The organism is Nostoc sp. LEGE 12454, assembly GCF_056620565.1.
Genome location: NZ_JBWQXL010000009.1, coordinates 57672 through 173014, shown reverse-complemented (window position 1 = coordinate 173014; position 115343 = coordinate 57672). Strand labels below are relative to the sequence as shown.

Sequence of the window (115343 nt, the reverse complement as noted above, 5' to 3'; positions counted from 1 at the left end):
AAGGAAATTCTGCAAAGCGGCGCAGCTTGGACAAAACTAGAACAACTCGCTGAATTTTTGCGCTAGACGAACCTCTCCTACGAGGAGCTACGGTGTACACGCAAGTCTTCTAATGCCTTACACCTTAACCCGCAATCTTAATGCATCGACCTGCAATGTAAATGCATCAACCTGCAATTTTAATGCATCGACCTGCAATCTTAATGCATCGACCTGCAATGCCAATGCATCAACCCGCAATCTTAATGCATCGACCTGTAAAGATTAGCCCACCCAAACTTATACACAAGGAAAAATAGATGATTATCATACTTAAGAGCGGTACACCTGTTGAAGAAATTACTCGCATCAGCCAAGAACTGAGTGAAACTTGGGGAGTGACAGTAGAAAAAAGTGTTGGCACTCATAAAGTTGTGCTAGGGCTAATTGGTGATACCACTAGCATCGATAAATTACAGGTTCAAGAGTTCAGCCCTTGGATTGAGCAAGTATTACGAGTGCAACAACCTTTCAAGCGGGTAAGTCGAGAATTTCGACATGGAGAAGCCAGCGAGGTTGTAGTACCTACACCTAACGGTGATGTCTATTTTGGCGAACATCATCCGATTGTGGTGGTAGCCGGGCCTTGTTCCGTTGAAAATGAAGCGATGATTGTCGAAACGGCAAAGCGGGTGAAGGCAGCAGGAGCGCAGTTTCTGCGTGGTGGAGCCTACAAACCTCGCACTTCACCCTATGCGTTTCAAGGTTATGGTGAAAGCGCTTTAGATTTGTTAGCAGCAGCGCGGGAAGCTACTGGTTTGGGTATCGTCACAGAACTGATGGATGCTGCCGATTTATCAGCAGTAGCGAGAACAGCTGACATCATCCAAATCGGAGCTAGGAATATGCATAACTTCTCGCTGCTGAAAAAGGTAGGCGCTCAAGATAAACCAGTGCTGCTAAAGCGGGGAATGTCTGCCACAATTGACGAGTGGTTAATGGCAGCAGAATATATTTTGGCATCTGGAAATCCGAATGTAATTCTTTGTGAGCGGGGAATTAGAACCTTTGATGGGAAATATGCCCGCAATACTTTAGATTTATCAGTGCTTCCGGTATTGCGATCGCTGACCCATTTACCAATTATGATCGATCCCAGTCATGGTACGGGTAGGTCTGAATATGTTCCATCAATGGCAATGGCTGCGATTGCTGCTGGTACAGATTCTTTGATGATTGAAGTTCACCCCAATCCGGCTAAAGCTTTATCTGACGGGCCCCAATCTCTCACCCCTGATAAATTTGACCGCTTAGTTCAAGAAATGTCAATTCTGGGCAAAGTAGTCGATCGTTGGCCTACACCTGCATTCGATCGCATTGGTGAAAGCCAAATTCTCCTCACACCAGAACTTTCAAAGTAGATAGATTATAAACCAATACAGTTCAGAATGAGCAACAAAACTCTGATTGTAGAGACGCGATTTATCGCGTCTTAAAAGACCAATTATCTACACCAATAACCCTTAACCCAACGTGAATTCGACAGACCTCACCCACCCAACCTCCCTCTCCTGCGAGGAGAGGGAGGAGCAACGAAAAATTAGGCTTTTTGCTCCCCTCTCCTAACAGGAGAGGGGCTGGGGGTGAGGTCAAAATCCTGTGCATCAAACTCACGTTAACCTAAGCGTATTGGACTATAAACCGATTTTTTGCAAATGGTTAAACCCGATTGACAGATTCTTTCATCTGAAAAATCCGTTGGTCGGGTCTTCTTAAAAAGAGTATAAAATCTCGAACTACCTATTTCTTTTAAGTTCGTGCATACTTCTAACAACCTTTGTGACTAAATTTCTGGGCGTAAATCTGACGCTTTCAGTCAATATCTTATTTCTCATCCCAGGAACAACAACAGTTTTGTTTTTCATTAAGCCCCGATAACCAATCCTAGCGACAGTTTCCGTATCCATCATTCTGTTAACGCTAGCAATCTTGGAATCTTCCATTGCAGCATTTTGTTGGAATTCCGATGCTGTTGGCCCTGGACAAAGAACAGTCACGCTGACACCTGTGCCCTCTAATTCATTAGCGATCGCTTCTGAAAATGATAATACATAAGCTTTCGTAGCAAAATAAACTGCCATTAAAGGCCCCGGTTGAAAAGCTGCTGCTGAGGCCACATTTAATATTTTTCCATAGTTTTGTTCTACCATATCTTTAAGAAACAATTTTGTTAAATGAGTCAGGCTGACCATATTTACCTGAAGCATTTTCAGTTCAATGCTCAGGTCTGTTTCGTTAAATACTCCATAAGTACCAAAGCCAGCATTGTTAACTAACACATCAATCTTGATGGATGCTTGCTGTAGTTCTGTAAAAATTTCTTCTGGAGATGTGGGGATAGATAAATCCTTAACAAAAATTTTGACGGCAATACCAAACTTTTGCGGAAATTCATCTATAATTTCAGTAAGTTTTTGCTCATTCTTATCTACTAAGACAAGATTATAACTATGACGAGCAAAAATCTGGGTTAATTGATAGCCTATCCCACTAGCCGCTCCTGTAATTAGAGCAGTTTTTTTTTGCCGACTTTCAGATGTTTTATTCATGCTAAAAAAATGGCGAATGTGAACTAATTAATTTAAGTTTTATAAATTTAGCTACAGCAATATATAATGTTCGCTGTAGCTATTTCTATGCGGAAAATAAATGATGCTATCTACCTGAAACGAGTATGCTGCAATCAAGCATAGTAAAGGCAAATATAAAAAACTGTATCTATATAAACAAGAGCAAGAATATTTAATAACATCATCAATGCCACAATATCATTCCGTTACTATAACTGACGTGCAAGCAGCACAAAAGCGAATTTTGGGAATTGCCCACCGCACACCTGTGCTAACTTCTAGAATCGTTAACGATCGCACCAATAGCCAAGTATTCTTTAAGTGCGAAAACTTTCAACGCACAGGGGCATTTAAATTTAGAGGTGCGTACAACGCCCTAGATCAACTATCGGTAGCAGAAAAACAAACAGGCGTTCTCACTTATTCATCGGGAAATCATGCCCAAGCGATCGCTTTAGCTGGACAATTACTAAATATTCCCACCACCATTGTCATGCCTGATGATGCACCCGCTGTTAAACAAACTGCTACTCGTGGTTATGGTGCAGAGATAATTTTGTACAATCGCCAAGAAACAAACCGAGAAGAATTAGCCCAAAATTTAGCGCGCGATCGCAATCTCACTCTGATTCCTCCTTACGATCATCCTCATGTAATCGCCGGACAGGGGACAACTGCTTTAGAACTGATCCAAGAAGTTGGTGAATTGGATTTACTATTAGTTTGTTGTGGCGGTGGTGGATTACTTTCAGGATGTGCGATCGCAGCCAAGTCACTTTTACCCAATTGTAAAGTAATCGGCGTAGAGCCAGTCCTTGCCGACGATGCTACCCGCTCCTTTCACACCAAAACTCTGCAAACAGTCAAAAATCCTCATACCATCGCTGATGGTGCGCGGACTCCTAGCCTTGGTAAAATTACTTTCCCCTTAGTGCTGCATTACGTCGATGATATGGTGACGGTATCTGAAGAAGCGATTCTTCGCACCATGTTTTTCTTGTGGGAACGTTTGAAAATTGTCGTTGAACCCACTGGGGTATTAGCTGCTGCTGCTTTACTCGAAGGCGTGGTGACAGCACCAGAAGCGAGAGTTGGTGTCATCATCAGCGGTGGAAATGTAGATTTGGCGCAAGTTGGTAAATTGTTTTCTGAGGGATTGGATTAAAAAGTTAAATTCCCAATTGAGAAACTGCGATGTCTAGCCATAAAAAGCGTAGCTCTCTACACACTTCTGATTACGCTTTTGCTTTGCTATTGCTATTCACACCGACAATCATTGACGGTGGCTCATTACTAACAATTGGCGATTCACCTCGCAATCTCTTGCGGCGTTGGTTTTTAGGAACTCCTCCCGCCATACCATACTCTACACTGCTTTTGCCATATTTAGCCCCAATGCCCATGAGTATATGTTCTGTCATGTCTGCCAACTGCTGCTCTGTTTCTAACATTTCACGATATATCTTATCTAGGTTAGAAAGCGCAGTGTTGTAGATATTTTCTTTATTTCGCATTGTCTCAATTAGGCTTGAGTACGCAAATAAAGTGAGTCCATTACTCACATCTAAATTTGGATCGATTGAACTGATACTGGCTGCACGACGTGCTGCTTTTTCTAGCACTTGGGAAGTTCTTTTTAGTCTAGCCATAAAATGTACCTTTTAATGCGGTTATTTGATTATCAGTTTTCAAATTCACTGATTTAAGCTTCTTTACTTTAAAAAACTTCCGTATCGATCAGCCTGAGGAAATTCCTGCAAATCTCTATTAGCTTTTATTACACTGTAAATCGCTAATAAATCAGTAAATTACGCAAAAAAGAACTCAAACCCCAGTTTGAGAACTCAATATTAGCTTTTGCGTACTAAATATACTCAAATGAGAACTCAAACCCCAGTTTGAGAACTCAATATTAGCTTTTGGGTACTAAATATACTCAAATGAGAACTCAAACCCCAGTTTGAGAACTCAATATTAGCTTTTGGGTACTAAATATACTCAAATGAGAACTCAAACCCCAGTTTGAGAACGCAAATCGCGTTATGAGAAGTTTTCAATTTATTACCCCTCGCGGGGATGGAAAAATTGAGCGCAGTTGTCAGTGCGATCGCACTTGTGATGATGCGGTGGATGTGGGCGATGTCTACGACGGACTATTCGGCATCGCACTCTGAAAAATTGTGTCAAATCAGTGATGTCTGGCGACAAGAAGCGTAGCTCTCTACGCAAGTCAAATAAATAGCTTAGTGGCATGAGGATGAACAGTAAACCTAAGAATACTGACCTGCCCAAATCAACCTGTCCCGTTCTTCTAAACGCTCTGATTGATTAAATTGGAGAATTGCAACAGTTACGCGCCCAACTGCTGTTAATGGTGCAATCTCTGCTCCATTCAGTTGAAAGTGATCGCTCCATTTTTGAGTCCTTGGATTGAAAAAGGGTGTTAGTTTCCCCGTTTCAGGATCGAGTGACCCCAAATCAGTACCCTTTGCACGATTACAATATGGACAGGCGAGAGCTAGATTTTCTGCTTCAGTAGTGCCACGATGTTTTTCGGCAATAATATGTTCCATCTCAAAGCTAAATAGTGCCGCACTCTGAGGAAATAAGCAGTACTCACACCTTTGGTTCGCTCTTTCAATTACGAATTTCCGTAATTGGGCTGATACATAAGTCATGGGTTTTGGCGTAATTGCTCGAAGGTATGAGCTTTTGCCATACGGACAAGATGTTCTATGGTCAGATAGCGTTCTAGTTCCGCTTCACCTTTGGCTGAAAGTGTTCCTGCTTTACTTTGTGCTAGCAAATCACTGACACGAGCCTGAAATTCTGGTGAGGGTCGGATTGCTAGAATTTGTTCTGGTGTAGGCTGACTGGCTAACAATCCAATAATCTGTTTCTCATCGAGAAAATTGCCAGACTGTTCGCTCAATAACTCTTTTAGACCGCGTTCTACTATCTCTTGTAAACGGTCTTGGAACTGCTGTAATTGCTGTCCTAGTTCCTCAGATACCTCAACAGTGATTTGCATCGTCTAGCTCTGTTATTTTTTAAATCTATCTATTAGCTATAAGTCTAGCTATAAATCAATCTATTAGTTTAATTTGATCAGTATCTGGTATAACTAGTTTACTGCGATCGCACTCTGAACAACTGTGTCTAATGAGCGATCGCACTCCTGTTCTGTCTCCTTCTAACGGTACAATTTCTCTGGGTTTTTCTCTGCGTGGTCTATTTGATTAATAAAGTGCTACAAGTGACATTTGTAATCCAAAAATTGTGTTGATAATGAAGTAGCGATCGCTTATTTAGCAGAAAATTTGCTTGAAAAACCAAGAAAATCAGGGCTTTTACGAATAATATTTACGTATGTTAATATTGTTTTGTTTAGGTACGGATATTCAGTATGGTTCCCATAAAGACCGTTCTAAAAAATTCAGAGCAAGTCACTCGGTTGTTTTCTCATCTGGAATTTGATGGAAAAAAACTCAATCATCAACCGGGTAGTGTATTGGGAAGTACTGCATTGATTGCAGGAACCACTGTTGGGGCTGGGATTCTGGCTCTACCAGCCGTTACCCTGCCATCTGGTATTGTACCATCCACATCTGGACTCATTGCTGTTTGGCTCTACGCTTTAGTTTCGGGGTTATTGGTTGCAGAAGTTACCTTAAACACGATGCGAACAGAAGGGCTTTCAAGTATAGGTTTTTTAGGAGTTGTTGAAAAGATCCTTGGTAAGGTGGGAGCGCGAATTGCTGGCGGTGCATATTTATTCATGCACTATGCTCTGTTGGTGGCATACATCACCGAAGGCGGAGAGATTTTAGGAACGGCGGCGACAAAATTCTGGGGTATGCAGATATTGCCTACGTGGATGGGCACAATGGCTTTCACGCTCTTATTTGGTGGCATTATGTATCTTGGGCGAGAAAAGTTTATTGAGAAATTAAACAGCGCCTTTGTCGGAATTGTCATCGTTTCCTTCTTAGGACTATTATTTCTGGGAGGAAGGCATATTCAGAGTGCCCAACTATTATTTCAAAACTGGAGTGCCCTCGGCAGTGCCATTTCAGTCATGTCTGTAGCGTTGTTTTTCCAAAACGTTGTGCCGCTGGTTGTGACGCAACTCGAAGGGGATGCGCGCAAAATTCGTCAATCCATCTTTATTGGTTCTGTAATTCCTCTGATTATGTTCTTGGCGTGGAATGCCGTAATTTTAGGAAGCGTCAGTCCCGATATGCTACATAGCGCTTCTGATGGTACAAGTGTTTTCGATCCACTACAAACTCTCCGAGGAGGTAGTGCGGGGCAATGGTTAGGAGTCCTAGTATCCATTTTTTCAGAGTTTGCGATCGTCACATCATTCATTGGATTTGTGTACGGGTTGCTGGATTTGTTCAAAGATATTTTCCTACCTGCACAGTGGCAACTTTCTAGCCGCTTACCTCTCTATTCGCTGGTTCTTTTCCCTCCCATGACTCTGGGAACGCTTAACCCCAGCATCTTTTTTACTGCCCTAGATTACACTGGAACATTTAGTATTTCAGTTCTTGGTGGAATTATTCCGGCGTTAATGAGTTGGAAGCAACGTCAAGAACAAGAAAACTCAGATAGCACAAATCAACCACTCGTTCCTGGTGGAAAGGTGACACTCATTGCGATCGTTGGAGTGGCATTAGCTATGATCGGAAGACAAATTCTGTCAATTTACACAAAATAAAACCATCAATAAAAATTATGTGCTACAAAAACTATAAATTGTAGTATAAATATGCTAACCACAATTAAACTGCAACATCAGAGTCAAATGACAAATGACCAATGACCAATGACTACTTAATCAAATGAGTGATTCTCGCCTCGTCAAAATCAGCAAATATCTCAGCAAATATCTGCGACATACACCGGATGCCATTGGCATTAAACTTGCTCCTGGTGGTTGGGTTGCTGTTGATGACTTACTTAGCGCTTGTGCGCAAAATAAGTTTCCGATTACCCGCGAGGAATTACAAGTGGTAGTTGAATTAAATGAGAAACAACGCTTTTCTTTTGATTCTACAGGTAATCTTATTCGTGCAAACCAAGGACATAGTGTAAAAGTCGATTTACAATTAGAAGCTGTTGTTCCTCCAGATGAGCTTTATCACGGCACGGGACATAAATCTGTAGAGTTAATTCTGCAAACAGGACTTTGCAAAATGTCCCGGCATCATGTCCATTTATCAAAGGATATAGAAACAGCACAAACTGTTGGTGCAAGACATGGAAAACCAGTGGTTTTTGCTGTAAATACTGCGGCAATGCATCAGGCAGGTTACATCTTTTATTGTTCTGCTAATGGTGTTTGGTTAGTCGATCGCGTGCCACCTGAGTATCTACAAAGAATTTGAATTTTAACAAAATAGAATATTTAACCGATATTTGCCAAGAAGTTACATAATGCAGAAGTTGCAACAATTACTGCATTTTTGAATTGAACTCAGATCGATGTAACCATAGCGCTTGTACTCCTAATACTGTATTCTCTGATAGATTAGCGTCTGCAAAACAGGGATTAAGAGTAATTCCATTCCGGTTTACAGCAGAAAAAGTAACTTTATAGATTTGTCTATAAAATTACAAACTCTCAATAGTAAAAATACTATCAATCTCTTAGCCTACTCACCCAATGTAGGTTAAAAATCTCACCAAACAAACATTTTAGATTTATCCAAACCCCAAGATGCCTTCTAAGCGAATCTTGTTTATCAGTAACGGCCACGGAGAGGACAACCATACCTCTCATGTTATTCAGACCCTGCGCCAATTGTGTCCTTCTCTTGAAATGGCGGCAATGCCGATTGTGGGTGAAGGAAGAGCTTACCGCAGCTTGGATATTCCCATTATTGGTCCCACACAAACAATGCCCTCTGGCGGATTCTTTTACATGAAGCGCCTCTATATGCTCAAAGACTTTCAATCGGGATTGATTGGGTTAACGTGGCGACAATTACAAGCGGTGTTGCAGTATGCTCCTAACTGCGATTTAATTATGTCTACTGGAGATTTTGTCTCCCAAACATTTGCTTACTTAACAAAGCGTCCCTTCGTTTCGTTTATCTCTTGTCTTTCTGCCCTCTATGAAGGGCAATTGCGTATTAATCCACTGCTGTGGCACGATCTTAATTCTTCCCGATGTCTGGCAGTTTTTACTAGAGATTCCTATACGGCTTCGGATCTCCAACGGCAAGGTATAGCTAAGGCTAGGTTTGGTGGGATTCCGGCTTTAGATCGCGTTGTCCCCACTGGCAAAGACTTGTACCTGAAACCGGATATTCCTGCGATCGCAATCTTACCAGGATCGCGGATGCCGGAAGCCGCGCGAAATTTCAGCTTGCAGTTGCAACTGGTGATAGAAATCGCCAAGGTGATGCCTGAGTCAGGATTCCAGTTTCGCGCTGCCTTAGTACCAAATTTGATGGAGCAATTAGACGACATTGCTAAAAGTCAAGGTTGGCAACTGAATCAAGGCATACTCACCTATTATCCTCCAGGAAGTTCTGCTGCGGAATCACCGCTTGTAGAAGTGAGATGTTACTCAGATGCCTTCAGTGATATCTTGTATTACTCTACCCTCGTCATTGGTATGGCAGGGTTGGCAGTGGATCTAGCTGTAGCGATGGGGAAACCGATCATCCAGATTCCCGGAGAGGGCCCTCAATTTACCTATCAATTTGCAGAAGCGCAAACGCGCCTGTCGGGCATTTCGGCTCAAACCATCGGCACTAAGCCAGCAACCCCTGAGATTCTCAAGCAAGCAGCTAACCGAGTAGTTGAAACTTTACAAGATTCAGACTACCTCGCTAAGTGCAAAGTAAATGGCCCTGAGCGATTTGGCCCACCCGGCGCATCTGAGAGAATTGCCCGCTTTCTACTAAACTCTCTAGGAGAAACTGAGTAGAATATTGCGTCAGAATTCAGGAGTCGGCACGGTTGGGTAACATGGTGTGGTAGGCTAACGCCGTAATGCATCTCAATTCTGAATCCTGACTCCTGACTCCTGACTCCTGACTCCTGAATTCTTACTTACCTATGAAAGTCCGCTCTAGTTACTGGCAACTGTTGCCTTATCTCTGGCCCCAATGGCCGCTGTTAATCCGGGGATTGGCTTGTATCTTAGGATTTGTGTTATTCACCGTAGCAGTGCCCTATTTAGCAGGTCAGGTCGCTTTTAATCTTGGTCAGGGAAATGTTAACCAGATTGCCTACTGGCTCGGACTAGCCACTTTGGTATTTTTTGTTCGAGGGCTTTGTCAATACGGGCAGAATGTCTTTATGATCGCTGCTACTCTGAACATGGTTTTAAACTTGCGTAAGCGGGTTTATGCTCACCTGCACAAACTTGGATTAGATTACTTTGAAACGACACAGACGGGAGACCTGACTTATCGTCTAACTGAAGATATCGATCGCGTCGGCGAAATTGTAGACAAGTTATCCCATCAGTTTCTTTCCAATTTGTTGCAGTTAATTGCGATTCCCATTTACATGCTCTACCTGAATTGGCCGCTCACTCTTGCGGGTTTGATTTTGGCTCCTTTAATGGCTTGGTTGATCGGGCAATTTGGTCAGCGATTACTCGTGCTATCTCGCCAGAGCCAAAATCAGGTTTCCAATTTGTCGGCGATGCTAACTGAAGTATTTAGCGGAATTCGCGTTGTTCAGGCTTTTGGAGCACAAGAATATGAAGTAAAGCGATTCAATAAAGAAGCAGAAATCAATCGCCAAGCTAAGTATCGCGCTCTACAACTCAAATCCATTCAGTTTCCCGTTGTCGGTTTTTTGGAAGCAGTTAGTATTATACTGCTGTTTTTATTAGGAGGATGGCAGATTTCTCAGGGACAACTAACCACTCAAGGGTTTATCAGTTTCTTAGCTGCTGTGGCTTTACTGATTCAGCCAATCGACATGCTAATTAGCAATTACAACGAGTACAAACAGACCGAAGCTTCTGTTGAACGCATCTTTGAACTGATGGCGAAGGAACCTAGTATCAGCGAAAAATTGAATGCTCAGGCAATGCCACGAGTTATGGGCAAGGTAGAGTATCGTCATGTCGATTTCGCCTACAATCCCGACCAGCCAGTGCTTAAGGATCTCTGCTTGAACGCTTCTCCTGGTGATGTCATTGCCTTGGTTGGTTCTTCTGGAGCAGGCAAATCGACGTTAATTAACCTTTTACTTCGCTTTTATGACCCTCAGAGGGGTCAAATTCTGGTCGATGATATTGATATCCGCGACGTTACACTCACCAGCCTGCGCCATCAAATTGGCATCGTTCCCCAAGATGTTACTCTTTTTTCGGGAACGATCGCTGAAAATATCGGTTACGGTCAGGAAAAATTAGATTTAGCAGCGATTCAGGAAGCAGCAAAGATTGCTAACGCTCACTCCTTTATCACCCAGTTTTCTCAGGGTTATCATACCTGGGTGGGAGAGCGTGGAGTTAACCTATCGGGAGGACAACGCCAAAGATTAGCGATCGCCAGAGCAGTTGCCAACGATCCTCGAATTCTCATCCTGGATGAGGCCACCTCTGCCCTCGATTCTGAATCAGAAGCACTAGTTCAAGAAGCACTAGAACGAGTGATGCAAAATCGTACCGTGTTTATTATCGCCCATCGCTTGAGCAGCGTTCGTCGAGCTGACTGCATTCTCGTAATCGAACAAGGAGAGGTGGTTGAAGCTGGTACTCACACCTCCCTGTTGTCTCAAGAAGGACGGTATGCCCGTTTTTACGCCCAACAGTTCTACTCTACAGATGAGTAGTAGTCTGTCAATAAATGAGTAATGAGTAATGAGTAATGAGTAATGAGTAATACCCATTACTTATTACTTATTACTCATTACTTCAAAATTAAAGACAGTTGGAGTCGGCGATTTATCGCGTCTCTCTAACTTTTTCAAATCAACATCCCAGCAATACAAGCGGTGATAAAACCCGCTAACAATCCAGCAATCATTGACCTTACACCCATGCGAGCTAAGTCATGCTGCCGATTAGGTGCTATCCCCGCAATGCCACCAATGGTAATACCAATTGAACCGATATTTGCAAAGTTACATAATGCGTAAGTTGTAATAATTACTGCACGTTGAGAGATTTTTCCACTTTCAATTAGTCCCTTTAAATCCAAAAAAGCAATAAACTCATTCAAAATTGTTTTTGTACCCAATAAAGCCCCAACTTGCCGACAATCAGCCCAAGGTACGCCCATTAGCCACGCCACGGGAGCCATCAAAAAAGACAAAATCCACTGTAATGAGAGTTGCTGTAAGCCCACAAATGCCCCTAACCATCCCAAAAGTGCATTCAGGGCAGCCAATAACCCTAAAAAGGCGATAATCATCACCCCAACATTAACTGCTAGCTTCACGCCGTCAATTGCTCCAGTGGTAGCAGCATCAATTACATTTACATAATTGGTTTCTATATATGCTTTTGCTTTGCCAGCCGTCTCCGATACTTCTGTTTCTGGGTAAAGTAATTTTGATACCACCAACGAAGTGGGAGCAGTCATAAAAAAAGCAGCAATTAGGTGTTCTGCTGGGATGCCAAAGGAAAGATATGCTCCTAGTACTCCCGCCGCAATTGTGGCAAAACCACCCGTCATTACGGCATGGAGTTCCGATTGCGTCATATTCGCTATATAAGGTTTAACCATCAGTGCCGACTCTGTTGGCCCCAAAAAGATGTTACCCGCACAAGATAAAGATTCAGAACCCGATGTTTTCATCGTTTTCATCATTACCCACGCCATCACGTTTACGACTCGTTGTAAAATGCTGTAGTAATACAAGACGCTGATAAAAGCAGAGAAAAAGATAATTGTCGGCAGCACTTGGAAAGCAAAGAAATGATCTTTAAAATTTTCTCCAAAGACAAATTTTGCACCAACATCAGAAAATGCTAAAAATTGACCGACAATATCTCCCAGAGATTTAAACACATTTAAACCCCAAGGAGTTTTAAGAATCACAAGTGCAAACAAAAATTCCAATCCCAAACCCCATACGACTATGCGCCAACGCACCGCACGACGATTAACAGAGAAAGCGTAGGATATACTGAGAAAAACTAAAATTCCCAACGCAGAGATGGCGCGTTCCATGTTTACTCCCGGAAGGTATTGTTAAGGCACTTAGTCACAGAGCATACACAAAATCTGCCTTTTTTTGTGGTTTTGTAGTCAATTACCAGAGTTTTGATCCTGTAAATAAGAATTTAGCGATGTCTACGACGGGCTACGCCTACGCACATTCATATCTTGTTACAAAATAGTCTTCCCAAACCTTAAGCACATTTGTATTAATAGGAACAATCAATGTAAACAGGAAAAAATTAACCTTGGAGGAAAAAGAGAACTATGGTGGCGCTGATCGGTTATCAAATACATGAGCTAATTTATTCGGGATCTAAAACCCTAGTGCATCGCGGTATTAGAGAATCAGATAAAAAGCCGGTAGTAATTAAACTGTTGCGACGTGAGTATCCGACATTTTACGAACTCGTGCGGTTTCGCAATCAGTACACCATTGCGAAAAATCTAGATATTGACGGCATTATTAAAACTTATAGCCTGGAGAACTATCAAAACAGCTATGCCTTAGTTATGGAAGACTTGGGTGGCATTTCTCTCCAAGAAGAAATGCTGAGGTGGGGAGATAAGGGGATGGGGAGAACTGCTGATGGGTTACAGGCATTTTTTCATATTGCTTTGCAAATTGTCTCAATTCTTGATGGGCTGTATCACAATCGGGTGATTCACAAAGACATCAAACCCGCCAATATTTTGATTAACCCTACCACAAAAGACATAAGACTGATCGATTTTAGTATTGCCTCTTTACTTTCCAGAGAAACGCAAACTCTGACTAATCCAAATATTCTAGAAGGGACGTTAGCATACCTTTCTCCCGAACAAACCGGACGAATGAACCGGGGAATTGACTATCGCAGCGACTTTTATTCTTTGGGTGTCACCTTTTTTGAACTCCTCACCGGACAGTTACCTTTTATCACAGATGAACCGATGGAGTTGGTGTATTGTCACTTGGCAAAGCTTCCTCCACAGGTACATAGTCTCAATCCCAACATTCCGCCAATTCTGTCTGAAATTATCGGCAAACTGATGTCAAAAAACGCCGAAGATAGGTATCAGAGTGCATTGGGGTTGAAGTATGACTTAGACATTTGCTGGCGTCAGTGGCGAGAAACTGGCAGAATCGATCTGTTTGAGTTAGGAGTGCGGGATATTTGCGATCGCTTCATCATCCCAGAAAAGCTCTATGGTCGGCAAGCAGAAGTAGAAAGCTTACTCGCAGCATTTGATAGAGTAGCTAACCCCCCTGAATCCCCCCTTAGCAAGGGGGGACTAAGGGGGGTAGAAATGATTTTAGTAGCAGGTTTCTCTGGTATTGGTAAAACTGCCGTTGTTAACGAAGTTCATAAACCCATTGTGCGACAACGGGGTTATTTTATCAAAGGGAAATATGACCAATTCCAACGCAACATTCCCTTGGGAGCTTTTGTCCAAGCATTTCGAGATTTAATGAGGCAATTACTGAGTGAAACTGATGCTCAACTTGAACAATGGAAAGTCGCAATTTTAACAGCTTTAGGTGAAAATGCTCAGGTAATTATCGAAGTTATTCCCGAACTAGAAAAAATTATTGGGCAACAACCGCGAGTCTCTGAACTTTCAGGGACTGCTGGACAAAATCGTTTCAATTTACTGTTTCAGAAATTTATCCAAGTTTTCACAACCAAAGAGCATCCTTTAGTGATGTTTATCGATGATTTGCAATGGGCAGACTCAGCATCTTTGAAGTTGATGCAATTACTGATGATTGAAGCTGAAATTAACTATATGTTAGTGATTGGTGCTTATCGGGATAATGAAGTTTATCCAGGACATCCGTTAATATTAACATTAGGAGAAATTCATAAATATAGAGATTGTCTTAATACTATTACATTAGTAAATCTTAAGCGCACAGATGCAAATCATCTAATTAATGATACTCTTAAATGTAACCTACCAATTACCCAAAGCCTCACAGAATTAATATATCAAAAAACTCAAGGAAACCCATTATTCACTAATCAATTCCTCAAATTTTTGCACGAAAAAAAGTTAATTAACTATAACTTTGATATGGGTCATTGGCAATGTGATATTGCTCAGATTAAAGCATTAACATTTACTAATGATTTGGTAGAGTTTATGGTGCTTCAATTGCAGAAGTTACCAGAAGCAACTCAAAAAGTTTTGCAGCTTGCAGCTTCTATTGATAATCAGTTTGACTTAGCAACTCTTGCAATTGTCCATGAAAAATCTCTATCAGAGACAGCAGCAGACTTATGGAAAGCTTTGCAAGAAGGTTTAGTCATTCCTACAACTGAAGTTTACAAGTTTTATCAACAGGAATTAGAAGAATCTATAATTACTTCTGATTCTTCGATGCTCAATTCTACTTCTTGCTCCTACAAGTTTTTGCACGACCGCGTTCAACAAGCTGCTTATTCTCTAATTCCTGAAAATCAAAAACAGACAGTACACCTCAAAATTGGGCGATTAATGTTGAGGAATATCTCGCTTGAAGAACGCGAAGAACATTTGTTTAAATTAGTCAATCAGTTAAACTTAGGAGTTGAATTAATTACTCAATCAGAGGAACGAGAAGAACTGGCAAAATTAAACCTAACTGCAAGTCATAAAGCCAAAATTTCGACTGCTTATGAAGCCGCTGTAGAATACACAAATTTTGGAATTAAGTTACTCACAGAAGATTGTTGGCAACATCAGTATGAGTTGGCATTAACACTATACTCAACCTCTGCCGAAGTCGCCCATCTTAACGGTGATTTTGAACAGACGGAACAATGTATACAAGTAATATTACAACATGGCAAAACACTGATCGATCAAGTCAAAGCCTACGAAGTCAGAATTTTATCTCAGGTAGCACAAAACAGAATGTGGGAAGCTATAAAAACGGGACTCCATGTTCTTAAAATATTGGGAATAGAACTGCCGGAACAGCCAACACCAGAAGATATTAACCGTGGACTACAGGAGACACAATTAGCTTTAGATGGTAAATCTATTGAAGGGTTACTAGAGTTAAAATTAATGACTGAGCCAGATAAGTTAGCAGCCATGAATATTTTGACAAATATTGCTGCTGCTGCTTATCTAGTTATCCCAGAACTCTATCCCTTAATATTATTTAAACAGGTTAATTTATCCCTCAATTATGGAAATACTGCTAATTCGCTTTATGGATATTCATCTTATGGGCTGATTCTTGGCGGGATTGTAGGAGATATTGATTCAGGTTATCAATTCGGTCAACTAAGTCTAAAACTATTAGATAAATTAAATGCTAAAGAATTCATTGCTAAAACATATATGATTGTTTATGGCTGTTTGAATCATTGGAAAAAGCATCTTAATGAACTTTTAATTCCTATACAATCAGCTTATTATAGCGGGGTAGAAATAGGAGATTTAGAATTTGCAGGTTACTGTGCATGTAATTATTCTTTGAGTTCATATTTTGCTGGTAAAGAATTATCTTCTCTAGCACAGGAAATAGGAAATTATAGTCAAGGACTCGCACAAATTCGTCAAGAACCATCCTTACATAAAAATGAACTCTATCGGCAAGTAGTGCTTAACTTACTCTCAAAAAATCAAAACCCTTGCCGCTTAATCGGTGATGCTTACAATGAAGAAACCATGTTGCCGCTTCATCTCCAAGGCAACGATCAAACTATGATTTGTTCGTTGTATTTTAATAAATTGGTTCTTTGTTATTTATTTGCTGACTATACTCATGCTATTGAAAATGCTGATTTAGTACAGAATTATTTAGAAAGTCTTCTTGGAAGTATTATCCTTGCTCTATTTCATTTCTATGATTCTCTGAGCCAATTAGCCGTATATTATGATGCTTCTGAAGATAAGCAAGTATTGATTCTCAAAAGGGTTACAGCCAATCAGGAAAAAATCCAGAACTGGGCGCATCATGCGCCGATGAATCATTTACATAAGTTTCATTTAGTGGAGGCTGAACGCTATCGTATTCTCGGCGAATATATTCAAGCAATGGAAATGTACGATCGCGCCATTCAAGGAGCAAAAGAAAACGAATATATCCAAGAAGAAGCTCTCGCTCACGAACTCGCTGCCAAATTTTATTTAGGATGGGGTAAAGAGCAAATTGCCCAAACCTATCTGACAAACGCTTACTACTGCTATGTTCGTTGGGGCGCTAAAGCCAAAGTTTATGATTTAGAAAAACGTTATCCTCAATTACTCGCCCCGATTCTCCAATCGGAAACAATTCGCCTCCATTCCACAGAAATAGCATCTACTCTCCATAATAAAATGCCTCTGTCTAGTTTTAATGCTGGTGCAACAATTTCATCTAGTAGCACCAGCATTTCCGAAGCTTTAGATTTAGCAAGTGTTCTCAAAGCCTCTCACGCACTATCTAGCGAAATTCATTTAGAAAAGTTGTTCTCGACACTAATGCAAGTGGTGATGGAGAATACCGGAGCGAAAAAATCTGCTTTAATTTTACTTAAGGATAATGTTTGGGCGATCGAAGCAATCGCAACATTCCAGAAAGCGCCAACTATTCTGCAATCTATTCCCATTGAGTTTAGCCAAGATATTCCTCTAACTCCAATTAACTATGTCAAACGCACCTTAGAAACATTGGTAATTGATGATGCGACTGCGAACAATTCCTTCACCTCCGACTCCTACATTATCCGACAACAACCCAAGAGTTTGCTGTGTACCCCCATTCTCCATCAAGGGAAGTTAATCGGCATCCTTTACTTAGAAAATAATCTCATTGCCGGAGTATTTACCCATGATAGACTCCAAGTAATCAATTTATTGTGTTCGCAAGCTGCTATTTCCTTAGAAAATGCTTCTCTCTATCAGCGATCGCAAGAGAATGCCCAACAATTAGAACACTCGCTTACAGATTTAAAACAAATGCAACTACAACTGGTGCAAAATGAGAAAATGTCAGCATTAGGTAATTTAGTTGCAGGTGTAGCCCACGAAATCAATAATCCTGTAGGCTTTATTGCAGGTAATATTCAACCTGCTGTTGATTTGGTTGAAGATTTGTTTCATCTCATCGAGCTTTATCAAGAAAAGTTTCCGAATCCGGGTGTAGAAATTGAAGAAGAAATTGCCGAAATTGACCTAGAATATATCCGAGAAGATTTGCCAAAAATGATTTCTTCGATGAAACTAGGTATCGATCGAATTCGGAGTATTAGCAACAGTTTGCGAACCTTTTCCAGAGCAGATACAGAAAATAAAGTTGATTTTAATATTCACGATGGTATCGATAGTGCAATTTTGATTCTGAAGCATCGCTTAAAAGCATCGGAACTACATCCAAAAATTAAAATAGTTAAAAAATACGGGAATATATCTTTAGTCAAATGTTTTCCTGGGCAACTGAATCAAGTATTTATGAATTTATTGGCAAATGCCATTGATGCCTTAGAGGAGTCTAATATTGGACATAATTTTCACGATATTAATAATAAAATTGAGATTAAAACTTGTTTTAGTGAAGACAAACATCAAGTTTTAATTTACATTCAAGATAATGGTATGGGAATGTCTGATGAAGTTAAACAAAAGATTTTTGACCATTTATTTACAACTAAATCTGTCGGTAAAGGTACAGGATTAGGATTAGCGATCGCCCGGCAAATTATTGTAGAAAAACATGGCGGTACTCTAGATGTTAATTCCGTACAAGGAGAGGGTACAGAATTTGTGATTCAAATTCCGATTTAAAACTACGCCTCTTGGCGCGGATAGCCAAAGCTAAGATGGCTGCCAATGAGTGTGTAGAAGTCATTTGGCGCGTGTGCTGCACCCCCTGCGCAACCCGGAACTTTGCACTTATCGCTAACAATTTGGGCGACTTTAGAAAGCTCACTGGTGTGTGGTGTCATGTCCCATCCTTCGCCACCATAGCTTGTGGTTTTTTCAATGTTATGCAAAACGATCGCTTCCAGCTGCCAACCATTGATTTTACACTCGCCCAAGCGATAAATTTTAGACAATGCTGGATCTGATAAAGCTAAACGTAACTCTTTTTCTATTTGTACAAAGTCAGGCTTTTCGGGCTGTATCTGCAAGTAAGCAAGCAATTCTGCGGCTGAAGTGCCACTTCTAAAAAACACCGATGCGTAACCGTCTCCCCCAGAAACGATTCTCCAATCAACTAAAGTGAGTTCTGGTGACTGCGCCAGCGCCACAATCAATGAAGTGTCAGTTTGGTTATCTGTGCCAGTTATCCCACCATAACCAGACTCGATGCCAAAATTGCGATCGCAAACACCAATGATTTGCCAGGTATAGTGTGCAACAGTAACTATAGGTTCATCTTTTTGTATACCCGACACTACTTCAGCATAGTTGCTCTGGTCAACATACAAATCGTAAGAACCTGGAGTATTGGAGTTTTCACATGGCGCATTGATTAATTTGCCAACAAAGTGGCAGCGTTCAAAACCAGACAGTGGATGCTGGCGCACCAAAGCAGCAAGGCGTTCAGCATCAGATAGAGCAAAAGTAGCGTTGAAATAGTAATGAGGCCCTTGTCTGCACTCTTTGATTTCCCAGAACCAATCCTGAAATGTACTCACTATGTAAAGATACACACAACGACATAACGATGAAGATAACAGCAATCAGCAGCTATCTAAATATACAGACTCACCGAAAGAAACGCTCATAATTCCTCGCGGCCACATCTCTAATGAGTGGGTGTGGGCGTTGAAAAAGCCACGTAATAATAGCTTATTTTTGCCATCTATGACAGAGCCAATTACTTGTAGATTGGGAAAATGGCTACGGTTGCACCATTTACAATCTATACATCTACCGTTGCATAATCATCACTGACGGCAATCAAAACATTCTGGATAGTGAAATTTACCATATTTAACCTTGATTAAGTAATTGTATTTTGACTTGAATTTCAAGTTACAAAATAGAAAATGGTGTTGGGTACTGGAATTTTATGAATTTACCATTACGGACATTGGGAGTTGCACCAAATGCGTGGACAGTGAATGATGCGATCGCAGATATCACTCGTCCTCAAAAGACCCCACAACCCGTTATCTTATCAACAGAAACTAAAACCCTGCGCCTAGACTTGGCAAAGACTGCTATCCTTGTCATTGATATGCAAAACGACTTCTGTCACCCTGATGGTTGGTTAGCGCATATCGGTGTAGACGTAACTCCAGCGCGTCAGCCTATTGAACCTTTGAACAACTTACTTCCAGAACTGCGTGAGGTTGGCGTTCCAGTCATTTGGATAAATTGGGGTAATCGTCCCGACTTGCTCAATATTAGTGCTAATTCGCGCCACGTCTATAATCCCACAGGGGAAGGTGTGGGATTGGGCGATCCACTACCAAGCAATGGTGCTAGAGTACTCATGGCAGGTAGTTGGGCAGCGGCAGTAGTAAACGAGCTAGAACAGATACCCGAAGATATTCGTGTGGATAAATACCGCATGAGTGGGTTTTGGGATACACCCTTAGATAGTATCTTGCGGAATTTGGGAAGGACAACATTATTTTTTGCTGGTGTTAATGCCGATCAATGTGTGCTAACTACCTTATGTGATGCCAACTTCTTAGGATATGACTGCGTATTAGTTAAAGACTGCACCGCGACAACTTCTCCTGAATATTGTTGGCAGGCGACGTTGTACAACGTTAAACAATGCTTTGGTTTTGTCAGTGACTCTCAAGCAATTTTAACAGCGCTGCAAAAGAGTGAGGAGTGAGAAATATTTAGTAATTAGTGATTTTGTGATTTAGAGGTACAACTAACAACTTAATATTCAAGACTTGGATTTTAGGAACTTTCATACCCATCGATAACTTCAGAGGGGATAAAAAAATGTACGCTACTAGTTGTGTAATTCCGGTGATCAAATCTCCCAAAGATTACCAAGTATATCGCATCAGTCCTAATGACTCTAATCGGTTAGCAATTATCTTTGATTCGACAAATGCTAATACTTCTTTGACTTGCTGCATAGAAATTTTTGATGTTGGTGGACAAACACCGCCAAATCGCCATCAGTGGGCGGTGGAAATGTTTTTCGTTCTCAAAGGGGAAGCGATCGCCATGTGTGACGGCAAAAGTACCACGATAAAAGCTGGAGATAGTTTATTGGTGCCTCCCACTGGTACTCATTTGATTAAAAATACTGGTTCTACTCGCTTGTACACGTTGACTGTTATGGTTCCCAATGAAAATTTTTCGGAATTGATTCGTAGTGGGATTCCGGCGGAGTTAGATGAAGAAGATATGGCAGTAATAGGGAGATTTGATGCTTTGATGCCCAGTTAAAATAATTTTTATAGCAGTTCTCAGTTGAGTGAGGTACAAAAACCCCACCCCTAACCCCCTCCCGGCAAACGATAAGCAGGGTGGTTTCATACAACGAGAAGAAAAACTAAAACTGGGTTTCAAAGCCTCTCTCCGCTTCGGGCAGAGGTTTGGAGAGGGATCAAAATCTATGGTTATACATGAAGAATCAAGACTTATGTATTTTTCTTTTTTCGTATGAAACCACCCTGCCTCCCCGCAAGGGATAAGGGGCTATGACATACCTCAATACTGCTCGGTTAAGAATTTATCTGTTGAGGCAAGCAGTTATTGAGCAGGGAGGTTCAATTATTGTTGTGCGATTTACCAGGCTTGTTGATGAAGTTGGCGATTCTCTCTCTCATGGGAGTGATGAAAAAGCGCTAAATTAGTGGGTAAAGCTAAGTCTCCCGTAACCTAAAATGTCTCTTACCGTAGCAACTGATCCCATACCTTTATCACCTGATTCTGATGGTGTTGTGCGTGTTAGTAATACTCGCGTAACTCTTGATACTGTAGTTACCGCCTTCTTGGAGGGTGTTACAGCAGAAGAGATTGTCGAGCAATATCCATCTCTTCAGCTTGCAGATGTGTACTCGGTGATAGGCTACTACCTTCGACGGAAAACTGAAGTTGATGCTTATCTAAAAATTCGACAAGAGCGTGGCATCCAAATTCGTCAAGAAAATGAGCGTCGTTTCAATCCAATTGGAATACGCGATCGCCTCATGGCAAGACTTACCCACCAAGGGCAGAGTTGAAATGCTGCGCCTTTTAGCAGACGAGAACTTTAACAACCAAATTGTTCGGGGTATTCTTCGACGAAAATCTGAGATTGATATTGTTAGAGTTCAGGATGTAGGTTTGTCCAAAACTGATGATCGAGTCATTCTGGAATGGGCGGCGCAACAGGGCCGGGTTCTATTAACTCATGATGTAGAAACAATAACTCGATATGCTTACGAGCGTGTACAGGCAGGGTTAGAAATGCCAGGGGTATTTGAGATTAGTCGCAGCGTCTCAGTGGGATTGGCAATTGAAGACATATTGTTGATCGCGGAGGGAAGTTTTAAGGGCGAATGGGAAGGACAAGTGCAATATCTCCCTCTTCGTTAAAGTCTCAGCGCGGTTTAACGATTCAAAGATTTCCCAGGTTTGTTGATATGGCGATCGCCATCTATAAATAACACCAAGAGATATAGGGAAAATTCTACATAATCCTTCTGCAAAGGGTGATTATACGGAAAAATACTGTATAATCTCAAAATATGAATATAACAAAGAAAATTTTCCTATATTCTAACAAAAGCTAGGTGTAATGCTTTTGTATCGTTAAGCTAATAATCATTAAAATTGCATACCTCCGTATCCCCGTTGTACCGCTTTAAGTTATTAGTTGTGACGGTATTTCGAGAAGATGGTTAATATTTCAAACAAGTCTAATTACTGTCTTTTTGAAATCATTTGTTTAACAACGCCAACAAAACGTTCCATGTCGCCTTGGATAATGGCTCCCATTGTTGAGACTCGAAAGATTGATTGAGCTAAATTTCCCTGTCCAGAATAAATGATATAATCTCGTGCTTTCAGTTGGTCGTGAAATTCTTCATAGCTGAAACCGTTTGGTAAGTGGTAGGCATTCAAGACAACGGATGAACTGCCAAGAGGAAGTAGGGGTTTAATTCCGATTGAGGCTAACCCGTCTCTGACTAAGGTGGCAAGTTGGTTGTAATGGCTGTGTCTAGCACGCCAACCTCCTGCTTCTGCCATTTCTTCCAAAGCTTCTGTTAAGGCATAAAATGTCTGTACTGATTGCGTAAAAGGTGTGCCACCTCGGTCTTGTTGCTGGCAATAGGTTGCTAAATCTAAATATAAGGTGCGGGGAATGGTGTCTACTGACGGCAGTGCATCCCGTTGCAGGATAACAAAAGACGTTCCGGGAACACCATGCAGACATTTATTCGCTGTCGCAGCGCAAGCGGTGATTCCCCAATCTGCAAAATTTAATTCCTCAGCACCAAAGCTGCTGACTGCATCTACTAATAGTTTGATGCGGCGTTCTTGACAAATTGGCGCAAGTTCCGCCAAATTATTTAAGCGGCCGGTAGTAGTTTCGTGATGGACGATCGCAAGATGGGTGATATCGGCGTTTTCATCCAGTAGTTTGATTAAAGCGTTGATATCTATTTCGGCATCCCAAGGATGGGAAAGTGTGATGTAATCAATGCCGTGAATTTTGGCGATTTTGGATAGTCGTTCGCCATATACACCGTTTTCAATTACCAGCAATTTCCCGTCTGTGGGTACTAAACTACTTATCATCGCTTCCATCGCAGCCGTACCAGAACCCGTGAGGAGAACTGCTGCCCAGCCATCGCTTCCAAGACCATAAACTTGAAGTAGCTGTTCGCGGATTCTGCTTTGAAGTTGGGAAAATTCCACCTCACGATGACACAAATCAGGGCGTAACAGGGCATTTCTGACGCGATCGCTTAAATTAACGGGGCCGGGATTTAGTAAAATCATTTTGTCATTTGTCATTGGTCATTTGTCATTAATAAATTAAGAGTTTGTACTTTGAATTGATTAATTACGAACTTGTACTGAGCGTAGCCGAAGTATTACGAATTACGAATTACCAATGTGTTTCATGAAGCGTTGTAAAACTTCTTCCGGGGTGAGGTTGGGTCTGGGTAGCTTTTCTAAAGTTCCGGGACGGATTTTTAAATGAGCGAATTTAGGTCTAGTGTTAGCATCTGCGGTAAATAAGGCATCTAAAAGGGCGGGATCGTCTCCGGCTAATGTCACGCCATAACCGCAGGCTTCGGCAATTTTGGCAAAGGAGATACCCGCAGAAACGGTGGCTTGTGCGCCTGTGGAATCGTGGACTTCATTATCTAAAAGAATATGGGTCAAGTTAGCACCGCCATAAGTGCCGATGGTAGCAAAATTACCCATTCGCATTAATGCTGCCCCATCGCCATCAATTACTACTACCTTGAGGTCTGGACGTGCTAAGGATAATCCCAATCCCATTGAGGAAGCGCAGCCCATCGATCCGACCATATAAAGATGATTGGCGCTGTCTTTACTAGCAAAGAGTTCGCGTCCTGTGTATCCGGTGGTGGCAATTACTACAGTGTTTTCTGGAACGGTAAGTTCCACAATCCGAGCTAATGCTTCGCTGCGAGAAATCCGTTGTTCTTTGCGATCGCGAAAAAAGCTTTGCTGAATATGAGCGCTATTACTATTTTCTCGTTCGGGGATAGAAGAACGGGTGAGCGTATGGGGGGCGATCGCTCCTTTACGCATGATTAAAGCATAAGGACAGCGTTCTTGTTGCATATAGGCTGTGGCTCTTTGTAGAACGGGTTCTATTTGTGCTGCATCTGTGGGAAAAAATTCCCAAGGTATAGTCATTGTTTGCAGCAATTTATCTGTGATTTGCCCCATTAATTGATGTTGCGGTTCATCTTGTAATAGGCGATCGCCTCGCAGGGTACAAATCAGCAGCAGTGGAATCCGAAAAATATAAGTGAGGGAGGTTAGCGGGTTAACTGCATTTCCCAAACCAGAGTTTTGCATCATCACCACTCCTGGTTTACCAGCAATTGCGGCTCCAGCTGCGATCGCTACAGCATCTCCCTCATTGGCTGCGGAGATGTATCTAAGTTGAACGTCATTGATGACGTAGTTAATAAAAGGCGTGAGAAAAGAACAGGGTACGCCAGTGTACCACCCAAAGCCAAGATTACGCGCAGCTTCTACAAATTCTTCTGCCTGGATCATAATTAAAAATTTACAGCAATTTTCAGAGATTTAGACGATTGAGATGGGGAGTGGGAAGTTGGGAGTAGGGAGGAAAGATTATTACTTCGACTTTAGAAAGCCAAACTTGAGCTTCAGAACTCAAAACTTTAACCTCAAAGCTTCGTTGATGAACCTCAAAGCTTCGTTGGTGAACCTCAAAGCTTCGTTGATGAACCTCAGAGCTTCGTCGATGAACCTCAAAGCTTCGTTGATGAACCTCAGAGCTTCGTCGATGAACCTCAAAGCTTCGTCGATGAACCTCAGAGCTTCGTTGATGAACCTCAAAGCTTCGTCGATGAACCTCAGAGCTTCGTCGATGAACCTCAGAGCTTCGTTGATGAACCTCAAAGCTTCGTTGATGAACCTCAGAGGTTGTTTGAAAAGTAGTTAGCTGTGATTTTAGGCACTTGTTGATCCCCCCTAACCCCCCTTAAAAAGGGGGGAACCGGAATCAAAGTCCCCTTTTTTAAAAGGGAACCGGAATCAAAGTCCCCTTTTTTAAAGGGGAACCGGAATTAAAGTCCCCCTTTTTAAGGGGGATTTAGGGGGATCTAGAACCTTTTGCTACCAACAATAGGAATTGTCAAACATCCTCTCAGAGCTTCGTTGATGAACTTCAGAGTTCAAAATTTCCACCTGCTCACCCCCCACTTTCTATTGTTTTAATTGAAAAGCAAGGTCAAGATCGTCTAAAGAATTAACATCTAACCAGTTACCGCGAATATAAAGTACCTTGATCGGTTTGCCTTGCTCGATTAAATAATTGCATAATTCTGGCAAACCCAGACTGTTAAATTCCGGTCGTTTTTGCAATTCATTGAGTGCTTCACTAACCCATTGTCTACCTTGACTCCGCAAACGCAGCATCCCAATCCAGCGGCCACTAGACTTTCCTAATTGCGTTTGTGTGGTTTTAGAAATATCCAACAGGTTGACATCCTGTCCAAACAGAGAAAGATCGTCTGGAATTGAGCAATAGGCGTAATCAGGTGAACCGCTAACAGACTTATTGTTGGCTACAGAATCAACTACAGCCACAATTTCTCCAGGACATTCTAATAAATCTCGCAGGATGTAGCTTCTAAATAGTAAATCGCCGTAAAGCACCAGCATTTCTTCGCCAAAGCTGGCTTGAGCTACGGCTAAGGATGCTAATTCTCCCGTTGTTTCATAATCTGGGTTGCGGATGACTTTAGTCCCCGGAACATTGATGGTTTCTGCTTTGTAACCGGCGACAACGGTAATATCATTGATAGCAAGTTTCTTGAATTTGTCTACCAGTAACCTGAGTAAAGGTTTACCTCCAAGGGCTAACATTACTTTTGGCTTATCTTGCGTCAATCCGGCTAATTCTTGGCCTCTGCTAGCAGCCAAAACGATCGCTTGGGTATTTTGTCGTCCGTTGTTAAAGTAGCGTTTTTCAGCTTCTATAAGTTCATCCGCCCCTTGTAGCCGGAAGATTTCTTTTACGGGAGCGATATCATCTTCAATGTTGATTAAAGTTTCGCTGGCTTTCACTTCACGCGCGATCGCTTGCATACTAGCAACAGCAGCTCGAATCAGATGGTTTGCCCAAATGACCAAATTAACTTCAGCTTTGCGAAAAACATCAGTAGGCGTGCTGTAATATTTAGTCGGTATAAACACTAACGGGGAACGACCCGCCCATTCTTTAGCAAAGGCTAGCACTTGATCGGGGCGCGATGATTTACTGTGAATTAGGATGGCGTTTGCTCCGGCGGCGTGGTAAGCTTCAGCTCGGCGCAACGCTTCCGAAAGATCCCAGCCGGCAATTAAAGCTTCGAGTCGGGCGACAATGCAAAAATCTGGATCTGTCTGACTATCCTTACCCGCCTTAATTTTGCCGCAGAATTCATCAATTTCAGCCAAAGGTTGGCGACTACCGTTGATGAAACTATTGGTTTTGGGAAAAAGCTTATCTTCAATACAGACTCCAGCGATACCTCGCTGTTCTAACTTTTTCACCAGGCGACGCATATTATTAAAGTTGCCATAACCAGTATCCCCATCTAACAAAATCGGGATGCTGGTGACATCAGACATGAACTCCAGCATTTCCACAACTTGAGTCCAACTGGCTTCATTATTATCTCGAACGCCATATTGAGCCGAAAGGGCTAATCCACTCGCCCAAATTCCTTTAAATCCAGCCTCTTCCACAATCCGGGCGCTAATCCCATTGTGAGCTTCCATGATGAAGTCGAGTTGAGGCGATTCTAGTAATACCCGCAATTGGGCACATTTATTTAATTTTGCAGCGGTATCATTGGGTGCAAATATTTGATGCATTTATTCTGCTTTTTTCAACCTATATAATATTGCTGTTCTCAATTACATGGAATACAGACCTAACCCCCAGCCCCTTCCCTACTAGCGTTGGGGGGTAACATTCAAAGCCTCTCTCCTTTTAGGAGAGAGGTCAAACTGTAATGTATCCAAATCAAAACTACTATAAATAAAGATATTTTCAGACATTTTCTGCTACTTCTATCTGAGGTAAAATCTCGTTTTGGGCGCGTTGAATATCTTGGGGAAAATCGATTTCGAGCCAAGGGAATCCAGTGATGTCTTCGTAGCCAAATGTGTCTGGAGTTTCTAATAGCAGATCCCGAATTACTTCTTCATAAGGTTCATTATCCAGTCCGTCTGCAACATACTGTTCTGTGCGAGTAGCAAGACGTTGAGCAATAGCACTTTCAAAACGAAAGAATCCCACCGATTCACCGGCAAAATCATAAGCTAAACCAGGAGCTACTTGTTTACGAAACTCCACTAGATAATTATCTCTAACACAAAGCTTCACGGGTTCATCTCCCGGTTCAAAATCCCGATCTAATAAAAAGCTGTTGGGGATATTTGTCTTTACCAATCGTTCGATGATGCGGCGATCGCACAATACATCTGCATCCATTAATAATATGTCATCGCCAGCAACTAAATGCTGACGTACAGTCCAAAGGCTGATTACACTGCCTTTGGTGTAGTCAGGATTATAAATTGTACTGACCCAACTTTCGGCTCCTAATGCTTTGATTTCATCCTGAATTCTTTGTGCTTGATAACCCACAGCAATCACTACTTCATCAATTTGGTAATGACGGAGATTGTTAAAATGGCGCTCTAGTAGAGATTTGCCGTTAAATTTCAGTAAGCATTTGGGTTGGATTTCCCCGTCTTTACCTAAGCGTCGTCCAACACCAGCAGCTAAGATAATTGCCTTCATCGTCAAGTCACCAACAGTAGCTTAGACACCAGTAAATCTGGAAATTTTCCCAGTATTTTATAATGACTGTTTTTTGCTCAAGACAATATTTGTTAATTAATTCTTAACATGGAGGCAGTGTTTCGACTACGCTCAACAACCGGGCAGGAGGCAGGTGGTCACTGAGCGTAGTCGTTGGCGCAGCCTCTCGTAGAGAAGTGAGGCAAGAGGGATGTAAGATGGTGGTGCTAAAAGCGAAATACTTGGCGAAAACCAAAATAGGCGATGTCTACGACGGGTCGCTTTTTGGAGAATGAAAACGTAACACTATCAGAACTAGTACGCAGCCTTTTGGATGATTGCCTCTTTCAGGTAGCACAACGGCAGGTATTGGTATGGATGGCGATGGAAGATTGAACAACTTTTTGCTACTCTCAAAAAAGCTGGATTGAATATAGAAGCTACTCAGTTAGAGTCTGCGATCGCCATTCAACGCCTTACAATCCTAGCTTTGTCTGTAGCCGTCCGAACCTTACAAATGGTTGAGGGACGCGACAATATTCAAATTTCTGCCGCACTTACCTTTTGTGCAAAGCAGCAGCAATGCTTATTGGGACTTCAATCTTCTGTTGAAGGTGATACCAAAAAACTACAAAACCCTTATCCACAAGGTTGTTTAGCTTGGGCTAGTTGGATAATTGCTCGACTTGGTGGATGGTCTGGTTATACTTCTGCTAGACCTCCTAGAATGCCTACCCTTGTTCATGGTTTAAGACAATTTGAATCTATCTTTCTTGGCTGGAAACTCGCTGCTTGTGGACTTGTGTATACACGGTAGCCCAAAGGAGAGGGACTTTGAAATGGACTTTAAAATTGGCTCCCCTTCTCCCACACTTGGGAGAAGGAGTTGGGGGATGAGGGCTAGTACGCCACGGCAGAAATAGAGTAACTATTTAAAACCCCTAAAAAGCTGATTCAATAATACTTTTGACTTCCACTTTGCGGTACTAGTTTTACATTCGTGCAAGAGGTCTAATGCGTAAATCCTAAGTGGTTCTCAATGGCGTGGAATACAAGAAAAAGCCTACAAATCTGTTAGCAGCCTTGCTTTTCTCAGAATAAATGTCATTACGGTTTCTTTTTTGGAAATGATATCAGATCTAACTTCCATCCCTGATTGAATGGGATAGGATTTATCGCCCTTTTTTAAATAAAGTCTTTCTGCCTCAATTGTCACCTCATAGTAAGGCGCAATTGGATTGCCGTTCACTTGAGATGTAATAGCGTCGGCGGTTATGGCTCTGACAGCACCTTTGAGGATGCCGTAATCTGGGTACGGATAGGCAGAAAGCCGCATTTGTACCTCGCCCTCTGAACATTTTGTTACTTGTACAACTTTACACACCTGTACTTTGCTAATATCAGAAGCGGCAACACGGGCTTTGATGACCAGAGGTGCTTTATTAGGAGCAATTTGAGCGATCGCATCCCCAATCCGCACAACTTGCCCAGGATTCCGTAATTCTAGTTTCAGAATAGTACCTGCCTCGGAAGCCTGAATTACAGTTTTTTGCAGCTCTGTTGAGAGTTGTTTTAGCTCTTCTTGAGCGCTGCTGATTTGATTTTGAATTTCTACTTGACGCCCAATAAGTTCTTGTCTTTCTTTGTTCAATGCAGCTAGGGTAGACTCACCCTTTGCCTGTTCTTGGGCAATGCGTTCTTGGGCGATCTCCACATTTGCGCTAGTGGGATTGAGTCCAGCTTTGATCCGTTCTAATCTGGCAAGTGCTGCTTTGAAAGCTTGTTCTTTTTCCTTAATCTGTAGAGATGCGATCGCTCCAGTATTTGCTAACTGCTGATATCGCTTCAGTTCTTCCCTTGCTAACTCCACAGAAGCTTCTACTTCTTCCACTTCTGCCTTAGTGGTAATTCGCTTGTCTCCATAATCCCGTTGATTACGACTCAGGTCAGCTTGTGCAGAGATAACCGCCCGCCGCATCGAATTGGACTCAGCTGTGATTTGAGTCTGTAGCGCTCTTAGTTGTGCATCGATTTGCGTTCTTTGTAAATGATTCTGCCGGATATTGCCGGCAATTTGGCTTTTTTTACTTTGTAATTGGGTGTCGTAGAGCAGTGCAATCTCATCTCCCCTTTTCACAACTTGATTTTCTTTCACCCTAATGCTTCTAACCGTTCCCTCTACTGCTGCTTGCACTAACCGTATTTCTCCCGTGGGACGGACAGTACCATCTGCTCTCACTACTATGTTGTATTGAATGAAACTTGCAAGGCCGAAGGCAGCGCCAACACTTCCAATTAAAAATATCCCTCCCACCCTTGTCCAGATGCTGATTGGCGGAAGATATTCGTCGCTTTCAACTGGGCGGAGAAATTCTGGTTGGGGATCAATGAGCATGAGCGCTAAAAAGTATTTTGGTTATGCAAATAATCTCGCCAAAAAAATCTTGCTGGCTTTCGCTTAATAACCAAGACTTAGCCTGGATGTATTACTATGTAAAGACAAAATTCACATATATATAAGTTTAAACATCAACTAGCACATTTTAGGGTAAATACCAAACCTTTATAATCCTCCTCTTAATTTTACTCTTTTTTCATTTTATTGAAACAATTTTATGTAATGTGAAAAGCTTTTTCAGATAAATAAATAATTAAGCCAATATCAGCTTTTACCTATGAATATATCTTATAGTCATCAAGTTGGTTAGTGTATAAAATAGTCCAATGTACGAGTATCTTTGCGTGGTTACTTTTCTAACTAAGACAGAATTCACATATTTAAGTTCTTTAGTTACTTAAATAGAATTTGTATAAAAAAAATCTACTTTTTGATTCTTACTATTTACTCTCTATTTCTCTAGATAGTTGTAATTTGTATTTTTGTAGTATAAATACATAATCAATTCTATAAATTGTGTTTTAAATTACAATCAATCTTTTTATTTGTTATACAAAATAGTTTAAACATAGAATAATAGTTACTATTTTTTCAAAAATTTGTTTTTAAATAGGTTTTTGTTTAATTTATAAAATTGTATAAATACTAACTAAATAATATTTCTCTGGCAGAAGTATAATATATATTTCTTAAAGAATAGCTGCTTGACGAGGCTAATAGCAACCGTATAATAAATTTAACGGCACAAGAGAAGTTAACTAATACCTATTTTGATGTTTGTTACTTCAAATGTGACGTGAGTTTAATGCCAACAATCAAGTGAGAACTAAAACTATGGAAAGCACATTGTTTACTGCATTAACCACCAACGAAGAAGCCAATTTGTCTGGTGGTGGTTACTTTGGTGGTCCCTCTAAGAAGGTGAATGTAAATGTAGTAGTAGCAAAACAATATGCTAATGCTAAAGCAATAGGTTTTGGAGCAAAGGCATATGCTAGCAACACCATTATTATCGGCGACTAGGGCAATAGGCAATTTGTATGAAGTTTAGTAGAAGGGAAATAATAAACGTAAAGACACGATTAAGGTGTCTCTACTCAGGATAAAAGTTCACGTTTCAAGTAATTTACACTGTTGACGCAGGTTAAATTAATTTTGCGTGCGGCTTAATTGCTAATCGACTTAATCCTAGTAGCCATTAGCTGTTTCTCTATGGCAGTCATCCTAACATACGTTTATTCCTAGCCATCTACTTTTCTTTAAAAAAGTTAACAACGTGTTATTGATAATTACTAGTGGTAATTATCAATAACACTTTACATAGGCTTTTCGCTCACAATATCCATAACCTTTGATCAATCTTAAAAATAGGTAAGGATAGTAAAAATTAATACAGTTTGCATCAGCTTTTATTTAACAAAGTGAATTCAAAATAACTAACATAAGTTGCTGGTTACAGCCCTCTGAGCATCAAAATACGATATTCTGTCTAAGTATTAAAACTATAGTGTGACTAAACTATGGGCTAAATGTTTAACCATGCAGGGATAAGACCCTGCTATTTTTTTGGTTTTGTCACGATATAAATACTGGAGTGCGAAATGAAATACCAAGTTGTTACACAACATAGTGAAGAAGATTGTGGAGCGGCTTGTCTTGCTTCCATTGCCAAACATTATCAGCGCAACTTTACACTAAATCACATCCGGGAAGCGGTAGGCACTGGTCAATTAGGAACAACATTGTTAGGACTGAGGCGGGGAGCCGAAGCACTTGGTTTCAATGCGCGCTCGGTCAGAGCATCAAATGAAATATTAGACAAGATGAACCAAGCGCCACTGCCAGCAATCATTCACTGGAGAGGCTACCACTGGGTTGTTTTGTATGGCCAAAAAGGCAAGAAATATATAGTTGCCGACCCAGCAGCTAACATCCGTTATGTCTCTAAAAAAGAGTTAACGGAGGCTTGGTCAGATAAGGTGATGCTCTTGCTGGAGCCAGATTCGGTTCGCTTTTATGCTCAACCCGATGATAAAATTGACGGATTTGGGCGCTTTGTGCGGCGTGTATTGCCTTATGGAAACATACTATTCGAGGCTTTTCTCTGCGCTTTAATTATTGGTCTGCTTTCATTAGCTTCTCCCATCCTGCTCCAAATTCTGACGGATGATGTACTAGTTCGGGGTGACACCCAACTTCTTGCTGCTGTGATTATTGCTGTCGTGGCGATGAATGTTGTGTCAAGTAGTTTACAACTAGTTCAATCTAACCTGATTGCCCATTTTGCCCAACGGCTTGAGTTAGGATTAATTTTAGAATTTGCTAGGACAATCCTGCGGTTGCCTTTGACTTACTATGAATCGCGTCGTAGTGGCGAGATTGTGAGCAGATTGCAAGATATTCAACAAATTAATCAACTAATTTCTCAAGCCATTATTAGTCTGCCAAGCCAATTATTTATTGCAGTAGTTTCTTTAGGTTTCATGTTATTCTATAGCTGGAAACTTACCTTAGTTGGTGTGATTATTGCAATTGTAATGAGTTTGTCTACCATTGTTTTTCTGCCTACACTTCAACAAAAAATCAGAAGTGTCTTAGTCTTAGATGCAGAAAACCAAGGTGTTCTCGTTGAAAGCTTTAAAGGCGCCCTGACACTCAAAACTACTACCGCCGCTCCCCAGTTTTGGGAAGAATTTCAGAACCGATTTGGTCGTTTAGCAAATCAAACATTTCGTACAATTCAGATTGGAATTATTAACGGTATCTTCTCTAGCTTAGTTTCTAGTATTGGCAGTATTAGTCTGATTGGTTTCGGCAGCATCTTAGTTATTAGTAAAGAACTCAGCATCGGTCAACTGCTGGCATTTAACGGCATGAATGGTAATTTTTTAGCATTTATTAGTACTGCGCTCAACTTTATAGATGAATTCACTCGTGCCAAAACTGCCACGCAGCGCTTAACAGAAGTTATCGATTCCACGCCGGAAAATCAAGGCGATACTAAAAAACCTTTTACAAAGATTCCTAGCAATGCTAATATTATTTGCACAAATCTCAACTTTCACTATCCTGGGAGATTAGAGTTACTGCAAGATTTCTCCCTAACTATTCCTGGCGGTAAAGTTATTGCCTTAATTGGTACATCTGGCTGTGGTAAAAGTTCTCTTGCTAAACTGATTGCAGGATTATATACAGCTAATTCTGGTAATATTCGCATTGGTATTTATAATCTACAAGACTTAGCTCTTGATTGTTTGCGACAACAAGTAGTTCTTGTTCCCCAAGAAGCTCATTTTTGGAGTCGCTCTATTATTGATAATTTTCGGTTAGGTTCTCCTCACGTCACCTTTGAGCAAATTGTCAACGCTTGCCAAATTGCAGAGGCAGACGATTTTATTAGTAAACTACCTGAAAAATATCAAACTGTATTAGGTGAATTTGGGTCAAATATTTCTGGTGGACAACGGCAAAGATTGGCTATAGCAAGAGCCATCATCAACGATCCACCAGTCCTGATTTTAGATGAATCAACAGCTGGACTCGATCCAGTTAGTGAAGCTCAAGTTTTGAATCAGCTGTTGTTGCATCGCCAAGGCAAAACTACGATTCTGATTAGCCACCGTCCGAGAGTAATTGCCCGTGCTGATTGGATTGTGCTATTAAATCAAGGCAAATTACAAATCCAGGGAACTGTGGAAGATTTGTGTGCCCAACCAGGAAACCATTTAGACTTTTTAATTCCTTAATTAAGCTGATGGACTTTAGAGGTTGTTTGAAAAGTGGTTGGCTGTGATTTTAGGCACTAACTGATCCCCCCTAGCCCCCCTTAAAAAGGGGGGAACCGGAATCAAAGTCCCCCTTTTTTAAGGGGGATTTAGGGGGATCTAGAACGTTTTGTTACCGAGAAGAAAACTTTTCAAACATCGACAAAGTTTGAAGTACCTCAACACGACTTTGGAGTACCTCAACACGACTTTGGAGTACCTCAACACGACTTCGAAGTACCTCAACACGACTTTGGAGTACCTCAACACGACTTTGGAGTACCTCAACACGACTTTGGAGTACCTCAACACGACTTTGGAGTACCTCAACACGACTTTGGAGTACCTCAACACGACTTCGGAGAACCTCAACACGACTTCGGAGAACTTCAACACGATTTCGAGGTATCTGTTGCTTATATATAGGACTAGTATTTGATTTTTGAAAAAACTCAGCACAACTTCAAACCGAACTTACGAATATTTTCAACCGAGCAGTATTGGTATTTATCCTTGCTGCAAGTAAGTCGATTTAACTGTGGAGTAATAATGACTAATTACGTAAATGTACGGAGTGCGATTTTCAGCGGAATCATCAATTAGGAATTATATTGACTTACAGTTAGATCCCCGACTTTTCTAAGAAATTGGGGATCTTATTGTTCGCAAATGATTGAAGTTTACTATGGACGAGGCAAGTCTCAAGCATTACTTGGATGAACTCAAAGCTAAACCCAAACAAATTACTATTTATTCTAAAGTTTTGCCAGATAATTTTAGACAACGATCTAGCTATTTTTGATTGTTTTCAATCAATAAGAGTCATCAACCTTTCTTTTCAAGAAAACAGTAAATATACTGTTGCAATTATATGAGTTAGCTGAGAGTTCTAACTATTGCAACCATCAGCCAAAATGCTATATGTCTTTTTTGTTTCTAAACCATGAATTAGATATTACAATTTCCTAAAACAGGGCTATTTGTCAGGAAAGTGAGATATTTATACTGAGGGATTCATAAAAACTTATTTAAGAAAATCTTTTGTATATATATACTTGTCGTTAAGAAGTATTAAGAAATCCTGATTAAAGAATATTGCAATAGCTTGATTTAATTGCTAACGTGTGTATGACAGCAATGCTGATGAACGCTCGGATCTAGGAGAAATAAAATCTATGAGCTATACCCATTCAGCCAAGTGTGTTAGGCTTTGACGGGTTCAAAACGAGAAGTTTCTGCCTCATATAGACAACTATGAGGGATTGCAGATTAACCAAGAAATGTCTCATTGCTAAAGGCTTAGTTTCAGTTTGATTTCAATTGCGATTGATTATTTGTCTTACTTTGTGCTGACAAGTAAGTAGCTCTTGCTTGTGTATATCGGCAATAACGAAGAGTTTGGTAAGACTTAAATTTTGGAGAATAAAACTAATGGAGATTCAAGGTAAAGTTGCTCTAATTACAGGGGCTTCGCGTGGAATTGGACGAGCGATCGCCATCGAATTAGCGCAACAAGGCATCAAGCGGATGATATTGGTAGCACGCGATCGCCGCAAGTTATTGGAGGTAGCCAACGAAATCGAGGCTATGGGAACAGAAGCTGCGATCGTCGCCTTAGATTTGACGCAGACAATAGAAGTAAATATCGCTGTTGCTCAACTATGGCGCAATTACGGACAGATTCATCTGCTGGTTAATTGTGCAGGAGTCGCATACCAAAGCTCATTTTTGCAATCTAAAATGCCCCAAGTTCAAGAAGAACTTTCTGTGAACTTGTTAGGAATGTACAACCTCACTAGTTTGATTGCTCGACGTATGGCCAGCCAAAAACAAGGGACAATTGTCAATGTATCGAGCCTGATGGGGAAAGTGGCAGCACCGACGATGGCGACATACTCAGCAACCAAGTTTGCCATCTTAGGATTTACCCAAGCCTTGCGCCAAGAATTAGCCGAACACAATATTCGCGTCATTGCATTACTGCCTTCCCTGACAGACACAGACATGGTGCGCGATTTAAAATTATTTCGCTGGGCGATCCCCATGACTCCCCAGCAAGTGGCTAAAGCACTTGTCACCGGAATGCAGAATGATTCAGCAGAAATTTTAGTCGGATGGCAAAGTCATTTAGCCGTATTGTGTCAACGCCTCGCCCCTTGGTTGTTAGAGCTAATTTTACGAATAGCAACACCGCCAGCACCAAGCAAACAACGGCTGATTGAAAAACTTATCCCTTCGCGTAGCGTCTCGTAGAGAAGGGAAGACACCGAGGGCGATCGCTGACTCAACACTCCTGAATAAACTTGTCCGAAATCTTCAGTCTTTTGGCTTTACCGAATGGCACGCTTGAAAAGCTGAAAGCTCGTCTGGGCTATCTTGTTGGGGGTAGGGTGTTGGGTGTAGGGAAAAATCAAGAAAATTTTATATGAGTGGGGATAGAAATAAATTTTCTCCTCACTACACCCAACACCCGACACCCCACACCCAAAAGCTTGATATATAAGGGGTTTGCCGTTATCTTAGTGCCATTCTGGCTTTACCCTTGTGCAACAAAGTAAGGCTCACAGTGCCAAGAAATGCTAATAAGCTGAAAGTAGAAGTAGATTCAGGAACAGACTTGGAATTCTCAATTTTGATAACTTGTCCAAATCCAGGGCGATCGCCTCGGTTTGTCACGTAGATAGCATTATCAGCACCAATAGTTAAAGCAGTAGGAGATTCTAATCCATTGCCACTAAGAATAGTTGTGCGAGTTCCATCCCTTGCTATCTTAATTACAGAACCATCTAGATTACCTTTCCAGAGTGACTGATTCGCGTACTGCAAAGCATATAAATTACCCTGACTATCAAAATCTAAGTCAGTAAGTTGGGTAAAACCATCGGTATAAACTGTTGGTCGATCGTCAGCACCAACTCGATAAATTTTTGCTTCACCTTCTGGAAAAGGAAAACCAGTTAATTGACTAATATAATAAGCGCCATCTGGGCCTTTGGCGATATTTGTAGGTACTGCTTGGATTTCAAATGGCGATGACGATGCGCCAGAGGGAAAAATTGGATTAGTTAATGTCTGCCGGGGAATTGTGGCGATCGCTTTTAAATTACTTCCATCAGTCCCGACGCTGAGTAATTCATTAGCACCAGTATCAACTGCAACAATATTATTTCCATCTATAAGAAGAGAGAAGGGATTGCTAATTAGATCGCCTCCATCGGGATTATTTGCAAGTTCATAATTAGCTAAATCAGCCACACTAGTCCAGGAATTTGTATTGAAATTAGCAGTGATGATTTTTCCTAAATCAGTGTTACCTAATGTGGCTCGAAATGTGGGATCGGAAGCATACCCAACTGCAATATAAGGCTTGCCACTGGCATCAAATTTTATATCATGAGGCCCAGCAGTATCAGTACCATCTGGTAATGCTAAAGAAGGAAGTCCTGTAAGTATACGCTCTTGTGTACCATTTCCAATCTTTGTCACTGCACCAGTTGTGCCATAACATAAAGATTGACCTGCGGCACTCGGTGAAGGAACACAAGCTCCATTTCCGCCTGTTCCTGCTTCTGTGATGTAAAGGCTGCCGTCAGGGCCAAAACTTAGACCTCGTGGACTATTAAGACCATCGGCAATTACTGAAAATGACGCCGCCTCTGCTGCTTTTATTCCTGAAAAAGCAGCAATACAAACACTCAAAAATGTAATTCCAAATTGTTTTAGTTTCATGAGACTCCTCCTAAAATTGAATTTGCGTAAAGCATAGAATGGGAAATTTTATCTTGATAAAAAATAATATTTAATGTTTATAGTTTCTGTGGATTTTAGAGCTTATTTAAAAAAGGAAAACAGATTCAAATCTAGAAACCCAGATGAAATCTGAATTTCTGAATTTTGAGTTGTATCATACCATTTTCAAAAATCTTTGCAACATAATGAATCGGCTGTAAGGTCGTACATCTGTACGCCTCTAGCAACAAAATAAATAAGATTGCTGTATATTTTCTAACGTTTTTTATATAAGTGTGATATCTAAACTGTTGAATTACAGCGATCGCAGTTTACATCAATAGATAAAGTTGCAGATCAGAAATTGCTGTGCGATCGCATAATTAGACATACCTTGTTTCGGAGCAATCAGAAATGCTTTCCTTCCCCACAACCCTGACTCCTTTGCCCGAAATCATTGATGGCTTACCGAATATTTCTGGTTGGGAAACAGAGGTTCTCTCTGTGGTTAACCAAGATCGACCAGTATTTTTACCAACAACGAATCTGCGCTTAGAAGACGTAAATGCTGTGTTTGCGATCGCCTTACACATGCACCAGCCAACTATACCTGCTGGGAATGGCGGTACGCTCATCAGCAATCTGCAATATATGTTTGAACATCCCCATGAAGGGGATAACCACAATGCAGATCCTTTTGCCCATTGTTACAGCCGCATGGGTGACTTGATCCCCGAACTTGTAAGTCAAGGTTGCAATCCGCGTGTGATGTTGGATTACTCTGGTAATCTGCTGTGGGGACTGCGGCAAATGGGACGCGGTGATGTTCTGGATAACCTTAAACGGATTACTTGCGATCGCACTTACCAACCTTATGTAGAATGGCTGGGTACAATGTGGGGTCATGCAGTTATTCCTTCTACACCCATAGCAGATATTAAATTACATATCGTTGCATGGCAACATCACTTTGCCGCAATTTTTGGCTGGGAAGCACTAGCGCGAGTCAAAGGATTTTCGCCCCCAGAAATGCACCTACCAAATCACCCCGATGCTCTCTTTGAATTTGTGAAAGCGCTGAAAGAATGTGGATATCGCTGGCTACTTGTTCAAGAACATTCTGTAGAAACTCTTACCGGTCAATCTTTGACTCATAAACATTTACCACATCGTCTAATTGCTCGTAATTCTCAAGGCGAAACAATTAGCATCACAGCTTTAATTAAAACCCAAGGTTCTGATACTAAATTAGTTGCTCAGATGCAGCCTTATTATGAAGCGAAGACATTATCCAAACAACAAATTGGTAGTGTATTTGTGCCACCAATAGTTAGCCAAATTGGTGATGGTGAAAATGGCGGCGTGATGATGAATGAATTTCCTAGCGCTTTTAAACAAGCTTGGTGGGATATGGTAAATAATGGGGGAGGAAAATCAGGTGTTGTTGGAGTGTGCGGTACAGAATATTTAGAATTAATCGAAGCTGCTGGATGCAAACCTGAAGATTATCCCACTTGTCAGCCAGTGGGACAACATCAGATTTGGGAGCGAGTTTCACCAGATAATACTCAACCGCAGGCTGTAGAGAATGCCATTCAAGAATTAAAGCAAACAAACTCTAATTTTCATCTGGATGGAGCCTCGTGGACAAATCATATCAGTTGGGTAAAAGGATATGAAAATGTGTTGTCTCCCATGTATCAATTAAGCAGTTTATTCCATCAAAAATTTGATCCATTACAACAAGTTGACTCAGCAGAACCTGTAACCCGACAATCTCATTATCGTAATGTTCTTTTACATAATATGTTGCTGCAAACCAGTTGTTTTCGTTATTGGGGACAAGGTGCTTGGACCGATCACGCGCGGGAAATTTATCAACGTGGCGAAAATTTATTGCAGATGAATTGAATTGGAGGCTGGAACGCATATCGATTTTTAAGACTTGATCCTCCTTAAAAATTAGAGAATTAAACCTCCTTTTTTAAGGGGGTTGTGTCATTAATACATTGCATATTACAGTAAATGAAGTACACCCTTCCCCTGTTAAGGGGCTACGGTGAATTACCCCTCTTAATCCCCCCTTTACAAGGGGGGAAATAGCAAATCTAATTCCCTCCCTTAGAAAGGGGAGGGTTAGGGTGGGGTATTTTTATACCTCACCAAATCGTAATCTGCTGTAGTTTATAAATAGGCAGTAAAATGAAAAATCTTTATGAGATTTTAGAAATGATGAGACCAAGACCACAAATGTTTTTAGGACAGCGTTCCTTAACTGCGTTAGACGGCTTTATTGGTGGCTATTCTTTTGCTCTAGGGGAAAACGGGATCTTTTATGGAGAAGAGACACCTCCTTTTACACAGTTTCACGACTGGGTAGCTCGATATTATAAATGGTACGAATCAACAGCAGGATGGAAAAATATTATTCTCCGAGAAGTTGGAGACGAAGCAAAAGCATGTGATGTATTCTTTGAACTACTTGAATTATTTAAGCAAAGGTTTCCTGTACTTAAGTATCGTGTTTTCTTAAATCCAAACCATAAATCTACCGGAGCTATATATCGACGTATATGTATAGATGGGATAGAAAAAGACTTAGATCCACCTAAAGAAATTAGAATTGTGCAATATACAACAGATTCTGGCTTTTACCGTTTCGATGTATCCCTAGCCGGAGAAATTACAGAAATTGGCTATTTCGAGACAGAAAATTTAGTGATGGAAGAAGTTAAGAGAGAGTTTGAAGTTTCTTTAGATGAGTGGGAAACCTTAAATACTATCTAAGGATCTTAAAGTTATAAAAGAATACCTTGAACACGATCTCATGCTGATTTCAGAATCAGTATTTGAGCAATTATTTATTTGAAAAAATTGTTAATATATGAGTCATTTTTCTCAATATATCTTTTTATACGAGAGGTAACAATATTTCAAATTTTGTACCTATATCAATCTGTGAATGAAAATTCAATTTACCGCCATGTCTCACAGTGATAATTCGATAACTTACTGCTAAACCAGTATTTTTACCATTCTTTGTTTCCAGAGAAAAAGACTCCATAATTTGCTGTTTTAATTCTTCAGACATTCCAGAGCCATTGTCAGCAATGCGAATTAAAACCCAGCGAGAATCTGGTGCATCTGGGTTGCTTGCTTCTTGTGATATAACTTCTGTGGTAATCTCAATTCGGGGTTTTTGAACAGTCTTTGTCTCTTCTAAATGTAACTGCTGTCGCACTGCTTCATTGAGTAAAGTATCCACAACTTCACTTAAAATATTCATCAAAACCTGGTTTAATTGCCCCATAAAGCAATACACTGGGGGTAATTGACCGTAGTATTTGACGATTTCGATTTCTCCTTGAAGACGGCTATTAATTAATAAAATTATGCTATCTATACAGGCGTGTAAATCTACTGGCTTTGGAAAAAGTTCATCAATATGACAGAAATTTTGCAAGCTAGTAACGAGTTTTTTTAATCTTTCTGCTCCGGTGCGAATACTAGCAAGCGATCGCGACAAATCTTTTTCTAAAAAATCAAATTCAATCTCTTCTTTAATTTGATTAATTGCCGGAGAAACTGATGGTAACTCTTGCTCGTAAGCTGCGATTAGTTTGAGTAAATCTTGACTGTAGTTGGAAACATAAATTATGTTACCCCAAATAAAACCCACTGGGTCTAAAACTTCGTGGGCTACGCCGTCTACTAAACGCCCCAAGTTTGCCATTTTATCATTTTGAATCATTTGGGCTTGACTGCGTTCATAGCGGATCAGATTGTCGATTCCCCGAATTTGCCAAGAAATAATATTCAATTCTTGGACATCTAACAATCTATAAGCACCAGATTCGGTTTCTACTACAATTGGTTCTGCTAATAATTCTGGCGATCGCTTTAGGCTAAGTTGCATTGTTGTTAAAATCGATGTTGTATCAGTAACTAGCAACATCGGTGTCCGCACATAGCTGTAGAGAACAGCTAATGGTTGCTGAACAAATAACTCTTGTCCGAATGGACGAATCAAAAATTCTAGTAGTCGCCGCCGCGAAATCATCCCAATGAAATGTCCCTGTTCTACCAAAATTACTCCTGGTAGCAAGGGGTATTTGTCCAAAAAACTAGCCACTTCCATCCCGGTGTGGCTGATTTCCACCGAGAAGTTATACATTGGTAGTTCTTGGAGGGTTGAATCTAAACCAAGATCGCGATCGCTACCCTCAGACAAAAATGGTGGTGAAATTTGGCAACTGAATTCTTCTGGCACTAGACACCCTGATTTTTTCAAAGACAGGTAAAGAATAAGTTAATATTTTACATTCTGCCACCCTCAAAATCCGATTTTAGTTTAGGTATCTAATAAAACTAGTAGTCTGTCAAGCTGAAAATCTTTCTCAGGCGACTGGAAGTAATTGGCGTGCAATTGATAATCTGGGTGGAGAATATTGAAAAAGCGATGTCTACGACGGGCTACGCCTACGCAAGTTAAACTAAAAATAACCTTTACGAAGAGTGCAAAGGTAGCGTTATGACCTCTGTAACCAATCCACCCAATGCTCTCACTCCTTTTCCCTTCCCGGATCATACTCAACTTCCTGAGTCCAATGGTACGTTCGTGAAAAATTGGCAAGAGCATCCCCAAAGCCTTCTACTAACTGACTCAATTACACCCATCCTTAAGCAATTAAATCCTGAAGGTGAATACTGTATAGGGCAGGACTTAGGGATTTACTGGCGGTTGACCGATCCCCCTGAAAAAGGCGCAGAAGCACCAGATTGGTTTTATGTACCGAATGTACCATTTTTGCTCAATGGGCAAACGCGACGTTCTTATGTGATGTGGCGAGAGTTTATTGCCCCGTTGATTGTCTTAGAATTTGTCTCTGGGGACGGTAGTGAAGAACGAGATAAAACTCCTTTGAAGGGTAAATTTTGGATTTATGAGCAGGTGATTCGTCCTGCCTTCTACGGCATTTATGAAGCGAGTAAAGCCAGCCTAGAAGTGTATCATCTAATTGAAGGACAGTATCAAGTTTTACCAGCAAATGAACGAGGACATTATCCTATAGTTGCTTTGGGTGTTGAATTAGGTTTATGGCAGGGAGTTTATCAGAATGTAGAATTACCCTGGCTGCGTTGGTGGGATTTAGAAGGTAATTTGTTGTTGAGTGGGGATGAAAGAGCAGAACAGGAAAGTCAAAGAGCAGAGCAGGAATCCCAAAGAGCAGAACAAGAATCTCAAAGAGCCGATCGCCTAGCTGCCCAATTGCGAGCGCTCGGCGTTGAACCAGAAACCTAATACCGTACTACGAATTACGAATTACGAATTACGAATTACGAATTACGAATTACGAATTACGAATTACGAATTAAAAAAGGGCTGGTGTAAAAGAGTCATCTGTGGCTTAATTTGTTTAGACACAAATTTTTACTGCTACCAGGGTAATCACGATGACAAATAGACCTCCTTCCGAACCGGAGTCATCTCAAAAAACTGCCCTTGGCTTTGATGAATTTATAGCCATTCTGGTTGCCTTTACCACTATCGGAGCGATTCTTTTTTGGTCGTTGTCTCGCAGAGATTCTAGTTGGAACTTAAACGGGCTGCTGTTGCCTTCCTCCACTCCGTCTCCTAGTGTTCGACCAAATCCAGTATTGCCCTCTCCTACTGCCAAGGTAGAACCTTATACAGTCCCCAACAACGTTTTGCCCTATTCTCCACCTGAAGCTGTTGTTGAACCCAAGACACCTTCATTCCCAACTAACAGCGCAACTCCTTACCGCGCAATGTTACCATCTATTCTGGTAATTCCAACTCAATCTCCACGACCACAAACGCCTGTATCTCCTTCAACAGAACTTGAGTCATCACTCAAATCATCAGCTTTGCCTTTAGTAACTCCGGCAAAACCAAAATCAATCATTCCGCCGCCAATTGCATTTAACGATGTGCCTAATGACTTTTGGAGTCGGCGTTTTATAGACGTTCTTTCTGCCCGTGGGATTCTCAAAGGGTTTCCTGATTATTCTTTTAGACCAAATCAGCCTGTAAACCGCGCTGAATTTGCTGCCATACTAGAAAAAGCCTTTGACCAAGAACCGTCTAAGACTGCGATCGCATTTCAAGATGTACCAACAAAATTCTGGGCAACTTCAGCAATAGACCAAGCCATCAGTGCGGGATTTCTCAAGGGCTACCCGAAAAAAACCTTCAAACCACAACAAAATATTTCACGAGTGCAAGTTTTAGTTGCCCTTGTGAGTGGGTTGAATTTGAAAGCACCCACTTCCCCAAATCAGATTATCAGTGTCTATAAAGATGCTAAAGATATTCCACCTTATGCTATCGCCAAAATCGCTGCCGCTACAACCAATGGTCTGGTAGTTAACTACCCAAATCCCCAAGTCCTCGATCCCAACAAAGTAGCTAGTCGGGCGGAAGTGGCCGCGATGATTCATCAAGCTTTAGTCAAACGGGGCAAACTGGCGGCAATTACATCTCCGAATATAGTGCGTAGGGTTAGCCCAACCCAAGCATCGCCCAAAATATCTCCAGAACTTCCACAGACTCCAAAACCCAACCCAAAAGTTAAATTACCCACCGGAGGTTCGCCTCAATAATTACTAATTCGTAATTCGTAATTCGTAATTAAACCAAGGTTTGAGGAAGCGATCTTTACAGGTCGTAGCGTAGTGTTATGGGTGGAGGTTAACATCCCCATCTATAAGTTAATTACGAATAAAAATTGTTAATAAACTTCGTAGGAAACTTTGAGAGAAGACTGGACACCGACTTCCGGCGTCCAGTCTTCAGGGATTTGGAATTAGAGCGTACTTCTACAAAGAGCAAGCTACGCGTAGCGTCTCACAGAGAAGCGATAATTAGATATTAAGCTTCTGGAATTTGTTTGCCGACAACTTGTGATTTAAGAGTGGTGATTTCACTCGTTAACTCTTTCCTGGTTGAGGCTTTGAGTAAATAACGGTAAACAAACCAGGCAGAGTAACCAATACCGATCAGCTCAAAAGTAGGTGCTACCAAAGGGATATCATTCAAAGCATCTAATATTGCCAAGAGTACCTTAACGGCAACAATTGATCCTACAATTAAACCAACTGTTACCAGGGGTTGCTTATATTGATTAAAGAAGCTTCCCAGATAATCTGGTAATGTTGCTAAAAAGGTAGAAATCTGCTCCCCGTATTTTACCCATTCGTCTTGAGGCTGTGCCGGAGGCTGGAGTTTGGTGATGGTTCCTGTTTGGCTGTTGATTTCTGCCACTGTAGTCTCTTTAGATGGGGTTTCGGTAAATTCTTGTTCTGGCATTTTCACTCCTATTAATTTGACAGTTGAGTTTTTCTAATCGGGATAATTACAACCAAAAGGTTGTTGATTAGGTAATGTACTTGTGAATCAGTACAATTTGGTGAAAGGCACAAAAAGATTTTAGTGTCCTATAACCATAGTTGCCCCATACTATCTACTGCATCAACTACAAGATAGACAGTCAGTAGGAGGATAGAACTCAGAAGGCAGCAGGATGTATTATAATCAACTTCCTGAGTTCTATTTTTGGAATCAACCGGAATCCTCAGGTTGTGATTATCCCATTCCGTGTCATTTGCTCATAATCGTACTAAATCTAAGTACAAATCATGCAAAAATCACTCCACTTCTCATTTATATAAGCCTAGAAGCCGATTTTACCGGATATTAAAGCTATCTTAAGCCGCGTTCGTCAATTCACGCATTCGTATTGATATTAATACGTAATAAAAATTTTTGTGCGTTAATATAGACTAGACTTTTAACCTATTGTATGATATATGTGCCTGGAATGTCGGGAGACAAAGGGATAAACAAAACTCACCGCTCTTTTGCCCAATCCCCAATTTGCAACAAGTATAAAACCTTTTGTTTTTTTCCTGATTGTATTAATTTTATAAGAAAGCAATAAGGTAGAGTAATGGCGTAGGCGATCGCAAGAACTCATTGCTTGCTATTAACCGCATATTGTGGAAAGTAGTGTAGTAAGGAGAAGACGCTCTCAGGCGGGTCTTTGGTGGAGGAAACTATATCGTCGATCCTAAAAAAAATGAGTTATATTAACTTTAGTAATTATACTTAATTAGCTTGTTGTAAAATTTACTTATATAATTTAAGGTGATACTAATTATCTAGCAGGCAATGATTTGCTCTTGCGATAAAAGAAGATAATGTAGATGTTAATGACTAAATTAAGGTATTTTGACAATCTAGACTAATTTGATTATTTTTGCGGGAAGGCATGGAGGTTTGAGAAATGCCTTCCTCAACAGCCAACCCCTATTTACAGCAGTTCAGAAAGCAAAAAAGTGTCAGCTGAAGAGCCATCGACAGACGAACTCCCAACTATAGAATTTCCTTCACGAGGGAAACTCAAAGCTAGTTCTTGGCGTATCCATCAAAAAATTGGCTATGGGTACTTTGTAGCTATCGGAATTGGCTTTTTTGGTTCACTGACTGGGTTAGTGATTGCTAGTTACTACCGGGGAAGGGAAGTTAGACAATTCAATCAAGCTTATGAACAAGGACAACTACTGAGTAATTATAAAGATGCAGTAGTAGGGGCGCAATTACATAGTTCTAACCTAGTTGCTGTATTAGAAAATTCACAACAACTGCAAAGCAAAAAAGCTGATTTTCTGAAAAATGTTGAAAAAGCCAAGCAACTAGAGTCAAAAATTGGCGGATTTCTCGATAGTAAACCTAAAAGACTAGCAGCAACAAGTTCAACTTTACAGACTTTGTTGCTGGATTATAAGACTAATTTAAAAGCCTACGTTGACCAAATCGAGGTCGTCTTACAGAAAATTGACTCCCCAAAAGTGCAGCCTCAGAAGATTTCCTCGGCGCGATCGCAGTTATTAACAATAATGCGTGGTGAAACAGCCATGCGGCTAGAACAGCTTTCTCAAAGCTTGACTAACATCCTGCAAACTGCCCAAGATCAAGAGCAAGAAAGGCAAAAAGCCGTTGAGCAGGCAAGAATAGTTGAGCGATTGATCGTGATCGTGAGTATGCTGGTTTCAGTAGCGATCGCAGCTATTGTAGCTTGGCGTACCAGTCGAGCGATCGCTGAACCAGTGATCACTGTAACCCAAGTAGCTGAACAAGTTGCCAGGAAACATAATTTCGATTTGCGAGCGCCCGTTACCACTGAAGATGAAATTGGCCTACTCGCCAAATCTCTAAATCATCTGATTGAGCGAGTATCTCAGCGAACAAAAGAACTACAACAAGCTAAAGAATTAGCCGAAGCTGCTAGCAAAGCAAAAAGCGTATTTTTGGCCAATGTCAGCCACGAATTACGCACACCATTAAATGCTGTCATTGGCTTAAGCCAACTACTAGAAGACGACGCTACCGATCTTGGTTTATCGCCAGACTTTATCACCGACTTAGAAACAATTAACGCTGCTGGCAAGCATCTACTGCATTTGATTAACGAAATCCTCGACTTGTCAAAAATTGAAGCGGGGAAAATGACCCTGTATCCTGAGACATTCGAGATTGCGACGCTGATTCATAACGTTGTTCTCACAGTCAAACCAGCTATAGAAAAAAATGCCAATATTTTAGAAGTAAATTTTGATGAGCAACTTGGTACTATGTACGCCGATCAAACTAGGATGCGGCAGGTATTGTTAAACTTACTCAGCAACGCCAGTAAATTCACTACAAACGGCAAGGTGACGTTGACAGTCAACAGAGAAAAGGATGAATTCCGACCGGAGGCTCCTTTGGGCAGCATTATTTTCACCGTTACCGACACAGGTATCGGTATGTCTAACCGTCAACAGCAGCAGTTATTTCAACCTTTTACACAAGGGGATACTTCAACTACGAAAAAGTATGGAGGTACGGGACTGGGGTTGGCAATTAGCCGCCACTTTTGCCAGATGATGGGTGGTGAAATTATTGTCAAAAGTCAGCCAGGAATTGGCTCTACTTTCACTATTCGTCTGCCAATGACTGTGCAGGATTGAATGGGGTATTGGGCATCCCTTCGGCTTCTCTGTGAGACGCTACGCGTAGCTTGCTTCCCCAAAGGGGTACGCTCAGGGCAAGTGGGCATTGGGCATTAGTTACTTCTTCCCTGCCCCTCTGCCCCTCTGCCCCTCTGCCCCTCTGCCCCTCTGCCCCTCTGCCCCTCTGCCCCTCTGCCCCTCTGCCCCTCTGCCCCTCTGCTCCCCTGTTCCCCTAATCTGGGAATCCTCTGCCGAATTAAGTAATAATAGTCACCCTACCTGTATCCAAGTCGTAACGACCTCCGACAATTTTCAATTTGCCCGACTCCATCTGCTCAGTTAAGAGCTTTGATCGCTTCAATCGTTCAATTTGATATTGCACATTTGCCACTACAGCGTTTTCAACCGCATCACCCGGCTGATCCTTGACCCTTTTTAGGGCTGGCTTAATTGCCTTAACAAAAGTACTAATATCACCAGGTAATGATTCTTTTTTAACAGCTGCGGTTACTGCGCCACAACGCTCATGACCCATCACCATCAGCAGCGGAGAACCTAATAAGACAACTGCATATTCAATACTGCCGATCGCTTCATGTGTGGCAATATTTCCGGCAATCCGAACATCAAAAATGTCTCCAATGCCTTGATCGAAAACAATTTCTGCGGGTACTCGTGAATCCGCACAACTAAGAATAGTTGCAAATGGATGTTGAGCTTGAGCAACTTCGTGCAGCCGCAGCTCAGATTGATCGGGGTATTGAGGATGATGCTGAATAAATCGCTGATTTCCCTCTATCAGCTTTTGCAAAGCTGCATCGGGAGTGAGGGATTCAGTGGAAGTTGAGGGGATTTCGGCAGCTTTAGCCTGTTCTACCCGCCAGAGTAAATCGCTGGTAGATAGCATCACCCCAAATGCCCCGGTCATTCCTAACTTCAAAAAGTCACGACGTTCCATGAAATGCTTCATTGAATTTATAACTCTCTTACAGAGACGCGATACATCTGACAGAACGAATTTCCATCACATCGGAAACGTAGCAAGTACCTCCGAATTTATTCAGGAGTGGTCTGATATTTTCGACAACACGCTTGAGTTCGTCTGGCATACAAAACGCGAGGATGTAAACATTATCAAGCATGGTCATGTCTAAATCTTCTGTTGTTCCTCGTAATCCTTTACCAACAACATTTCTAATGACGGCGTGGTTATGTACACCTGACTTGTCTAAATTATCTAAAATTTTGGCAAGCTCAAAGGAGTTGGCGATAATTTCTATCTTTTTAACTACGTGCATATTATTACCTCCAGAATAGGTTAATTCCGTAGAGATATAGCGGAATTCCCACAATAATATTGAACGGAAATGTGACTGCTAGAGCGGTAGAAACATATAGGCTGGGATTTGCTTCAGGAACAGTCATCCGCATCGCTGCTGGCACAGCAATGTAAGAAGCGCTAGCACACAATACAGCGAATAACAGCGAATTTCCCTGAGGCATACCGATGAATTTGGCGATCGCTAACCCAATGCCTGCATTGAGTATTGGAATTAGTATGGCAAATAAAATCAGGAAAACTCCGGTTTTTTGCAAGTCTTTAATTCTTCTGGCAGCCACCAGTCCCATATCCAATAAAAAGAAGGTGAGAATGCCATAAAACAACCCTTGAGCAAAGGGTTCTAATACGTGCCAACCACGTTCTCCTGTCAAGACACCGATCAAGAGGCTACCGACTAGTAGAAAAACTGAACTATTAAGAAATGCTTCTTGCAAAACTTCCGACCAAGCAAACTCTCGCTTTTCATCGGCGGTAAATATACTTACCAAAATCAGACCAACAATGATCGCCGGAGATTCCATCAGGGCAAGAGCTGCTACCATGTAACCATCATACTGAATACCAAGCTCAGTTAAAAAAGCGCCGGCAGTGATGAAAGTGACGGCACTGATAGAACCGTAGGTTGCTGCGATCGCCGCAGCATCGTAAGTATCCAGTTTCCACTTTAAGATAAAAAAGGTGTAAATTGGAACAAAACAAGCCATCAACATTGCTGCTGCGAGTGTTAGAATCACTTCTTGATTCAGTCCGCTTTTGATTAGTTCTACCCCTCCTTTAAAACCAATTGCAAACAGCAAATACAACGAAAGGAGTTTAGGCACTGGTGGGGGAATTTCTAAATCGGACTTGACAAAAACAGCAGTCATGCCTAAAAAGAAAAACAAGATTGGCGGATTCAAAATGTTGGATACAATTAAGCTAAAATCCATATCCACCCCTCTTTATACTGGTAAAACCTGCAATTAAAGAAATTTTTCATCTTTAAAAATTTAACGGTTCAATGATGATGTATCGTGTATTGTTACCTAATGTCAATTGGGTACTTAAGGAGTGAATAGTCCGATTGGTGACTATACTCTCAGTTAGATATGTACAGCGTTTTGCAAGCAAATAAACCACGGTCTAGGAAACATTGTCATGTCCCCACGAAAACGTATTGGGGCAATTAAATTAATAAATTGCCCCTATTGTTGACAACAGAACAAGTTAGAGCTTGCTCATCATGTTTTGATGTTTGATTCCCCGTGGCTGATTTTACGACACAACGCGCCGGAATAACTAGTGGCTAAGTTTTCTACGTAGAAAAGTTAACGTATTGTCAGGGCAATTATGAATTGCCACAACACAAACTTTGTCTAAATCCCAGTATTTTTTGATTTACAAAACTGTTGTAAATCCTGCTTGCTCAAAATGCCGGTCAGATGTAAAGGCTTGAGTAATCCCCTCCTGTGTCATCACCGCAAAGCTAATACAGTCAGTTAGTCCCCAATCTTTATCAGGACGCTGGCTGTATAACATCCAACCTTCATCCAGCAATTTTTGGTCGAAAGGGATGATTCGCACACTTTTTAAAACTCTCAAACTGTTGATGAAAGCAACTGTCTGAATACGGCTGACTGGTGTACACAGAACATCTGCAACCTCCAATAGTACAAACTCTGTTGTCACCAAAGGCGTTTCTAAGCGCAGAAGTCTATCCATTACTTCAGTTGCCTGGTGATGAAGATTATCCCTAACATTAAGAAGGGCAATCCAGGCAGCTGTGAAGACAAAAACTTTCCTCAAGGTTATGATTCTCGCTTTGGCATTCCATAGAGATAATGGTCATGCTGGTGTGCCAAATCGTCAATATCTGTATCAACTGCACAGTTTTTAATCAACTGCCTCAGTTTATCCCAATCGGAGTCTTCTGGCATTGCTGGCTCAGGTGTGCGGTTTTCTTCGACAAACACAATTATCACTGACTGCCCCTCATGCCCTTCAATTGGTTCATTAGGATGAACCACACCGTTTTGGAATGTGCCTTTGACTGACAGCATAGGTTTTTCTTACTTCTACATAAATCGTGATACAGTACCATTCTGGTTAAGAAGATTGCCACACAATCTTTATTGACCAAGTTTCGTTAGGATATTGTAACCTGGGCAATAGCGACTCTCTATTGATGTGACACCAGGCAATCGCTTTTTCACATCCATGACAACAACCATCGACTTTCTCAGTCACCTTAACCCCAGCCAACGTCAAGCTGTCGAACATTACTGCGGCCCGTTGCTAGTTGTTGCTGGCGCAGGTTCCGGTAAAACACGAGCGCTGACTTATCGGATTGCAAATTTGATTCTGAAACACCGTGTCGATCCAGAAAATATCCTGGCGGTTACTTTTACCAATAAAGCCGCACGGGAGATGAAAGAACGGATTCAACGGCTGTTTGCTGAACAACTGGCAATGAAACAACATGGACAGCGGTTGGATTTGTTGACAGAATACCAACAAACGCAACTGCGATCGCAAGTTTACAAAAACACGATCAAAGATTTGTGGTGTGGCACTTTCCACAGTCTATTTTCTCGTATTCTTCGCTTTGATATTGAAAAATACGTAGACGAAAAAGGACGCAAGTGGAATCGTAATTTCTCTATATTTGATGAATCAGATGTAATAAGTCTGATCAAAGAAATCGTTAATAAAGAGCTAAATTTAGACGATAAGAAGTTTGACGCCCGCTCTGTCCGCTACGCTATTAGTAACGCTAAAAACCAAGGTTTATCGCCCCAAGAATTTGAGCAAGACCAGCCAAATTATCGCGGACGGGTAATTGGTCAAGTATACAATTTATATCAAGATAAGTTAGCACAAAACAACGCTCTCGACTTTGACGATCTAATTCTTGTACCTACTAGATTATTTCAACAAAACGAGCAGGTATTGGGTTATTGGCATCGTAAATTTCGTCATATCCTTGTAGATGAATATCAGGATACTAACCGCACTCAGTATCAACTGATTAATTTATTAGTTACTAATGGCGAAACCAAAAAGAGCGAATGGCAATGGGAAAATCGCTCAGTTTTTGTTGTTGGTGATGCAGACCAATCAATTTACAGCTTTCGGATGGCAGATTTCACCATCTTGCTAGGATTTCAGGAAGACTTTGGCGATGGTTTGGTAGATGATGACACCCGAACGATGGTTAAGCTAGAAGAAAACTATCGTTCTTGTGAAAACATTCTGCAAGCGGCTAATGAACTGATTGAAAATAACACCCAACGGATTGATAAAGTCCTGAAAGCGACGCGGGGAACGGGTGAACAGATTACTTGTCACAAAGCCGATGAAGAACTTGCAGAAGCGGCATTTGTAATTAATCAAATTAGCACTTTAGAACAGCAAAATCCAGAGTTAAACTGGGGTAGTTTTGCCATACTTTATCGGACGAATGCCCAATCTCGTCCCTTTGAAGAATTGCTGGTGAAATATCAAATTCCTTACACAGTTGTGGGGGGAATGAGGTTCTACGATCGCAAAGAAATTAAAGATGTCGTTGCTTATTTAAGAGCGATAAATAATCCGGCTGATACAGTCAGTTTATTACGAGTTATTAATACTCCCCGGCGGGGAATTGGCAAAACCACTATTGACGCTTTGATGAACGCATCTCAGCAATTAGGGACAACTTTGTGGGAAATACTCAGCGACGAAACATCAGTTAATACATTAGCTGGACGGGCGACAAAAGCTGTAAATAACTTTGCCGCTACGATCAGCCGTTGGCAAGCACAAGTCAGCACGCTTCCCGTGACTGAGGTTTTGCAAGGAATATTGGAAGATTCTGGTTACGTTCAAGATTTGATGAATCAAGGCACGGATGAAGCCACAGATCGGGTACAAAACGTTCAAGAACTTTATAACGCCGCGCTGCAATTTCAAGAAGAAAACGAAGAAATTTCCCTGCGAGACTTTCTGAGTAGTGCTGCCCTCAGTTCTGATTTGGATAACTTAAAAGAAGGACAGACAGCCGTTTCTTTGATGACTTTGCACGCATCCAAAGGTCTGGAATTTCCCGTAGTATTTTTGGTGGGATTAGAACAAGGGCTATTTCCCGGCTACCGATCGCTAAGTGACCCCGCATCTTTGGAAGAAGAACGCCGCTTGTGTTATGTGGGGATTACTCGCGCACAAGAAAGGTTATTTTTATCACACGCGCGGGAACGTCGTTTGTATGGTTCTCGTGAACCTGCAATGCGATCGCAATTTCTCGACGAATTACCAGAAGAATTATTATCTACCAAACGCGCGAGTCGTCAAAGTTATACCAAAAGTGCCTCTACTCCTAATGGGAAACAAGACTCAGCCCAGAATTGGCAAGTAGGCGATCGAGTATTACATAAAACTTTTGGTCTTGGTGAAATCACTCACGTCTTCGGAACGGGTAATAAGATGTCTGTAGCAATTAAATTTGCCAGTTTGGGACAAAAAATTGTTGACCCAAGAGTAGCACAGTTGCAACGAGTAGAGTAAGAGGTATATAAACGACCAGATAGACTATATTTTGATGGTGCGTTGCTACATAACAAGCTGTGTCAACTACAGAAGAAGCATTTATAACTCCAGAACGTGCTGGACTAACTAAAACTTGTTCATTAATAATTAAAATAGGAGTTTTATTAACTAAAACTCCTTCCTAACTTATCATTTTTGGACTTTCTATAATTAATGATTAAATCGATTAAATCCAACTTTAGTTTTACTTATCTAAAAACGAGTTAGTTGTAACTAAAACAGCAACATTTATAAGTTGAGCTTAAGTTGTATTAACTCCAGCTTCTTTTGAACTTATCAAAGGATGAGTTTTTGTAACTTGTTGTTTTTCATATTTCAATTTCTTCAAAGTGTTCAACAGTGGGAAATGGCTCATAAAAATGATGTAGAAGTTTTTTCCACTCTTGATACTCAGTAGAACTTCTAAATCCTAGAGTATGAGATTCTAAAGTTTCCCATCTGACAATTAATAAATATTTACCTTGAACTTCTATACATTTATGCAATTCATGGGATAAATATCCGTCCATTGAGGAAATAATTTTAGAAGCTTTTTTGAAAGTAGCTTCAAAATCGAATTCTAAACCGGGTTTAACATGAAGCATTACAGCCTCAAGAATCATATACTATTTGGTGAGAATTAAGTTAATACTATTTAGTATAATGTGAATCAAAAATAATTCTTGAGTAAATAGGTAATTGCAGCGCAAAACGGAGTGTATTGGTCATTAGCATCTAACTCCTGATAACCTTCAGCAAGCAGTTGTATTTCTATTTCAGTCAAACCTTCAGTAGCCAGCAATGCAGCATCAATTGCTACTCTACGCATCTTTTGCAGTTTGTCAATGTCAAGTGCAAGCTTCTTAATTGTTGTTTCAGCAATAGCTTTTTTACCTGGATTATCTGTCGGTTGAATTTCACCAGAAGCAGGATATTTAAAAAAATCAGTACAGTTTATTTCCAAAGGTGAAACCATCAAATTTTCATCGTACCAATACTTTTTCTTATGTCCGCAATGTACTGGAACAGTAGGAGGTTCTTCACTTTCTCCTTGACATGAAGCGATGAGATTTGTGTACTCAAGTGCCAGATTTGGATAAGTACTACGAGGTTTGAGGTGTTCTATGTGGCTAGTTGTTCTAGTAATACGCATTCCACAATAGCAACAGATATATCCTTGTTCCTTCAGTAGAGCATCATGTACAACAGGTTTTTCTGGTGTTTGAAAATTATCATCCCAGCTAGGTTTCCAATCATCATTTTCTTCAGCCTTCCAATTGGAAAATTTCTCTGGTTCCTGATTCTTTTTGATATACTTCATCGGTTGAGAATTTCCTTCCGCCGAATGAGTACATCCGCTTTGACAAATTCTGGTTCGTCTGCTCCAATTTCAATAGCCAATTGTTGACGTAATTGCCTAGCACCTTCAATATTTCCAGCATCAATTAGTCGAAAAAGCTCTAAAAGACTTTCCTTAATTTCCTGCGGACGTTCTGGAACACCCATGAGGTCTTCTAAAATGCGATTGCTGTCTCTCCCAAAGGAACTTTCTGGTCTTTTAGCAACAACACCTTCGTCTGTTTTTTCTAGAATATAAATTCCTTCAGGCTTGACTTGGCTAATTACTTGAGGCGAATGGGTGGTAACAATAAATTGGCAATTAGGGAATGTTCTTGTCAAAGCTGGAATAATTTCCCGTTGCCATTTAGGGTGTAGGTGGAGTTCAATTTCATCAATTAAAACAACACCACTACCTTGGAGTGGATCTGGTAAACTAGGGTTAGCGATCGCTAATCGTCTTGCTAAATCACCCACCATAGCCAGCAGGCATTTTTCTCCATCAGATAGCTGATTTACTATCAGTTCTTCACCTTTTTTGATTACAGTCATTCTTAAAGGAGAACGACGAACCCGTAACTTTGAGAAACTAGGTATCAATGAAGATATAGCTTGTCTAACTGCTTCTAACTGTGAATCTTGGTAAGTACGATTGTCTCGTAGTAACTCACTCTCTAAATCTTCTCGGTTTCTAAACCATTGAAAAAAAATTGCAAAGTCACTTCTGCTGCCCGTAAGAGCTTTTTCATAAGCATCTATTTGCTTAAACTGAGTTTTCTTTGGAATCTCTAGTCTAATATCAATAACTGCACGATTGACAGGATAGTATACTGTTAGAGGTAGGTTGTATTCAGGCTCATTTTGCCAATGACGCCAAATTGCATTAGCAGTAGACCTTATCAGTTCATGCATTGAATCTTCAGATACCCCATTACGACTTCGAGATATTTCCCAATCATCTTCTCCTCTACCTAATAAAATCGTAATACTCAGTCTTGTTAATGTGTCTTTATTAGAAATATCTAGTTCACTAAATGCCCTTACTTCCTCTTTTGTGGAAATACCTCCTATCCATTCCATAAAACGCGAAAGTAAAAGGGAAAGAGCATCAAGAATACTGGACTTACCTACACCGTTGATACCAATAAGCACAATAGGTTCCGTTAGATCAAATTCCAGGGTCAAATCGCCGATTCCACGGAAGGATTGCATTTTTAAGCGCTTGACTTTCATAATAACTAAGCTGATTTCAACTGAATAATACCTTTATCAAAAACGCGATTATTAGTAGCGATCGCACTTATTTCTATTCTATCTTTATACACTTCATAAGAAGCAAAACTTAAGTCACTGGTAGAATACCCTGTCCACTCAGAACGCCCTACAGGACGATTGCCAGCACCTGCACCACAAATTAAGTAAGTTGTACCATCAATAGCACGAGTGCGCTCATAATTATGTTCGTGGCCATTGATGTAAAGTTGAACGCCGTATTTTTTAAATAGGGGTGTAAAAGTTTTAATAAAATCTGGATTATTCCCATACTGACCCGATGAATAAATCGGATGATGACCAAACACTACTTTCCAAGGAGCATTACTAAGACTTAATTCTTTTTCTAACCAAGGCAGCTGGTTTTTCCAATCAGCATTACCGTTAGTATCTAAAGCAAAAAATTGCACAGTTCCCCGGCGAAATGTATAGTAACGTCCCTTCATATTAAAGCCAGCATATTTGACTTGTGGATCGCCATTGGCGGTACGAATATCGTGATTACCTAAACAAGCCTGAAATTTCACACCTTGCTTGAGTAAACCTTGATAAGGACGTTCAAAAACTGCATTAATTTTCTCAATTTCGCCGTTATTATAAATGTTGTCTCCAGCTAAAACGACTAAATCATAAGGATTTTTCTTATGATAAGCATTCATAGCTCCAGCCACAGCATACTGTCCTTTAGCCCCAGTTCCCGTATCTGCTACAGACACAAAACGTAATAACAAGTCTTTTTTAGCTGGGTTGGCGGCTATAGCTGTTGTTGAATCGCTAATATCAGCACTTTGATGATTTTGATGAGCTAACATCCAGCTTAAAAATCCTGTACCAATGGCGCTGACGCTACTTAAAAATAAAAATTGACGGCGTTTCAGTTTCATAAGTCACCAAATTTAATAAATAGTCAGTTTAGCGGAAACAATGAGCAATGAAGTGATACATTAATGCAAAAGAAGGCAGCACCAGTAATAATGTACGTTGTTTGTCTTTGATTCGCTGCTTTTGGTGAAAGTTCCATGTCACAAGACAATCAGTCAAAACCGACGGATGAGCAGATAACTCAACCTCCCCAAAAACCTTACCAGAGAGTTCAGCCATTTTGGAAGGCTAAAATTATCCAACTTCTCCAAGGGACGATTGGGGTTTTAGAAGTAACGGTGGAGAAACTGGAGACAGCACCCCCACCTGGTAGTGAGGAAAAACCAGGTTTTTTTCAGCAACTTCAGTTGCGATGGGGTGGATTGTTAAGGACAATCCGCTTGTTTTTACCATCAAATTTGTCAACAAAGTTATCAGATACAGCTTTGACGGGAATTGTGACTGGAGTTGCTGTAATTCTCGTTTGGACGACTACAACTGTATTTACTGGTAAACCTACGGAAATAGCAACCGTTCCCCCGGTTGAAGAGGTTCCCATACCAACACCAACGATAACTACTCCACCGGAATCAGTCGCACCAGAACCACAGCCGCCAGAGGAAATTACGCCCCCGCCAGAAGTACAAATTACGCCACCAACGCCGGAACCGGAACCAGAACCAATTCCTACGCCAACGCCAATCCCAACACCAACGCCAACGCCGACACCCATCATAGAATTGACACCTGAACAAGCTTTGATTGCGGCTATTGAAAATCAGGTAGCCGAAATTAGCGATCGCGTTGCCTCTGGTCTGATAAAGTCAATTCAAGCTAACTTCCGTACAAGTAACTTGACTGTCAAAATTAGTAATGATTGGTACACTCTCAATGAATCTCAGCAAGACAAACTAGCTGCGGAAATATTACAGCGCTCTCAAGAACTTGATTTTACTCATTTAGAAATTATCGACTCTCAAAATACGCTGATAGCTCGTAACCCGGTTGTTGGGACTGAGATAGTAATTTTTAAACGGCAAACCGCAAGTTAAAATAATTCGTACCTCGGCTTCGCTCGGCAACCTAATTCGTAATTCGTAATACTTCGGCTACGCTCAGTACAAGTTCGTAATTTGGAGTTTAACTTTAAGTATTTATGTTAGACAACGTTTCGCTATTGCTGAAAGCTTGTAAAAATTTAAATATCAGCTATGAAATTCTTCATCCTTCGGAAAACTTAATCAAAATAAAATTGAATAGTAAACAGCATTATTTTTGTAACTATAGTACTCCGTTGCTTAATCAAGCAGTAGCACACCTGCTCAAAGACAAAGAATATACTTATCATGTTTTAAATAAAAAAGTTAAACTTCCTCGGACAGTAGGTTTTCTTTCCCCTTTTTGTGACACTAAATATAAGATTTACTTAAAATTTCCAACTATTCAAGATATCGTATTGGAAATAAAAGAAAGCTTTGAAACACCAGTAATTATTAAAAGGAATTCTGGTGCAAGCGGACATAATGTCTTTTTATGTAAGAATATAGATGAAATTGAAACTGCTTTAAAGGAAATTTTTAATATTAATAATAAGTATGATTACGTCGCTCTTGCTCAAGAATTTATTCACATCAAATCTGAGTATAGAGCGGTTTTCTTAAATAAAGAGTTGGTTTTGCTCTATGAAAAAGATATATCTGATGCGAAATTTGTCGGTAATCTCAGTCCTCTACATTGGGATGGTGCGAAAGCCAAGTATATCAACGATTCAGAAATACTGTCAGAGATTGCTAATTTTGCTCAACCAGTTTTTGAAGAGTTAGACCTTGATTATGGTGGCTTTGATATTGTATTAGATCGAGATAATCAATATTGGTTAATTGAAATCAACTCTCATCCAAATTTTGGCATTTTTATTAGAGACAATGGAGAGGAGCATGTGTTGAAAATTTTTGAAAAAATGCTCGTTAGCCTAGCCTCAAATTGAATAAATAAATCATCGCAAAGCAAAGACGCGATAAATCGCCGTCTCTACAAAATACCGATTATTTTAAACACGGCGATTTATCGCGTCTCTTGCTTAACTCCTAACTTATCACTCTCATTACTTGAGTTGGTATCCATACAGTAAAAATCGAGCCGATACTTACAGTTGATTCTACTTCAATTCGACCTCGATGGAGTTCCACGAGTTGTTTAGTTAAAGCCAATCCCAGCCCAGTGCCTTCGTAGCGGCGGCGATAGGGTGTATCGAGTTGCTGAAATTTCTCAAACAGTAAGGGTAATTGTTCTTCAGGAATGCCAATCCCGGTATCTTCCACTTGAAAAATAGCGGTGTCATCTTCCACCCAAAGACGTAAAGTAACGCTGCCACTCTCAGGGGTGAATTTAATCGCATTAGTTAACAGATTCAAAAGAATTTGTTCTACTCGTTTGGCATCGGCGGTAAAGCGATCGCGTCTGGGATCGATTTGCAAATCAAGTATAAGATTAATTTGTTCGCTTGCTGCTTTTTTTTGCAGCGACTTCAGAGCATTTTCGGCAACTTTTACTAAAGAAAATTCCGAAATATTTAAAGCTGTCTTACCAGCCTCGATTTGCGATAAATCGAGGATGTCATTAATCATTTCTAATAAATGTTCTCCACTGTCGTGGATTGTTTGCAGATAACCCCGTTGTCGTTGGCTCAATTCACCCAAAGGCCAGCGTAATAACGTCGAAGACATCCCAATCACATAAGTTAAAGGCGTGAGCAATTCATGACTGATAGTAGCGAGAAACTCACTTCTGATCCGGCTAGCAGCTTCGGCGGCGAGGAGAGCATCACGCAGAGCCATTGTGCGCTCAATAACTCGTTGTTCGAGATTTTGTTTTTCTTGGGTGAGAGTTTGCATTAACTCAGCTTGGTGAATTGCGATCGCTAATTGTTCTGCGATCGCAACTAGCAAGGTTTTTTCGCTATCATTCCACTGGTGAGGTTCATCGCACTGATGAGCAATCAGCAATCCCCACAGTTTATCCTCAAACATTATCGGTGCAGCGAACTTAGCCCTAACTTGGCATTCCCTTAAAAAATTCAGCAAACACTCTTCCAGAGCATAAGTTTTTTCGACATCATCCACAGCTAAGGTAAAACCTTGCTGATACTTCTCCCAACATTGAGAGGTTCGGACAAAGCAATTTTTTTCCGTGTAATTCAATACCGATGTAATAGCATCTCTAGCACGAGCTTCATAGACAATATAACCTCCATACTGTTGGTAATCTTCTAATAATGTTTGATTATTAACTGATACAGAAGGCGAGTGTTCACCCTGGTTCTCATGTATAGAAAAATAGATTTCGGCAGGTTTACAAACTGATAGTTCCATACCTGTTGTCAGTGCCGTTTCATTCAGGGGAATACTATCAGATTGGTATTGTTTACTATTGACTTGGGAACCTGCAAATTTATAAATTACTAATCTGTCTAATTCCAGAAACTCACGCACCTGTGTAATTGCCGTCGCCATAATGACAGGCAAATCTAGGCTTTTGCGGATCTGCGTTGTTACCTGATTTAACAACCGCTCTTGGGAAATCTGTTTTTTTAAAGCATCTTCCACTGGCTGACAGATATAAACTGCTGGCCCAACTGGGCTTGGAGATGCTATTATTTCTTGGTTTGGCTGAGTTAGGAGATATTCTAATAACAACAGCGTAAATTGACTTTGGAGCGTGGCATCATTAGGTCTAATAATTTGCTGATAGCGTTCGAGATTTTGGTGAGTATAAGAATCGCACTCAAACAAGTCTCTCAATTCGCAGACAAAAGAAGCGATCGCCTCCAAATTAAACGTCAACTGAGCATTGATTTCTGAGTAAATTCCTTGCCCCTCTGTTTCCCTGCTTCCTTGCTCAAATGTTCCTACTAAAAGGGCGCTAAACTGCTCAGAAACCACTAATGTAAACTTTTGCCTTTGCCACTCCACAGGTATGTAAATCCGCACTAACGCAGCTTCTGTCAGTATTAAAACGGCACTTCCCACCGTTTGAGCCATCTGTTCTAACAACTCCCCAAGCTGATTAAATACAACAATAGGCAAGGTTCGAGAAAAGCTCAAATCAGGAGAACTAAGCATTTTCAATCATTTTGGTAAGAGAGGGCTGAATCCAGGGAAAAAAGTTTGTTTTGATTATGTACTAACCAATAACTTAAAACGGTAACACAGGATTATGCATCGTATAAGTAGCACATCGGGTGGATGGAATCAGTCAGAAGGTATAACTTTTTTAGAACAAACTCCCGCGCCTTTCGTCTTGATTACGGCTGCTGATACTGACATTCAAACCTTGGCGGCTGCGGTAACAAAATTACCCGCAAGCTTTCCTGCATTAAGAGTTGCCAACCTGTTGCAGTTGCAGCAACAATTAAGTATAGATACTTATGGCGAGCAAGTTTTAGAACATGCCCAAGTAATTATTTTGCGCCTGTTAGGAGGACGTTCTTACTGGGGTTATGGATTAGAAGTAGTGCAAGAAATTGTGCAACGTAATGGTAGAACCCTCATTGTAATGCCAGGGGATGACGCTTTTGATCCCGATTTGATTTCCCAGTCTACCGTGCCCTTGGGTATTGTTAACCAGGTATGGCAGTATTTTAGCGAAGGCGGCGTGGAAAATTTCGTTAATGCTCTGCAATTTATCTCCGATAGTTGCCTATTAACTGCATATAATCCCCCACCACCTCAGCCGATTCCGCGGGTGGGATTGTATGAGTGGGGAGCAGGGGAGCAGGGGAGCAGGGGAGCAGGGGAGCAGGGGAGCAGGGGAGAGTTAGAACTTCGTTCATCCGCCTTTGAACTGGATGAATCCACCTCAGAACTCCGTTCATCCACCTTTGAACTGGATGAATCCACCTCAGATACTCGTTCATCCACCTTTGAACTGGATGAATCCACCTCAGATACTCGTTCATCCACCTTTGAACTGGATGAATCCACCTCAGAACTCCGTTCATCCACCTTTGAACTGGATGAATCCACCTCGGAACTCCGTTCATCCACCTTTGAACTGGATGAATCCACCTCAGATACTCGTTCATCCACCTTTGAACTGGATGAATCCACCTCGGAACTCCGTTCATCCACCTCAGAACCTCAAATCTCGAAATCCCCAATCCCCAAAGTTGGCATCCTTTTTTACCGCGCTCATTATTTAGCGGGTAATACTAAAGTAATTGATGCTTTATGCGAAGCTTTGGTACAGAAAAATTTACAACCAGTGCCAGTGTTTGTTTCCTCATTACGTGAAACGGATGTGCAAGTTGAGTTGAGTGAATTTTTCCAACCCAAAGAAGCTGAATCAATCGCTGTGCTGTTAAATACTACCAGTTTTTCTCTAGCACGCTTGGAAAGCGAAACACCCCAAACCGAACTTTGGCAAAAATTAGATGTGCCTGTGTTGCAGGTAATCTTCAGTGGCGGATCGATTGAGCAGTGGGAGTCACAGTTTCAAGGGCTTTCTCCACGCGATATTGGGATGAATGTGGCGCTACCAGAAGTAGATGGGCGGATTATTACTCGTGCTGTGTCTTTTAAAGCATTGCAAACTCGTAATCCCCATTTAGAGACAGATGTGGTAATTTATGAACCAGTGAGCGATCGCATCGAGTTCGTTGCTAAACTAGCAGCAAATTGGGCGCGTCTCCGTTCCAAACCACCCCAAGAACGGCGAATTGCCCTGATTCTGGCAAACTACCCCAACCGCAATGGCCGCCTCGCCAATGGTGTGGGACTCGACACCCCAGCTAGTTGTGTAGAAATCCTGCAAGCTTTACATCTGGCTGGGTATGAAGTAGAAAATCCACCTGCTCAAGGAGACGAGTTGATTCAACGGCTGACAGATGGTGTAACCAACGATCCAGAAGGTAGAGAATCGCTTCCGGTACACCAAAGTGTTTCTTGGGAAGAATACCAAGAATATTTCGCTTCATTACCGCCAGCAGTTCAGCAAGGTATTAGCGAACGGTGGGGAAACTTAGAACAAGGAAGCAATCAACAATTATTCCCCTCTGCCCCTCTGCCCCCCTGCCCCTCTGCCTCCATCCCCGTTCCCGGAATCCAACTCGGCAACATCTTCGTGGGAATTCAGCCAGCAAGAGGTTATGATAATGACCCCAGTTTGAATTATCATGCGCCGGATTTAGAACCAACTCATGCCTATTTAGCTTTCTACTATTGGGTAAGAGAAACTTTTGGTGCTGATGCTGTAGTTCATGTGGGAAAACATGGAAATTTAGAATGGCTACCGGGTAAAAGTGTGGCTTTATCGAGTAATTGTTATCCAGAAGTAGCTTTCGGCGCACTTCCCCATCTGTACCCGTTTATTGTCAACGATCCTGGTGAAGGTTCCCAAGCCAAACGTCGCGCTCAAGCGGTAATTATAGATCACCTCACGCCACCGATGACTCGCGCGGAACTCTACGGTTCTTTGCAACAGTTAGAAAATTTAATTGATGAGTATTATGAAGCCGACAGTTTAGATCCTTCGCGTTTGCCAGTGATTCGCGATCGCATCCACGAACTGGTGATCAAAGAAAATCTCCATCTAGATTTAGGAATCCAAAATGAAACAGAAATTTTTAATTCTGAATCCTTAATTTTGAATTCCATCGGTGGCTATCTGTGTGAATTGAAAGAAGCCCAAATCCGCGATGGCTTGCACATTTTTGGGCAATGTCCCCAAGGAAGGCAATTGAGGGATTTAATAGTAGCGATCGCTCGCATCCCCAATCGCCATTCTTCAGGTATTACCCGCGCCATAGCTCAAGATTGGGGACTAGACTTCGATCCCCTCACAGCCGATTTGTCAATGCCTAGCGGTGAATACTCCATAGTCAATGGCACAGAATGCCGTACCCTCGGTGATATCGTCGAAGTCCTAGAAGAACACGCCGCTCTCTTAGTCGAACAACTAATAAATCAGAATTCAGAATTCAGAATTCAGAATTCAGAATTTAGAAATCAGGAATCTTGTAGAGACGCGATTCATCGCGTCTTTGCTGGGGGGGGAGACGCGATGAATCGTGTCTCTACCTGGATACGCGATCGTCTCCTTCCCGCCTTACAAAAAACCGATCAAGAAATCACCCATTTATTACACGGACTTGATGGCGGATATGTCCCAAGCGCTCCATCTGGCGCACCCACGCGCGGCCGCCCAGAAGTTCTACCAACAGGGAGAAACTTTTATTCCGTCGATATTCGCGCCATTCCCACAGAGACAGCTTGGGATATCGGCAGAAAAGCCGCTGAAACCCTCGTAGAATATTACACTCAAGAACATGGCGAGTATCCCAAAACACTAGGTTTATCACTGTGGGGAACAGCCACAATGAGAACAGGCGGTGATGATATAGCCGAAGCCTTGGCTCTACTTGGAGTCCAACCTGTGTGGGATGGTGCAGCGCGGCGAGTAGTAGATTTTGAAATTTTGCCCCTAGCGATTTTAGGGCGTCCCCGTGTAGATGTCACCTTGCGAATTTCGGGATTCTTCCGCGATGCTTTTCCCAACTTAATTGACTTATTCGATCAAGCAGTATCAGCAGTAGCAGACTTGGATGAACCGCCAGAACAAAATCCCCTAGCGGATGCAGTTCGCCAAGAAACGGATTTGTGGACAAGCCAAGGATTAACTTTAGAAGAAGTTGTAGTGCGATCGCGCTATCGCATCTTTGGTTCTCGTCCAGGTGCTTACGGTGCCGGACTCCAAGGTTTAATCGAATCGCAAAACTGGACAGATGACGAAGATTTAGCCCGCGCCTACATTAACTGGAGTTCTTACGCCTATTCTTCGGAAAACTTGGCAGGGGAGCAGGGGAGCAGGGGAGCAGGGGAGCAGGGGAGCAAGGGAGCAGAGGGGCAGGGGAGCAGAGGAGCAGAAATTATTCCTAATTCCCAGTCCCCAATGCCCAATACCGGAGCTTTCGAGCAACGCTTGTCTCAAATGCAAATAGTCCTGCACAATCAAGACAACCGCGAACACGATCTACTCGATTCTGATGATTATTACCAATTTCAGGGTGGCTTAACGGCGGCGGTGCGTTCTCTACAGGGAAAAAATCCCCAAACCTATTTTGGAGATAATTCTATACCAGCCCAACCACGCGTTCGTCAACTGAAAGCAGAAATTGCACGAGTGTATCGTTCTCGCGTAGTTAATCCCAAATGGATTGCAGGAGTAATGCGCCACGGATACAAGGGAGCCTTTGAAATGGCGGCGACGGTAGATTATCTATTCGCCTACGATGCAACCGCAAAATGTGCTGAAGATTATATGTATCAGGGCATAGTAGATGCTTATTTACTCGATCCAGTTGTTGTAGAATTTATTCAGCAAAATAACCCTTACGCACTGCGTGATATTGCTGAAAAATTATTAGAAGCACACAAGCGCAATTTATGGGAGGATGTAAATATAGGAACATTAGAAGCTTTGAGGAACCTAGTACATCAAGCTGAAGCAGTTATCGAAGAAAAATCAATGGTGTAGGAAACAAATATGGAGAATCTTGCGTATTTGCACCTAGCTTTCGCCTACGAAGACAGCACACCCAGTGAATTGGTCTCCCTCAGTTCCTTGTTTAAGGACGCAGCTGCACCAGACTGGAAAAGGCTTTCAGGTAGGGCTTGGAAGTATATGTTGCCCCTTGCTCTGTCTTTATCTATTCTTGGCGCTGTCAGCAGTGTCATGGCACTAGAAAAAGGCGATCGAGGCCCTTCTGTCAGAAATTTACAACAAAAATTGAGAACAGCAGGTTTTTACCAATCTTCTGTTACCCAAGTATATGACGCACCCACACAAGAAGCTGTGCGGCGCTTCCAAAAGGCCGCTGGTTTACCAGTGGACGGCATTGTTGGAACAAGCACCCTGCAAAAATTAGAAAATTGGCAGGCGAAAAAGCCCACAAGTACGGCTACACAAGCTAAAAGAACCACTGCTGTAAGCGCACAAGCGAAAAAGCCCAGCACTACTAGTTCAGCCACTAGCCAGCGCCGCAATCCCAACTACCTTGCCAAGGGGGATGAAGGTGAAGATGTCAGAGCTTTGCAAGAAAGGTTAAGAGTCGCAGGCTTTTATTACGGAAACGCCACAGGCATATTTGGCCCAATTACCGAAGAATCTGTCAAGCGGTTCCAAGATTCTTACAAATTAAGCGTTGATGGAATTGCGGGCCCAGCAACATTAAGTAAATTGCCGGGAGTTGGCATTGGTGATGGAGAAGAGGCTCCCAAAAAGGTAGTCAATCGAGACAAACTTCGTGTAGGCGATCGCGGTGAGCCAGTTAGAATTGTTCAAGAACAATTGATCCAAGCAGGATATTTAGAGGGAGAGCCAAATGGCTACTATGGCCCCTATACTGCCGATGCTGTACGCCGATTTCAGGCAGCTAACTTCTTAGCAGCAAGTGGTGTTGCTGGTCCAACTACGCGAGCTAAGTTATATAGCTCAGTTAATACTGCTAGCAAAAGCGAATTTAATACTTTAGAAATTCAAACCCGACTACGGGAGCGGGGTTTTTATAAAGGCAAGCTGAATGGTGTGATGGCAGATGACACCAAAAAAGCGATTAAACAAGCCCAAGAATTCTACGGGATTAGCCTTAAGGATCTTAAGAGCGGACGCTTTTAGCATCCGCTTTGGTGTCGTTAGTATCAGTTCCCAACTGGTTGCTTGCCTCCAGTAACAGCAAATTACGAACTGCTCAGATTCCATTTATTTGGTTAATTTGAGTAGTTTCGTCTTATTTATCCACCCAAGTCCTAAAGCGGCATCAGCGCTCGTTGGCACTTGGGACACACTGCATGGATGGTCATTTGACAATCTAAGAGGTGAAAACCTTCTTTTTGAGCGGTTTTTGACCCAATTTTTAAAATCGAGTCATTTTTAAACTCAATAGTTGAGTTGCATCGAACACAAATTAAGTGATGGTGATGGTGGGGATAGGGCTGGTTGATCTCATAATGCTTATGTCCCTCGCCCAATTCTAGTTCCCGTAAAATTCCCATCCTTGCCATCAACTTCAAAGTCCGATAAATAGTTGACAGACTGATCCCTTCACCATCAGTTTCGAGCCGATGATAAAGATCCTCCGCACTTAGATGTTCGCCTTGCGGAAGTTCTTGAAAAATGTGTAAAATTGTTTCGCGCTGGGGAGTCAAACGCCAGCCTCGTTCGTTCAGTTCTGCCTTGAGTGAAGTAGTTGTGTAGACAGTCATACTAATAGTTCTCAACAAAGCTTGTTAGTTGAGAATATAACAAATCTTGGGAGCAATTTGCAACAATCATTGCCTATTGAGAATTCTTACTAAATATTTAAGAACAATTCATCAAATCTTGAGCCAAATTCAAGTAATTAGCTGTAGTGCATTTAATTTGCATACAGCTAATAGTTAGGATACTTGTAACGATTGCATCCCTTGACTTTGAATTTTGCATAAGTTAAATTTGAATTCTTAGTTGCTCCCCACCTTCAAGATATCTGAGCAAAGATTGGGGACAGCTTTTATACAGTTTAATGCTAATTATTTGCTGTAAGCCGATAAAAGGCGTTTAACTTAGGGATCAAATCAGCCCTTTGTCCCTAGTCATTTGTCAAGTGTAGTTTTCTAATGACAAATGACTAATGACAAATGACTAACTCAGAGACTCCAAATAGTCGCGGATCAGGTTGCGGCGCTTGGGTTGACGTAGCTTTTGCAAAGCCTTAGATTCAATTTGGCGGACTCGTTCGCGCGATAAATCAAGAGCGCGGCCAATTTCTGCTAAAGAATAAGGATGACCATCTGCCAAACCAAACCGCATCAGAATTACATCGCGCTCCCGGCTAGTCAAATCTGACAGCAGATGATGCAAATCTCTTTGTAAAGATTCTCGCATTAACATCTCTTCTGGAGTTACACTGTCGGTTTCGAGTAATTCGCCTAACTCTGTGTCTTTATCTTTTCCTACCTTGGTTTCCAAAGAAACGGAGCGAGGAACCCGCAACAAAACTTCTCGTACTTGAGTTGGTGTCATCTCTAACTCAGTTGCTAAATCCTCTAGAGTTGGGGTGCGACCTTTTTCTTGAGCAATTTTGCGTTGAGCCTTTTTAATTTTGTTTAACTTTTCGGTGATGTGAACCGGTAGGCGAATCGTGCGACTAGAAGTAGCGATCGCCCGTGTAATACCCTGACGAATCCACCAGTATGCGTATGTACTAAAGCGATAACCCTTAGTTGGGTCAAATTTTTCTACAGCCCGCTCCAAACCTAATGTACCTTCTTGGACTAAATCCAACAATTCCAAACCACGATTTTGATACTTCTTAGCAACAGACACAACTAAGCGAAGATTCGCCTTAATCATGTGTTCTTTTGCTTGGAGTCCTTGGGACTGAACTTGCTCCAACTCTTCTACAGTCAACTTGGCGATTTCAGCCCAGCGACGTTTCCCATTTGCCAAAGTCGGTCTGAGATCGGATAAAATTATGTCAGCAGTGGCAGCCCATCTTTCCAAAGACGGGCGATGTCCTAGTTCCGAGGTTAGACGTTCTTGAACTTCAACTAACCTTAAATAGGGTGTAATCACTTCATCTCCAAGCTTTGCGGCGTTAGCAAGTACTATCCGCATCCGCAAGTAGCGTTGGACTTTTTGAGCTTCTGAAACCTCTTCATCGCGCCCCAACAAGCGAACCCGACCAATTTCTTGAAGATATAGACGTACTAGGTCTGTACTCCGGCGGTTGGTGCTAGCAGCAAAGTTAGCATTGTCAACAGAAGCCAGTTCTAGCTCCTGTAGATCATCTACCGATAACTCACTGTCATCAACCGTGAGATCCGAGTCCAAAGCCTGGCTAGACTTTTTGGTGTTGTAGGGGGCGTCTGCATAAAAAGATGTTGCTGGCATAAAGATCGTCTCAATGGCTCCAGGTAACAATAGATTTCGGTCAGCTTAGATTACGGTCAGCTATTCAACTGTTGCTATTGTTCCCGCGATTAACGATGAACTAACATGGTTGAACGTTCCCTTACAATTTTTTTTAGAAATTAACTGTAAGGGTTTTATTGGATACAGGATTACTGAACTTAATCGGCTGCTAAACTTTTGATTAAACCAATAGCTATTTAAATCCACAGCTAGGTTTGCAATATTTCAACTACTTAGTTAATATTTCAACCTTGATGGTTTTTGGATAGTAACTTTTGTAACACAGTATAAACATCCTTCAGTGAATGTCATCTTTATAATTGGCATAGTCACATTTACATGGGTGCAAAAGTAATATCCTGACGATTTAGCAATTTTTTCTCAGGATTATTCAGGTATAAGTAGAACTAATAGATATCGGGAAAGTGATTAGCATTAACGGCGAAAATTCTCTCGACACGGAAATAGAAGATGCGGATAAATTATCAAACACTCTCTCCGTGTACCTGCGTCGTTTTGTATGTCAGTCTTAAAGTGCCAATTTCAACTTGACAGACTGCTATAGCAAAGTGCCGAGTGCTGAGTGCTGAGTAACCAGTTTTTTCAAGACTTTGAGCAATCAACACTGTTTTAACCTATGTGACTACAGCTATAACTAGTAGTTGTACTCCGGCTTGATATTTCGCAACATCAGTTCATCAAGTGCTTGTCCGGGTGTGATTTCGCCTTGAAGTAACCGATAAACTTGCTCGGTAATTGGGACTGCGATGTTTTGTTGCTTGGCTCGTTGCATCAAAACTCGGCAAGTGTTGACTCCTTCAGCAGTTCCTTGTAAATTTGCGAGAGTTTCTGTAAGTGACTTACCACCAGCTAGCAGATAGCCGACTTGGTAATTGCGGCTTAAGGGACTGTTGCACGTTGCTAACAAATCTCCTAGACCCGATAAACCATAAAATGTTTCCGTCTTTGCACCCCAGTTGTTGCCGATGCGAACCATTTCGGTAAGTCCACGGGTGACTAAAGCCGCTTTGGCATTGGTTCCCAGTTGTAAACCATCGCATACACCAGCTGCGATCGCAATCACATTTTTCAGTGTTCCCCCCAGTTCTACCCCCAAGGGGTCGGGATTCGTATATACCCGGAAACGATGAGAAGAAAATACTAACTGCACTACTTCCGCAGCCGTGGGAATATTACTGGCTACCACCGTGGCTGCTGGTAATTCCATTTGAATTTCTTTTGATAAATTAGGCCCAGACAAAACAACCACTGCATGGTTAGGGAATATTGTTTGCCAAATTTGCGACGGTGTGCAGGTAGTTTGGGGATCTAAGCCTTTTGTCGCCGTCACAAAAATTGTCTCTGGAGAAAGGGGGAAAGACTCAACTTGGGAAGCAACATCTCTCACACCAATCATTGAGATAGCAGACAGGACTATTTGGACATCTTTTAAAACTACTTGAATACTTTGGGAACCCTGACGCGACCACACGCGCACCTCATGACCATTCGCAGCGGCAAGATTTGCTAGAGATGCACCCCAAGCACCTGCACCAAGAATTGCAACGGAAAGTTTTGTGTTGGAGTACATCTGCTCACTCATAATTCCTATTCCTAACTCCTAACTTTTGAGCGTGGATAACGTTTCATCAATTCTCTAACTTGTTCTGCATGATAGGAGCTTCTTGTCAATGGTGAAGAAACAACTTGTAAAAATCCAATTTCCTCACCGAATGCCTTCCAGTCAGTAAATTGTTCTGGATTGACAAATTCGTTTACCTGCAAGTGTTTTTGACTGGGTTGGAGATATTGCCCAATGGTCAAAATGTCGCAATCGACAGTTCGCAAGTCTTGCATAACTTGGCGAATTTCTGCGTCAGTTTCACCGAGTCCAACCATGATGCCGGATTTAGTGTATGTGCTAGGAGAAAGTTGACGAGTGCGCTGCAATAATTCTAATGTGCGATCGTAGTTTCCTTGGGGACGCACCCGACGATACAGGCGTGGAACAGTTTCGGTATTGTGGTTTAATACCTCTGGCGCAGCTTGTAGAATTAACTCCAGAGCATTCCAATTACCGCACAAGTCAGGAATTAGCACCTCAATTGTGGTGTTGGGTGAAACAGAGTTAACTGCATCAATACACGCTATAAACTGAGATGCACCACCATCAAGCAAATCATCTCGGTTTACAGAAGTGATGACTACATGATTAAGGCTCAGGCGACGAACAGCTTCCGCTAGTCGTGTAGGTTCTGTGGGGTCTAGTGGTTTGGGTTTTTTCTCAAAATCAATATCGCAATAGGGACAAGCGCGTGTACAAGCCGGACCCATAATCAAAAACGTGGCAGTCCCAGCGTTGAAGCATTCACCAATATTCGGACAGGACGCTTCCTCGCAAACTGTATTGAGGGCTAAATCCCGCAAAATTTCTTTAACGTTACCGATGCGTTCACGCTGAGGTGCTTTCACCCGCAACCAGTCTGGTTTTACAGTCACAATCCGCTTTTACCACTAGAGTTATACAAACTTAATCCTAGCAAGCAAAGTCTTTAGTGAAGCGATCGTATATAGATGTAATTCTGCTATTTGGCACAGATTATGATATTCTTGATTTACGATGCCATTTTTATGGCGGGATGTGGCGCAGCTTGGTAGCGCACTTCGTTCGGGACGAAGGGGCCGCTGGTTCGAATCCAGTCATCCCGATTAGTTGTGGAGCGACAAATTATTTGTCAAATGCTCTCCTATGAACTAAAATATAACTGACTTTCTTTGGGTTTAAGCAGTACCACCCAAAGTCATGAACTTAAAGGTTTCAATCCCTAATAGGGATTTTAGTTGATTACGATCGCAGGCGTATGAAAGCCCTGTGTTATTTGGTTTTGAAGGTTCAATAGCGCGAATGCGAAAATCATAACATAAGGGCTGGCAATTGTGATAACTGTAAATAGCTGACAGTCAATTTATATAAGGTGCGCGGATGGTTTTAAGATGCTACAGCCATCAAATCCTTGCAGATACGGCAATCTAGCTATTTTTGTAGTTACTTCTTCCCCAACACCTACCCATTCGCGCATTTGGCAACAAAAACTAGTCTGATTACTTAAAATTTTTCCTTAGCAGCTAACATCTGTAAAATCTTTTCTACACGATCTAACTCTCCAACGATTCGCCGAATTGGGTGAGGCCAAACCTTGACAAGGGTAGGAGTTGCAGAAACCTGATTTAGTTCTGCTTGTTCTGGATGACTTAAAACATCAATCACCTTCAGAGTATAAGGATGTCCGAGCGATCGCTCTAACAATTCGTGTAAATTTTGCAGAATGCGTTCAGTAGTACTGCTATGTCCGGCAACAAACAAGCGGAGAACATAGCCTTGGGTAATGGCTTCTTTTTTTTGTACTATTACTGGTTGATGATATTTTGGCACAGGTTCAGAAAGGTCTAGGCGGACGATTAAATCGTGATCTTCCCAAAGCTGTGAGAATGAGGAACGATAAGTTGTTAACACCATGCGATCGCACAATCCTTCTTGCCAAGGGGCTGCTTGCCATACTAATTCTCCTGTGCCAAAAATGGCATTAAGCAAAGCTTGGTGTCTAATTACAGCCGGATAAGCTTCAGCAAAAGTTCGCACTTGTTGAGTGCGCGGATCTAACCAATTATCAATAGTTGCAGTATAACAAGGCACTAAAAAGTGCGGCGGCTCTGGTAAATCTAGGATTTCTTGCAAAGCCGAGCACAAATGCAAGTGCCATCGACCTTGCTTGCTAGGGTCGATGCAGTAAATTAAATCTCCTCCAGGTGTAAATACCGCAATGCCTTTAAACAACTGGGGTGTAGATAGTTTATTTGTCGTCAAGTTATTCATAGAGGCTAGGGAACTAAAAGTAAAAAATTCTCTCTTTTACCTTTTACCTTAGCTATAACCTCAACCAGGATCGCAAAGATATTTAAGATTGGGGAGCAGGGGAGAAGAGTTTTCCCCTCTGCCCCCCCGCACCCCTGCCCCTCTGCATCTTCTCCATCCCCAATGCCCAATCGTTAAACTCGACCTCGGAGAAACTGCGCCATTTCGTTAGGAGTTGGTGACATTTCCAAAGCAGTTTCTTCGGTGATTCGTCCGTCTTGATAGAGATTCAGCAATGACTGATTCATCGTAATCATGCCGTCAAAGCCAGCTTGTTTCATCAGCTCGCCAATTTCATCATACTTACCGTCTTTGATCCATTCTTTAATCGCCTCAGTATTGATCAGCACATCATGGAAAGCAGCCCGCTTACCGTCAGTTGTGCGACACAAACCTTGAGCAATTACTGCGACTAAAGACTCAGAAATCGCCACCCGCATTGCATCTTGTTCATCACCCGAATAGAGGTTGAGAATCCGTTCAATGGTTTTGACCGCGCTATTGGTATGCAGGGTTCCCATGACTAAGTGACCAGTCTGAGCGGCTTTTAGGGCGGTGTTAACTGTTTCCTTGTCCCGCATTTCCCCCACCAGAATCAAATCTGGGTCTTCCCGCAAAGCTGCTTTCAAAGCGTTGTCAAATTTCCGGGTATGCATTCCCACTTCCCGCTGTTTGACTAAAGACTTGCGGCTTTGATGGACAAATTCTATCGGGTCTTCAATGGTGATAATATGCTTGGCCATCTCCTTATTGATGTAGTCAATCATCGCTGCCATTGTAGTGGACTTACCAGAACCAGTAGGCCCAGTTACCAAAATTAAACCTTTATGGTGATGACATATATCCCGAAAAATCGGAGGTAATCTCAACTGTTCCATAGTTAAGATTTTTAGCGGAATCAACCGCAACACCATTGCAGGCCCTTTGAGGGAGCCAAAAACATTAATCCGCACGCGAGCAAATTCGTATTGAGTTGCTCCGTCAAATTCTAAGGATTCTTCAAAGCGCTGAATTTCTCCCTCACTCATTACCTCCCGCAACCAACTCATAAAAGTTTCTTTATCTGTTTCTGGATAATCTCCTGATTGAATTTCTCCTCGGCTGCGGAAGCGGGGTGGTTCACCCACACCCAAGTGCAAGTCAGAATATCCCTGATCGTAAGCTTCTCTGATTAACTTTTCTAAAGTTAGTTCTGGACTGCTGTTTTGAGGGCGAACTGAACTAGGTATTGGCGGTGGACTACCTGGACGATGACCTGCAACAGGCAAATTAGTGCCCCTATCCATTGACATATCGAGTGTTTGTGTCATCTGCCGCTGCGTACTAAAGGTTGGAGTTGGCGGTGGAGGCGGCGGCATTGGTGGCAAATTACGTCCGGCAGCAGAGTTAGAATTTAATGGAGACTGTGATTCTGTCATATATCTTCACATTTGGCAGTTAAAAAGTTGAATTAACGAGAAGTAAAGTCACTTGCTTTGATGACTTTTGGAGAATGCTTGTCTGCAAGCCTTAGCGGTGATAGAAGGCGATTGAAACTCTAGAACCACGGTCAATCTATTTCATCCACTTCAATTGGTATCTTTTATTTCCTAAGATTTCACTACTCAGAATTTTTAGATAGATTATTTAACCTATCTAAACTGGTTTAACATACGTAAGGACTTAAAAGACCTCAGTAAATACACATGATTAAAAAGTATTTTTAAATGCTTTTGCTTTAAAGTAAATATTCTCATGACTTAGATGAGAAATTTATCCCAGGTATGGGCACGAATTGCCAGCAATTAACAGTACAAATACTAGCAGTTCATTTATTCAGCCAGTCTAGGAATTATGAGAAAGACTACTAATTTTTATAAGAAATGTTAAGTTGAATAGGAGCAAGATAGTGGGGATCGAGGTTAAAAGCTCATACCTTTTAGGTTCTATACCTGAAGGTAGATGCAATAAACAAGTTTTTTTAATAGATATAAACTTGACTTTATATCCATAATTACAAAAAAATAACTGTGAACTTTAGTAAACAAATGCTCATTTTTCCAATTAGTTTTTATATACTGGATTTCACTGAAACAATTCAGTTTACTCGCGAAAAGCGAGAAATGATTGAAATTAAAATTTGTTGTGTATTTTGGGAGGAAAAGTCATGGTTTCTGCTCAAAGCTCTAATCAAGGAAAGACCTACTCCTTGTTGATGATTAAAAGCTTTTTAATATGGACTTTTACATTAGCAGTATGTTTGTTGGTTGTGGGTTTTCCACTAGTTGTCTTAATGGCTACGGTCGGATGTCTGTTGTCGATTATCTTGCAATCTGTGATGCCTGTTAGTGCGGTTTTGCTTGTAGCAGGTGCTCTAATAATGTTTAATGTCATGGCAGTTGTATTGGCTGCGGGTGTGCTAACTGTTAAGGGAGTTCATCCTAGTGAAATTAAATGGTTAAGCTGGCTGCATGGAGAGGCAGACCAAATGCAGGCTACTGTCTACGCTGCTTGCCCTCTAACTTGTGAGATTAAATAGTTATTACAGGTTAATTAGACAAACAGTGCGTCTGCCCGGTTAAGCCGGGTTTTTTCATGGTTTTTATAATTTGAACTTTTAGAGGATGTCTGAAAAGTTTTTTTGTATATACCTAGCCATTGGAGATCCCCCTAAATCCCCCGAAAAATTGGGGGACTTTAAGACTCTTATCCCCCCTTTTTTAAGGGGGGTTAGGGGGGATCAACAAATATTTAATACTTCTCAGACATCCTCTTAAATAGTCATTACAGGTTAATTAGACAAACAATGCATTTGCCCGGTTAAGTTGTTTTTTTTATATCTGGTGTGATTTATCCATTAATATTTATGGTTTATGTGAGGATTGACCGCCGACTATTGACCATAGACGATTGACTATAGACGATTGACTATAGATGGTAAATTACAGATGACTAATGACTAATCAAAAACGCGTTTGCATTATCTTAGGTACTCGCCCGGAAGCAATTAAACTCGCTCCAGTAATTCAAGTTTTCCAGAAGTCTTCAGTATTTCAGTTGCAAGTAATTCTAACTGGACAACATCGAGAGATGGTTGAGCAAGTTATGCAACTGTTTAATATCAAGTCGGATTATAACTTGGAAATTATGCAGGTTCAGCAATCTCTAAATGATATTACTTGCCGTAGTTTACAAGGATTAGAAGCTTTATTTAAGGCGGAAAAGCCAGATTTCGTAATCGTGCAGGGAGACACTACCACTGCTTTTGCCGCAGCTTTGGCAGCTTTTTATCAAAAAATCCCTGTTGGTCATGTAGAAGCAGGGTTAAGAACTGATGATATCTTTAATCCTTACCCAGAAGAAGCTAATCGGCGGTTAATTTCTCAAATTACTCAGTTGCACTTTGCACCGACTCCTTGGGCTGTGGAAAACTTGCATCGTTCTGGTGTTTTGGGTGAAATTCACATGACGGGTAACACAGTAATTGATGCATTGTTAAATGTCGCTGCAACCCAAGTAGTTTGCGATGTCCCAGGCTTAGACTGGGATTCATATCGGGTTTTATTAGCAACAGTTCATCGTCGGGAGAATTGGGGAGAACCTCTGTTAGCGATCGCTCAGGGCTTTTTACAAATCTTAGACAAGTTTCCTGATACAGCTTTGCTCTTACCATTGCACCGCAATCCGACAGTACGAGTCCCATTGCAAGAACTTTTAGGGAATCATCCCCGAATTTTCTTGACAGATCCTCTAGATTATGGGGAATTAGTAGGAGCGATTGGGCGATCGCATCTTTTACTTACTGACTCTGGTGGCTTGCAAGAAGAAGCCCCCAGCTTAGGAAAACCAGTACTAGTTTTGAGAGATACTACCGAAAGACCAGAGGCTGTGGTAGCTGGTACAGCTAAACTTGTTGGCACTACGACTGAGAATATTGTTGCAGCCGCTGCTGAGTTACTCAGTGACTCAGATGCTTACGAAGCGATGGCAAACGCAATCAATCCCTTTGGGGATGGTCATGCAGCAGAGCGCATTTTGCAGATTGTACAAAATTACATTCATGGGTAAGGAAGTTCGTAGTAAGCACTTTAATCCTTATTTTCTAAGCACTAAAGTGCTTACTACAAACCCTCAAAACTAGTTTGACAATATTTACCAAACCACGAGATTTTTTAAGGGTGGCTTCTGGCTAAATACCCAGAGCCGATCGAGTTTCGGGGCCTACAACACCATCTACAAGTAAACCTTTACTTTGCTGAAAGCTGCGGACTCGGCTAACAGTTTCTTGACCGTAAATTCCATCAATTCTAAGATTACCTAAAGCTGTTTGCAGGTCTCTGACGAGCTGACCTTTTGAACCAGGGGTAAGAATCACCGAACCGCCAACACCACCAGGTCTAGTCACTGGACGATTGTTAGGTCTATCACCAATCCATCGGGCAAAAACGTATCTACCTGTAGAAAGTCTGGCAAAACCGTTTTCATATCGTTCAATAGCTGGAAGGGTTGCGCCATTTGGTACGCAGTCCACATAAGAGTAGTTGCTGCTTGGGCCTGAACGGACGCGTAAACAACTGCCGTTAGTCTTTACATACGCAGCCGAACTCATTTGAATTTGGGTTACAGCAGCAAATAATACACCAACACCAGCTAACGCTAACCATGCCGAAGATTTAAACAGTTTTTTCCAATTTAATTGAGGTTTAGGAAGATAATAATTAGTGTTTCCAGATGCCTCTTCTTGAGCAATAAACATCTGAGAATAAGCAAGATATTCCATAATGCACTCCTTGATATGAAAAAATGAGTACTTGCAGAGAATTACTTAGCTGTTCTCTGTATTTATTCTTAGTATATTTTATATCACTGTACTTTCAAAATTTTTTATTGATAACGAAATTAAGAAAAAATAAAATTAGTCAAAAGATTCCTGATAAAATGCGATGTGTACGACAAACTAGCTCGTCGTACACATCGCATTCTCAAAATAAATAAAATTTAGTTAAAGCTATTTTACCTACTGGCTTGTCCTGGTTACATCTAAATATGACAAACGTATTGTTTGATTCCAACTAAACTAGCAACCGTAGAAGTTAACTCGTCTAAATCTATCGGCTTGCATTGGTATATATCATAACCTGCTAATAATGCACGTTTATGATCGTCCTCGAAATTCGATGCCGTCAGAGCGATCGCTGGAATCTTTCTACCCCGCTTTGCTTCCAAATTTTTTACCTTCGAAAGTAGTGAGTAGCCATCTTCATCGGGTAAGCAAATGTCACTAATTAAAATGTCTGGTTTAAAAGATGACATTCTTTTTAAAGCCTCGTCTGCTGAAGCAGCTGCAATCACTTCTGCTCCCTCTAATTCAAAAAGGAAGGTAAGTAATATTCTCGTATCACTATCGTCATCAACAACAAGCAATCGCAGACCTTGAAAAGACATTGATTGATTAGACATTCTTTTTACCGCCCTATAGCTCAAAGAATTTAAGTAGCGATCGCATCAAGTACTACTTACTTTGACGCTATTTGATGCATACTTTATTAAATCTTAAAGGAACCAATTAGCAGGCGTCTGTCCGGTGTCGGACATAGTAACTTAATATTCTTCATTGGCGATGTCTACGACGGGCTACGCCTACGCGCCTGGGCTGATTCCCTAGCAACCGAGCAAATTCGTTTTGGATGACTTGATAACACTCGCAGGAAGTTGCTTCCAAATCCTCTCGGTTCAGGATGCTAATTTGACCGCGCTGGTAGCGAATCATTCCGGCTCGACTCAGGGTGCTAGCCGCTACTGTCACACCGGAGCGTCGTACACCCAGCATCTGAGCGATAAATTCTTGCGTGAGCGGAAAATCATCTGATTCAAAACGGTCAGAGACTGTGAGCAGCCAACGAGCTAGCCGTTCTTCTAGGGTATGAAGACGGTTGCACGCACATGATTGTGTAAGTTCGGTATATATAGCTCGTACATAGCGCAGCAGCAGCTTTTGAAGAGCGCCACCCCGTTGGAACTCGGTTCTCAAAACATCTGCATCCATCTGCATTCCAGCGCCCGCAACTTGGACAAATGCTTTTGTGGTTGTTGTGTTGCCTCCTAAAATTACTGGGATACCCACCATGCCTTCATTGCTCACTATCCCAATTTCCACCGTCGAACCATCTTCCATAATAGTGACTATAGAAACCACTGCGTTTTGGGGAAAATAGACGTGTGTGATGGGTTCTCCTGGTTCGTAAATGACTTGGCGAGTGGGAAGCGAAACTAACTTTAGGTGCGGAATAAGACGCTCATAATCACTGGTTGGCAAAGCCGCAAGTAACCTATTTACTTGCGGCCTAATAATGTTGTCGCTCACTGAACATTAAAAGAGAAATTTGCTCATAATATTTTAAATCAAGTTATTTTTGCGAGTCGGTTCGGTTTCGCACATCTAACTCAAAAAAATTTTCTTGCTCGGTTACTGGGCTTCATGCCCAGTAACCGAGCAAATTCCTTTTGTATAACTTGATAACACTCACAGGAAGTTGCTTCCAAATCTTCTCGGTTCAGGATGCTAATATGACCGCGTTGGTAAGTAATCATTCCGGCTCGGCTGAGGGTGCTAGCCGCTACTGTCACACCGGAACGACGTACGCCTAGCATCTGGGAGATAAATTCTTGCGTCAGTGGAAAATCTTCTGATTCCAGACGGTCAGAGACTGTCAGTAACCAGCGAGCCAGCCGTTCTTCCAGTGTATGGAGACGGTTGCAGGCAGCTCCTTGCGCCAGTTCAGAGTATACAGCTTGTACATAGCGCAGCAGCACGCTTTGAATAGCTCCGCCTCGATTGAACTCGGCTTTCAATACATCTGCATTGATCTGCATACCAGCGCCCGAAATTTGCACAAACGCTGTTGTGGTTGTGGTGTTGTCTCCTAAAATTACCGGGATACCCACCATGCCTTCATTGCTTGCTATCCCAACTTCCGCCGTTGAGCCATCTTCCATAGTGGTGACTATAGAAACCACTGCCTTATCGGGGAAATAGACCTGTGTGATGGGTTCGGCTGCTTCGTAAAGGATTTGCTGAACCGGGAGCGGAACAAGCTTTAGATAGGGGAAAAGACGCTCATAATCGCTGTCTGGCAAAGCTGCAAGTAGCTTATTTGGTCGTTGCTGAAAGAGGTTTTTATCTAATGACATTAGAAGTCACTCTCCTTAAGGTAGGTGACTTTAGAAAAGCCAACTCAGGGCACAAGGAAAGGATTTAAGGATCTGATCCTAATGTCAAAAGATGTATTCGCTAAAGAAATATGGGGACAATCTAAAAAAGCTTAAATGAACACACTTGTTTGAGTCTGTGCGGTTTCGTACATAAAAGTTCAAAAAAAGTTATTTTCACCGTTTATTGGGCAATTTGCCCAATAAACGGACATATTCATTTTCTATAACCTGGTAACATTCGCAGGAGGTTTTTTCTAAAGCCTCTCGATTCAGGATATTAATCTGACCGCGGTGGTAGGTGATGATTCCGGCGCCGCTCAGGATATTAGCTGCTTCAGTGACACCAGCGCGACGTACACCTAGCATCTGTGCGATAAATTCTTGGGTGAGCGGAAATTCTTCTGATTCCAGACGATCGGAAACTGTTAGCAGCCACCGAGCCAGTCGGCTCTCTAGCTTATGAAGACGGTTGCAGGCAGATCCTTGTGCTATTTGAGTGTATACACCTTGCACGTAGCGCAGCAACAGGCTTTGAAGGGCTGTACCCCGATTAAACTCGCTTTTGAATATATTTGCATCCATCTGCATAGCACTGTCTGGAACCTGCACTAATGCTGTTGTGGTTGTGATGTTGTCTCCTAAAATTACTGGGATACCCACCATACCTTCATTGCTTATTAAACCAGCTTCTACAGTCGAGCCATCTTCCATAGTGGTGATTATAGAAACCACTGCTTTATTAGGAAAATAGACCTGTGCGATCGGTTCGCCTGGTTCGTGAAGTATTTGCCGATTTGAGAGCGAAACTAGCTTTAGATGGGGCACAAGGCGTTCATAATCACTGGCTGGCAAAGCAGCCAGCAGCTTGTTTGCTGGTTTCTCAACGATATTTGTATCTAATGACATTGGGATTTTCCTGAATATAGCCGTCTCTAGAAAAGACAACTCACGGCATAAGGAGAAAATCCAGAGTCTAGCCTTAATGTCAAAAGGTGTATTCCCTAAAAAAGTTTTAGTGAGAATCTGAGCTTTTTACACTCATATTTATCATATCACTAAATGAGTGTTTATAATAACAAAAAATCCAACGAAATTAACTTAATTACATTTGCGATCGCAGAATTAAATGAAATTATGTTCATTAATCATATTGCTATAGACATGAGCATCGTTGGAGCGATCGCAGCAAAAAATTCCTGATTATACAAGTCATTAAAACCTAAATCTTTTTCATTGCTACCAAATCTTTTTAGCTCTCCAACAGGTCTTGGTATATTTTAACTGTCTTAAAAAAAGTACTTAGAAATAACCATATTAATATGAATATTTATTAAGACTTCATTCTAGAAGAATCTTAAGATTTTTAACATACTACGGTAAACCTACCGATTTGCTGTACTATATACTCAGCCTAAAACAGTCTATTTCACAAATACTCAATAAAAGCAAGTATTTTCGACTACATATTTAAAATTTTGATTACCCAAAACTAACTCACTTATTTGGTTCATCTGTGCAATAATAAACAGCTATATACACTAACTACTTATTATTTACCGAGTTAAAGTAGTATAAATTATATTTTCTCTGAAAAATTTATATTGGCTTAGTGCCAAATCCAGTATTGTTTGAAGCTAATTTACTTAAAAAATAATAATGCGCTTGACAAAATGCAAAATCTCCAATAAAAATATCACTGTTAAATTGACTGAATAACAAGGCAGAAAGATGAAGTATAACCAACTTGGCAAGAGTGACTTAAAAGTTTCTGAAATGTGTCTGGGTACTATGACTTATGGACAGCAAAATACTATTGAAGAAGCCCATGAGCAACTAGATTATTCTACTGCCCAAGGAGTCAATTTTATTGATGCAGCAGAGATGTACCCTGTCCCAACAAGTGCCGAAACTTATGGATTAACAGAAACTTACATTGGGGAATGGTTAAAACGTCAACAAAGAGATCGAGTTATTTTAGCTACTAAAATTGCTGGCCCTGGTCGAGGCTTTAAATGGGTACGTGGAGGAGCCAAAGCAATCGATCGTGATAATATCAAACAAGCCGTAGATGATAGCCTAAAAAGATTACAGACAGACTATATCGATCTGTATCAAATTCACTGGCCAGATCGCTACGTGCCACGGTTTGGACAAACAGTGTTCGATCCGACCCAGGTAGGAGAAACGGTTCCTATTGCTGAACAGCTAGCAGTTTTTGACGATGTAATTAAGGCTGGGAAAATTCGCTATATCGGTTTGAGTAACGAAACACCTTGGGGAGTTGCCCAGTTTAGTAACGCTGCTAAACAATTAGGATTGCCCAAAGTTGTTTCGATTCAAAATGCTTACAACTTACTGAATCGAGTATTTGACGGAGCCTTAGCAGAAGCAGTTTATCACGAAGAAATTGGGTTACTAGCTTATAGTCCTTTAGCATTTGGCTTCTTGACTGGCAAATATCTAAACGGCAAACCAGAGAAAGCCAGAGTCACTTTGTTTGAAAATTTTGGTCAGCGCTATCTGAAACCGAAAGTCAGTCAAGCTGTATCAGCTTATGTAGAAATTGCCAAGCGCCATCAACTAAGTCCAGCGCATCTGGCTTTAGCATTTGTGCGGAGTCGTTGGTTTGTCCCTAGCACAATTATTGGTGCTACCACATTGGAACAACTTAAAGAGAATTTAGAAAGTGTGAATGTAGTTCTCGACAAAGACATTTTGGAAGAGTTGGATATAGTTCATGCTCAGTCGCCAAACCCAGCACCATAAATAATTCAAAATTCAAAATTCAAAATTCAAAATTAAAGATAGTTCGCCTCGTTACCAGGCTGGAGCCTGGTAATGCCTCCCTAGAGCCTCTGGCTCTCATTATCAGAGTAGAAGTAGAGATGCGCGATGCACTCTGTCCCAGTTATTAGATGCAAAACTAGATATTTAGTAGGTAAAATATGACTTTTACAGCAACATTAGTTGACCAGAATACTATTCGTCGTCGGGGTACTGGTTTAAGAGCTTACAATCCCGAAAAAGTATTTAAAGGATACACACTTTTCACACCTTTGACAGGTCAAGGTGAAGTCTACCTTCTGAACTTAGAAGGAGAAGTAGTACATCAGTGGAATCTGCCTTATCCACCAGGGTTATACGGTTATCTTTTGCCCAATGGCAACCTTTTTTATAATGGTAAGACTCCACCAGAAGAACCCCTACGTTTTGCTCTATGGGCTGCATTCAAAAGTGGCGTTGTTTTAGAAGCAGATCCCAAGGGAAATATTATCTGGGAATATAAGCATCCAGATCATCATCATGACGGACGCAGATTAGCCAATGGCAACACAATTCTACTCGCCATTGAAAAGATACCTCAGTCTTTGGTTAAGAGCATTAAAGGTGGCGTACCAGGTACAGAGCCAGATGGTGATATCTATGCGGATGTGCTTTATGAGGTGACTCCAGCAGGTGAAATCGTTTGGACTTGGCACGCTCACGAACACCTCGATCCAGATATATTTACGATTACACCCCAGGATCATCGACATGAATGGACTCATGGGAATACTGTGGGCGAACTCGCTGATGGCAACATTATAGTGAGCTTTCGCAATATCTCCACAGTTGTCATTATCGATCGCAAAACCGGAGAAATCATCTGGACTCTAGGCGATGATGTGCTAGCACAGCAGCACTTCCCAAACGAATTAGCTAACGGTAATATCCTGATTTTCGACAATGGCGCACATCGCCGTAACATCGCTCTCAATTTTTCTCGTGTGATTGAGGTGAACCGTCAAACCAAAAAAATAGTTTGGGAATACACCGACAATCCGCCCCAAAATTTCTTCAGTGCATATATATCAGGAGCGCAACGTTTGGCCAATGGCAATACCTTAATTACAGAAGGTGCTTATGGTCGAATATTCGAGGTGACAGTTACAGGTGAGATTGTTTGGGAATACATCAATCCCCATTTTGCATCTCGGAATATTCCAGGTGAGAAGTCGCCGGTAACTCTTGGAGAGCAAAATACAGTCTTCCGCGCCTTCCGTTATGCACCTGAAGAAGTGCCCTGGCTTTAGGCAGAGGGGCAGAGGGGCAGGGGGGCAGAGGGGCAGAGGAGCAGAGGGAGAAATAACTATTCCCTACTTGCATCTGATGCGGAACTAGCAAAGGGATTATCTAGGAAAAATAACTATTCCCTACTCCCCACACTCACTAAGAATTTTGGGTTATTTGAGTATAACTCCAGTTTCAAAGTTTGGTTAGTGTCGATAATTTTTCACGCTACGTTCGCTTCAACAAGATTTTGTGACACTAACAATTTAAGATTTGGGATTTTGGATGAAAATTCAATTCCCAATGGCGATTAACAAGTCCTATTTACCAAGGAACTTAAACATGGCTGAAATTAAAGTATACAGTGCAGTTGTTTGTCCTTATGCTCACCGTACCCGCTTGGTACTCCAAGAGAAAGGCATTGACTTCGATTTGATTGAGATTGATTTGCAGAATAAACCGGAAGGGTTTACCAAAGTTTCCCCCTATGGGAAAGTGCCTGCACTAACTCATGAGGATAACCCAGTTTGGGAGTCTGCGGTAATTAACGAATATCTCGATGAGGTATTTCCCAATCCACCACTGTTACCTAGCAGCGCTATTGCTAGGGCACAAGCTCGCATCTGGATCGATTTTGCTAACACCAGATTCGTTCCCGCTTTTTCTACCCTGCTGCGGAGTTCAGATCCCGAAAAACAAGAAGAAGCTAAACAGGAACTATACAAACATCTGGAATTCATTGAAAACGAAGGTTTAGCAAAGCTTTCTGGAGAAGGCCCTTACTGGTTTGGTGAATCCATCAGTTTGGTAGATTTTACTTACTTCCCTTGGTTTGAGCGCTGGGCTGCACTGAAGCAGTATCGTGGTTTTGGAATACCAGAGCAATTTACCCGTCTACGCCAGTGGAAACATGCTTTGAAAGAGCGTGAATCTGTGAAAGCGATCGCTCACTCTAAAGAATTCTACATCGAGCGATATGCTAAATTTGCTGCGCCTACTCTCGCTGCTGTTTAAACGTAATTCATAATACCAATTCAATTAATGATTGCAACACATCCTTGGGTAAAGACGCGATGAATCGCGTCTCTACAAATGGTCTATTTGTCGCATTCTTTTTTCCAATTGGTATAACTATGTTTCAACTGGGAATTAAAACCCCACTTGAAACATAGAATTAAACTTTTTAAAATTACGAATTACGAATTACGAATTACGAATTATGACTTTACCGAAGTGAGCCGCACTTTTGAGATAATGATAAGCCTCTCGTGCTTCATTGAAGGGGAAAACTCGATCGATAATTGGTTTGATTTGATGCTGTTGTATCGCCCGATTCATCGCTTCAAACATTTCCCGACTGCCAACATAAATTCCCTGAACTGTTAAACTCTTAAAAAGTATTGGCATAGGGTCAATTTCATTTCCTCTACCTGACAATACGCCAATCAAACTAATACGTCCCCCAATGCGGACTGCTTGTAGCGATTTTGGCAGAGTACCTGCACCGCCTACCTCAACTACATGATCTACACCGGTGCGATTGGTTAATTGATAAACTTGCTTTTCCCAATCTGGTGTTGTTTTGTAGTTGATTGTTTCGTCAGCACCAAGCTGTTTGGCTCGTGCCAACTTTTCATCACTGCTGGAAGTAATAATCGCTCTAGCACCATGTATCTTGGCAAACTGGAGAGCAAAAATTGAAACTCCTCCAGTACCGAGTAATAAAACACTATCACCTGCACCAATATTGCCTTTTGTTACAAGCCCGTGCCAAGCTGTGACTGCTGCACAGGGTAAAGTTGCGCCTTCAATGTAGGATAAGTTATCGGGTAATATTACTAAACTATCTTGGTGTAATAAGACATACTCAGCCAGCATTCCATCGATACCGCCTCCGAGATCGGATTTCATTTTCTCTTTGGTTAAAGAGCCATAAATCCAGTCTTGGAAGAAAATACCAGCGACGCGATCGCCTATTTTTACACGTGTCACACCTTCCCCCACCGCCACAACTTCTCCCGCACCGTCAGACATGGGAATTAAGGGATATTTCTGTCCAGTACCATAAGCTCCTTGAATAACCAGCAAATCGCGATAATTTAAGGATGTTGCCTTCACTTGAATCAGAACTTGTCCAGCTGCGGGTTTTGCTTGGGGGCGATCGACTAATGCCAAAGCATCAATTCCGGCGTTGCTTTGAATTTCGTAAGCTTTCATAGATGTCTTTGTTCTAGCTACAACTTTGGTATTGTAGCTAGGGTAAAAAAGAATCTAGAGACGTAGCAAGTGCTACGTCTTTACAAGAGTTCTGCATAACGCATATTTAATTTTACTAGTAGGGTTGCCCTCATCCCCTAACCCCTTCTCCCAATATGGGAAAAGGGTAACTGGAAGCTACAGAGAATCTATGAACTGCTGTACTTTTTCTAAAAGTGGCTGATATTCAATTTGCTCTGCTAACTCTTGGGCATTTTGGTAGCACGATCGCGCCATTTTTTTGCGTTTTGTAGTGGCGTAAACGCTTCCCATATTTAGCAAGGTTGAAATTTCTCCAAGATTATCGCCCAGTTCTTGATAAATCACAATGGCTTGCTTGTAGAACTTCATTGCTTGGCGATGCTCTGCCAGGGTGCTGTAGGTAAAACCAATGTTGTGAAGGGTTGTTGCTTCACCAGAGCGATCGCTGATTGCTCGACGTGTTAAAAGAACTTGATAGTAGAGCAACAGCGCTTGTTTCGGTTTTCCTAAATCATGATAGACAGAAGCAATATTGTTCAAGGTGGTTGCTTCTCCAAGCAAATTTTTCACAGCTCGTTGAATTGGCAGTGCTGCTTGAAAAAATTCTAGCGCTTGCTCAAACTTGCCTAAGACATTGTAGGCAAATCCAATACCATTGAGCGTTGTTGCTTCACCAGAAAAGTCACCTAACAATCGTCGCATCCTCAAAATTTGGTGTTGTAGCAACAGTGCGCGTTTCGGTTCTCCTAAGCGGGTATAAATTAGTGCGACATCATTAAGAGTAGAAACTTCACTTTGAGTATCTTGCGATCGCCTAAAGATTGGCAGTGCTTTGTCAAAATATTCCAACGCTTGCGAAAAGCGTCCAAGACGGCTGTAGGTAGAACCTAGATTGCTAAGTGCAGTTGCCTCTGCTGGCGCGTTGCCAATTTCAATAGCAACCGAAAGCGCCTGATGAAAACGCTCTAATGCTCTTTGAGGTTGCCAGCAACTGAGGTGAGCTAAACCGAGGTCGTTTAATGTATAACCTTCTCTGGCTCGGTCTGGAATTGCTCTAGCCAAGTGTAAATTTTTGGTTGCAAGATCGAGAGACTCTTGAAATTTACCCCGTTGGTAGTAGCGGTTTGCTTCATCACGACGTTGTTCCCATTCTTTGACTTGATTTAAAGGTTGCGTCATCTGACCTCAGTTGCATTCTGCGATAAGTAGGTAGAACATCTCTTGGGAATGAACCCCTCTTAGGTTTCCCAAATTTTAACCTCAATCTTCTATCTTTAGATATAAGACGTAAACAAATAAGTATGCTATTTTTTCATACTTACAGGAATATTTATGAAGCAATTAATACAAATACTTTAGGAGCGCACTTCTGTGCGCCCTCGGATTCCCGATTTATTTCAAAAGTCGGGAATCTTGTTGTTACATCGCTATTTTCAACTCAACCGTCGCCGCAACCACAAGACCAGTAAAGGCAATGCCAGTTGATAACCTGGCTCGGCATTATAAATCAAGCCTTTGTGCTGTAAACCAGTCAGCGCACCCTGAAGACTTCCACCCCTGGAAAGTCCTTATGTTTAGCAGTTGGTTCGCCAATGATTCTGTAGGCTGCGGTTATGAATCGTTTTGATCCGCCAAATTAAATTAAACAGTGGCAACATTTCTGGGTAGGAGACTGATAGTTTTAAGATTGCAAAATGTAAAGGGGATCGTTCAAATCTTGAGGAATATCGGGTTTTAGTAGTAGTCTTGCGGTTTCTATCTCAGGCATGGTATCAGAGTAGGAAGATAAACGCTACTTTAAACAAGCGTGTTTTTTTCCAAACATTAATATAATGCTCTTACTATGAGCATCTACCAATCTCTGAAAAAACCTTATACACCAGATCGTCGGCCTGAAAATGACTGGCGGTTATTTTTGCGTTTGGTACCTTATGCCCGTCGTCACGGACGGCTACTGGCGCTGTCAATGTGCCTACTCGTACCGATCGCACTAGCTAATGCCCTACAACCTTTCTTGATTGGCCAAGTAATCTCCCTGATTCGTAACGAACCAAGCACTTACGAATTTTTCAGGAATCGTCCCTTCTCGCAAGGGCTAAATATCCTAGAGGGATTACTGGTAATTGCGATCGCCATCCAATTGATATTGACAGGTCTCCAAGGTTATATAGTCCAAAAGCTAGGGCAACAAATCACCGCAGCAATTCGCCAAGACTTATTTCAGCATGTAACATCTCTAGCAGTGCGCTTTTTTGACCGCACACCCGTAGGTAAATTAATTACCAGAATCACCAGCGATGTGGAAGTGTTAGGCGATGTCTTTTCGACTGGGGCAATTGGCATTATATCCGACTTGTTTTTAATGCTGGTGACTTTGGGTTTAATGTTTTCCATCCAGTGGCAACTTTCTTGCTTGCTGATATTGATGCTGTTACCAACTAGCTGGGTAATTGTTTACATTCAAAAACAGTACCGCAAAGCCAATTACAAAGGGCGAGAAGAACTTTCGATCCTAAATTCACAGCTACAAGAAAATGTGCTTGGTATTAACGTCGTGCAGTTGTTCCGTAGAGAAAAATTTAATGCCGAATTGTTTCGTGCTACGAACAACACCTACATTCAGCAAATGGATAAAACCATCTTTTATGACTCATTTGTTTCAGCAACCTTAGAATGGGTTGGACTGATTGCGATCGCAGGTGTTTTGTGCGTGGGTGGTTGGTTGCTGTTGGAAAAAAACTTGACTTTCGGGACTTTATCGACATTTATATTGTATGCCCAGCGATTATTTGACCCTTTAAGGGCTTTTGCGGAAAAATTTACAGTAATTCAAGCTGGTTTCACTGCCATTGAACGCGTAGGCGATATATTAGATGAACCGATAGAAATTCGCGATCGCGCCAATGTCCGCTTCTCAATATTTGATGCGAAATTTGGCTACATCGACGAAATACTGGCAAATCTAGAATCCCCAGACCTGACTTCCCCCCCAGAACTGGGAGAGATTCGCTTCGATCGCGTCTGGTTTGCTTACAAAAATGATGATTACGTAATTAAAGACTTAGATTTTACCATTCATCCTGGTGAAAAAGTGGCATTAGTCGGCCCTACAGGTGCGGGTAAAACTTCGATTATTCGTCTTTTGTGCCGCCTTTACGAACCCACCCAAGGACGCATTCTCATAGATGGCGTAGACATTCGGGAAGTACCACAAGCAGAACTGCGGCGCTACATGGCAGTAATTTTACAAGAAGGCTTTTTGTTTGCTGGCGATGTTAAAAGCAACATCTCTTTAGGAGATGGCTACACCATTGAGCAGATTCAACAAGCAGCAGAAGAAACCAACATTGCCCAGTTTATAGAAGAATTACCTCAAGGTTATGATACTCAACTTCGAGAACGGGGGACAAATATTTCTAGTGGTCAAAAGCAACTTTTAGCCTTTGCGCGAGCTGCCATTCGCAATCCGCAAATTTTGGTACTAGATGAGGCTACCGCTAGTTTGGATGTTGGTACAGAAGCTTCAGTTCAAGAGGCATTAAACCAGCTTTTGCTTAGACGTACCGCCATTATTATCGCTCACCGCTTGTCTACAATTCGTAATGTAGACCGGATTTTTGTTCTCAAGCGTGGCGAATTAATCGAACAGGGAAGTCACGAACAACTACTGCAACAAGGAGGGCTTTATGCCACTTTACATAACTTGCAGATGTTAGGAAGTTAGGATATTTTATAATCCCAAAGTGGAAAAGAGCGATCGCAACGTTCGCCGCAGGCATTGCCTAAAGTGATACTGTTATTGAAAGTGCGATCGCCCAAAATCAGCGGATGTTGGCAAGTGCGATCGCATAAAATAATTACGTCATTGCTATTACTAAATTTCTCCAGAATCTATTGCTGACTGTTACCTCTATATTCATCAACTAAAATCACAGGCTCAAGCTTATTATCGCTATTTCTAAAATCAAGAACACGCCCCCTAAGTTTAGATTTAATCAAATATCTACCGCAGTCTATTAGATACCCATCTGACCTACCACTTTTGGTGCATCAACCTGCAAACTCATCTGCTCGCAACGCACACTTAACCAAGGCTGACCTAAACTTATTCCAAAAAAAGGACTTTCGGTGGGGATTTCTAATTTAGAACCAATCAAACCCAATACAGACTCAAATTCAGCAGGGAATATCAGCAAATCACTACCCTTGACGCTGAAACTAGAAGCGCTTAACCGCTGTCTCCATGCCAAGCTTTGTTGATTATACTTAAGACTACACAATTTCCGGTTTTCCTGATGCACAGTAACTTGCTTTCCTTGTTCCCAGGTAAACTTAGCTAGTTCCTTTGGTAGCCCCCAAATTTCTCGACCACCAGCCACCGAATCAGCATTATCTACATAAATATGAGAAACCCAAGCGCCGATTTTACTCTGGTAATTAACCAAAGCTGGAACAACAATTAACTCACTATACTCTAGTACTGAGCCTGACCCGTAATGAGATAAATACACGCTACCGAGGGTTTTACCAGGCCATACAGAAACAATTTCTAACTCTAAGGGAATCAAAGGGCGCACTTGGTCAATATTTAGCAAATGCAGAGTTTGGATAGCATAACCTTGAAGTGTCCAAGGTGCTTGTGGATATGGCATAAGAAATTAACCGGACTTTATATAACTCTTAATTCCTAACCCCTAACTCCTTAAAAAAAATCCCCACTCAGGCATTTGTCTGAGTGGGTAATTATTAAGGTGGGACAAGATAATCTTCCCAAAAGAAGTAGAAAAATTATTTGCTCTCTGTAAAATCAGCGTCAATTACATCGTCGCCGTTACTAGAACTAGAGGAACTGCTACTATCTTGAGGTTCACCACCAGATGTAGCACCGGCACCAGCGCCAGCACTGGCACTAGCACCAGCTTGTTGATAGATGTTGCTACCAACAGCGAATAACGCTTGTTGCAATTCTGGGGTGAGCTTTTTGATTTGCTCATCGTCTTCTTTAGCAACTGCTTCCCGCAGTTCTTTCACCAAACCTTCGACTTTGGTCTTGTCAGCATCGGGAACTTTATCGCCCAATTCTTGTAACTGCTTCTCAGCTTGGTATGCCAAAGAGTCAGCTTGATTCTTGCGTTCAATCTTCTCACGCCGTTCTTTGTCAGATGAAGCGTTTTGTTCAGCTTCTCTTACCATCCGGTCAACGTCATTTTTATCCAGGGTGGAAGCGCCGGTTATGCTAATGGACTGTTCTTTACCAGTACCTTTGTCCTTAGCGGTAACGTTAAGGATACCGTTAGCGTCAATATCAAACACCACTTCAATTTGAGGAACGCCGCGTGGTGCAGGAGGAATACCATCCAGACGGAAGGTTCCCAAGCTCTTGTTATCGTTAGAAAATTCGCGTTCACCTTGGAGGACGTGAATTTCTACGTTGGTTTGTCCATCCACAGCAGTGGAGAAGACTTCTGATTTCTTGGTGGGAATTGTGGTGTTGCGGGGGATAATTTTGGTCATCACGCCGCCCAATGTTTCCACACCCAAAGATAGCGGTGTCACGTCTAACAGCAAGATGCCAGTTACATCACCAGCCAGTACTCCAGCTTGAATAGCTGCACCAACTGCTACGACTTCATCAGGGTTGACGGTTTGGTTGGGGTCTTTACCCAATACCTGCTTCACAATCTGTTGGACTGCGGGAATCCGCGTAGAACCACCAACTAACACCACTTCATCAATATCGCCTTTGTTTAACTTGGCATCCCGAAGGGCGTTTTCCACAGGAATACGACAACGGTCGATTAAGTCAGAGCAAAGTTCTTCAAATTGAGCGCGAGTCAGGGTTGTATCCAGGTGCTTCGGCCCATCCTGGGTAGCGGTGATAAATGGTAAGTTAATTTCTGCTTGGCTGACACTAGAAAGCTCAATTTTGGCTTTTTCTGCGGCTTCCGTTAGACGTTGTAAAGCTTGCTTGTCTTTCCGCAGGTCAATACCTTCGGCTTTCTTGAACTTCTCAGCTAAGAAGTCAACTATTTTTTTATCAAAGTCGTCACCACCAAGGTGGGTATCACCAGATGTGGCTAGTACTTCAAAAACTCCGTCTCCTACTTCCAGCACGGATACGTCGAAAGTACCACCACCAAGGTCAAATACTAGGATGGTTTCGTTACTCTTCTTGTCAAATCCATAAGCCAGAGAAGCAGCGGTAGGCTCGTTGATAATCCGCAGAACTTCAATCCCGGCGATTTTCCCAGCGTCTTTTGTTGCTTGCCGCTGAGAGTCATTGAAGTATGCAGGAACAGTGATTACAGCTTGGGTTACAGTTTCACCCAAGTATTTGCTGGCATCTTCAACTAGTTTGCGAAGAACTTTTGCAGAAATTTCTTCAGGAGCAAACGGTTTACCAGCTATTGGACAATCTAATTTGACATTGCCGTTGCTGCTAAGAACTTTGTAAGAAACTTCTGTAGCTTCGTTACTAACTTCATCGTAGCGGCGACCGATAAAGCGTTTGACTGAGTAAAACGTATTTTCGGGGTTCATCACCGCTTGGCGTTTGGCGATTTGGCCAACCAAGTTGTCGCCATTTTTGGCAAATGCGACTACTGATGGCGTTGTCCGAAAACCTTCAGCATTAGCAATTACTGTGGGTTTACCACCTTCCATCACTGCCACGCAGGAGTTCGTTGTTCCTAAGTCAATTCCAACTACTTTTGCCATTTTAGGTGCTGGCTCCGTATAACTACAAATGAATGAATGAGAATATAAAGCACTAAATTTTGAACCAACAGGGTTAAGAAATCAGCCAGTTCAGCATGAATACCTTTGATTTGGCTTTCCTGGGGTTAAAACTCCAGACTATGCTGATATATATACTGAAGCTTAGTGGTAGCCAGTCCATGAAGGGTGGTTTCCCGAACCTTACTTGGGACGGTTAAACTAACTAAATTTTGTTTTTAGTTGGTTCATGGATTAATTTGTCTTCACTCTGTCTAATGTAGAAGAATTAATACTTTCAGTAATTAGGGTGAACCGTAACGTCCGAGTGGTGTTTGCCGTCTTTTGAGGCAATAAACTACAGAAGCAGTGAGGATTAGGGATTGGGCACTTGCACTTGTACTGCCCTTCGACTACGCTCAGGAACCGCGAACGCGAACAGCGTCTCGTAGAGAAGCCGTTGGCGCAGCCTCTCGTAGAGAAGTATGGGGCATGGGAGAGAATAATAACTCAGCACCAACACTTAGCACTCAGCACTCAACACTCAACACTCAGCACTCAGCACTCAGCACTCAGCACTCAGTAATTATTCAATCCCAGAAAAAAGAGTTTCCCAGTCAATCACAGGTGGTCTTTGTCCTTGGTTGACTATTTCAAAAATTTTCCTAGAGCTATTTGGCTGAAAAAGGCATTCTACACAAGCGCTTGCAACATCAATCCGGCTGGCATCACCCGAAAGCGTATCACCAGTGCCTATGACCACACCGTATTTACCCCCAGTTTTTGCCTTAAGGAGGGTGTTGAGGTCGTATGAGGTATAGGGGCCGTCAATGAGGCGTCCTGGGCGGATAATGGTGTAGGGTAATCCTGAATTAATAATGGACTCTTCGCCTTTTTGTTTGGCATCCAACACGCCAAAACTATTAAGAATACTAAAAGGAAACTGATTTTTACGGAGAATTCCACAAGAAGAGACGAAAACGAATCGCTTCAAATTCTGGGGTGCTGCTGCTACTAAATTGCTGACACCTTGAGCATCGATTTTTGCTGGACTATTCTTTGCTTTTGCTTCACTAGATTTGGGATTAAGGAAAATAATTCCCCATTCAATCAAGTTCGGGGTTTCGTCAAACTCCCATCGCGCAGAGGGAAAGGCAGTAGTTCCAGTACAATTTATGATGTAAGTAACACCTAGCATTGCATCTGGCAGTGTAGCTGGCTGGCGGATGTCACCAACAGCAATCTCCACTTTTTGGTTAAACATCTCTTCAGCTTTTGCAGCATTGCGTGTGAGAACGCGAACTTTTAAACCCTTTTCGAGTAACTTGCCTACCACTAATTGCCCGACTCCACCTGTAGCACCAGCTACTAGTATCAAATCTTTAGCTGAATCAAAAGAAGTCATAAAGTGCCCTTGAGATAGTCTATTGCTAATCTACCTAAAAAATAAGATGTCTACGACAGGCTATGACGCTCGATAGCGCAGTGTTAGCGACGCAAGAGCGTCTGACTTCTGACTCGCTAACGCATATAAACATGATATCGCCCTGAGCAATTCTCAAGCAAATCATGATGCACAGAATTTAATTTTTGTCAATACTTTATTTAACTGTTTAGCTAGAGTCAGCCAAACCTACAGTTTCATTCCCCTGTGGCTACCACCGTTTATTAGTAAATTGGCAGCAGAAGACAGGGCAGTTATTTTACAACCCAAATGGCAGCGCGATCGATTTTGGCAGTGGTGGTTTATTTGTAACTTTAACTGGTGCGCCACTCTCACGGCATCAGATTTTGTGTTGCAAGCATAGTTTATCCAAAACGGAGTTCCAAAAAGAACCAGATTAAAGATTTGGCTAATGGTTGTTGACTCTGTAGCTTTCACGCTGATAAGTGGGAATTTTAGGAAAAGGGCAAATTCCCTAGAACTGAATTAGCACGGTAGTCAGCACTTGAGGTTTTGAGTAAGGAATGAAAATTAGTCAAAAATTAATTTTGGGTATTCTAGGAATGGCTATTCTCTCAGGAATAATTGGTGCTATTAGTGCTAATCAACAATTGATGATAGCTAAATATCTTGCTCAACAAGAAGCCGAAGAAGTTGCTGGACTACTGGGATATTTCGTAAGTCACGATCTTGAAAAACACGAAAAGCGATCGCAAGATCAAATGCTAGCTCATCTGCAAGAGCATGTTCAATCGCTACACAAGCAACGTCAGCGCGATTTGGAGATTGTAGACCGCAATAAAATCATTCTGGCAGATGTAGTTGCGGAAGATATCGGTACGCGATTAGATCGCGATCGCAATAATGAAGTTGGTAAAACTATTCAAGATGGCATACCCAGAACCTATATTGAGTCCAGTCCTGAATACCCAAATGGAATTCTATTGATTGCTGTTGCTTTTAAGACTAGCAACGGTGAAACAATGGGTGCAGTAGTTTTGGAATATACACCACTTTATAAAGCAGCACTAGCAATAGCCCATAAAAATATTGTTGTCACGTCGTTTATTAGTTTGGGATGTAGCATCTTTGCATTAGTAGTAGGTTATCTGCTCTCCAAAACCATTTTAAAACCGATTAAGCAACTCCAGGAAGCTGTGATGAATCTGGCTGAAGGTAAGCTGGATACCAGAGTTAATATTCGCTCTCACGATGAAATTGGCGAATTAGCTACCTCGTTCAACAAAATGGCAGACGATCTCCAATATTCTAGAGATGATTTGGTCAATGCTAACGAACAATTACGAGACGAAATTAGCGAGCGCCTACAGGCAGAAGCAGAACTTCAGCAAGCTCTGAAAGACCTGCAAAAAACCCAAATCCAATTAATTCAATCTGAAAAAATGTCGAGTTTGGGTCAACTAGTGGCGGGAGTTGCCCATGAAATCAACAATCCAGTTAATTTTATCTACGGCAACCTGCAACACACTGATGATTACACTCAACAGTTGCTGCTGTTAATTAAGCTTTATCAAAATCATTATCCTAACCCAGAGCCAGAAATAAAAAATGCTAACGCAGAAGCAGATATTGAGTACCTAACAGAAGATTTGCCTAAGATGTTAACCTCAATGAAGATGGGGGCTAAACGCATTCGGGAAATTGTTCTCAGTCTCCGAATTTTCTCTCGTTTGGATGAAGCTGAGTTCAAAACGGCCGATCTGCATGAAGGAATCGACAGTACTCTGTTAATTTTGCAACACCGCCTGAAGCTACAAAATAATCGCCCTGAAATTAGAGTGATTAAAGAATATGGTGAAATACCTCAAATTCAGTGTTTTGCAGGGCAAATGAATCAGGTATTTATGAACATCTTGGCAAATGCGATCGACGCCTTAGAAGATTGTTGCCAAAAAGAACTTTGTCCAAATCCCTTGATTCGCATTTCTTCTGAACAGGTAAATGAAAATGTAATTATTCGGATTGCTGATAATGGAGTAGGGATTCCAGAAGAAATACAGTCGCGTTTATTTGACCCTTTTTTCACCACGAAACCAGTTGGCAAGGGGGCTGGTATGGGCTTATCGATTAGCTACCAGATAATTACTGACAAGCATGGTGGATCTTTGCAATGTATTTCATCACCGGGACAAGGTGCAGAGTTTGTAATTACAATCCCAATTCGAGTAGGGAAACCAGCACAATCATCAATTTGCGATCGCCACGCCTATCGGTAAAAGTCAGTGCCAATATTTTTTAGCCCTTCAGTGCGTAGGCGTAGCCCGCACTTCTCTGCGAGACGCTGCGCAAACGACAAGCTCAGTGACCATCGTAGACATCCCAGTTAGAGGGGAATTGCCCCTGAATTGTTCGGTTCTACCACTGTCATCAGTATACAAATAGCTATAACCTCTTAGATAGTAGTGAAATGTCTAACCTAGACGCTGTTAGTCGCTCTTGAATTAAGGGGTGAAAGCCTGTGTACCAATGGATATTGCCAAGCCTGAGCGAAATCTTGGCTGAAAATCAATCAAGTGTGGCAGAATGTTCACCTGCTAAAGCAGAGCAGCAGTGGCGTATCAGCCTCGCAGCGACAGAACATTTGCTATTAAATACTTTAGCAGACCCTTCAGTTGACACAACCCAAGGATTAGTTTTAGTTGCACCAGCACCCTTGTTTAGTCAACCAAAATTGACTCAAAGTTTACATACAGTAACTTTTACAGCAAAACCATTTAACCCTTTGGCGCTGATGCCGTTTCAGATGCCAGGTACGATACCTGCGGCAGACTACGCCAATCCATCTGTAAATGAAGACATTGCTCCCCATGATTCGGTACTTCCTTTACTACCTGCCGATCCTCTGGGGGCAGAACAGTTTTGCTTGGTTTTTACAGATAAATTCAGATTAGTACTAGTTTTAACAACCCACAAAAACGGTAAAAAAACCTTTTCATTTTCTTTTGAGCCAGAGATAGTGCAGCAGGCTTGGCGATCGCTAGGGGCAAGGGTAATGCTGGCTAATCCAGAATTTTTCGCCCGCTTGGACACATTAGTAGAACAGTATTCTCCGGTAGCACCAGACTACCGGATGATGATTCACTTTAGTCAGTTATTGCTTCAGGAATTAACAGAACCAGAAGAAACTAGAGACTCTTTACTAGGGACTGGGGAAGAAGCAGGGGAACAGGGGAGCAGAGGAGCAGGGGAGCAGGGGAGAAGAGTTTTCTCCAATACCCAGTCCCCAATGCCCAATACAACTCTTGGAGAGGCCGCGCCAACGGCTTACCTCAGCTCCGGCTCCATTGAGCGAAGTCGAGATGCTCGGCACGAGTCGCTCAGTACAAGCGCCCAATCTCCAAATCCTGATGTAGAATTGCTCCAAGCCTTCGCTCACGAAGTCCGCACACCTTTAACAACTATTCGCACCATGACTCGTCTGCTGTTGAAACGGCGAGACTTAGATGCTAGCGCGATCAATCGCTTAAAAATTATCGATCACGAATGTACCGAGCAAATTGACCGTATGGAATTGCTGTTTAAAGCCGCAGAACTGGAAACTACTGCCTCAGCAAAATCGTCAAAAACTCAACTCACGCCGATGTCTTTAGACCAAGTGTTGCAGCAGAGCATTCCCCGTTGGGAACAAGCAGCGCATCGGCGGAACTTAACTTTAAATGTTATTTTACCCCAGCAATTACCGACAGTGGTAAGCAATCCCACCATGTTGGATCAGGTTCTCACTGGTTTGATGGAAAACTTTACTCGCAGCTTACCCGCTGGCAGCCATATTCAAGTACAAGTTATCCCAGCTGGAGATCAACTGAAGTTACAATTATCGCCGCAATTCAGATGCAAAGATTCAAATAAAGCCGCCATACCTGCAACACCACCGATTCGCAAGGCTCTAGGCCAACTGCTGATGTTTCAACCAGAAACAGGCACGATTAGTTTGAATATCGCTGCAACTAAGCATTTGTTTCAGGCGATCGGTGGCAAACTAATTGTGCGCCAGCGTCCACACTATGGGGAAGTGATGACGATTTTCTTGCCTTTAGAAGTTAGCAATAAACAGAAACCAATAGTCACGAATTAGAGATATAGCAATCCTAAATGAGATTGTGAAAATTTTTGTTATGGTCGTCCTTGGTCATTTGTCACTTGTACTGCCCTTCGACTACGCTCAGGAACCGCGTTCGCGCAGCCTCTCCAAGAGTTGTATTTGTCATTTGTGACTACAACGGACAAATGACTAATAACTAATGACATGAAACAAAGTACTTTTCCACGCATCTAACAAATATTTCTACACCCATTGCCAAGGCGGTTTCGTCAAAATCAAACCGGGGATGATGATGGGGATATGCTAAGTCTTTCGCGGGGTTAGCAGAACCTAAAAAGAAATAACAACCAGGAATCTCTTCTAAGAAAAATGACATATCTTCAGCAGCCATAGTTTGGCATTCTGGCACAATACCTAGAGGAGTTTCTACAATTTCTTCTGCTACCGATCGCACTAGTTCTGCTATTTTTATATCATTAATTACTGGTGGATAAAGTGACCAATATTCTAAGTCATAATTTGCACCATGACTCTGACAAATTCCAGCAATAATCTGCTCGACACGCTGGTTAAAAAATCCTTTCAAACTAGGATTAAAATACCTGACAGTAGCACTCATTCTCGCTGTATCAGCAATTACATTACGTTTGCTTCCAGCGTGAAGTTCTCCAACTGTCACTACTGCTGAATCAATGGGATTAACATTCCGAGCGACAATAGTTTGCAAAGCATTGACGATTTGGGCAGCAACAACAACGGAGTCAACAGTTTGATGGGGTAATGCGCCGTGTCCACCTTTACCCAAAATTGTGCAGTTAAAGCATTCCACAGCTGCCATCAATGCGCCAGCACGCACACCCACTGTTCCTAAAGGCAAATTATTCCACAAGTGCAAACCAATAATCGCGTTAACATCTGGATTTTTCAGAACTCCAGCTTCAATCATCGGCTTTGCGCCTCCTGGTGATTCTTCCGCTGGCTGAAAAATAATTTTCACGATACCGGAGAAGTCTTGACGATGCTGCTGGAGATAATAAGCTGTACCTAAAGCGATCGCTGTATGTCCATCATGTCCACAAGCGTGCATCACTCCATCATGCTGGGATTTGTACGGCACTTCGTTGAGTTCTTGGATTGGCAAAGCATCCATATCCGCACGAATCGCTAAAACTTGGGGAGTCGGGAGTTTGTTGCCTTGGATGGTGGCAACAATGCCAGTCTGGGCAATGCCGGTTTGATGCTCAATTCCCCATTCTTGCAGCTTTTGTGATACAAACTCGGCAGTCAGTTTTTCTTGAAAACCCAACTCTGGTTGTTGATGCAATCGCCGCCGCCACTCTACTAATTGTGGTTGCAATGAGCGGATCGAAAGTCGGATGCGAGATAGATCAACTGAAGAAGGATTGGGAAAGGTGGAAACCATTATGAAGACAAACTAGTTTAAGTACAGCTAATACCAATTTGAAAAAAGAATGCAACATATATTATATAGATAAGATCCTTGCCAATCGTCCTCAATACATTGGTAAGGATGCGCGTCAACGCAGGTGGGTTATCTGCTGCAAAATTTTTTAAATTGGTATAACTTAGATTATTTTCCTAGTTTAACGTGACTTGAATGAGTCTTCATTGACACTCTACTCAGCATTGAGTAAGGTCAAAAAGTTTCTAATTGATGGCTGTTAATTTTCTCTCTAGGTCAAATAAAAAGCCGTGGATATACTCTTCAGTCCATTCGGCCCCATAGAAGCGTTTAAACATCCCTCGTGCTGGGTCTTTTTCAGCCCGATATCGCAGGTATCGCAGTTGGGCTTGTTCAATGGCTACTAAATTTTGGGAATCTGTTATGGGTTCTGCCTGCTCTACGAAATCGAGATAAGCTTTCAAATAGTCTTTGAAAGCGGCAAACACCTGAGTTTCTACTACAGCTGTTTCTTGGGGACGAGTCCAGAGAAAAGCGGGAGAGAAAAAAGGCTGTGCTTCTTCGGGAAAATCTCCTCCCCAAGACAAGTGTTGCTGGTGGGTGTGGAAAATGGGCAAAATTGGTTCGGTATATTTCGCCTGATATGCTGAATCATCCCGAAATAGGGGCTGCATATCCAAAGCAATTAGATGTCCTCCTGGCAATGTCACCAAATCTGCCCCAAAAAAGGGCAAATCGTAGTTGAGGCGGGGGAAAATCACAAAATTCAGCACTTGCAGCGAATTGCCACCTTGCACGTGAGCTGCCCGAATTTGCCGCAATTTTGAAGTTTGAAAGGCATAACTGGTGGTGACAACCTCTTCCTGATTCTTGCCCTTGCCCACAACAGCACTCTTGGACTCAAATCCAGTGGGGATAGGATAGGGCTGTAAATCCAAACGCGATCGCATATAGGCGATCGCATAATCGAGAAATGGCTGATAAAGCGTCACGTTGCTTCGCTCCGAATTCAAAATTAATAATCCCCAATGCCAAATGCCAATTATCTTTTGCCGGCAGCGACTGCTAGGGGAACAGCATCTTCAAATAAGAATTCATGGAGAAAGCGCTCTGCCCATTCATGACCAAAGTAACTGCTAAACAAACCAGATGCTGGATCGCGGTCTGCACTATATTGGTCATAGTCTTTTTGGGCTTTGACAATCCGCTGGATATCTTCAGGGTCTTGGAGCGGTTTGGCATCTGCTAACATTTGCCAATACAAATTTAAATAATCCTGAAAAGCTTCAAAGACTCGTGTTGCCACTGTTTCCGGGTCGGTTTTGGCAAACAGTAAATATTTAGAAAAATACTGGTTGGCATCGTAAAACTTCATTTCTAAGTTTTGCGCCAAATCCGGGTATTTATCATGCAGAGATTTCAGTGGAACTATATATTTTTTTTGATAATCTTCATCCTGAAATAAAGGCTGGAAATCAAGCACAATCAGGTTTTTGACTTTCCCAAAGGATAAAAAATCAATCCCTAACAGAGGTAAATCGTAATGGTGACTGGGATAAATCACGCTGTTAAAAATTTGAGCGCTTTCCCCAGCATCAATGTAGGTATAGCGAATTTTCCGCAACTCTTGAGATTGATAACACCAACTGCGAATAGTTGCTGGGTTTCTGCCGCGATCGCTAACTTTGAATTCCAAACCAGGGGGAATAACCCTACTTTGTAAATCAAACCGCTGAAATAGCTCTTTTTCTAAAAATTCCAGGAAAGGCTTATACATGGAGCATGATTTGTTAACCCTTGCATGAAAATAAGTGATGGCGATCGTGCACGTCTCATTTATGAGAAACAAAGCAACATTCCTTAATGGGGCATCGGGAAGAGGCGGAGGGGCAGAGGAGCAGAGGGGCAGAGGGGAAAAATTTACTGCAACTTCTCCCCTGCTCCCCTGCTCCCCTGCTCCCCTGCTCCCCTGCTTCCCCCTAACGCCTAGCATGATTGCGACCGATCATTTGCTCCAAGATTTCTTGGGAAACACAACGACGTTCGGAACAATAAGTCATCAAGTTAATTCCGTTCATCATTCGTACCGTACTGACTCTGACACGAAAATCATCCGTAACAAACCAACAACGTTCCTGACCTTGATTATTGTCATAGTCAGTATCAATCGTCAGCACTCCATCATCAGCAAACCGATATCGGCTTACAACTGGAATGCTCTCAACATAGCCTTGGTTGCGAATAAGTTTTCCAGAACGCCTCGTTTCGTCGGGAACATCAACCAAAATCGCAGCATTATCGCTATTCGGTAGCCTGCTATCTAGGTTAGCTTGCCATGCAAAGCTAGCACCGCCTGTTGCTTTACTAGGATCTATCCCTTGGGCTTTACAAACTTCTTGGACTTTTGGATCGTCCTTTTCCATGACTTTTATAATCAAATTCGACTCCCCCGACTCATCCGCCGCCGAGTCAAAATGATGAACGGCGCGTTCCGTAAACCACGTACCTTCACTTTTACGGAAGAAGTCGATCATTGTCAAAGGCGGTATTATATGCATCTGTTTTGAAACCTCGTTTTATCAAATTTTGGCGTTATTAATACTAGTGATGAGATGAAGTCCCGATTTAGCTAAAGTGTAGAATAACTCCAAAAGTGATATTTTAATCAGCTGATGACAAATAGTGAAATTCAACTTATTACTAGCGATCGCCCCAGCCCAACTCCAGAAATCTTAACAGCCCTCAAAACCGGAATCCCTGTGGATTCGATAGATTTGTACCAATTCAATCTAAAGGAAGTCGATTTCCGACAAGCTAACTTGAGTCAAGCCAAGCTATTAGGAGCCGACCTCAGCGAGGTGGTATTAAGTAATCTCGATTTGAGTGGAGCAGATTTGCGAGGCGCTAATCTGCGAGGAGCCGATTTGAGTGGGGCTAATTTGCGGGGAGCTTATTTAAACCGTGCTGACCTCCAACAAGCAAATCTCAGTGGTGCAAATTTGGAAGGAGCCAAACTCCAAGTAGCGCGTTATGATTCACAAACGAAATGGCCCGAAGAATATAACTACAAAGCTTCGGGAGCGGTAGGGCCGGGTGCTAATCTCAATGGTGCTTTTCTGAATACAGCTTCTTTACGAAATGCAGATTTACAAGGTGCTAATCTGCGTGGAGCCTACCTGAGTGGTGCTGACTTGACAGGAGCCAATTTGCAAGGTGCTTCTTTGAGTGGAGCCGATCTGACAAAAGCTTATTTGACAGGGGCTTGCTTACGGAATGCTCGATTGACAGGAGCCGATTTGCGAGATACAGACCTGCGAGCAACCGATCTCAGTGATGCAGAGATGGAGCATCTTCAAAGTATTGCTGGGGCAGATTTTACTCTTGCTCAAGGACTCACAGAAACAACTAAAGCCATGCTTTCCAGCCGTCCACATTCAGAACTCGATGTTTGGAACGCCTATACCCGCAAAACAACTCGTGAAAGTTTGAGTGCTTGACCGTGCCAATTTTAGATTTTAGACTTTGGCTACGCTCAGTCGAACGATTTTAGATGCAAGCCGCGCTCCTTGTGGGCGAAATAAATCCAAAATCGAATTTGTGCTTTCAGCGGTAGTAAAGGTACGACCAAAATCCAAAATTGTTTGACTCGTTGTTCTGTAGTGAGTTTACAACGGCTGCCAGTTCTTTTTCAAAAGCGCTAAAAATGTCGCGTATCCTTCGGAAAAGCCAGGCGGATCGGGTAGAACATATTGCGGAAATTCTTTATACGATCGCCAGGGTTCCGAAGCATTATGCCGCAAATGTAAGGCACATTCTGAGGAACCTGGTAATCGCCAAGTCATTTGACCGGCTTGTATATCAGTCACAAATGCCTCCTCATCTCGAAAAAGTTGATCTTTTATTCCAGAGTTTGGCAGATTAACCGGATATTTTGGTCAAATTTAAGGTAAAATAAAATATTTACTGTTTATCCATCGGTTTTCTCACAATATTGCATTGCAGACAAAGCCACACCGCTATTGTGGCAACAGGTCTTCTAAAGCAGCTCCGACAACTCGGTGATCCTCATCCTGTCTGAGTTGGTTCAGGGCTGCTTTGGCTTCCGGTTCATCAAATCGTTTAAGAGCATAGCTAACTCGCACGCGCATCCGCCAAGATTCATCGTTCACCAACGTTAGTATTTGGGATAATGCCGCCAGATGTTGGCTAGAGTTAGCTAGTAAGCCAAGTGCATCAACAGAAGATTCCTGAACTGTGAAATCTTCATCTTTTAAACCCTGAACGCATATATCAAATAGTTCTTCAGGGCAATCCATTTCAGCGATCGCAGCCAAAATGCTCCGTCTAACTAGCCAGTGGTCATCCTGATAATATGCCAAAACTAGATGAGAAACTGCGACTCTGCCAAATAGCGATAACGAATTTGCCGCCTCAGCCCGCACGTTGGGAGTATCATCAAATTTCATAATTTGCATCAAAGCCGCAAAAGATTCCGCTGATTGTTGATTACCCAAACCCCTAGCCACAAAAGAACGCACCAAAAATTCGGAGTCATGAAGTTTACTCGTAAGCAGAGGAACTGCAACTTCTGATTCATAATCATTGAGGGCAGCGATCGCCTTCAAACGATAGTGAAAATCTGGGTTCTTCAGTTCAGCTTGGATTTTATGGATTTCCATAAGTGCATTTGGTACAGCTATTCTTTACTTTATTTTACAGATGTCACCAAATGGCGATCGCATTGTTGAGAGATGTGCGATTCGTTGATTAGTGAATCACGGTAATCAGCCCGTAAATAACTAATCCAGCCCGTCAGCAGATAACTGACAATAAGGCTGAACTCTCGGTCAGATGTAGGTGAAAGCCCTACCATTCAGACTCAGAATTGACTCCTTATCTGCCCACACCGAACAAGCTCGATTCTTGTAGAGTGAAGCTGGGAACAGGGCGCAATCAGACAGCCGTTGCGGGTTGACACTGGCGCTAACAGGGAGTTCCCACGGCGAAACCGGGTCTAGAAAAGCAACTTAAAGAAAAGCAGGGCGCAACATAAAACCCCTGACTTCACTGGAGAACTAATTCCCGCCGTATATATCTTTAATAACGGTAAGAGTCAAGGGAATCCAGCAGTTGAAATGACCACGCCTAACGGAACTATCAATCTTTCCGAGGGAACGAATAAAAACGATTTGTGAGTCTTGGGGCAGTCGAACTCCAGGTAGGCTAGACGAGAAGCAGAATCCTCACAATTCGGGTAGGACAGACCGTAATTGGTCTGAGGTGTTCAGAATACACAAAACTCTAGAAGAGAAAATGATTAGACACAGTTATAAAACTAGTGAATCTTGGAAAGCCCTACCGTGGAAGAAATTCCGCCGAAATCTTTTCCGCCTTCAAAAGCGTGTGTACAAAGCGGTTCTTGTTGGAGACAAGCGGAAAGCGCGGTTACTCCAAAAGCTTATTCTAAAATCAACCTCGGCTCGATTTCTTGCAATAAGACAAGTATCTCAGCTAAATGCTGGTAAAAAGACGGCTGGTATTGATGGTAAGAAATCCCTCTCATTTGAAGAACGCTTCAATCTTGAAGAACTACTGAAAATGAACAGTGAAAATTGGAAGCATCAAGGACTACGGGAAATCCCCATCCCCAAAAAGGACGGGACTACCAGAATGCTTAAAATACCAACTATCGCGGATAGAGCTTGGCAATGCCTTGCAAAATATGCACTGGAGCCAGCACACGAAGCCACCTTCCACGCTAGGAGTTACGGGTTTAGAACTGGGCGCTCTGCCCATGATGCACAGAAGTACATCTTTGACAACCTACGCTCACAAAGTAACGGAATAGATAAAAGAGTTATAGAACTCGATATCGAAAAATGCTTCGACAGGATTAATCACTCAGCAATAATGGACGAACTCGTTGCCCCCAAAGGCTTAAAACTCGGTATTTTTCGATGCCTCAAGGCAGGAGTGAACCCAGAATTTCCCGAACAAGGTACACCTCAAGGGGGAGTAGTTACCCCACTATTAGCAAATATTGCGCTCAACGGAATCGAAGATATTCACAAATATCATCGAGACTATAAACGGGGAAAGAGAATCACAGGCAATACCTCAGAAAAGGATATCGCCGAACCATCAATCCGATACGCGGACGACATGGTTATCATACTCCGACCCGAAGATGATGCGACAGAGGTACTTGAAAGAATCAGCGAATTTCTCCGCAAACGCGGAATGAATGTAAGCCAAAAGAAAACCAAAGTTACCGCCGCGACAGATGGGTTTGATTTCCTCGGCTGGCACTTCAAAGTCCAGAAAAACGGAAAGCTCAGAAGTACCCCCTCAATGGATAACTTCAAAGCATTCCGTAAGAAAGTAAAACACATCGTCAACAACTCGAATTATGGTGCTAAGGAAAAAGCCACAAGGCTAGCTCCAATAGTCAGAGGTTGGAGAAACTACCATAAGTTCTGCAAGATGGACGGCTCCAGGAACTCCCTGTACCACATCGAAACAAGAGCTTACAAGGTATTTAACAAGGAAACCAAGCAAAACCGCTACTCTAGCAAAACATTACTAGACAAGGCATTTCCAGCAGTTCCTTACTCCGAAAACAAACACATTTCTGTCAAGGGAATTAAATCACCTTACGACGGAGATACAGCCTACTGGAGCGAACGTAACAGTAAGCTCTATGATGGCGAAACTTCTTTTGCTCTTAAGAAGCAAAACCATAAATGTGCATCCTGCGGCTTAAAGTTCATCGATGAAGAACGGATTCATTTGCATCACATCGATGGAAATCACGCCAATTGGAAGAAAAATAATCTAGAAGCAATTCATGAGAGTTGCCACGATTATAAACACATGAGCAAAAGCGCAAGCTAAGAACATCGGGAGCCGTGTACACGGAAACGGGTACGCACGGATCTAACTGAGAGGTGCGGGGAATAATATCCCCCATCGACTCAACCTTAATTTAAGGGCATTGGGCAGAAGAGGCAGAGGGGCAGAAGGGCAGAGGGGAAAGACTTACTGCAACTTCTCCCATGCTCCCCTGCTCCCCTGCTCCCCCACCCCAATGCCCAATACCCTATCCCCTAAATCAATGACTCAATTAAGCGAAACCGTTAAAGAATTAATCGCTAAAGCTAGAATTGTCAGCTTTGCTGAGTGGGAACAGTCCCATCCAAAAGCAGCGATCGTTATATTTCAAGCTGCGGATGATGCTTTTCGCTACCTGAGCGATGAAGATTTATCGCAGATTAAAACCTTGTCAGCCGATAATTCAGAGTTGATTCCTGTTGCTCAATTGTTACGCGATCGCGCTGCCGAAATCGTTGACGAATCTAGAGAACAAGTTTTGGCAACTTATCCCGAAATTATCCAGCCTGGAGGCGGTCTTTATCCACCTGAACGCGCCCAAGCTTGCTGGCGAGATTTTTGGCATTTTCTTCGCTGCATTACTTATGGCATAGCAGGTGGCCGCACTGAATATACAAGTCCCACAGGGCTGCATTATATGAATTTGCTCTATCAGGAATTACAAGTTCCATTGGATGCAATGATTTTAGGCTTAAAAAGCATCAAGGCTGCTAGTTTGAAACGCTGCCAAGCCGAGCGCCAGCAAATTCTTGCTCCCTATTTTGACCATTTAATCAGCCAATTGGCTACTTTCCAAATTCAATAAGTTAAGTGTAAGTGGGCATGAATAATCAAAGGTTTGTAGTCAGAGCTTCAACCCTGACTAACAGACAATATTACTTAATTTTATATTGCGTAAAATAGTTGAATTTATTCATGCCCACTGGTTGAGATAAACTTAAGAGACTCAGCACAATTAATACTCTGGCTCAAGGGAATGGCAAAATACCATCATTTGCATCCCAATTGCAAATCAAATACTAAAAAAAAGCTGAATTTTCTCTAAAGTATGATTTAACTTAACAAATTTTAATAAATATGGTTTCAGCATCGTATCACAATGTGTAAAGGCAAACGATGCAAAAACTTAAAATCATCACGACTAATAAGGATTTAAAGTCTGTATGTCCCCTACTTTGTCACTATGATGTAAAGTTTTTTAACATCTGCTGAATATCCTTCTCATAAAATTTAGTTGTTAACTGGGAGATAGTTTGAATGGCTTTTGGACCAGCATCACGATTAGGGGTCGCTCTGTTTGAAGACACCGATCCCGTCGATCTGTGGCCAAATCGCTCTAATGAGGATGTTGAAACCGTAATTAGAACTGTCTATAAACAAGTTCTAGGCAACGCTTATGTAATGGAGAGTGAGCGGCTTTCTGTTGCTGAATCTCAACTCAAACGGGGTGAGATTAGCGTTCGCGGGTTTGTGCGTCAAGTCGGGAAGTCGGAACTTTACCGTTCGCGGTTTTTTGATAACGCCCCTCGTTATCGAGCGATTGAATTAAATTTCAGACATTTCCTTGGTCGTGCGCCATTGAATTTAGAAGAAACGCGTACACACAGCACTATTCTGGATACAAAGGGCTTTGAGGGTGAGATTGATTCCTATCTAGACAGCGACGAATACCAAGAAACTTTTGGGGAAAACATTGTGCCTTATATTCGGGGCTACAAAACCGAAGCTATCCAGAATTTGGTTCAGTTTACCCACTTGTTTCAACTGGTACGTGGTTCCTCTAGCAGCAGCCTGAAAGGTGACTTAGCTGGCAAACAACCAAAATTAAACAGTCTGCTAATTCAAAGCACGCCTACTCCTGTGGTTTCACCAGCCAGCAAGGGCGCTACATTCCGCAACCCAACATCTACCCCTCGCACTCGTCAGGGTGTGGGATCTGGTGATGATGGTAAGGTATACCGGATTGAAGTTACTGGCTACAAGGCAAATGTGGTAAATAATATTTCCAAGTTTCGCCGCAGTAACCAAGTCTTTTTCGTGCCATACAATAAGCTTTCACAAGAGTATCAGCGGATTCACAAGCAGGGCGGCACGATCGCCAGTATTACCCCTGTCAACTAAAGAATAGAAATTGGAAATTTAGAGATTAGGGATTGGGAAATAATTCTGCTGTACTCAGTCTCTAATCTTTCAATCCCCAGTGTGACTCGTTCTGGGATTTACGCAAAACTAAACGCGTTCAAGGGCAATACCTTGCGGAAAGCCGCTTCTGAGCGAGACACTCCGCCTAGCTAGCTTCCACCTAGAAGTATGCATCTACATAAAATTGCCCTTACCTGAAAAGAATGATTTTCGGCTATTTTTTGCGTAAATCCCGACCGATCAAAAGTTAGCCAAAGCGATCGCTAATCTGGAGTTTGACCAATTCCGCCGTCAGTTGTCAAATACGAAAATATTTAACACACTTTCACAAACTAAAGTTTTACAAAAGCTAGTCAGTAGCAAAAATAACTGACAACTGATGGGAAAATCTACCTCTACAAGAGGTAGAAAGCTCGGAAATTTAATTTAATTAGCGTTTTTCAGGAGATACTTCAATGTCACTTTGGGCTATTGATTCACCTGCTGTTGAGCTGCGTCCGAACACCAGCGAAAGTGAATTACAAACACTGATTCGGGCAGTTTACAAACAGGTTTTGGGTAATGCTCACTTGTTAGAAAGTGAGCGACTAGCCACTGCTGAATCGCAATTGCGCGATCGCAAAATCAGCGTCCGCGAATTCGTCAACATAGTTGCAAAATCAGAAATTTATCAATCCCTATTTTTCAACTCTTCTTCCCAGTATCGGTTCATTGAACTGAACTTCAAACACCTGCTAGGGCGTGCTCCTGCCGATCGAGCAGAAATTTCCGAACACGTCCGCATCTACAACGAACAGGGCTATGATGCTGAGATCGACTCCTATATCGATAGCAACGAATATCAGCAGAATTTTGGCGAGAATATTGTTCCCTATATTCGCAGCACAAGCTCCCAAATCGGAATTAAAAATGTTACCTTTAACCGCACCTTTAGCTTAGTCAGAGGATTCGCTAGCAGTGATAGCGCTCGCAAAGCCAAACTGATCGGCGATATCGGTTCTAATTTACCCACATCCATCAAAGCTCCCGCCGCTGGTTCTAGTGTCAGCACCACCAACAAACGCTTTTTGATTAAAGCTGTCAAAGGTGCAGGTAATCTCCGTACTCGTCTGGGCAACCTGGAATACGTAGTTAACTACAACCAACTTTCTGGACAAGTGCAAAACATTCATCGCACAGGCGGCAAAATTGTCAGTATCACTGAAGTTGCTTAGATTTGTCTAAGTAGGAGACTGGGGACAAGGGGACAAAAGAAAACTCCTAACTCTTGTACAGACGCGATTAATCGCGTCTCTCCCCACTCAGCACTCCCAAATTCAGTTGTAGTCAAGGAGGCTAATATATAGACTAGGAGAATAACTTTCTTTTTTACCAAGATATCTCTTGGATTTTAAGCTACTTTTTTAAAATCGCTTTTCTAATGGAAATTACTGAATTTTTTGAACTTTCAATTGGACGATGGCGATCGCAGCGTAGCGCTCATCATTTAGCATTTGCCCACTTTGAAGAGGTATTGTCTAACATTGAAATTGAGTCTCTATCCACCAACGATCCAGCGGTGGTAGCAATCTGTCAATTGTATAACACTGAACCAAGCAGTATCACTCACCCTTTTCGGATGACTTGGGAAGGTGAGTCAGACTGGGACGATAAACCAATCTCTGGCAGTACTGTACTAGTACCAATTCCCGATGTCGAAAATCCTTCTAGAGGAAAACTCCTGCGGGATAAGGGTTACGCTGAAACAATTCCAGCAGTAGCTAAATATCATTTGAGCGATGATGGTATTTTTACCCTGCTCACAGAGTATGAACTCGCTGCTGCTGAGGAGCGAATTTGGTTTGCTAATCCAAATCTCCGATTTCGAGTAGCGACGATTAAAACCAGTGATGGTAAAGGTGTGACAACAGCTTCCTTTTCTTCAGAGATTCGCTCTTTGTCAAGTTCAACCAATTAGCAAATATCAGGTTAAAACATAAAAGGATACAAGCTCCTAAATTTATTTATGGGGATTGTAATGTGTGAATTTTGAATTTTGAATTTGGAGCGAAGCGACGTGACGATAGCGCCCAGCGAATCTAGCACCAACGCTAGCGATTTGCTCACCTTAGCCTGTTGGATGGCAGGAGATTTTAGCAACTACAAGCAATCTTTTGCAAATCCGCAACTTTACGCCCACATTCACATTTATTTTCGTCCTTTACCGATTGAATTTTTTTCTGGTATCGGTTTCTATTCTGAACAAGCTTATGACCACGATTTATGGACACCCTATCGTCAAGGAGTACATCGACTAGTCGATTTGGGCGATCGCATTTATATCGAAAATTACAGCTTGAAAGATCAGATGCTTTATGCAGGTGCAGCTCGTGAATTAGATATCCTCAAAACCATCACCCCAGAAAGCATCGAACGGCGTTATCACTGTTCAATGGTTTTCCAACGAGAAGGTGAAATGTTTCGAGGTAGTGTGGAACCAGGCAATCAATGTCTGATTAAACGCAATGGATGCCAGACATATCTTGTCAGCGAAGTAGAAATAACCGAGCGTACTTGGATAAGTCTAGATAAAGGTATGGATATTGAAACCCATAAGCAAATATGGGGATCTACCGCTGGCCCATTACAATTTGAAAAACGGGAAAGTTTTGCTGATGAATTACGTGCGGTGAGCGCATTATGTTGATTCAGCTTGAATCTGTTAAAACCAAAATGTTGCCTCCACTGGCTGAAAAAAAGATGCGCTGCTGGATTCGCAGCCGTCACTTGATTTGTTCGGGTAACTTTTTTATATTCGAGACATTAGAATATACAACGATTGAGAGATTCTCTGAGTGCGTTGCTTCTTTAGGAGGAACAGTAATATCCGTTGACCCGGTTAACAAAATTTGGATGGGCGATCATCGCCAAGTAATTCTATATCAGGCAAAAGCTAGTTTACATACACCTCATCATACTTTGAAACAATACTGGATAAAATACGGTGGTTTCTACACTAGATTTGATGAGCGTGCTTGAGAGTTACTATCCTGTAGAAATTATTCTGACAGGCGTTTATACTCTGATTCAAAATTAAGTTTTGAATTTTAAATACTCCCCAAGGGGGTTGACGGCTAATTATTAGTGTCTAATTGCTAATTTCTCATTGTGATTAGCTGTTAGTTATTAATAGTTAGCCGTCTAAGTTTGTTAGAAAATGTAACTAAAAAAATCCCCAAAAGTTGATAAGTTAATATCAATAACCAGTAATTAGTAAATCTTAAGTAGGGACTGTTATGGCTTTGCATTTTAGTATTGCCATCCTGCTACAGAAATTGTATTTTACTTGACAAATTAGTTACTTTTACCCACAATAAACCAACGATGCAGACCTTCTTAGACGAAGAAACCAGACGACGCCAATATCAAGCATTTCCCCAAACAGAACCCATCGAACTGTGGAATACTGCTTCAGTTGATGACATTGAAATTGTAATTCGGGCAGTTTATCGGCAAGTGTTGGGTAATGCTTACATCATGGAAAGTGAGCGGCTTGTAGTTCCAGAATCTCAACTCAAGCAAGGCATAATCGATGTGCGTGAGTTTGTGCGTCAAGTTGCCAAATCAGAGTTATATCGCTCCAGATTTTTTGATAACGTTTACCGCTACCGAGCAATTGAACTTAACTTTAAGCACCTGCTAGGCCGCGCTCCCGATGACTACTCCGAAACTAAACATCACAGCAACATTTTAGATGAGGAGGGTTTTGAGGCGGATATTGATTCTTATCTTGATAGCGACGAGTATCTAGATGCCTTTGGCGAGAATATAGTGCCATATTACCGGGGTTATAAAACTCAAACGGGCAAAAAGATATTGGAATTTACCAATATGTTACAACTGCTGCGGAGCAACTCTAGCAGCGATAAGAACTTAGCAAATAATAATGAACCTCAACTGGTGCGATCGCTAATTACCAACGCTCCTTACGGTAGACAGAAACTCACGGATATTAGTGCATTGCTGGCTGAAATATTCAAGCCCAAGTCAGAAACTACTACTCCAGTTAATACCTTTATTGCAGCTTCCACAGCAGCCGAGGAAAGCTTGCGGCAAAAAATTAAAGAGCAAGAAAGCCAGATTGCAACTTTGCAACAACAATTAGCAGACTTACGACCATTTGCCAACATTGGGACAACAAAATTTAGTAGTAGTTGGCAGTCTTCTAGTGTGCCCACCACCACAGGCGAATATACATCTTTGCAACAGCAAGCTGACGCCCAAGAAAAACAGATTGCAGCTTTGCAAGAGCAAATTGCTGATGCTCGACGATCTGCGACAATTGGGGAAGCCCGGTTGAATAAGTGGCGCAGTCGCGTTTTTAATGGCTAATTTCTCTACTGTTTAGTTTTATCGGGTGGGTTAGGCAAGTTTAACTCACCCATTTTTTCACTACAAACAAATAAAATACTTTAACCCTAATTCAAGAAGCTGCTTGCAGCAAAGGGAGAGAAAGCGTAGCTTTAGCAGGGTGGGGTTCTTCAGATTTAATAAGTAATTAAGCGGACAAGCTTTCGATGTAACACTATGGGCAATAGTGTTATATCATGTCCGACTAATTAGTTCTAATTCCTAAATCTATGCAGAAAGCCCAAAAACCCCTCCCCTCTGCACCTCTGCGCCTCTGCGGTCTTAATGATAAGTCTTTAACCGGACATGATATTATATCTATCTTTTGCGCTAGTCAGCCAGTCGGTTGCTGACGCGTGAAAACCGCTAATTGAGCGGCGAAAGCACGCTTGAAGGCGGGCCGCGCTTCGCCACGGGCGACATAGGTAGAGAGATTCGGATAGTCGTCCAGCATACCCAAGTCTTTCAACCTGAGCAGCACTTCCACCATCATCAGGTCGCCTGCGCTGAATGCGCCATCGAGCCAGTCGGCATCTCCAAGGTGACTGGAAAGTTCTCCCAGTCGGTTACGGATGCGATCTTCGAGGACACGCAGGCGCTGCTCGTACCAGGTCTCATCGCGCTCTAAGTACGTGGCCATTTCCCGATCGACGATTGGCGGCTCCATCGTGTTAAGTGCGGCAAACATCCATGCGATCGCTCGCGCTCGACTATTCGCATCGTCTGGCAACAGCCCTGTATGGCGCTCCGCGACATGCAACACGATCGCCCCCGACTCGAACAGGGTGAGATCGCCTGACTCATAGGTTGGAATTTGCCCGAAAGGATGAAGCGCACGGTGCGCGGGTTGCTTCATCTCACTGAATGAAACAAGACGAACGTTGTAAGGTTGACCCACTTCTTCGAGCGCCCAGCGAACGCGCATGTCACGCGCTAGTCCCTTGCCGCCATCAGGCGATCGTTCAAAGGCGGTAATAGTGGGTGTCATTGTCAGGGTCATGGTGATTTCTCCTTCTCCTTTCGGTCCAATTTTCTGCTTTGGGTGTGTGTTCTGTCCGGCAAGAACAGTAACTCTAGATATCAGCATCAAAGCTGGCATTAAAAGCACCGGCGGAACTATCGCAAAAAGACAGATGTAACACTATTACCAATAGTGTTACATTTTGCGCTTGTCATGCTTTAGTCTAAACTCCAGTCACTAAAGATTTCCTGATATTTTGCGAGTAAGCTTGAAACAACAAATAATCAGAAAGTGTCTGAATTATTGTTCTAATAGACTTGCAACTTATGAAAAAATCTATAATTTATCGATACCGTACTTATGGACTAGTTGGGTTAATATCCTTAAGCGCTGTATTAACTACACCTACATCTGCCTTAACACAATTGGCAGACGATTCCCCAATTGGGCAAACTCCTATCCCTACTTCTAACTTAATCTGGCCAACTAAAGGGTTTATTTCTCAAGGCTTCCGCAAATATCAACATGAAGGCATTGATATTGCAGGGGCGTCTGGAACTCCTG

Annotated in this window: 98 protein-coding genes, 1 tRNA gene and 3 pseudogenes (2 of these 102 cut by a window edge); 52 read left to right on the top strand and 50 right to left on the bottom strand. The window is 41.9% G+C overall.

Features of this window, described 5'->3' with window-relative positions; translation table 11 throughout:
* Both trpD and aroF read left to right on the top strand, forming a co-directional pair.
* Positions 1–66 carry the end of an anthranilate phosphoribosyltransferase gene (gene trpD / locus AC1F2U_RS12835; RefSeq protein ID WP_480261504.1) on the top strand. Its footprint begins 1032 nt before the window's first position, so the window shows 66 of its 1098 coding nt (coding positions 1033–1098); its start codon lies beyond the left edge, outside the window; its stop codon occupies positions 64–66.
* A gap of 233 nt (positions 67–299) precedes the next feature.
* Positions 300–1400, top strand: a complete 1101-nt coding sequence (aroF, locus tag AC1F2U_RS12830; RefSeq protein WP_292871410.1) for a 3-deoxy-7-phosphoheptulonate synthase — start codon at positions 300–302, stop codon at positions 1398–1400.
* Between the two features lie 375 nt (positions 1401–1775).
* Here aroF and AC1F2U_RS12825 read toward each other — a convergent pair whose 3' ends face one another.
* Entirely contained in the window at positions 1776–2588 is an 813-nt protein-coding gene (locus AC1F2U_RS12825) for an SDR family NAD(P)-dependent oxidoreductase (RefSeq protein ID WP_480261454.1), read from the bottom strand.
* 208 nt (positions 2589–2796) lie between these two features.
* Here AC1F2U_RS12825 and AC1F2U_RS12820 point away from each other — a divergent pair, with 208 nt between their 5' ends.
* Complete coding sequence (locus AC1F2U_RS12820; protein ID WP_480261453.1) at positions 2797–3774, top strand: threo-3-hydroxy-L-aspartate ammonia-lyase; 978 nt, start codon at positions 2797–2799, stop codon at positions 3772–3774.
* Positions 3775–3844: 70 nt separating this feature from the next.
* Here the strand turns inward: AC1F2U_RS12820 and AC1F2U_RS12815 are convergent, their stop codons facing one another.
* Positions 3845–4258, bottom strand: coding sequence for a hypothetical protein (locus AC1F2U_RS12815; RefSeq protein WP_480261452.1), 414 nt, complete (start codon positions 4256–4258; stop codon positions 3845–3847).
* 393 nt (positions 4259–4651) lie between these two features.
* Between AC1F2U_RS12815 and AC1F2U_RS12810 the strand changes: the two genes are divergently transcribed.
* Positions 4652–4783, top strand: a complete 132-nt coding sequence (locus AC1F2U_RS12810; protein ID WP_334899203.1) for a hypothetical protein — start codon at positions 4652–4654, stop codon at positions 4781–4783.
* A gap of 96 nt (positions 4784–4879) precedes the next feature.
* Here AC1F2U_RS12810 and AC1F2U_RS12805 read toward each other — a convergent pair whose 3' ends face one another.
* Together AC1F2U_RS12805 and AC1F2U_RS12800 are read right to left on the bottom strand one after the other, a co-directional pair.
* Entirely contained in the window at positions 4880–5287 is a 408-nt protein-coding gene (locus AC1F2U_RS12805; RefSeq protein WP_480261450.1) for an HNH endonuclease, read from the bottom strand.
* Positions 5284–5640, bottom strand: coding sequence for a hypothetical protein (locus AC1F2U_RS12800; RefSeq protein WP_099099837.1), 357 nt, complete (start codon positions 5638–5640; stop codon positions 5284–5286). Before AC1F2U_RS12800 ends, AC1F2U_RS12805 begins: the two co-directional genes overlap by 4 nt.
* A gap of 375 nt (positions 5641–6015) precedes the next feature.
* Between AC1F2U_RS12800 and AC1F2U_RS12795 the strand changes: the two genes are divergently transcribed.
* The 4 genes from AC1F2U_RS12795 (at position 6016) to AC1F2U_RS12780 (ending at position 11420) form a co-directional block, all read left to right on the top strand.
* Positions 6016–7332, top strand: a complete 1317-nt coding sequence (locus tag AC1F2U_RS12795; RefSeq protein WP_480261449.1) for an amino acid permease — start codon at positions 6016–6018, stop codon at positions 7330–7332.
* 124 nt (positions 7333–7456) lie between these two features.
* The gene (locus tag AC1F2U_RS12790; protein WP_480261448.1) at positions 7457–8002 is read left to right on the top strand and encodes an RNA 2'-phosphotransferase; all 546 of its coding nucleotides are present in this window, start codon (positions 7457–7459) and stop codon (positions 8000–8002) included.
* A 332-nt stretch (positions 8003–8334) separates the two neighbouring features.
* Positions 8335–9552 (top strand): lipid-A-disaccharide synthase-related protein, encoded by a 1218-nt coding sequence (locus AC1F2U_RS12785; protein ID WP_480261447.1) that lies wholly within the window; start codon positions 8335–8337, stop codon positions 9550–9552.
* A 131-nt stretch (positions 9553–9683) separates the two neighbouring features.
* Complete coding sequence (locus tag AC1F2U_RS12780; RefSeq protein WP_480261446.1) at positions 9684–11420, top strand: ABC transporter ATP-binding protein; 1737 nt, start codon at positions 9684–9686, stop codon at positions 11418–11420.
* 134 nt (positions 11421–11554) lie between these two features.
* Here the strand turns inward: AC1F2U_RS12780 and AC1F2U_RS12775 are convergent, their stop codons facing one another.
* On the bottom strand, positions 11555–12763 hold the full coding sequence (locus AC1F2U_RS12775; RefSeq protein ID WP_480261445.1) for a NupC/NupG family nucleoside CNT transporter: 1209 nt from the start codon (positions 12761–12763) through the stop codon (positions 11555–11557).
* A gap of 255 nt (positions 12764–13018) precedes the next feature.
* Between AC1F2U_RS12775 and AC1F2U_RS12770 the strand changes: the two genes are divergently transcribed.
* On the top strand, positions 13019–18493 hold the full coding sequence (locus tag AC1F2U_RS12770; protein WP_480261444.1) for a trifunctional serine/threonine-protein kinase/ATP-binding protein/sensor histidine kinase: 5475 nt from the start codon (positions 13019–13021) through the stop codon (positions 18491–18493).
* 2 nt (positions 18494–18495) lie between these two features.
* On the opposite strand, the gene AC1F2U_RS12765 is transcribed toward AC1F2U_RS12770, so the two are convergent.
* Together AC1F2U_RS12765 and AC1F2U_RS12760 are read right to left on the bottom strand one after the other, a co-directional pair.
* Positions 18496–19350, bottom strand: a complete 855-nt coding sequence (locus tag AC1F2U_RS12765; protein ID WP_480261443.1) for a hypothetical protein — start codon at positions 19348–19350, stop codon at positions 18496–18498.
* 81 nt (positions 19351–19431) lie between these two features.
* Positions 19432–19646, bottom strand: a pseudogene (locus AC1F2U_RS12760) (amidohydrolase); the annotation flags it as partial.
* Positions 19647–19727: 81 nt separating this feature from the next.
* Here AC1F2U_RS12760 and AC1F2U_RS12755 point away from each other — a divergent pair.
* From AC1F2U_RS12755 to AC1F2U_RS12735, 5 genes are all read left to right on the top strand, one after another.
* Positions 19728–20507, top strand: coding sequence for a cysteine hydrolase family protein (locus AC1F2U_RS12755; protein WP_480261442.1), 780 nt, complete (start codon positions 19728–19730; stop codon positions 20505–20507).
* A gap of 116 nt (positions 20508–20623) precedes the next feature.
* Positions 20624–21079 (top strand): cupin domain-containing protein, encoded by a 456-nt coding sequence (locus AC1F2U_RS12750; protein ID WP_480261441.1) that lies wholly within the window; start codon positions 20624–20626, stop codon positions 21077–21079.
* Between the two features lie 254 nt (positions 21080–21333).
* Complete coding sequence (locus tag AC1F2U_RS12745) at positions 21334–21489, top strand: hypothetical protein (RefSeq protein ID WP_480261440.1); 156 nt, start codon at positions 21334–21336, stop codon at positions 21487–21489.
* Between the two features lie 30 nt (positions 21490–21519).
* Entirely contained in the window at positions 21520–21858 is a 339-nt protein-coding gene (locus AC1F2U_RS12740) for a DUF433 domain-containing protein (protein WP_480261439.1), read from the top strand.
* Positions 21785–22213, top strand: coding sequence for a DUF5615 family PIN-like protein (locus tag AC1F2U_RS12735; RefSeq protein WP_480261438.1), 429 nt, complete (start codon positions 21785–21787; stop codon positions 22211–22213). Before AC1F2U_RS12740 ends, AC1F2U_RS12735 begins: the two co-directional genes overlap by 74 nt.
* 327 nt (positions 22214–22540) lie before the next feature.
* Here the strand turns inward: AC1F2U_RS12735 and AC1F2U_RS12730 are convergent, their stop codons facing one another.
* Positions 22541–23638, bottom strand: coding sequence for a 2-aminoethylphosphonate aminotransferase (locus AC1F2U_RS12730; protein ID WP_480261437.1), 1098 nt, complete (start codon positions 23636–23638; stop codon positions 22541–22543).
* Between the two features lie 87 nt (positions 23639–23725).
* Positions 23726–24886 (bottom strand): phosphonopyruvate decarboxylase, encoded by a 1161-nt coding sequence (gene aepY, locus AC1F2U_RS12725; protein ID WP_480261436.1) that lies wholly within the window; start codon positions 24884–24886, stop codon positions 23726–23728.
* Positions 24887–24992: 106 nt separating this feature from the next.
* Here aepY and AC1F2U_RS12720 point away from each other — a divergent pair, with 106 nt between their 5' ends.
* The gene (locus tag AC1F2U_RS12720) at positions 24993–25298 is read left to right on the top strand and encodes a hypothetical protein (protein WP_480261435.1); all 306 of its coding nucleotides are present in this window, start codon (positions 24993–24995) and stop codon (positions 25296–25298) included.
* Positions 25299–25561: 263 nt separating this feature from the next.
* Here the strand turns inward: AC1F2U_RS12720 and aepX are convergent, their stop codons facing one another.
* Both aepX and AC1F2U_RS12710 read right to left on the bottom strand, forming a co-directional pair.
* Entirely contained in the window at positions 25562–27217 is a 1656-nt protein-coding gene (gene aepX, locus AC1F2U_RS12715; RefSeq protein ID WP_480261434.1) for a phosphoenolpyruvate mutase, read from the bottom strand.
* A gap of 178 nt (positions 27218–27395) precedes the next feature.
* Positions 27396–28151 carry a phosphocholine cytidylyltransferase family protein gene (locus tag AC1F2U_RS12710; RefSeq protein ID WP_480261433.1) on the bottom strand — a complete coding sequence of 252 codons (756 nt, stop codon included), beginning with the start codon at positions 28149–28151 and terminating at the stop codon, positions 27396–27398.
* A 264-nt stretch (positions 28152–28415) separates the two neighbouring features.
* Here AC1F2U_RS12710 and AC1F2U_RS12705 point away from each other — a divergent pair, with 264 nt between their 5' ends.
* Positions 28416–28547: a hypothetical protein gene (locus AC1F2U_RS12705; protein WP_480261432.1), complete on the top strand. Its 132-nt coding sequence runs from the start codon at positions 28416–28418 to the stop codon at positions 28545–28547.
* Positions 28548–28578: 31 nt separating this feature from the next.
* Complete coding sequence (locus tag AC1F2U_RS12700) at positions 28579–28968, top strand: hypothetical protein (RefSeq protein ID WP_480261431.1); 390 nt, start codon at positions 28579–28581, stop codon at positions 28966–28968.
* Positions 28969–29214: 246 nt separating this feature from the next.
* Here the strand turns inward: AC1F2U_RS12700 and AC1F2U_RS12695 are convergent, their stop codons facing one another.
* Positions 29215–30546 (bottom strand): beta-barrel domain-containing protein, encoded by a 1332-nt coding sequence (locus tag AC1F2U_RS12695; protein ID WP_480261430.1) that lies wholly within the window; start codon positions 30544–30546, stop codon positions 29215–29217.
* An 837-nt stretch (positions 30547–31383) separates the two neighbouring features.
* Here AC1F2U_RS12695 and AC1F2U_RS12690 point away from each other — a divergent pair.
* From AC1F2U_RS12690 to AC1F2U_RS12680, 3 genes are all read left to right on the top strand, one after another.
* Positions 31384–31572, top strand: coding sequence for a hypothetical protein (locus tag AC1F2U_RS12690; RefSeq protein WP_480261429.1), 189 nt, complete (start codon positions 31384–31386; stop codon positions 31570–31572).
* A gap of 578 nt (positions 31573–32150) precedes the next feature.
* A complete protein-coding gene (locus AC1F2U_RS12685) occupies positions 32151–34295 on the top strand; it encodes a peptidase domain-containing ABC transporter (RefSeq protein ID WP_480261428.1) in 2145 nt (714 codons plus the stop codon).
* A 1449-nt stretch (positions 34296–35744) separates the two neighbouring features.
* Positions 35745–36566: an SDR family NAD(P)-dependent oxidoreductase gene (locus AC1F2U_RS12680; protein WP_480261427.1), complete on the top strand. Its 822-nt coding sequence runs from the start codon at positions 35745–35747 to the stop codon at positions 36564–36566.
* Between the two features lie 261 nt (positions 36567–36827).
* On the opposite strand, the gene AC1F2U_RS12675 is transcribed toward AC1F2U_RS12680, so the two are convergent.
* Positions 36828–38042 carry a ScyD/ScyE family protein gene (locus AC1F2U_RS12675; protein ID WP_480261426.1) on the bottom strand — a complete coding sequence of 405 codons (1215 nt, stop codon included), beginning with the start codon at positions 38040–38042 and terminating at the stop codon, positions 36828–36830.
* Between the two features lie 414 nt (positions 38043–38456).
* On the opposite strand from AC1F2U_RS12675, the gene AC1F2U_RS12670 reads away from it, so the two are divergent.
* Both AC1F2U_RS12670 and AC1F2U_RS12665 read left to right on the top strand, forming a co-directional pair.
* Positions 38457–39953: a glycosyl hydrolase family 57 gene (locus AC1F2U_RS12670; protein WP_480261425.1), complete on the top strand. Its 1497-nt coding sequence runs from the start codon at positions 38457–38459 to the stop codon at positions 39951–39953.
* 318 nt (positions 39954–40271) lie between these two features.
* Complete coding sequence (locus tag AC1F2U_RS12665; RefSeq protein WP_480261424.1) at positions 40272–40829, top strand: hypothetical protein; 558 nt, start codon at positions 40272–40274, stop codon at positions 40827–40829.
* A gap of 124 nt (positions 40830–40953) precedes the next feature.
* Here the strand turns inward: AC1F2U_RS12665 and AC1F2U_RS12660 are convergent, their stop codons facing one another.
* Entirely contained in the window at positions 40954–42312 is a 1359-nt protein-coding gene (locus AC1F2U_RS12660) for a sensor histidine kinase (protein ID WP_480261423.1), read from the bottom strand.
* Positions 42313–42573: 261 nt separating this feature from the next.
* Between AC1F2U_RS12660 and AC1F2U_RS12655 the strand changes: the two genes are divergently transcribed.
* On the top strand, positions 42574–43344 hold the full coding sequence (locus AC1F2U_RS12655) for a Uma2 family endonuclease (protein WP_480261422.1): 771 nt from the start codon (positions 42574–42576) through the stop codon (positions 43342–43344).
* 152 nt (positions 43345–43496) lie between these two features.
* Complete coding sequence (locus AC1F2U_RS12650; RefSeq protein WP_480261421.1) at positions 43497–44666, top strand: S-layer homology domain-containing protein; 1170 nt, start codon at positions 43497–43499, stop codon at positions 44664–44666.
* A 268-nt stretch (positions 44667–44934) separates the two neighbouring features.
* On the opposite strand, the gene AC1F2U_RS12645 is transcribed toward AC1F2U_RS12650, so the two are convergent.
* Positions 44935–45372 (bottom strand): CAAD domain-containing protein, encoded by a 438-nt coding sequence (locus AC1F2U_RS12645; RefSeq protein ID WP_480261420.1) that lies wholly within the window; start codon positions 45370–45372, stop codon positions 44935–44937.
* 1028 nt (positions 45373–46400) lie between these two features.
* On the opposite strand from AC1F2U_RS12645, the gene AC1F2U_RS12640 reads away from it, so the two are divergent.
* A complete protein-coding gene (locus AC1F2U_RS12640) occupies positions 46401–48074 on the top strand; it encodes a sensor histidine kinase (RefSeq protein WP_480261419.1) in 1674 nt (557 codons plus the stop codon).
* Between the two features lie 238 nt (positions 48075–48312).
* Here AC1F2U_RS12640 and AC1F2U_RS12635 read toward each other — a convergent pair whose 3' ends face one another.
* The 5 genes from AC1F2U_RS12635 to AC1F2U_RS12615 form a co-directional block, all read right to left on the bottom strand.
* On the bottom strand, positions 48313–49014 hold the full coding sequence (locus AC1F2U_RS12635; RefSeq protein ID WP_480261503.1) for a carbonic anhydrase: 702 nt from the start codon (positions 49012–49014) through the stop codon (positions 48313–48315).
* A 28-nt stretch (positions 49015–49042) separates the two neighbouring features.
* Positions 49043–49354: a P-II family nitrogen regulator gene (locus AC1F2U_RS12630; RefSeq protein WP_335188342.1), complete on the bottom strand. Its 312-nt coding sequence runs from the start codon at positions 49352–49354 to the stop codon at positions 49043–49045.
* Positions 49355–49358: 4 nt separating this feature from the next.
* Entirely contained in the window at positions 49359–50327 is a 969-nt protein-coding gene (locus tag AC1F2U_RS12625; protein ID WP_292818712.1) for a sodium-dependent bicarbonate transport family permease, read from the bottom strand.
* Between the two features lie 448 nt (positions 50328–50775).
* On the bottom strand, positions 50776–51183 hold the full coding sequence (locus tag AC1F2U_RS12620) for a type II toxin-antitoxin system VapC family toxin (protein WP_480261418.1): 408 nt from the start codon (positions 51181–51183) through the stop codon (positions 50776–50778).
* Between the two features lie 2 nt (positions 51184–51185).
* Positions 51186–51437, bottom strand: coding sequence for a hypothetical protein (locus AC1F2U_RS12615; protein WP_480261417.1), 252 nt, complete (start codon positions 51435–51437; stop codon positions 51186–51188).
* Between the two features lie 157 nt (positions 51438–51594).
* Here AC1F2U_RS12615 and pcrA point away from each other — a divergent pair, with 157 nt between their 5' ends.
* Positions 51595–53919 (top strand): DNA helicase PcrA, encoded by a 2325-nt coding sequence (pcrA, locus tag AC1F2U_RS12610; RefSeq protein ID WP_480261416.1) that lies wholly within the window; start codon positions 51595–51597, stop codon positions 53917–53919.
* Between the two features lie 350 nt (positions 53920–54269).
* Here the strand turns inward: pcrA and AC1F2U_RS12605 are convergent, their stop codons facing one another.
* From AC1F2U_RS12605 to AC1F2U_RS12590, 4 genes are read right to left on the bottom strand one after another with little or no spacing between them, the layout of a single operon-like run.
* Positions 54270–54563 (bottom strand): antibiotic biosynthesis monooxygenase family protein, encoded by a 294-nt coding sequence (locus AC1F2U_RS12605; protein WP_480261415.1) that lies wholly within the window; start codon positions 54561–54563, stop codon positions 54270–54272.
* Positions 54564–54610: 47 nt separating this feature from the next.
* A complete protein-coding gene (locus tag AC1F2U_RS12600; RefSeq protein WP_480261414.1) occupies positions 54611–55261 on the bottom strand; it encodes a retron system putative HNH endonuclease in 651 nt (216 codons plus the stop codon).
* Entirely contained in the window at positions 55258–56511 is a 1254-nt protein-coding gene (locus tag AC1F2U_RS12595) for an AAA family ATPase (RefSeq protein ID WP_480261413.1), read from the bottom strand. Before AC1F2U_RS12595 ends, AC1F2U_RS12600 begins: the two co-directional genes overlap by 4 nt.
* Before the next feature lie 5 nt (positions 56512–56516).
* A complete protein-coding gene (locus AC1F2U_RS12590; RefSeq protein ID WP_480261412.1) occupies positions 56517–57434 on the bottom strand; it encodes a metallophosphoesterase family protein in 918 nt (305 codons plus the stop codon).
* A 135-nt stretch (positions 57435–57569) separates the two neighbouring features.
* Here AC1F2U_RS12590 and AC1F2U_RS12585 point away from each other — a divergent pair, with 135 nt between their 5' ends.
* Positions 57570–58463, top strand: coding sequence for a hypothetical protein (locus AC1F2U_RS12585; RefSeq protein WP_480261411.1), 894 nt, complete (start codon positions 57570–57572; stop codon positions 58461–58463).
* A 104-nt stretch (positions 58464–58567) separates the two neighbouring features.
* On the top strand, positions 58568–59398 hold the full coding sequence (locus tag AC1F2U_RS12580; protein ID WP_480261410.1) for an ATP-grasp domain-containing protein: 831 nt from the start codon (positions 58568–58570) through the stop codon (positions 59396–59398).
* Between the two features lie 100 nt (positions 59399–59498).
* Here AC1F2U_RS12580 and AC1F2U_RS12575 read toward each other — a convergent pair whose 3' ends face one another.
* The gene (locus AC1F2U_RS12575) at positions 59499–61532 is read right to left on the bottom strand and encodes a GAF domain-containing sensor histidine kinase (RefSeq protein ID WP_480261409.1); all 2034 of its coding nucleotides are present in this window, start codon (positions 61530–61532) and stop codon (positions 59499–59501) included.
* 94 nt (positions 61533–61626) lie between these two features.
* Between AC1F2U_RS12575 and cobN the strand changes: the two genes are divergently transcribed.
* Together cobN and AC1F2U_RS12565 are read left to right on the top strand one after the other, a co-directional pair.
* Positions 61627–65943 carry a cobaltochelatase subunit CobN gene (gene cobN / locus AC1F2U_RS12570; protein ID WP_480261408.1) on the top strand — a complete coding sequence of 1439 codons (4317 nt, stop codon included), beginning with the start codon at positions 61627–61629 and terminating at the stop codon, positions 65941–65943.
* 9 nt (positions 65944–65952) lie between these two features.
* A complete protein-coding gene (locus tag AC1F2U_RS12565) occupies positions 65953–67083 on the top strand; it encodes a peptidoglycan-binding domain-containing protein (RefSeq protein ID WP_480261407.1) in 1131 nt (376 codons plus the stop codon).
* A gap of 131 nt (positions 67084–67214) precedes the next feature.
* Here AC1F2U_RS12565 and AC1F2U_RS12560 read toward each other — a convergent pair whose 3' ends face one another.
* From AC1F2U_RS12560 to lipA, 4 genes are all read right to left on the bottom strand, one after another.
* A complete protein-coding gene (locus AC1F2U_RS12560; protein ID WP_012407750.1) occupies positions 67215–67670 on the bottom strand; it encodes a Fur family transcriptional regulator in 456 nt (151 codons plus the stop codon).
* A gap of 418 nt (positions 67671–68088) precedes the next feature.
* Complete coding sequence (gene sigC / locus AC1F2U_RS12555) at positions 68089–69339, bottom strand: RNA polymerase sigma factor SigC (protein ID WP_335151544.1); 1251 nt, start codon at positions 69337–69339, stop codon at positions 68089–68091.
* Between the two features lie 676 nt (positions 69340–70015).
* Positions 70016–70963 (bottom strand): NAD(P)H-dependent glycerol-3-phosphate dehydrogenase, encoded by a 948-nt coding sequence (locus AC1F2U_RS12550; RefSeq protein WP_480261406.1) that lies wholly within the window; start codon positions 70961–70963, stop codon positions 70016–70018.
* 11 nt (positions 70964–70974) lie between these two features.
* The gene (gene lipA, locus AC1F2U_RS12545) at positions 70975–71859 is read right to left on the bottom strand and encodes a lipoyl synthase (RefSeq protein WP_480261405.1); all 885 of its coding nucleotides are present in this window, start codon (positions 71857–71859) and stop codon (positions 70975–70977) included.
* Positions 71860–71995: 136 nt separating this feature from the next.
* On the opposite strand from lipA, the gene AC1F2U_RS12540 reads away from it, so the two are divergent.
* A tRNA-Pro gene (locus tag AC1F2U_RS12540) sits at positions 71996–72069 on the top strand.
* 397 nt (positions 72070–72466) lie between these two features.
* On the opposite strand, the gene AC1F2U_RS12535 is transcribed toward AC1F2U_RS12540, so the two are convergent.
* Positions 72467–73234 carry a circadian clock KaiB family protein gene (locus AC1F2U_RS12535; RefSeq protein WP_480261404.1) on the bottom strand — a complete coding sequence of 256 codons (768 nt, stop codon included), beginning with the start codon at positions 73232–73234 and terminating at the stop codon, positions 72467–72469.
* 173 nt (positions 73235–73407) lie between these two features.
* Positions 73408–74691 (bottom strand): type IV pilus twitching motility protein PilT, encoded by a 1284-nt coding sequence (locus AC1F2U_RS12530; protein ID WP_480261403.1) that lies wholly within the window; start codon positions 74689–74691, stop codon positions 73408–73410.
* A 728-nt stretch (positions 74692–75419) separates the two neighbouring features.
* On the opposite strand from AC1F2U_RS12530, the gene AC1F2U_RS12525 reads away from it, so the two are divergent.
* Entirely contained in the window at positions 75420–75791 is a 372-nt protein-coding gene (locus tag AC1F2U_RS12525; RefSeq protein WP_322674155.1) for a hypothetical protein, read from the top strand.
* 416 nt (positions 75792–76207) lie between these two features.
* Entirely contained in the window at positions 76208–77320 is a 1113-nt protein-coding gene (gene wecB / locus AC1F2U_RS12520) for a non-hydrolyzing UDP-N-acetylglucosamine 2-epimerase (RefSeq protein WP_480261402.1), read from the top strand.
* A 121-nt stretch (positions 77321–77441) separates the two neighbouring features.
* Here wecB and AC1F2U_RS12515 read toward each other — a convergent pair whose 3' ends face one another.
* The 5 genes from AC1F2U_RS12515 to AC1F2U_RS12495 form a co-directional block, all read right to left on the bottom strand.
* Positions 77442–78032, bottom strand: a complete 591-nt coding sequence (locus tag AC1F2U_RS12515) for a peptidoglycan-binding protein (protein ID WP_480261401.1) — start codon at positions 78030–78032, stop codon at positions 77442–77444.
* Between the two features lie 260 nt (positions 78033–78292).
* On the bottom strand, positions 78293–78712 hold the full coding sequence (locus AC1F2U_RS12510; RefSeq protein WP_480261400.1) for a response regulator: 420 nt from the start codon (positions 78710–78712) through the stop codon (positions 78293–78295).
* A 151-nt stretch (positions 78713–78863) separates the two neighbouring features.
* The gene (locus AC1F2U_RS12505) at positions 78864–79616 is read right to left on the bottom strand and encodes a Crp/Fnr family transcriptional regulator (RefSeq protein ID WP_480261399.1); all 753 of its coding nucleotides are present in this window, start codon (positions 79614–79616) and stop codon (positions 78864–78866) included.
* An 80-nt stretch (positions 79617–79696) separates the two neighbouring features.
* Complete coding sequence (locus AC1F2U_RS12500) at positions 79697–80443, bottom strand: Crp/Fnr family transcriptional regulator (RefSeq protein WP_480261398.1); 747 nt, start codon at positions 80441–80443, stop codon at positions 79697–79699.
* A 195-nt stretch (positions 80444–80638) separates the two neighbouring features.
* Positions 80639–81370, bottom strand: a complete 732-nt coding sequence (locus tag AC1F2U_RS12495) for a Crp/Fnr family transcriptional regulator (RefSeq protein ID WP_480261397.1) — start codon at positions 81368–81370, stop codon at positions 80639–80641.
* A 153-nt stretch (positions 81371–81523) separates the two neighbouring features.
* On the opposite strand from AC1F2U_RS12495, the gene AC1F2U_RS12490 reads away from it, so the two are divergent.
* The 4 genes from AC1F2U_RS12490 to AC1F2U_RS12475 all read left to right on the top strand — a co-directional run bounded on the left by AC1F2U_RS12490 (position 81524) and on the right by AC1F2U_RS12475 (position 85528).
* A complete protein-coding gene (locus AC1F2U_RS12490) occupies positions 81524–81664 on the top strand; it encodes a hypothetical protein (RefSeq protein ID WP_480261396.1) in 141 nt (46 codons plus the stop codon).
* Between the two features lie 528 nt (positions 81665–82192).
* Complete coding sequence (locus AC1F2U_RS12485; RefSeq protein ID WP_480261395.1) at positions 82193–83230, top strand: NADP(H)-dependent aldo-keto reductase; 1038 nt, start codon at positions 82193–82195, stop codon at positions 83228–83230.
* 179 nt (positions 83231–83409) lie between these two features.
* Positions 83410–84537, top strand: a complete 1128-nt coding sequence (locus AC1F2U_RS12480; protein WP_480261394.1) for an aryl-sulfate sulfotransferase — start codon at positions 83410–83412, stop codon at positions 84535–84537.
* Between the two features lie 319 nt (positions 84538–84856).
* Positions 84857–85528, top strand: a complete 672-nt coding sequence (locus tag AC1F2U_RS12475) for a glutathione S-transferase family protein (RefSeq protein WP_480261393.1) — start codon at positions 84857–84859, stop codon at positions 85526–85528.
* A gap of 189 nt (positions 85529–85717) precedes the next feature.
* Here the strand turns inward: AC1F2U_RS12475 and AC1F2U_RS12470 are convergent, their stop codons facing one another.
* The 3 genes and pseudogenes from AC1F2U_RS12470 to AC1F2U_RS12460 form a co-directional block, all read right to left on the bottom strand.
* Entirely contained in the window at positions 85718–86731 is a 1014-nt protein-coding gene (locus AC1F2U_RS12470; RefSeq protein ID WP_480261392.1) for a zinc-dependent alcohol dehydrogenase family protein, read from the bottom strand.
* Between the two features lie 177 nt (positions 86732–86908).
* Positions 86909–87931 carry a tetratricopeptide repeat protein gene (locus AC1F2U_RS12465; protein ID WP_480261391.1) on the bottom strand — a complete coding sequence of 341 codons (1023 nt, stop codon included), beginning with the start codon at positions 87929–87931 and terminating at the stop codon, positions 86909–86911.
* 254 nt (positions 87932–88185) lie between these two features.
* Positions 88186–88320: pseudogene (locus AC1F2U_RS12460) on the bottom strand (ATP-binding protein); the annotation flags it as partial.
* A 275-nt stretch (positions 88321–88595) separates the two neighbouring features.
* On the opposite strand from AC1F2U_RS12460, the gene AC1F2U_RS12455 reads away from it, so the two are divergent.
* Entirely contained in the window at positions 88596–90476 is a 1881-nt protein-coding gene (locus tag AC1F2U_RS12455; protein WP_480261390.1) for an ABC transporter ATP-binding protein, read from the top strand.
* A 292-nt stretch (positions 90477–90768) separates the two neighbouring features.
* Here AC1F2U_RS12455 and AC1F2U_RS12450 read toward each other — a convergent pair whose 3' ends face one another.
* The 3 genes from AC1F2U_RS12450 to AC1F2U_RS12440 form a co-directional block, all read right to left on the bottom strand.
* Positions 90769–91404 carry an acetoacetate decarboxylase family protein gene (locus AC1F2U_RS12450; RefSeq protein WP_480261389.1) on the bottom strand — a complete coding sequence of 212 codons (636 nt, stop codon included), beginning with the start codon at positions 91402–91404 and terminating at the stop codon, positions 90769–90771.
* Between the two features lie 136 nt (positions 91405–91540).
* A complete protein-coding gene (dnaK, locus tag AC1F2U_RS12445; RefSeq protein WP_480261388.1) occupies positions 91541–93469 on the bottom strand; it encodes a molecular chaperone DnaK in 1929 nt (642 codons plus the stop codon).
* A gap of 583 nt (positions 93470–94052) precedes the next feature.
* A complete protein-coding gene (locus tag AC1F2U_RS12440) occupies positions 94053–94871 on the bottom strand; it encodes an SDR family oxidoreductase (protein WP_480261387.1) in 819 nt (272 codons plus the stop codon).
* Between the two features lie 136 nt (positions 94872–95007).
* Here AC1F2U_RS12440 and AC1F2U_RS12435 point away from each other — a divergent pair.
* From AC1F2U_RS12435 to AC1F2U_RS12420, 4 genes and pseudogenes are all read left to right on the top strand, one after another.
* Positions 95008–95103 (top strand): annotated as a pseudogene (locus tag AC1F2U_RS12435) (hypothetical protein); the annotation flags it as partial.
* A gap of 39 nt (positions 95104–95142) precedes the next feature.
* Positions 95143–95274: a hypothetical protein gene (locus tag AC1F2U_RS12430; protein WP_480261386.1), complete on the top strand. Its 132-nt coding sequence runs from the start codon at positions 95143–95145 to the stop codon at positions 95272–95274.
* 160 nt (positions 95275–95434) lie between these two features.
* Entirely contained in the window at positions 95435–97147 is a 1713-nt protein-coding gene (locus AC1F2U_RS12425) for an ATP-binding protein (protein WP_480261385.1), read from the top strand.
* 242 nt (positions 97148–97389) lie between these two features.
* Positions 97390–99006, top strand: coding sequence for a sensor histidine kinase (locus AC1F2U_RS12420; RefSeq protein ID WP_480261384.1), 1617 nt, complete (start codon positions 97390–97392; stop codon positions 99004–99006).
* A 163-nt stretch (positions 99007–99169) separates the two neighbouring features.
* Here AC1F2U_RS12420 and AC1F2U_RS12415 read toward each other — a convergent pair whose 3' ends face one another.
* The 4 genes from AC1F2U_RS12415 to AC1F2U_RS12400 form a co-directional block, all read right to left on the bottom strand.
* Positions 99170–100396 (bottom strand): M20 family metallopeptidase, encoded by a 1227-nt coding sequence (locus AC1F2U_RS12415; protein WP_480261383.1) that lies wholly within the window; start codon positions 100394–100396, stop codon positions 99170–99172.
* A 245-nt stretch (positions 100397–100641) separates the two neighbouring features.
* Positions 100642–101388, bottom strand: a complete 747-nt coding sequence (locus tag AC1F2U_RS12410; protein WP_322703865.1) for a phycoerythrobilin:ferredoxin oxidoreductase — start codon at positions 101386–101388, stop codon at positions 100642–100644.
* Between the two features lie 50 nt (positions 101389–101438).
* On the bottom strand, positions 101439–102173 hold the full coding sequence (locus tag AC1F2U_RS12405) for a 15,16-dihydrobiliverdin:ferredoxin oxidoreductase (RefSeq protein WP_480261502.1): 735 nt from the start codon (positions 102171–102173) through the stop codon (positions 101439–101441).
* 202 nt (positions 102174–102375) lie between these two features.
* Entirely contained in the window at positions 102376–102954 is a 579-nt protein-coding gene (locus AC1F2U_RS12400; RefSeq protein WP_480261382.1) for a phycobiliprotein lyase, read from the bottom strand.
* A 114-nt stretch (positions 102955–103068) separates the two neighbouring features.
* Here AC1F2U_RS12400 and AC1F2U_RS12395 point away from each other — a divergent pair, with 114 nt between their 5' ends.
* The gene (locus AC1F2U_RS12395; protein ID WP_480261381.1) at positions 103069–103893 is read left to right on the top strand and encodes a pentapeptide repeat-containing protein; all 825 of its coding nucleotides are present in this window, start codon (positions 103069–103071) and stop codon (positions 103891–103893) included.
* 168 nt (positions 103894–104061) lie between these two features.
* Here AC1F2U_RS12395 and AC1F2U_RS12390 read toward each other — a convergent pair whose 3' ends face one another.
* The 3 genes from AC1F2U_RS12390 to AC1F2U_RS12380 all read right to left on the bottom strand — a co-directional run bounded on the left by AC1F2U_RS12390 (position 104062) and on the right by AC1F2U_RS12380 (position 105269).
* The gene (locus AC1F2U_RS12390) at positions 104062–104262 is read right to left on the bottom strand and encodes a hypothetical protein (RefSeq protein ID WP_289798828.1); all 201 of its coding nucleotides are present in this window, start codon (positions 104260–104262) and stop codon (positions 104062–104064) included.
* 150 nt (positions 104263–104412) lie between these two features.
* Positions 104413–105075: a HEAT repeat domain-containing protein gene (locus AC1F2U_RS12385; RefSeq protein WP_480261380.1), complete on the bottom strand. Its 663-nt coding sequence runs from the start codon at positions 105073–105075 to the stop codon at positions 104413–104415.
* Between the two features lie 29 nt (positions 105076–105104).
* Positions 105105–105269, bottom strand: coding sequence for a hypothetical protein (locus AC1F2U_RS12380; RefSeq protein WP_480261379.1), 165 nt, complete (start codon positions 105267–105269; stop codon positions 105105–105107).
* A gap of 440 nt (positions 105270–105709) precedes the next feature.
* On the opposite strand from AC1F2U_RS12380, the gene AC1F2U_RS12375 reads away from it, so the two are divergent.
* From AC1F2U_RS12375 to AC1F2U_RS12340, 8 genes are all read left to right on the top strand, one after another.
* Positions 105710–107290, top strand: coding sequence for a group II intron reverse transcriptase/maturase (locus tag AC1F2U_RS12375; RefSeq protein WP_480261378.1), 1581 nt, complete (start codon positions 105710–105712; stop codon positions 107288–107290).
* Positions 107291–107510: 220 nt separating this feature from the next.
* Positions 107511–108092: a phycobilisome protein gene (locus tag AC1F2U_RS12370; protein ID WP_480261377.1), complete on the top strand. Its 582-nt coding sequence runs from the start codon at positions 107511–107513 to the stop codon at positions 108090–108092.
* Positions 108093–108544: 452 nt separating this feature from the next.
* Complete coding sequence (locus AC1F2U_RS12365) at positions 108545–109408, top strand: phycobilisome rod-core linker polypeptide (RefSeq protein ID WP_480261376.1); 864 nt, start codon at positions 108545–108547, stop codon at positions 109406–109408.
* Positions 109409–109884: 476 nt separating this feature from the next.
* Positions 109885–110643 (top strand): phycobilisome rod-core linker polypeptide, encoded by a 759-nt coding sequence (locus AC1F2U_RS12360; protein ID WP_480261375.1) that lies wholly within the window; start codon positions 109885–109887, stop codon positions 110641–110643.
* Between the two features lie 206 nt (positions 110644–110849).
* On the top strand, positions 110850–111386 hold the full coding sequence (locus tag AC1F2U_RS12355; protein WP_480261374.1) for a phycobiliprotein lyase: 537 nt from the start codon (positions 110850–110852) through the stop codon (positions 111384–111386).
* A 99-nt stretch (positions 111387–111485) separates the two neighbouring features.
* The gene (locus AC1F2U_RS12350) at positions 111486–112115 is read left to right on the top strand and encodes a CpcT/CpeT family chromophore lyase (protein WP_480261373.1); all 630 of its coding nucleotides are present in this window, start codon (positions 111486–111488) and stop codon (positions 112113–112115) included.
* Positions 112109–112447 (top strand): CpeR family transcriptional regulator, encoded by a 339-nt coding sequence (locus AC1F2U_RS12345; protein ID WP_099102916.1) that lies wholly within the window; start codon positions 112109–112111, stop codon positions 112445–112447. The genes AC1F2U_RS12350 and AC1F2U_RS12345 overlap by 7 nt, the downstream gene beginning before the upstream one ends.
* 345 nt (positions 112448–112792) lie before the next feature.
* Entirely contained in the window at positions 112793–113800 is a 1008-nt protein-coding gene (locus AC1F2U_RS12340; protein ID WP_480261372.1) for a phycobilisome rod-core linker polypeptide, read from the top strand.
* Positions 113801–114152: 352 nt separating this feature from the next.
* Here the strand turns inward: AC1F2U_RS12340 and AC1F2U_RS12335 are convergent, their stop codons facing one another.
* Positions 114153–114818, bottom strand: a complete 666-nt coding sequence (locus AC1F2U_RS12335) for a glutathione S-transferase family protein (RefSeq protein WP_480261371.1) — start codon at positions 114816–114818, stop codon at positions 114153–114155.
* Positions 114819–115105: 287 nt separating this feature from the next.
* Between AC1F2U_RS12335 and AC1F2U_RS12330 the strand changes: the two genes are divergently transcribed.
* Positions 115106–115343, top strand: partial view of a M23 family metallopeptidase gene (locus AC1F2U_RS12330; protein WP_480261370.1) — the 5' end (the start) only. Its footprint extends 680 nt past the window's final position; only the first 238 of its 918 coding nucleotides appear in the window; the start codon lies at positions 115106–115108; its stop codon lies off the right edge, out of view.

Excerpts from the sequence above, each read along its gene's own strand:
- AC1F2U_RS12580 (WP_480261410.1), top strand. The coding sequence starts at position 58,568 with ATGTTAGACAACGTTTCGCTATTGCTGAAAGCTTGTAAAAATTTAAAT.
- AC1F2U_RS12405 (WP_480261502.1), bottom strand. The coding sequence starts at position 102,173 with ATGTATAAGCCTTTCCTGGAATTTTTAGAAAAAGAGCTATTTCAGCGG.
- AC1F2U_RS12820 (WP_480261453.1), top strand. The coding sequence starts at position 2,797 with ATGCCACAATATCATTCCGTTACTATAACTGACGTGCAAGCAGCACAA.
- AC1F2U_RS12335 (WP_480261371.1), bottom strand. The coding sequence starts at position 114,818 with ATGACCCTGACAATGACACCCACTATTACCGCCTTTGAACGATCGCCT.
- pcrA (WP_480261416.1), top strand. The coding sequence starts at position 51,595 with ATGACAACAACCATCGACTTTCTCAGTCACCTTAACCCCAGCCAACGT.
- AC1F2U_RS12490 (WP_480261396.1), top strand. The coding sequence starts at position 81,524 with ATGAGTGTTTATAATAACAAAAAATCCAACGAAATTAACTTAATTACA.
- AC1F2U_RS12605 (WP_480261415.1), bottom strand. The coding sequence starts at position 54,563 with ATGATTCTTGAGGCTGTAATGCTTCATGTTAAACCCGGTTTAGAATTC.
- AC1F2U_RS12340 (WP_480261372.1), top strand. The coding sequence starts at position 112,793 with ATGCAGACCTTCTTAGACGAAGAAACCAGACGACGCCAATATCAAGCA.
- AC1F2U_RS12795 (WP_480261449.1), top strand. The coding sequence starts at position 6,016 with ATGGTTCCCATAAAGACCGTTCTAAAAAATTCAGAGCAAGTCACTCGG.
- AC1F2U_RS12745 (WP_480261440.1), top strand. The coding sequence starts at position 21,334 with ATGACATACCTCAATACTGCTCGGTTAAGAATTTATCTGTTGAGGCAA.
- AC1F2U_RS12790 (WP_480261448.1), top strand. The coding sequence starts at position 7,457 with ATGAGTGATTCTCGCCTCGTCAAAATCAGCAAATATCTCAGCAAATAT.
- AC1F2U_RS12345 (WP_099102916.1), top strand. The coding sequence starts at position 112,109 with ATGTTGATTCAGCTTGAATCTGTTAAAACCAAAATGTTGCCTCCACTG.
- AC1F2U_RS12440 (WP_480261387.1), bottom strand. The coding sequence starts at position 94,871 with ATGACTTCTTTTGATTCAGCTAAAGATTTGATACTAGTAGCTGGTGCT.
- AC1F2U_RS12800 (WP_099099837.1), bottom strand. The coding sequence starts at position 5,640 with ATGCAAATCACTGTTGAGGTATCTGAGGAACTAGGACAGCAATTACAG.
- AC1F2U_RS12480 (WP_480261394.1), top strand. The coding sequence starts at position 83,410 with ATGACTTTTACAGCAACATTAGTTGACCAGAATACTATTCGTCGTCGG.
- AC1F2U_RS12750 (WP_480261441.1), top strand. The coding sequence starts at position 20,624 with ATGTACGCTACTAGTTGTGTAATTCCGGTGATCAAATCTCCCAAAGAT.
- AC1F2U_RS12395 (WP_480261381.1), top strand. The coding sequence starts at position 103,069 with ATGACAAATAGTGAAATTCAACTTATTACTAGCGATCGCCCCAGCCCA.
- aepY (WP_480261436.1), bottom strand. The coding sequence starts at position 24,886 with ATGATCCAGGCAGAAGAATTTGTAGAAGCTGCGCGTAATCTTGGCTTT.
- AC1F2U_RS12475 (WP_480261393.1), top strand. The coding sequence starts at position 84,857 with ATGGCTGAAATTAAAGTATACAGTGCAGTTGTTTGTCCTTATGCTCAC.
- AC1F2U_RS12525 (WP_322674155.1), top strand. The coding sequence starts at position 75,420 with ATGGTTTCTGCTCAAAGCTCTAATCAAGGAAAGACCTACTCCTTGTTG.
- AC1F2U_RS12655 (WP_480261422.1), top strand. The coding sequence starts at position 42,574 with ATGACCTCTGTAACCAATCCACCCAATGCTCTCACTCCTTTTCCCTTC.
- AC1F2U_RS12675 (WP_480261426.1), bottom strand. The coding sequence starts at position 38,042 with ATGAAACTAAAACAATTTGGAATTACATTTTTGAGTGTTTGTATTGCT.
- AC1F2U_RS12635 (WP_480261503.1), bottom strand. The coding sequence starts at position 49,014 with ATGGAACGTCGTGACTTTTTGAAGTTAGGAATGACCGGGGCATTTGGG.
- AC1F2U_RS12785 (WP_480261447.1), top strand. The coding sequence starts at position 8,335 with ATGCCTTCTAAGCGAATCTTGTTTATCAGTAACGGCCACGGAGAGGAC.
- AC1F2U_RS12425 (WP_480261385.1), top strand. The coding sequence starts at position 95,435 with ATGAAAATTAGTCAAAAATTAATTTTGGGTATTCTAGGAATGGCTATT.
- AC1F2U_RS12560 (WP_012407750.1), bottom strand. The coding sequence starts at position 67,670 with ATGACTGTCTACACAACTACTTCACTCAAGGCAGAACTGAACGAACGA.
- AC1F2U_RS12805 (WP_480261450.1), bottom strand. The coding sequence starts at position 5,287 with ATGACTTATGTATCAGCCCAATTACGGAAATTCGTAATTGAAAGAGCG.
- AC1F2U_RS12495 (WP_480261397.1), bottom strand. The coding sequence starts at position 81,370 with ATGTCATTAGATACAAATATCGTTGAGAAACCAGCAAACAAGCTGCTG.
- AC1F2U_RS12680 (WP_480261427.1), top strand. The coding sequence starts at position 35,745 with ATGGAGATTCAAGGTAAAGTTGCTCTAATTACAGGGGCTTCGCGTGGA.
- AC1F2U_RS12595 (WP_480261413.1), bottom strand. The coding sequence starts at position 56,511 with ATGAAAGTCAAGCGCTTAAAAATGCAATCCTTCCGTGGAATCGGCGAT.
- AC1F2U_RS12665 (WP_480261424.1), top strand. The coding sequence starts at position 40,272 with ATGATGAGACCAAGACCACAAATGTTTTTAGGACAGCGTTCCTTAACT.
- aroF (WP_292871410.1), top strand. The coding sequence starts at position 300 with ATGATTATCATACTTAAGAGCGGTACACCTGTTGAAGAAATTACTCGC.
- AC1F2U_RS12415 (WP_480261383.1), bottom strand. The coding sequence starts at position 100,396 with ATGGTTTCCACCTTTCCCAATCCTTCTTCAGTTGATCTATCTCGCATC.
- AC1F2U_RS12360 (WP_480261375.1), top strand. The coding sequence starts at position 109,885 with ATGTCACTTTGGGCTATTGATTCACCTGCTGTTGAGCTGCGTCCGAAC.
- AC1F2U_RS12510 (WP_480261400.1), bottom strand. The coding sequence starts at position 78,712 with ATGTCTAATCAATCAATGTCTTTTCAAGGTCTGCGATTGCTTGTTGTT.
- AC1F2U_RS12735 (WP_480261438.1), top strand. The coding sequence starts at position 21,785 with ATGAGCGTCGTTTCAATCCAATTGGAATACGCGATCGCCTCATGGCAA.
- AC1F2U_RS12590 (WP_480261412.1), bottom strand. The coding sequence starts at position 57,434 with ATGAAACTGAAACGCCGTCAATTTTTATTTTTAAGTAGCGTCAGCGCC.
- AC1F2U_RS12825 (WP_480261454.1), bottom strand. The coding sequence starts at position 2,588 with ATGAATAAAACATCTGAAAGTCGGCAAAAAAAAACTGCTCTAATTACA.
- AC1F2U_RS12690 (WP_480261429.1), top strand. The coding sequence starts at position 31,384 with ATGGAAAGCACATTGTTTACTGCATTAACCACCAACGAAGAAGCCAAT.
- AC1F2U_RS12645 (WP_480261420.1), bottom strand. The coding sequence starts at position 45,372 with ATGCCAGAACAAGAATTTACCGAAACCCCATCTAAAGAGACTACAGTG.
- cobN (WP_480261408.1), top strand. The coding sequence starts at position 61,627 with ATGCATCGTATAAGTAGCACATCGGGTGGATGGAATCAGTCAGAAGGT.
- AC1F2U_RS12575 (WP_480261409.1), bottom strand. The coding sequence starts at position 61,532 with ATGCTTAGTTCTCCTGATTTGAGCTTTTCTCGAACCTTGCCTATTGTT.
- AC1F2U_RS12370 (WP_480261377.1), top strand. The coding sequence starts at position 107,511 with ATGACTCAATTAAGCGAAACCGTTAAAGAATTAATCGCTAAAGCTAGA.
- wecB (WP_480261402.1), top strand. The coding sequence starts at position 76,208 with ATGACTAATCAAAAACGCGTTTGCATTATCTTAGGTACTCGCCCGGAA.
- AC1F2U_RS12670 (WP_480261425.1), top strand. The coding sequence starts at position 38,457 with ATGCTTTCCTTCCCCACAACCCTGACTCCTTTGCCCGAAATCATTGAT.
- AC1F2U_RS12455 (WP_480261390.1), top strand. The coding sequence starts at position 88,596 with ATGAGCATCTACCAATCTCTGAAAAAACCTTATACACCAGATCGTCGG.
- aepX (WP_480261434.1), bottom strand. The coding sequence starts at position 27,217 with ATGCATCAAATATTTGCACCCAATGATACCGCTGCAAAATTAAATAAA.
- AC1F2U_RS12365 (WP_480261376.1), top strand. The coding sequence starts at position 108,545 with ATGGCTTTTGGACCAGCATCACGATTAGGGGTCGCTCTGTTTGAAGAC.
- AC1F2U_RS12740 (WP_480261439.1), top strand. The coding sequence starts at position 21,520 with ATGTCTCTTACCGTAGCAACTGATCCCATACCTTTATCACCTGATTCT.
- AC1F2U_RS12565 (WP_480261407.1), top strand. The coding sequence starts at position 65,953 with ATGGAGAATCTTGCGTATTTGCACCTAGCTTTCGCCTACGAAGACAGC.
- AC1F2U_RS12355 (WP_480261374.1), top strand. The coding sequence starts at position 110,850 with ATGGAAATTACTGAATTTTTTGAACTTTCAATTGGACGATGGCGATCG.
- AC1F2U_RS12500 (WP_480261398.1), bottom strand. The coding sequence starts at position 80,443 with ATGTCATTAGATAAAAACCTCTTTCAGCAACGACCAAATAAGCTACTT.
- AC1F2U_RS12755 (WP_480261442.1), top strand. The coding sequence starts at position 19,728 with ATGAATTTACCATTACGGACATTGGGAGTTGCACCAAATGCGTGGACA.
- AC1F2U_RS12585 (WP_480261411.1), top strand. The coding sequence starts at position 57,570 with ATGTCACAAGACAATCAGTCAAAACCGACGGATGAGCAGATAACTCAA.
- AC1F2U_RS12685 (WP_480261428.1), top strand. The coding sequence starts at position 32,151 with ATGAAATACCAAGTTGTTACACAACATAGTGAAGAAGATTGTGGAGCG.
- AC1F2U_RS12810 (WP_334899203.1), top strand. The coding sequence starts at position 4,652 with ATGAGAAGTTTTCAATTTATTACCCCTCGCGGGGATGGAAAAATTGAG.
- AC1F2U_RS12710 (WP_480261433.1), bottom strand. The coding sequence starts at position 28,151 with ATGAAGGCAATTATCTTAGCTGCTGGTGTTGGACGACGCTTAGGTAAA.
- AC1F2U_RS12775 (WP_480261445.1), bottom strand. The coding sequence starts at position 12,763 with ATGGAACGCGCCATCTCTGCGTTGGGAATTTTAGTTTTTCTCAGTATA.
- AC1F2U_RS12730 (WP_480261437.1), bottom strand. The coding sequence starts at position 23,638 with ATGACAAATGACAAAATGATTTTACTAAATCCCGGCCCCGTTAATTTA.
- AC1F2U_RS12400 (WP_480261382.1), bottom strand. The coding sequence starts at position 102,954 with ATGCATATAATACCGCCTTTGACAATGATCGACTTCTTCCGTAAAAGT.
- AC1F2U_RS12630 (WP_335188342.1), bottom strand. The coding sequence starts at position 49,354 with ATGCACGTAGTTAAAAAGATAGAAATTATCGCCAACTCCTTTGAGCTT.
- AC1F2U_RS12380 (WP_480261379.1), bottom strand. The coding sequence starts at position 105,269 with ATGGTAGGGCTTTCACCTACATCTGACCGAGAGTTCAGCCTTATTGTC.
- dnaK (WP_480261388.1), bottom strand. The coding sequence starts at position 93,469 with ATGGCAAAAGTAGTTGGAATTGACTTAGGAACAACGAACTCCTGCGTG.
- AC1F2U_RS12705 (WP_480261432.1), top strand. The coding sequence starts at position 28,416 with ATGTCTACGACGGGTCGCTTTTTGGAGAATGAAAACGTAACACTATCA.
- AC1F2U_RS12470 (WP_480261392.1), bottom strand. The coding sequence starts at position 86,731 with ATGAAAGCTTACGAAATTCAAAGCAACGCCGGAATTGATGCTTTGGCA.
- AC1F2U_RS12780 (WP_480261446.1), top strand. The coding sequence starts at position 9,684 with ATGAAAGTCCGCTCTAGTTACTGGCAACTGTTGCCTTATCTCTGGCCC.
- AC1F2U_RS12375 (WP_480261378.1), top strand. The coding sequence starts at position 105,710 with ATGATTAGACACAGTTATAAAACTAGTGAATCTTGGAAAGCCCTACCG.
- AC1F2U_RS12450 (WP_480261389.1), bottom strand. The coding sequence starts at position 91,404 with ATGCCATATCCACAAGCACCTTGGACACTTCAAGGTTATGCTATCCAA.
- AC1F2U_RS12550 (WP_480261406.1), bottom strand. The coding sequence starts at position 70,963 with ATGAGTGAGCAGATGTACTCCAACACAAAACTTTCCGTTGCAATTCTT.
- AC1F2U_RS12770 (WP_480261444.1), top strand. The coding sequence starts at position 13,019 with ATGGTGGCGCTGATCGGTTATCAAATACATGAGCTAATTTATTCGGGA.
- AC1F2U_RS12625 (WP_292818712.1), bottom strand. The coding sequence starts at position 50,327 with ATGGATTTTAGCTTAATTGTATCCAACATTTTGAATCCGCCAATCTTG.
- AC1F2U_RS12385 (WP_480261380.1), bottom strand. The coding sequence starts at position 105,075 with ATGGAAATCCATAAAATCCAAGCTGAACTGAAGAACCCAGATTTTCAC.
- AC1F2U_RS12615 (WP_480261417.1), bottom strand. The coding sequence starts at position 51,437 with ATGCTGTCAGTCAAAGGCACATTCCAAAACGGTGTGGTTCATCCTAAT.
- AC1F2U_RS12600 (WP_480261414.1), bottom strand. The coding sequence starts at position 55,261 with ATGAAGTATATCAAAAAGAATCAGGAACCAGAGAAATTTTCCAATTGG.
- AC1F2U_RS12535 (WP_480261404.1), bottom strand. The coding sequence starts at position 73,234 with ATGAATAACTTGACGACAAATAAACTATCTACACCCCAGTTGTTTAAA.
- AC1F2U_RS12650 (WP_480261421.1), top strand. The coding sequence starts at position 43,497 with ATGACAAATAGACCTCCTTCCGAACCGGAGTCATCTCAAAAAACTGCC.
- AC1F2U_RS12815 (WP_480261452.1), bottom strand. The coding sequence starts at position 4,258 with ATGGCTAGACTAAAAAGAACTTCCCAAGTGCTAGAAAAAGCAGCACGT.
- sigC (WP_335151544.1), bottom strand. The coding sequence starts at position 69,339 with ATGCCAGCAACATCTTTTTATGCAGACGCCCCCTACAACACCAAAAAG.
- AC1F2U_RS12530 (WP_480261403.1), bottom strand. The coding sequence starts at position 74,691 with ATGACAGAATCACAGTCTCCATTAAATTCTAACTCTGCTGCCGGACGT.
- AC1F2U_RS12515 (WP_480261401.1), bottom strand. The coding sequence starts at position 78,032 with ATGGAATATCTTGCTTATTCTCAGATGTTTATTGCTCAAGAAGAGGCA.
- AC1F2U_RS12695 (WP_480261430.1), bottom strand. The coding sequence starts at position 30,546 with ATGCTCATTGATCCCCAACCAGAATTTCTCCGCCCAGTTGAAAGCGAC.
- AC1F2U_RS12485 (WP_480261395.1), top strand. The coding sequence starts at position 82,193 with ATGAAGTATAACCAACTTGGCAAGAGTGACTTAAAAGTTTCTGAAATG.
- AC1F2U_RS12465 (WP_480261391.1), bottom strand. The coding sequence starts at position 87,931 with ATGACGCAACCTTTAAATCAAGTCAAAGAATGGGAACAACGTCGTGAT.